The sequence below is a fragment of the Sinorhizobium sp. RAC02 genome (genome assembly GCF_001713395.1).
Taxonomy (GTDB): Bacteria; Pseudomonadota; Alphaproteobacteria; order Rhizobiales; family Rhizobiaceae; genus Shinella.
Genome location: NZ_CP016450.1, coordinates 3,770,172 through 3,883,381, shown reverse-complemented (window position 1 = coordinate 3,883,381; position 113,210 = coordinate 3,770,172). Strand labels below are relative to the sequence as shown.

Here is a 113,210-nt window from a genome sequence, read left to right as displayed (position 1 = left end):
CCTGGAAGTGGTTCCTTGACCCCGGCATCGGGCTTGAAAACACCATGCACCTGTGGGGTTGGGAGAGCTTCTCCTTCAACTGGATCAAGGACCGAAACTACGCGATCTACTGCGTGGTGATCGCCGCCGTCTGGCAATCCTCCGGCTTCGTCATGGCGATGTTCCTCGCAGGGCTCCGCGGCGTCGACAACGAGATCATCAAGGCGGCCCAGATCGACGGCGCCTCGACCTCGACGATCTACCGCCGCATCATCATTCCGCTGATGCGCCCGGTCTTCCTGTCCGCCTTCGTCGTGCTCGCCCACCTCGCCATCAAGGCCTACGACCTTGTCGTGGCGCTGACAGGCGGCGGCCCCGGCCAGGCGACCGAACTGCCGGCGACCTTCATGTATTCCTACACGTTTACCCGCAACCAGATGGGCATCGGCGCCTCGTCGGCCATCATCATGCTGGTCATGATCTTCTCGATCATCATCCCCTACCTCTATTCCGAAATCCGCGGAGGCAAAGGCCGATGAGCGCTCAAAACCCCGACAACGTGATCTCGCACAACAAGCTGACGCGTGCGCTGATCTACACCGCCCTCATCCTGTTTGCGGTCTACTACCTGCTGCCGCTCTACGTGATGCTGGTGAATTCGCTGAAGCCGCTGGAGGAAATCCGCCAGGGCGGCATGCTGAACCTGCCGAAGGTCTGGACGATCGAGCCCTGGCTGCAAGCCTGGTCGACGGCGCAGATCGGCGTGCAGCCGACCGGCCTTCGCCCCTTCTTCATCAACTCGATCCTGATGGTCGTGCCGGCCGTGGCGATCTCCACCATCATCGGCGCGCTGAACGGCTACGTGCTGACCAAGTGGCAGTTCAGGGGCTCGAACGTCTTCTTCGGCCTGCTGCTGCTCTCCTGCTTCATCCCGTTCCAGATCGTGCTGATCCCGATGGCGCGCATCCTCGGCATGCTGGGGCTGGCCGGTTCGCTCTGGGGCCTGATCCTGGTGCACATTGTCTACGGCCTCGGCTTCACGACGCTCTATTTCCGCAACTACTACGAAAACTTCCCAACCGAGCTGGTGCGTGCCGCTCAGATCGACGGCGCGAGCTTCTTCCAGATCTTCTACCGCATCCTGCTGCCGTCCTCCGGGCCGATCATCGTCGTCTCCGTCATCTGGCAGTTCACCAACATCTGGAACGACTTCCTGTTCGGCGCCTCCTTCTCCGGCGCGGGTACGACGCCGATGACGGTGGCGCTCAACAACCTCGTCCAGTCCTCGACGGGCGTGAAGGAATACAACGTGCATTTCGCGGGCGCGATCCTCGCCGCACTCCCCACCCTCATCGTCTACATCGTCTCCGGACGGTATTTCGTGCGCGGCCTGATGTCCGGCGCCGTGAAAGGATAATGTCCATGTCTTTCCTGAAGATCAGCAACCTGCGCAAATCCTACGGATCGCTCGAAATCCTGAAGGACATCAATCTCGAGATCGAACAGGGCGGCTTCCTCGTGCTCGTCGGCCCCTCCGGCTGCGGCAAGTCCACGCTGCTCAACACGATCGCCGGCCTGGAGCCGATCACCTCGGGCGACATCGCCATCGACGGCCGCTCGGTTGCGGGCCTGCACCCCTCCAAGCGCGATATCGCCATGGTGTTCCAGTCCTACGCGCTCTACCCGAACATGACGGTCGGCGGAAACATCGCCTTCGGCATGGAAATCCGCGGCGTGCCGAAGGAAGAGCGGGAAAAGGCGATCAAGCAGGTCGCCGACATGCTGCAGATCGGCCATCTACTCGATCGCAAGCCGGGCCAGCTCTCCGGCGGCCAGCGCCAGCGCGTCGCCATGGGCCGGGCGCTGGTGCGCGACCCGAAACTCTTCCTGTTCGACGAACCACTGTCGAACCTCGACGCCAAGCTGCGCGTCGACATGCGCACCGAAATCAAGCGCTTGCACCAGCGCATGAAGACCACCATCGTCTACGTCACGCACGACCAGATCGAGGCGATGACGCTCGCCACCAAGATCGCCGTCTTGAAGGACGGCGTGCTGCAGCAGTTCGGCTCGCCGGCGGAAATCTACAACAACCCCGCCAACATCTTCGTCGCCGACTTCATGGGCTCACCGGCCATGAACCTGCTTTCGGCGAAGATTGAGCAGAACGGCACCGGCATGGCCGTCTCGCTCGCCCGCCACCAGGCCGAACCGCTGGTGCTGTCGGTACCGAACGCGCCCGGCGGACTTGCCGCCTATAAGGGCAAGGATGTGATCTTCGGCATCCGCCCGGAGGCGCTGACGGACCCTGATGGCGCGGACCGCAATGCCCGCACGATCGGCGAGGGCGACTGCCTGATCGAAGTGGTGGAGCCCGCCGGCGCCGACACGTTCGCCGTCACCCATCTCGGCGGCAAGGAGGTCGTCGCGCGCCTGCGGGCCGATGTACGCATCGCCCCCGGCCAGACGGCGCGCCTCGCCTTCAACCTCGACAAGGCGGTGTTCTTCGACCCCGCAAACCAGCTTCGCATCGCCTGAGTAGATCATGACCACGCAGCCGGACATCGTCATCATCGGATCGGGCATCGGCGGCTCCACCATGGCCGCCGCTCTCGCCCCGACGGGCGCAAGGATCGTCATCCTGGAGGCGGGCGACCACCTGCCCGACCGCCCGGAAAACCGCGACCAGCGCGCGATCTTCCAGCGTGGCCATTTCCGCCCGAAGGAGATGTGGTACGAGGCCGACGGCACGGCCTTCAACCCTGGCAACTACTACAATGTCGGCGGCAATTCGAAGTTCTACGGCGCGGTGCTGGTGCGCTACCGTAGGGAAGACTTCGAGGAGATGAAGCATCGCGAAGGCGTCTCCCCCGCCTGGCCCTTCCCCTATGAAGAGCTGGAGCCGTGGTATTCCGCCGCCGAAAAACTCTTCAATGTGCGCGGTACGCTCGGCGAAGACCCGACCGAGCCGCACCATTCCGCGCCCTACCCTTTCCCGCCCGTGCCGGACGAACAGGCCATCGCGAAGGTCCGCGCCAGGATGAAGGCGAACGGCCTGCATCCCTATTCGCTGCCGCTCGGCATCGACATCGACCGCTGGCTGGCCAAGGCGAAGACGCCCTGGGATGCCCATCCGAACAGCAATGACGGCAAGATGGATGCAGAAAGTGCGGCGCTCGCCGAGGCTCTCAAGCATCCGAATGTCGAACTGCGCACCCATTGCCGGGTGACACGGCTTGCCACCACGCCGCATGGCCGCAGCATTTCGACCGTGCATTATATGCAGGGCGATGAAGCCCGGAGCATCTCGCCGAAGCTGGTGATCCTTTCGGCCGGCGCCGTGCAATCGGCCGTGCTCCTGCTCCGCTCGGCCTCGGAGGCCTTCCCGAAAGGCCTCGCCAACAGCTCCGACCAGGTCGGCCGCAACTTCATGAACCACAATTCGAGCGCCGTGATCGGCGTCTCGCCCTTCTACAAGAACACCTCCGTCTACCAGAAGAGCTTTGGCTTCAACGACTACTATCTCTCCGACGGAAACGGCGGCGCGCCGCTCGGCAATGTCCAGCTGCTCGGCCGCGTCTCCGGCAAAATCCTGAAGGCCAACATGCCCTCCGTACCGGAATGGCTGCTGGAACAGGTTGCCGCCCACACCATCGATTTCTACGCGATGAGCGAGGACCTGCCGCATCCCGAGAGCCGAATCACGGTCGACCGCGACCGGATCGTCATGAAGTGGACGCGCACCAACTGGCAGGCCCATCTCGACCTCGTCACCAAGCTGAAGGGCGCCCTGAAGAAGGCCGGCTTCCCGATCGTGCTCGCCCGCGCCTTCGACAAGCGCACGCCGTCGCACCAGTGCGGCACGGTGCGCATCGGCAACGATCCGGCAACGGCACCACTCGATATCTGGTGCCGCGCCTACGACCATCCGAACCTCTTCGTGGTCGACGCCTCCTATCTGCCGACCTCGGCCGCGGTGAACCCGGCGCTCAGTGTTGCCGCCCAGGCGCTGCGCGTCGCGACCCACATCAAATCGAGGGATCTTGCCGCATGACGACACCAGCACGCCCCGTCGCCATCGTCACCGGCGGTCGCCGCGGCATCGGCCTCGGCATTGCCAAGGCGCTTGCGACAGAAGGTTTCGACATCGCCATCACCGGTATCGGCGACAGCGATGCGGCAACCGACACCATGCTCGCAGAATTCGCGACCGCAGGCAGCCGCGCGATCTACCTGAAGGCCGACCTTGCCGATCTTTCCGGCCACGCGGCGACCGTCGCGGCCATCGAAGACAAGCTCGGCGCCATCGGCTGCCTCGTCAACAATGCCGGCATCGCCTCCGTCATCCGCGGCGATTTCCTCGATCTGACGCCGGAGAATTTCGACACGATCGTCGCCACCAACCTACGCGGCACGGTGTTCTTCACCCAGGCCGTTTTGAAGGCGATGCTGCATTCGAAACAGGCGGCCGGTCCGCGCACGATCATCAACATCACCTCCGTCTCGGCAGGCCTCACCTCGCCGGAACGGCTCGACTATTGCATGACCAAGGCCGGGCTCGCCGCCTTCAGCCAGGGCCTCGCGCTGCGCCTGGCGGACACCGGCATCGCCGTCTTCGAGATCCGTCCCGGCATCATCCGCTCGGACATGACATCAGGCGTTTCGGCGAAATACGACGCGCTGATCGCGGGCGGCCTCGTGCCGATGAAGCGCTGGGGCGAACCGGACGATATCGGGTCCGCGGCCGCCGCGCTTGCCACCGGCAAGTTCGGCTTCGCCACCGGCTCGGTGATCAATCTCGACGGCGGGCTATCGATCGGCCGGCTTTGAACCGCCATGCGCCCCAAGCACAAATTCTGAGGACCAGGGCATGACCTACGACTACATCATCACCGGCGCAGGGCCGGCTGGCTGCGTTTTGGCGAGCCGCCTCTCGGAAGACCCCACCGTGCGCGTGCTGCTGCTGGAAGCCGGCGGCGGGGACTGGAACCCGCTGTTCCACATGCCGGCGGGGTTTGCCAAGATGACCAAGGGCGTGGCGAGCTGGGGCTGGGAGACCGTGCCGCAGAAGCATATGAAAGGCCGCGTGCTGCGCTACACGCAGGCCAAGGTGATCGGCGGCGGGTCCTCGATCAATGCCCAGCTCTACGCCCGTGGCAACGCGGCAGACTACGACCTCTGGGCCAGCGAAGACGGTTGCGAAGGGTGGAGCTACCGGGAAATCCTGCCCTACTTCAAGCGCGCCGAGGACAACCAGCGTTTTGCCGACGACTACCACGCCTATGGCGGGCCACTCGGCGTTTCCATGCCGGTTTCGGCGCTGCCGATCTGCGACGCCTATATCCGCGCCGGCCAGGAACTCGGCATTCCCTACAATCACGATTTCAACGGTCGCCAGCAGGCCGGCGTCGGCTTCTACCAGCTGACCCAGCGCAACCGCCGCCGCTCCTCCGCCTCGCTCGCCTATCTCTCACCGATCAAGGATCGTAAGAACCTGACGATCCGCACCGGCGCTCGTGTTTCCCGCATCGTGCTCGAAGGTTCTCGCGCCGTCGGCGTCGAGGTGGTGACGGGCAAGGGTGTCGAGACCATCCGGGCGGAGCGCGAGGTGCTGGTCTCGTCCGGCGCCATCGGCTCGCCGAAACTGCTCCAGCAATCCGGCATCGGCCCGGCCGACCACCTGAAGTCCGTCGGCGTAGAGGTCAAACACGACCTGCCCGGCGTCGGCTCCAACCTGCAGGACCATCTCGACCTGTTCGTGATTTCCGAATGCACCGGCGACCACACCTATGACGGCGTCGCCAAACTCCACCGTACGCTGTGGGCCGGCCTGCAATATGTGCTGTTCCGTTCCGGCCCCGTCGCCTCCTCGCTCTTCGAGACGGGCGGCTTCTGGTATGCCGATCCGGATGCCCGCTCGCCGGATATCCAGTTCCACCTCGGTCTCGGTTCCGGCATCGAGGCGGGCGTGGAGAAGCTGAAGAATGCCGGCGTGACGCTGAATTCCGCCTACCTGCATCCACGCTCGAAGGGCACGGTGCGGCTTTCCTCCGCCGATCCTTCCGCCGCACCGCTGATCGACCCGAATTATTGGGAAGACCCGCACGATCGCAAAATGTCGATCGAGGGCCTGAAGATTGCCCGCGAAATCCTGCAGCAGGCAGCGCTGAAACCCTTCGTCCTGGCCGAGCGCCTGCCGGGACCGAAGGCGATGACCGACGAGGAGCTGTTCGACTATGGTTGCGCCAATGCCAAGACGGACCACCATCCGGTCGGCACCTGCAAGATGGGCACGGGCGCGGATGCGGTCGTCGGGCTTGATTTGAAGGTGCATGGGCTTGAAGGTTTACGCGTCTGCGACAGTTCCGTCATGCCGCGCGTTCCTTCCGCCAACACCAATGCGCCGACCATCATGGTGGGCGAAAAGGGCGCCGACATCATTCGCGGCCTGCCGGCGCTGCCGGCCCAGGTCTTCCAACATGAACGCAACGACGCGCGTCCGCGCGCCCGCGCCAACATCCGATAGGGGCAACCATGATCCGCCATTGTGTCTTCATCCACTTCAAGCCGACCATTTCCGCCCACTACAAGGCCGAACTGTTCAACGAGATCGACGCGCTGAAGAGCCGTCTCCCGGGCATGCTCGCCGTGCATATCGGCACCAATGTCAGCCCGGAAGAGGGCATGGACAAGGGGTTTGGCGACGGCTTCATCGTCGATTTCGCGGACAGTTTTGCCCGCGACGCCTATCTGGAAGATCCCGAGCACAAGCAGACCGGTGGGCGTCTGGTCGCAGCCGCAGAAGGCGGCATCGCGGGCATTCTCGTCTACGACCTCGAAACCGACGACTGAGCCTCATGATCGAAGACGCCCGCGCCTTCCTCGCCTCGCTGTTCAACGCTGCCGTCGAGGCTGCCGACCCTGTTGCCGCGATCCGTACGCACCTGCCGGAAAGGCCGAAGGGGCGCACCGTGGTCATCGGCGCCGGCAAGGCGGCAAGCCAGATGGCGGCTGCGCTGGAAAGCCTGTGGGATGGCCCGCTGGAAGGCACCGTCGTCGCGCAGCACGGCCCGGTGGCGGCGTGCCAGCAAATCGAAGTCTTGCAGGCCGCCCACCCCGTTCCCGACGAGGCCGGCATCGCCGCCTCGGCCCGGCTGTTTGCCCTCCTGCGCGATCTGACGGAAGACGACCTCGTCATCGCGCTTGTCTCCGGTGGCGGCTCGGCGCTGCTGCCGGCCCCGGCAGGCATGCTGACGCTGGCCGACGAGATCGCCGTCAACAGGGCGCTGCTCGCCTCCGGCGCGCCGATCTCGGCCATGAACGTCGTGCGCAAGCACGTCTCGCGCATCAAGGGCGGGCGGTTGGCGCATGCGGCCCATCCAGCCCGGGTGGTGAGCCTCATCATTTCGGACATTCCCGGCGACAACCCCGCCCATGTCGCGTCCGGCCCGACGATCCCCGACACCTCGACGCCGCAGGACGCGCTGGCGATCGTCCAGCAATATCGCATGACGCTGCCCGCGGCGGTGATGGAGCATCTCGCATCGCCCGAGGCCGCTGCGGCAGGGCCGGACGACCCCATCTTCGCCCGGCACGAGCACCATGTCATCGCCTCCGCGCGTGTCTCGCTGGAGGCCGCGGCAGCGACGGCGAAAGCAGCGGGCATCACGCCGGTCATCCTGTCGGATTCGATCGAAGGCGAGGCGCGGGATATCGGGCTAATGCATGCCGCCCTCGCCCGCGAAGCGCGCCATCACGGAAGGCCCTTCGCCACCCCCGTCGTCATCCTCTCCGGTGGCGAGACGACGGTGACGATCCGCGACGAAGGGTATGGCAAGGGCGGGCGCAACACGGAGTTCCTGCTCTCCTTCGCCCATGCCATCGACGGTCTACCGAACGTGCAGGCGCTCGCCGCCGACACGGACGGTCGCGACGGCTCGGAGCACAATGCCGGGGCCTTTGCCGATGGTGAAAGTATCCTGCGCATGCGCGCCGCCGGCATCGAGCCCAGAACGCACCTGATGGGCCACGACGCCTACAGCGCCTTCGATTCTATAGGTGATATCTTCGATACCGGCCCGACGGGCACCAACGTCAACGACTTTCGGGCGATCCTGATCCGCTAAAGCAATTCCAGCAAAAGTGCGCAGCGGTTTTGCGCGAGAATAAAAAATCGGAGCGTTTTCACAATTCGAAGAAACGCGGAAATGCTCTAGACCCGGCCGGCGCGACGCGCCAGCACGCGTTCGACGGCAGAAAAAGCATCGTAGATCAGCACCGCCAGCACCGCGACGACCAGGCCGCCTTGCAGCACGAAGGCGAGATTGTTGGATTGCAGGCCGGCAATGATGACCTCGCCGAGTGTCTTCGCCGCAACCGTCGAGCCGATCGTTGCCGTGGCGAGGCTGATGGTCACCGACAGACGGATGCCGGCGAGAATGACGGGCAGCGCCAGCGGCACTTCCACCTTGGTGAGCCGCTGCCACGCCGTCATGCCCGTGCCGCGCGCCGCCTCGACGATGGCCGGCGGCAGGTTGGAGAGGCCCGTCATGGCATTCTCGAAGATCGGCAGCAGGCCGTAGAGGAAGAGCGCGATCAGCGTCGGCTTTTCGCCGAAGCCGACGGCGGGAACGGCGAGCGCCAGCACCGCGACGGGCGGAAAGGTCTGGCCGATATTCACCAGGCTGCGCGACAGCGGCAGAAACTCCGCGCCGATCGGCCTTGTGACGAGGATGGCGAGGCCAACGGCGACGATGGTCGCGGCGAGCGTCGCGGTGAAGACCGTGGCGAGATGGGAAAGCGTCAGCGAAAGCAGACTGCCCTGGTTGTAGATAGCCGGCGCATTGGCCTGCACGAGCGGCTTCAAAAGCGGCTCGAACAGCATGGGCTGGACGAGGAAGGCGATGAGGATGATCAGCGCCGCCAGTCTCAGCAGGTTTGGCAGGAGCCGCTTCATTGCGGCCTCGCGGCGCGACGGGCAAGGCCGGCGAGCGTGACGCGGCCAAGGGGTGCGCCATCCGAGCCGACGACCGGCAGGGCGTCACGGCCGGCCCAGAGCAGCGCGGAGAGTGCGTCGCGCTGGCTCGTGGCGGCGGCGATGGCTTCACCTTCCGCCTCCCCGGCCTCGGTGGCGTCTCCAACGGAACCGATCGAGAGCAGCCGGAACGGCCGCTCGCCGGCACCGATCAGCGTTTCGACAAAGTCGGTGGCCGGGTTTACCAGCATCTCTTCCGGCGCGGCGTATTGCACGATCTTGCCCTTGTCCATCACCGCGATCTTGTCGGCGAGGTGGAAGGCCTCTTCCATGTCGTGCGTGACGAGCACGATGGTCGTGCCGAAATGTTTCTGGATCGCCAGGAGATCCTCTTGCGCCTTGGCGCGGATGACCGGGTCGAGCGCGCCAAAAGGTTCGTCCATCAGCAGAATATTCGGCTCCGCGGCAAGCGCCCGGGCAACCCCGACGCGCTGCTGCTGGCCACCGGAAAGCTCATGCGGATAACGCGGGCCGAAGGCCGCCGGATCGAGCTGGAAGAGGGTCAGCAGTTCCTTGACCTTGGCATCGATGCGGCTCTTTTCCCAGCCGAGCAGCGTCGGCACGGTGGCGATGTTTTCGCCGACCGTGCGATGCGGAAAGAGGCCATGGCCCTGGATGGCGTAGCCGATGCGGCGGCGCAGCTCGTAGCCGGGGATCGCGCTGTTCGGCTCGCCGTCGATCAGGATCTTTCCCGAGGTCGGCTCGACGAGGCGGTTGATCATGCGCATCAGCGTCGTCTTGCCGGAGCCGGACGTGCCGACGATGACGGTGATCGTGCGCGGCGCGATGGTCATCGAGACATTGTCGACGACGGTCGTATCGCCGTAGCGCTTGGTGATGCTGTCGATCTCGATCATGCGGCCCTGCCGGGTTTGTTGCTGGAAAGTTCGGTCGCGGCATCGAGGACGATGGCGGCGGCGAAGGCGAGTGCGACGGTCGGCACCGCGCCGAGCAGCACGAGGTCCATGGCCGTCTGGCCGATGCCCTGGAAGACGAAGACGCCGAACCCGCCGCCGCCGATCAGCGCCGCGATCGTCGCAAGGCCGATATTCTGCACGAGCACGATGCGGATGCCGGTGAGAATGACCGGGAAGGCCAGCGGCAGCTCGACGCCGAACAGCCGCTGGCGATCCGTCATGCCGATGCCGCGCGCCGCGTCGTTGGCGTCGCGCGGCACGCCGGCGAGGCCGACGACGGTATTGGCGACGACGGGCAGCAGCGAATAAAGGAACAGCGCCACGAAGGCGGGCGCCGCACCAATGCCGCGAATGCCCAACGCCGCAGCGCCAGGCACATGGAGTGCGATCCAGCCGAGCGGCGCGATGAGCAGGCCGAAGAGCGCGATCGACGGGATCGTCTGGATGATGTTCAGCACATTGAGCACGCCGGCGCGGAGCGCCTCGACGCGATGGCACAGGATGCCGAGCGGCAGGCCGACGAGGGTTGCCGCCGCAAGCGAGCCGAGCGCCAGCATGACGTGGCGGCTTGCCTCCAGCCAGAAGGTTTCGGCGCGGCTGCCATATTCCTTGAGGATCGAGAGACCGTCCCAGGCGCCGGACATCAGCAGCGCCGCGACGGCAGCGGCCACAGCCGCGAGCAGCGCGACACGGGCGAGCGGCGGGAGCTTCAGCCGCGCCAGCGCATCCGCCGTCACCAGCGCGAAGGCGAAGCTGAGCAGCCAGAAGCCGGAGGCTGGCGACACGCGGGCATAGGTGTTTTCCGGCGGCGTCAGATGGCCGGCGGAAAGGCCGATAAGGACCGCCAGCACGAGAAGCGCCACCAGCCCCAGCACCAGCCGGAAGACCGTCGGCGTCTTCAGCACGATAAGGATGAGGGAAAGGACGATGAAGGCGAGAAGCGCCGTGCCAAGCCCGTCGGGAAGGGCCTCAAGGATAGACCGCGCCTCGCCCGGCACGATGCGGTTTGCCCTGAACTGCGCAAGCGGCGCCAGAAAGGCGCCATAAGCCAGCAATGCGGCGATCACCACGCCGAGCTTGTCGATTCTGAACCGCATAAACGCTTTCTGGAAGAGAGGTCCTCCGCCCGAATGGACGGAGGACAGACGAGCTTACTTGAGGAAGCCGTTCTTCTTGAGGAAGTCCTCAGCGACCGCCTTGGCCGGCTCGCCGCCGACCTGGACGCGGCCGTTCAGGTCCTGCAGCGTCACGAGATCGAGCTTCTCGAAGACCGGCTTGAGAATTTCCTCGATCTGCGGATTGGCCTTCAGCACCTCTTCGCGGATGATCGGCGACGGCTGGTAGACCGGCTGCACGCCCTTGTCGTCTTGCAAAACGACGAGGCCCGACGGCGCGATGCCGCCATCCGTGCCGTAGACCATGGCGGCGTTCGCGCCGTTCGTCTGGTTGGCAGCGGCGGCGATCGTCGCGGCCGTGTCGCCGCCCGACAGCGTGATCAACTGTTCCGGCTTCAGCGTGAAGGCATAGGTCGTCTGGAAGGCCGGAAGAGCTGCGGCCGAATTCACGAATTCGGAGGAAGCGGCCAGCACCACCTGGCCACCACCGGCAACATATTTGCCGAAATCGGTCAGCGTTACCAGCTTGTTCGGCTCGGCGACGTCCTTGCGCAGCGCGATCGCCCAGGTGTTGTTGGCCGGCGACGGCGTCAGCCAGACGATCTTGTTGGCATCGAAATCGAGCGTCTTGGCGAGCTCATAGGCCTTGGTGGCATCCTTCCAGGCCGGATCATCGGCCTTTTCGAAGAAGAACGCAGCATTGCCGGTATATTCCGGATAGATGTCGATCTCGCCCGCGATGATCGCCTGGCGCACGACCGGCGTCGCACCGAGCTGCACGCGGTCCGTCGTCTGGATACCGTTGGCGTTCAGAACCGACAGGATGATATTGCCGAGCACGCCGCCTTCGGTGTCGATCTTCGACGAGACGACGACCTGGGCCTGGGCGGCACCGGCTGCAAGGCCGAGCGCCAGAGCTGCTCCGATGAATTTTACGGTTGGGCGCATGTGAAAAACCTCTCGTTCTGTGCGGGAACCCATGGCGGCATTCAGACCACGTTTCGAAAAGCCCGTCCGGGCAAAGCATTCCATATATGGCGCCGAATCGCAAAAAACAGACCGCGCCAGCGGTGCAATGCACGTCGTTTGTTGCCGCGTTCAAAGCGCTTGCAGGATTGTACGAAGAGATGGCCTTTGGCAACAGAAACGCGTTGCAATTCATAGTCGCATCCGACACTCTCGGGGCGGCCCATTCCAGTTTTCCGATACCGCATTTCATCACCTGCCGGGACACCATCCCGGGCCGATGTCCGGCGTAGATTTTCGTTGGGGGACGCATGAGCATTTACATTCTCGCATTGCTGATCGGTGTCGTGGCAGGGCTTCGGGCGATGACGGCACCGGCCGCCGTCAGCATCGGCGCGGCACTGGGCTGGCTACCAGTCTCCGTCACCTGGGCCGCCTTCCTGGCCTATCGTTTCACGCCCTATATTTTCGGTGTCCTGGCGCTCATCGAATTCGTCACCGACCAGCTACCGAGCACGCCGAGCCGCAAGGTGCCGCAGCAGTTCGGCGCCCGCATCGTCAGCGGGGCGTTTTGCGGCGCGGTCATCGGCACCACGGGCGGTTCACTGGTCGGCGGCCTCGTGGCCGGGGTCGTCGGTGCGGTCATCGGCACGCTCGGTGGGGCGGAAGCCCGCCAGCGCCTCGTCGCGGCCACCGGCGGCAGGGATTTGCCCATTGCATTGCTCGAAGATGTGGTCGCCGTTCTGCTTGGCCTCTTCGTAGTCTCGTCGGTGATCTGATGCAGACCTTCGATGCCATTATTATCGGCGCGGGCCAGGCCGGCCCGTCGCTCGCCGGCCGGCTGACGGCCGCGGGAAAAAAGGTCGCGCTCATCGAACGAAAACTCGTCGGCGGCACCTGCGTCAACACCGGCTGCATGCCGACCAAGGCCATGGTCGCCAGCGCCTATGCCGCCCACCTCGCCCGCCGCGGCGCGGAATACGGCGTGGTGACGGGCGATGTTTCCATCGACTTCGCCAAGGTCATGGCGCGCAAGGACAAGGTGCGTTTCGATGCCCGCAAGGGCAACGAGGACTGGCTGAACGGCATGGAGGGCCTCACCTTCCTCCGCGGCCATGCGCGTTTCGAAAGCCCGACGCAGATCCGCGTCGGCGACGACCTGCTGTCGGCAAAGCAGGTCTTCCTCAATGTCGGCGGCCGCGCCGTCGTGCCGGATTTTCCGGGTGTCGGCGACGTGCCCTATCTCGACAACGTGTCGATGATGGACCTGACGGAGGTGCCAAAACACCTAGTCGTCATTGGCGGCAGCTATATCGGGCTGGAGTTCGCCCAGATGTTCCGCCGCTTCGGCTCCGAAGTGACGGTGATCGAAAAAGGGCCGCGGCTGATTGCACGCGAAGACGAGGACGTCAGCACTGCCGTGCGCGACATCCTCGAGCGTGAGGGCATCCAGATTCGCACCGGCGCGGAGTGCATCCGCTTCTTCCGGCAGGAGAGCGGCGTCGGGGTCGGCGTCGATTGCACGGCCGGCGCACCGGAGATCATAGGCTCGCACATCCTGCTCGCCACCGGACGGCGGCCGAACACCGACGATCTCGGCCTCGACACGGCGGGCGTCGCAACGGACAAGCGCGGCTACATCACCGTCGACGAGCGGCTGGAAACCACCGTACCCGGCATTTTCGCGATGGGCGATTGCAACGGGCGCGGCGCCTTCACCCATACCGCCTACAACGACTTCGAGATCGTCGCCGCTAACCTGCTCGACGCCGAGCCGCGCAAGGTGAGCGACCGTATCCAGACCTACGCGCTCTACATCGACCCGCCACTTGGCCGCGCCGGCATGACGGAAACCGAGGCCCGCAAGACTGGCCGCAAACTGCTGATCGGCACGCGGCCGATGACGCGGGTCGGCCGCGCCAAGGAGAAGGGCGAGACGCTCGGCTTCATGAAGGTGATCGCCGATGCAAACACCAGGGAAATCCTCGGCGCGTCGCTGCTCGGCACGGGTTGCGACGAGGCGGTGCAAAGCATCCTGGACGTGATGTATGCGGGCAAGCCCTACACGACGATCACGCATGCGGTGCATATCCACCCGACGGTGGCGGAGCTGATCCCGACGGTGTTCGGGGACATGCAGCCGGTGGAATAAGAAAAGCCCAACGAGCCCAACCCCTCATTTGGCGAACGACCCCGCGCTCCACCCACCAACGTCATCCTCGGGCTCGACCCGAGGATCCATCACCCTCCACAGCCTGTGGATGCTCGGGTCGAGCCCGAGCATGACGGAGGAGAGGTGGTGGATTGGTGCACGATAGGAGGCCTGGCAGATCACCCACCGGGCCTCGCGATCTTCACTATTTCCGGATCGTCAGCGCCGGGTTATGCGCGAAGAAGTTGTGCGGCATGATGTGTACGGTCTTCCACTCCGTCGACATGACCGGCCAGTCTTCCATGCGCGGAATATGGTGGAAGCCCGCAGAGAACCAGGTGACGATGTCCTTGCCCATCAGGCTCTGGTCCTTCTTCACCCATTCGGCGAGCGTATCCGACCCATCGCTCTGCATGGCGAACTTGCCGCCGGCATAACGCTGTTCCGGATCGTAGACCGTGTTCCACACCGAATATTCGATATAGGCGTTGCGCTTCATCGGCGGGTCGTTTTCGAAGTCGAACGGACCGTAGGACACGTCGCCATGATGGATCATGTAGCCCGGCTCATGTCCGAGATAGCCTTCACGCGACGGGTCGGAGATGTGGAAGTAGCGCGGCTGCGAGGACGACAGCTTGTAGCGCGCTTCCATCTCCGTCATCGGCATCTTGTGTTCGACCGTCCACATCGACTTGCGCGGGCTCGACGCGTCGAGTTTCGCCGGCACGATGTCCATGGTCGAGAAGTGGTTCACCGGCTGGTCGACGTCGAAGTCGATGCGGAAGTTGAAGTAATGGTCATGGTTGGCGGCGACGAGGTTCGGCGCGATCAGCGTGCCATAAGCCGTGTCCGCCTTGGCCGTCGGATCCTTCATCGAGGTGGAGGCAACGCCCTTCACCGCGTCGAGGCCGGTGGCGCCGACATAGATGTTGACCTGGCCGTTCTGCTGCAGGCGGTAGTCGATCAGGTAGTCATAGTTGCCGACTTCCGAGGCCGTGCGCACAACAAGTTCCGTGGCCGGGCGGCCTTCCGCCGGCACCGGTTTGTCCGGCGTCTGCGCGAAGACTTCGAAGTGGCGCCAGGCGGGATCACCGATGCTGCGCTCGAAGACGCAGATCGCATCCGGAATGACCAGCGGCGAGCCCTTGTCGTCGGCAATCGTCGCCGGCAGGAAAGTGGCGTGCGACGGGCAATCGATGCCGGCGCGCAAGGGGCTCAGGAACAGGCCGAAACCATATTCCCCGCTGTCCATATAAGTGCGCCAGTACCAGCCTTCCGTTGGGTCCATATAGGGCACGAAGACTTCGGAGAGATGCGCCTGGTAGATGACCGAACGCCACGTGCCGGCGTCGTTGACATCGAGATTGGAGACGACGAGACCGGGACGCTTGTCGACGCGGAAATTGAAGCGCCACATGTCCCATTCGATATGGCTGCCGTCGATCTTGTAGTTCGGGCCGCCTTCCTGAACCAGCTTGACGGGGTTCGTCTTGGTACGCAGCGGCACGCGCTTGGCGACCTCTTCCTCCGTGTAACCCCAAGCGTCCTTCGGTGCTTCGACGACGCCGGTATCGATGACGCGCTGCACTTCCTTCTTGCCGATGTCATAGATGGCAAAGAGGCCCTCGACCGGCTTGGCATAGAAGTTGGAGCCTTCCGGAACCTGGTAACACGGCACCTTCATCAGGCGGGAATTCTGGTACTCCTCCGTGAAGAAGTTGCCGCCGGTCAGCGGCAGGCAGAAGGCCTGTTCCGGCTTCAGGCCACGCTTGGCAAGCCCCGCCACCATATCCGGATGGCCGAGCGCGCCTTCCAGTGCATTCATGAACTCGGTGAAGAGCACCATCGGCTGGCCCGATGTCTTGGCATTGCTCTCGACCGTGCCCTTGGTGATGTTGACCACCGCCTCGCTAAAGCCCTCGGCGCTGGTGAAATAGACCGTCGCCTTGCGGTCGAGGCTGTCGCCCTCCTTCCAGGCCAGCACGTCGGCCTTGGCGGGCTCCTTCAGTTCGATCAGCGGATAGAGCGTGTTGTCGTCCGCGACCTTCTCGCCGCGCAGGATCTGGTTGATCTTCTGGTATTCCTCGGCCGTCAGCCCGTCGAGCGGATGCGCGGCCGCGGCACCAGCGGCAAGGCCGAGCGCCAGCGCCGTCGAGGCCAGGTGTTTGAAAAGTCTCATGATCGTTCCCTCTTCTTGCTTGGTTCTGTCAGGCGAAGACCACCTGGATATCGGTGTATTCGGCAAGCCCCTCTTCGGCGAACTCGACGCCGATGCCGGAGGCCTTCACGCCGCCGAAGGGCGCATTGGGCTGGATGGCGCCGTGTTTGTTGATCCAGACGGAGCCGCAGGCGAGCCGGCTCGCCACCGTCTTCGCCGCCGCAATATCGGACGACCAGACGGAGCCGCCGAGCCCGTTCGGGCTGTCATTGGCAAGCCGGATCGCCTCTTCCACGTCGGAATAGCGGATGATCGGCAGCGCCGGGCCGAACTGCTCCTCGTCGACCAGCGCATCGCCGTTGCGAAGCCCGGACACGATGGTCGGCGGGAAGAACAGGCCCTCGCCCGGCTCACCACCGAGCAGCACCTTGCCGCGCCCCTTGGCATCCGCGACAAGCCTCGAAACCTTGTCGAACTGCATGCGGTTCTGGATCGGCCCGAGAATGCTTGCCTCCTCCATGCCATTGCCGACCGGGATCGCCTTCGCATAGGCGACGAGCGCATCGCAGACGGCGTCATGGATCGTGTCGTGCACATAGAGCCGCTTCATCGCCGCGCAGGTCTGGCCGTTGTTGATGAAGGCGCCCCAGAACAGGCCCTCGGCAATCGCTTGCGGGTCCGCGTCCGGCAGCACGATGCCGGCATCATTGCCGCCGAGTTCCAATGTCAGCCGCTTCATGGTCTCGGCTGCCGATTGCATGACCTTCTGCCCGGTGGCGCAGGAGCCTGTGAAGACGATCTTGCGAATATCCGGATGCGCCGACATGGCGCCGCCGAGATTGAAGGCCTTGTCGTCGCCGGTCACCACATTGACGACACCCGGCGGCAGCACCTCGTTCATGATCTCGACGAGGCGCAGCGTCGAGAGCGGCGTATAAGGCGAGGGTTTGACGACGACCGTGTTGCCCGTGCGCAACGCGGGAAGAATGTGCCAGACGGCGATCATGACCGGGAAATTCCACGGCGTGATGGAGCCGACGACGCCGAGCGGCTTGCGGGTAAGCTCGATCCGGCCCTGCTCGTTGTCCTGCAACACCTTGACGGGGATCGAAAGCCCGGTGGTGTAACCGGCCCAGGCGACGGCGCCGCCAACTTCCCAGCGCGAGCCGAGGCCGTTCAGCGGCTTACCCTGCTCCAGCGTGATGATCTCGGCGAGTTCGCCCGCGTGCTCCTCGATCTTCGCCGTCACCGCCGCACAGGCAGCCTGCAAGGCCTCGTCACTCTGCGCCGACCACGTCGCAAACGCCGCCTTGGCGACGGCGACGGCGGCATCCAACTCCGCTCCGCCCATGTTCGGCGCGCGGCCGACTTCTTCGCCCGTCGCCGGGTTCAGCACAGCAAAGTCAGAGCCGACTGCTGCCGGCTTGCCACCGATCGTCGCCTTGAATTCCATCATTTCCGCCTCCTCCAAGGAACGGCCCACCTCCGGCGGGCACATCTGGTGGCAGAGAATAGGTCTTGGCGGGGCGTCAGACTTGGACGGTGCCGTCCCGCCTTTTGGACAAAAGCGTCAATGGCAGCGCGCGACCGCACCCGGCGTCGTGCCGTATTTCTTGCGAAACTCGCGGTAGAAATAGGAAAGGTCGTTGAAGCCGCAGTCGAAGGCGACGGCAGTCACCCCCTCTGCAAGGTGCTGCCCCTTGTGGGTGGAAAGCCGCGCATGTGCGAGCTCCAGCCGGCGGTTCAGCAGTCGATGGCCCGGCGTTTCGCCAAGCGGTCGGAAATGTCGCTGCAAGGTGCGCTCCGGCACGTTGAGACGCGACGCCAGTTCGCGCGGGCCGAAGGACGGGTCCGCGCGGTGACGGTCGATCATCGCGAGCGCGCGCGAGAGCAGCGTCTCGGCCGGGTTGGCGGCGCCCATCACGCGCGTCGAATGCAGGTAGGCGCCCATAAGGCACAGGAACGCTTCACCAAGCTGGGCCTGTGCGCCGTCTTCCATCAGCATCTTTGCGATGACGGCGCGCATGGCGAGCCAGAGCGGATCGTCACGCGAGATCGAAAGACCGCCGGCGCATAGCGTGCCGAAACGGTGGACGATCTCATCGCGCGGAATGTGCAGCGACACCTGATTGGAGCGCTCGCCGCGATAGAGAAAGGTCGAGGGTTTGACGGAATCGACGAGGAACATGTCGCCGGGCAGAAGCTCCGCCACCTGATCGCCCTGCTCGACGCGACATTGGCCGGCATCCTGCACCAGCAGGAAAAAATGCTCGCCGGGATCCTGCCGGATGGAGCGGGTGTTGCGCGCGACCTCCGATGCATCGAGCGCCACGATCGCCGTATCGAACGGGCCGACGCGCCGCGTGGTGACATCGCCATTGACGACGCCCGTGCGCCGCATCGGCTCGAGATCGAACGAACCGCAGACCCGCCGGATCTCCGCCTCGAGAATTTCCACCTGTACCGGCTTGTGCCCCGGCGTCATCAGCGACTGCATCGCGCCCTCCCCGGCTCCAGCAGAATGCCTGTTCTCCCAAACCTATCTCATCACAGACCGCAGCGCTTGCCTATCGTTCTTACCCTGCAATCGCTGCAAAACCACCGGCTTGCGCCGCCTGGCGCAGCCCCTCGCAGGGCGCATCGGCAAGCCCTTCCGCAGCAAGCTGGTCGAGCACCGCCACAACCTCGGCAAGTCCGCGCGCTTCGGCATAGTGCATCGGCCCGCCGCGCCAGCGCGGAAAGCCGTAGCCGTGGATTTTCACCAGGTCGATATCGGCGGAACGCAACGCCACGCGCTCCTCCAGAATACGCGTCGCCTCGTTGACCATCGGCAGGATGATCGCATCGGCGATCGACGCCTCGTCCCACGCCCGCTGAGGCCGTCCGGCAGCCACTTCGGCAATGATCGCCGCCACGGCTTCGGATGGTTTTGGCGCGCGGTCGCCCGGGGTGTAGTCGTACCAGCCACCGCCCGATTTCTGGCCGAAGCGCGCGATGGCGCAGAGCCGCTCGGCGACGGGGGCGAACGGTATTTCGCCGCGTTCGCGGGCGGCCTTGCGCTGGAAGGCGGCGATATCGAGTCCGCCAAGATCCTGTGCCTCGAACGGCCCCATCGGCAGGCCAAAGGCGCGTATGGCGGCATCGATGGCCGAGGGCGTTGCACCGGAGAGCAGCAACCGTTCGGCCTGCGCGCGCGTCACCTTCAGGATGCGGTTGCCGATGAAGCCGTCGCAGATGCCGGCACGAACCGGGATCTTGCCGAGCAGGCGGGCAAGCGCGAAGCCGGTCGCCAGAACCTCCGGCGCCGTCTCCTCCGTCGGCACGATCTCCAGCAGCTTCATGATGTGCGCCGGGCTGAAGAAATGCAGGCCGAGGAAGCGTTCGGGATGGTTTACGCCTTCACTGATCGCAGTGGGGTCGAGATAGGAGGTATTTGTCGCCAGCACCGCATCCGGCCGGCAGACCGCCGACAGCTTTTCGAAGACGGCGCGCTTGACGGCGATATCCTCGAAGACGGCTTCGATGACTAGATCCGTATCGGCAAGCAGGCCATAGTCGTCACTGCCGGTGACGCCGGACATGCGGTCATCCGCAACCGTCTGCGTGATGCGGCCACGCTTCACCGAGCCGTCGAAGATGGTGCGGATATTGGCAAGCCCCCGCTCGACCGCCGTCGCATCGCGCTCGATGAGGATTACCGGCAGGCCGGCATCGCGCAGCGCCGCGGCAATGCCCGCACCCATCGTGCCACCGCCAATCACAGCCGCCGAGCGGATATCGCGTGGCGTGATACCGGCAAGCTCGGGTGGGCGCGGCGCCGCGCGCTCGGCGAAGAAGACATGGCGCAGCGCCGATGCCTGGGCAGAACCACGCAGCTCCAGAAAGGTTTCCCGCTCGAAGGCCATGGCGCTTGCGAAATCCGTTTCGCTGGCGTTGCGGACCGAGGCGAGTGCCCTGAGCGGCGCGACTTCGCGTTTCGCCTTGTCAGCGACGGCCTTTTCCGCGCCCTCCCAGAACCCGGCTTCGACCGCCGGCACGGCGCGGCCGGAAATCGGCTGTGGCACTGGTTTGCCGGCAATGCCGTTCGCAAAGGCAATCGCGCCGGCACGCAGGTCGCCATCGAGAATGGCATCGACGAGGCCAAGCGCTTGCGCCTTTTTCGCCCCGACCGGGCTGCCGCCCGTCACCAGGTCGACGGCGGCGGCAGGGCCGATTAGGCGCGGCAGACGCACCGTGCCGCCGGCACCGGGGATGATGCCGAGCTTGACTTCCGGCAGGCCGAGGCTGGCGGAGGCAACCGCCACGCGATAGGCACAGCCGAGTGCCACTTCGAGCCCGCCGCCAAGTGCGCTGCCATGAATGGCCGCGACCCAGGGCTTTTTCGCACCCTCGATGGTCGCCACCACATCCGGCAGATGCGGCGGCTGCGGCGGCTTGCCGAACTCGTTGACATCCGCCCCGGCGATGAAGGTACGCCCGGCACAGATCAGCACGACGGCCTTCACCGCCGCGTCCGCATCGAGCTCCGCCACGGCTTCGATCAGACCCTGACGCAGCGCCTGCGACAGCGCATTGACGGGCGGGTTGTCGACGGTGACGACGGCGACGGCGTTTTCGCGGGTGATGGTGACGGTCATGGTGTCATATTCCCAGGTAGGCGGCGCGGATGCGTTCGTCCGCGATCAATTCGGCGGCGGGGCCGGACATGGTGATGTGTCCCGTCTCCATGACATAGCCGCGATCGGCGACGGAGAGCGCGCCAAAAGCGTTCTGCTCGACGAGGAGCACGGTCACGTCGAGCGCCTTCAGGCTCTTCACCACGTCGAAGATCTGGGCAACGAGGATGGGGGCGAGGCCCATACTCGGCTCATCAAGGAGCAGGCAGGAAGGACGGGCCATCAGCGCGCGGGCGATCGCCAGCATCTGCTGTTGGCCGCCGGACAGGCCGCCCGCCGCAAGGTTCCGTTTCTCCTTGAGGATCGGGAACATCGCGAAGGCGTCCTGCATATCGCGGTCCACCTTGTCGTCAGCGAAGAGATAGGCGCCGAGCCGGAGATTTTCCTCGACTGTGAGGTTGGTGAAGATCTGCCGGCCCTCGGGCGACTGGGCGAGGCCACGGCGTACGCGGGCATGCGCCGGCACGGATGTCAGCGTCTCGCCGCGGAAGACGATCGAGCCGGACGAAACCGGCTGGATGCCGGAGAGGCATTTGAGCAGCGTCGTCTTGCCGGCGCCGTTCGCACCGACCACCGTGACGATCTCGCCGGACGCCACGTCGAGATCGATGCCGTGCAGCACCTCGATGCGGCCGTAGCGCGAGCGCAGTCCCTCAACCGTCAGCATGCTGAGCCTCCGTTGCCTGGACGCCGAGATAGGCTTCGATGACGCGCGGGTTGCGTGAAATCGCCGTCGGCTCCCCCTCGGCGATCTTTTCGCCGTGATCGAGCACGACAATATGGTTGGAAATGCGCATGACCATCTTCATGTCGTGCTCCACCAGCAGGATCGAGACGCCTTCGGCCGCAACCTGTGCGATGAGGTGATCGATCTCTTCCGTCTCGACCGCGTTGCAGCCGGCCGCCGGTTCGTCGAGCAGCAGCGCGCGAGGCTTCAGCGCCAGCGCGCGGGCGATTTCCAGCCGCTTCAGCGCGCCGTAGGAGAGCGAGCTTGCCTCCTGCTCGGCAGCGCGGCCGAGGCCGACGCGGTCGAGCAAGGTGCGGGCGCTGTCCTCGGATGCCTTGCTGCGGCGGCGTGCGGCGGGCAGCGAGAAGAGATCGGCAAACACCGAGCCGCGCTCATGCAGGTGATGGCCGGCGACGGCGTTTTCCAGAACGCTCATCGATTGGAAAATCTGGAGGTTCTGGAAGGTGCGCGACAGGCCGCGGCGCGCCAGAAGATGCGGCGGCATGCGGGTGACGTCCTCGCCATCCAGAACGACGCGGCCGCGCGCCGGGGCATAGACACCGGAGATCATGTTGAACAGCGTCGTCTTGCCGGCGCCATTCGGGCCGATGACGGAGACAATCTCGCCGGGTTTCAAGGAGAAGCCGACATCGTTGACGGCGCGCAGGCCGCCGAAATCGATGCCCAAACCTTCGATCTGAAGCAGGCTCATTCTGCCCTCCCCCGGATGCGGCGCGCGATGGAGGGCAGCAGGCCCTCGCGCATGAAGATCATGACGAGCATCATGACGAGGCCGAGCATGAGCTGTTCGTATTCCTGGAAGATCGTCAGCACCTGCGGCAGCGTGGTGAGGATCGCCGCACCGAGGATTGCGCCAAGCACCGATCCCGCGCCGCCGAGAACCGTCATGGTGACCATCTCGATCGAATGCATGAAGCCTGCGACATCTGGCGTGATGAACTTGTTCTGCAACGCCAGCAAAGAGCCGGACACAGAGGCATAGACCGCCGAAATGACGAAGGCGACGAGCTTGTAGTGCGCGACATCGACGCCGACCGTGCGGGCCGCGACTTCCGAACCGTGCAGCGCCCTGAGCGCCCGGCCAGTCGGGCTGTGGTAAAGGTTGAGGGCCAGCCACGCGCCGAGCACCAGGACGAGGCCGGAGAAGGCATACCAGAACTCGGTGTTCGACAGGTCGATGCCAATTGCCTTCAGCACCGCACGAAGCCCGAGTTCCGGCACCGCCATGCCATCCGGCCCGCCGGTCAGCTGCGCCTCGTTGGAGAGCACCATGGAGACGAGGATGCCAAAGCCGAGGCTGGCGACGGCGAGATAATAGCCCTTGAGCCGCAGGATCGGCCGGCCGACGAGGTAGGCGATGGCCGCGGACAAAAGCGCGCCGAGCAGCGCGGCGAGTGCCGGATGCAGGCCGAGATGAACAGGCGCTAGCGCACAGGCGTAGGCGCCGATGCCGGCGAAACCCGCATGTCCCAGGCTGATCTGACCGGCATAGCCGATGAGGATGACAAGACCCGTCACCGCGAGGCCGTTGACGAAGATCAGCGAACCGACACGGAAATAGTAGGAGGACGGGAAGAAGACCGGCGCAATCGCGATGACCGCGGCGAGGATGAGGAGCGTGGTTACCTTGCTGGAGAGCCGCATGATCACACCCGATCCGTCGACTTGCGGCCGAACAGGCCCTGCGGCATGGCGAAGAGCACAGCGAGAATGACGATGAAGGCGGCCGCATCCTTGTATTGCGAGCTGACATAGCCGGCCGTCGTCGCCTCCAGCACACCGAGCAGCAGGCCGCCGACCAGCGCGCCCTTCGGGTTGCCCATGCCACCGAGCATGGCAGCGGCAAAGCCCTTCAGCGCCAATGCAAGGCCGACATCGTAACTCGTCAGCGTGATCGGCGTCACCAGCACGCCGGCGAGCGCGCCGATGGCGGCGGACATGGCGAAGGAGAGCGTCATCACATAGTTGGTGTTGATGCCGACGAGTTGCGCGGCAACGCGGTTGTTCGCCGTCGCCAGCACCGCGCGGCCGATCAGCGTGCGGGTGAAGAACAGCCAGAGACAGACGAAAACGGCGAGCGCACCGGCAATCACCCACAGGCTCTGCGGCAGGATGGTCGCGCCGCCGATAAGGATCGGCTGGTCGCCGGAAAAGGCCGGAAAGCGATGGATCTGCTTGTCGAACACGAGCTGCGTCGCACCACGGATGAAGATGGAGGCGCCGATGGTGATGATGATCAGCGAGACGACCGGGGCGCCGCGCGCGGGCTCGATCGCGAGCTTGTTGAGTGCCACACCGATCGCCGCCGTGACGATGATGGCGATGAGGGCTGCCAACGGCAGCGGCAGGCCGGCGGCATGCGCGAAGAAGGTAATCATGCCGCCGAGCATGACGAACTCGCCCTGCGCGAAGTTCACGACGTCGGAGGCGTTGTAGATGATCGTGAAGCCGAGGGCCACCAGCGCATAGACGGCGCCGACCGTGATCCCGGACAGAAGGAATTGCAGCAGTTCGGGCATGGAGGCCTCCGCTTCGCGCACGACGGTATCCGCCGACCCGTGCCGTAAGGGCGTGGGCCGGCGGGTTCAATTACTCGACGATCTTCCAGCCGCCTTTTTCGATCTGCAGCATGCGGAAGGCCGAGAGGTCGAGGCCGAGGTGATCCTCGGCCGTCATGGTGACGGTGCCTGTTGTGCCAACGAGACCCTTTGTGCCTTCGATCGCATCGCGGATCGCCGACGGCTCGGCGCTCCCCGCCCGCGTGATGGCATCGACGAGGATGCGAAGCGCATCATGGGCATAACCGCCGAAGGTCGAGACCGGCTTGCCGGTCGCCTTCTCGTAGGCGTCCTTGTAAGCCGTGACGACAGCGCGCTGCGGGTCGCTTTCCGGCAGCAGCTTTGCCACGAGCAGAGCCGTACCCGGCAGGCGAACGCCTTCCGCGGCTTCCGCGCCGGCAAGCTCGATGAAACCATCCGAGGCAACACCATGCGACTGGTAGAGCGGCAGGCCGACGGCGAGTTGGGCGTAGTTGCGGGTTACGATTGCCGGGCCCTGGCCGAAGCCGGGGTTCAGCACGGCCTGGATGCCGTCCTTGCCCTTGATGTTGGTAAGCTGCGGCGTCATGTCGGCATCGGTCGGGCCATAGGTCTCGTCGGCCAGCACCTCGATGCCGTAGTCGCCGACGATCGAAAGGCACTGCTTGTGCATGGACGCGCCGAAGCCGTCGGAACCGGAGATCATGCCGATCTTGGTGATGGCGTTCTTCTTCATGTCTTCAAAGATCTTCGCACAGGCCATGCGGTCGGTGTGCGGCGTCTTGAAGGTGTAGGGTTTGACCGGATCAATGATCTCGATGGCGCCGGCCAGCGAGATGAAGGGGACTTCCGCATCCTCGAAAACCGGGATGATCGCCATGGAGGTGCCGGTCGTCGTGCCGCCGATCACGGCGACGACTTCGTCGTCTTCCACAAGGCGGGTCGCGAAGGTGCGCGCCTTGTTCGGGTCGCCGCCGTCGTCGTAGATGACGAGTTCCAGCTTCTCGCCATTGACGCCGCCGGCCGCATTGATCTCTTCGACCAACAGCTTCAGCGTCTTGGCTTCCGGGTCGCCAAGGAAGGAGGCGGGGCCGGTTTCGGAAATGGTCGCGCCAATCTTGATATCGGCGAAGGCGGGCGCAGCAAGGCCCAGGATCAGGGCAAGTGCGGTGGTGGTGAGCGCAAATTTCATGTCGGTTTCTCCTCCCAACAAAGACAAAGGTTTAAAGCGAAAACTCCTCTTACGCCGCCACGGGGCGGCGCCACATCACCACGCGGAACCGGTTCGCGACGAAAGCCGCATCCGTCAGGCTGGCATTGCCTGCCGGGTTGGCACCGGTGACGTGGAAATCGCTGAAGGCGGCACTCTGGTTGACGTAGATGCCGCCGGTCAGGTTGACCGAAAGATTGACACCGGCCGTGGCGAACCGGTCGGCGGCGGCAAGGATCTGCGCCTCGTCGGTGGCGTAGAGGGCAGCGGTGATCGCGCCCTTGCGCTCGGCGAGCTCGGCGGCGCGGTCGACGCCATCGGTGGCGTCATCGACCGCGACGATGAAGGCGATGGGGCCGAAACGTTCTTCCGCATAGGCTTCGCTATCCGCAGCGTCGACGGCGAGGATCAACGGCGTTGCCGTGCGCGCGTCGTCGAGGCCTTCGACCGGTGCGGAGTCGCGCACGATGCGGCCGCGCGAACGGACCGTCGCGATGCGCGCGAGTGTCGCCGGATTGGCAATAGCGCCGCAGACACCGGCCGCACGGGCCGGGTCGGCGAGCAGGCCGTCGACGGCGGCAGTGATGCCCGCAGCGACCGCGTCAAAACTCTTGTGGCCCTCGTTTGTCTCGATGCCGTCGCGCGGAACAAAGATATCTTGCGGGGCGGTGCACATCTGGCCGGAATAGAGCGACAGCGAGAAGGCGATGTTGCTGCACATGCCGGCAAAATCGTCGGTGGCGCCGATGACGATGGAGTTGACGCCCGCCTCTTCCGTATAGACGTCGGCGTCGCCGGCGTTTTCGCGCACCCAACTTCCGAACGTGTTGGAACCGGTATAGTCGATGATGGCGACCGCCGGGTGCTGCACAAGATCCTTGGTGATTTCGGAACCGGGCGCATCGGCGGCAAGCAGCACGATATCGGCGGCAAAGCCCTCTTCCACCAGCACCTGCCTGGCAATCTCGACGGTGATGGCGAGCGGCAGGATGGCGGCTGGATGCGGCTTGACGATAACGGTGTTACCGGTGGCAAGGCTGGCAAAGAGGCCCGGATAGCTGTTCCAGGTCGGGAAGGTGTTGCAGCCTATAGCCAACGAGACGCCGCGCGGCACGGCGCGCCAGTGTTTTTCCATGACGATCGGCTCGCCCCTGCCCTGCGGCTTCGTCCAGATCGCCTTCGCCGGCGTGCGGATCATCTCGGCATAGGCGTAGGTGACGGCTTCGAGGCCGCGATCCTGCGCATGCGGGCCGCCAGCCTGGAAGGCCATGGCGAAAGACTGGCCCGTCGTGTGCATGACCGCATTGGCCATTTCGAAACTACGGGCATTGAGGCGGGCGAGGATTTCGAGACAGATGCCGGTGCGCACCTCCAGCGACGCCGCGGCCCATTGCGGAGCGGCGGCACGGGAAGCCGTGATCAGCATGTCGACGGAGGCCGCTGGATAGGTGATGCCGAGAGATGATCCGTAAGGCGACACTTCCGCACCCACGGAACCCTCCGCCGGATGATCGGCGAGAGCGAAGGCCTTGCCGAGCCGCGCCTTATAGGCAGCGAGCCCGTCGTCCTTGGCGGTCTCGCCATAGATCTTGCCGCTCGGCACTTCAGGATAGGCGGACCAGAAGTCACGCTTGGCGGCCGCTTGCAAAGCTGCGTCCAGCGTCGGGCGATGGCGCTCGAAAAGTTCGGTCATCTCTGGCTCCTCCCAGTCAGTGAATTTATAATTGACCGGCCGTTCGGTTTATGCAAGAGTTTTTTTACGGTCGTCGCTGGGAAGGGCGACAGGGAGGAAAAATGTCCACATCCGACACCATTCTGTCGGCGCTTGCCGATGGCGTTCTGAGCCTCACGCTGAATCGCCCGGACAAACTCAACGCCTTCAATGAAGAGATGCACCTGGCACTGCGCGCCGGTTTCGAGCGGGCGCATGCGGATGAAACCGTCCGCGCCGTGCTGCTCACCGGCGCCGGCCGCGGTTTTTGCGCGGGCCAGGATCTCGGCGACCGCGACCCCAAGAAGGGCGTGCCGGACCTCGGCCACACGATCGAGACCTACTACAACCCGCTGCTCCGCCTGATCCGCAGCCTCGAAAAGCCGGTGATCTGCGCCGTCAACGGTGTTGCCGCCGGCGCCGGCGCCAATATCGCCTTTGCCTGCGACATCACGCTCGCCGCCCGCTCCGCCCGCTTCATCCAGGCTTTTGCCAAGATCGGTCTCGTGCCGGATTCCGGCGGCACCTGGAGCCTGCCGCGGCTGATCGGCGAGGCGCGCGCCAAGGCGCTTACGCTCACCGCCGAACCGCTCGGCGCGGAAACCGCCGCCGACTGGGGCCTGATCTGGCGCGCCGTCGACGACGACGCGCTGATGGACGAGGCGACGGCACTCGCCACCCGCCTCGCCGCCGGCCCGACCCGCGGGCTTGGCATGACGAAGCGCGCCATCCAGGCCGCCGCCACCAATTCGCTGGACCAGCAACTCGACCTCGAACGCGACCTGCAACGCGAGGCCGGTCGCAGCGCCGACTATGCCGAGGGCGTCTCCGCGTTCCTCGAAAAGCGCAAGCCGGAGTTCAAAGGCAAATGAGTGCCGCCAGCCTTTCCCCCCAGGCGCTCGCCGAAGCCTGCGCCAAGGCCATGTGGGACGACGACAATGCCACCCGCCATCTCGGCATGGAACTGATCTCCGTCGCCCCCGGTGAAGCGACGATCACCATGACGATCGCGGACAGCATGACGAACGGCCACGGCACCTGTCACGGCGGCTACATGTTCACGCTGGCGGATTCGGCCTTTGCGTTTGCCTGCAACACCTACAACCAGCGCACCGTCGCCCAGCACTGTTCGGTGACCTTCATCGCACCGGCTTTCAGGGGCGAGAAACTGACGGCGACGGCGCGAGAAGTGTCGCGCCGCGGGCGGGGCGGCATCTACGATATCCGCATCAGCAATCAGGAGGGCGAGCACGTCGCGGAGTTCCGTGGCCACTCGCGAACAGTCAAGGGTACGCACCTGCCGGAGTGAGGCAGACCATCCCCACATTCTTGGAGGAGAATTTCATGGAAGACCTGTCCCCCCACCCCGGCGAACTCGAAGCCATCGAGACAGCGTCGCGCGACGAGATTTCCGCGCTGCAGCTGGAGCGCATGAAGTGGTCGCTGACCCACGCCTACGAGAATTCTCCCTTCTACCGCCAGCGCTTCGACGAGGCTGGCGTGCACCCCTCCGACCTGAAGACCCTGTCGGACCTCGCGAAATTCCCCTTCACCACTAAGAAGGACCTACGCGACACCTATCCCTTCGGCATGTTCGCCGTACCGCGCGAAAAGCTTGCCCGCATCCACGCCTCCTCGGGCACGACTGGCAAGCCGACCGTCGTCGGCTACACGGCCAAGGACATCGACACCTGGGCGACCGTCGTCGCCCGCTCGATCCGCGCCTCGGGCGGCCGGGCCGGCGATATCGTGCATGTCGCCTATGGCTACGGGCTGTTCACCGGCGGGCTTGGCGCGCATTACGGCGCCGAAAAGCTCGGCTGCACCGTCGTGCCGATCTCCGGCGGCATGACCGAGCGCCAAGTCACCCTGATGCAGGATTTCAAGCCGCGCATCATCATGGTGACGCCGTCCTACATGCTCTCCATCCTCGACGAGTTCCGCCGCCATGGCATCGACCCGCGCGAAAGTTCGCTGGCAGTCGGCATTTTTGGCGCCGAACCCTGGACGAACGCCATGCGCGAGGAAATCGAGCAGGCCTTCGACATGCACGCCGTCGATATCTACGGCCTGTCGGAAGTCATGGGTCCGGGCGTCGCCAACGAATGCGTCGAGACGAAGGACGGCCTGCACATCTGGGAAGATCATTTCTACCCTGAGATCATCGATCCCGAGACAGGCGCGGTGCTGCCGGATGGCGAGATCGGTGAACTGGTCTTCACCACGCTCACCAAGGAAGGCCTGCCGATCATCCGCTACCGCACGCGCGACCTGACGCGTCTCTTGCCCGGCACCGCCCGCTCCATGCGCCGCATGGAAAAGATCACCGGCCGCTCCGACGACATGATGATCCTGCGCGGCGTCAACGTCTTCCCGACGCAGATCGAGGAGCAGATCCTGAAATGTCGCGGGCTTGCGCCGCATTTCCAGATCGAACTGACGCGCGCCGGCCGTATGGACAACATGACGGTGCATGTCGAATGTACGCTGGAGGCGACCGACGAGGGCGCGCGTGCGGGGTCGGCGAAGGAGCTTGCCCACCACATCAAGAGCATCGTGGGGGTCTCCACCAAGATTACCGTGCATGAGCCGGGCGGCGTCGCCCGCTCGGAAGGCAAGGCAAAGCGGGTGGTCGACAACCGCCCGAAAGAATGAAACGCCGGACAAAACATTCCCGCAAAAGCGCGGAGCGGTTTTGCGTCCGGAATTGTGAAGAAACAAAGAGCCAGAGTCTCTCCGTTGCTACAGGACGAACGGAGATACTCTAGCCCGGCACCGGCTTGACTGTGTATAGGGAGGGCGGCCGCCCTTCCGCGCAGCCGCAGCCCGAATGAGCAGAGCAGGACGACATGGCACGCACGCGCGCAGTGGATTTCGAGGAAAAACAGCGAGGCATTCTATCGAGTGCCGCGGCGGTCTTCGCCGAGATGGGCATGGAGAAGGCCTCCATGTCGCTGATCGCCTCGCACAGCAATGTTTCCAAGGCCCTGCTCTATCATTATTACCCCAGCAAGGACGCCCTGATCTTCGACATCGTGCGCACGCACCTGTCGGAGCTGGAAGAAGCGATCGAGGCGGCCGACCGCACCGACGTCACCCCGCAGGAGCGGCTGCGCCTGCTGGTGAAGGCGGTGCTGGCGAACTACGAGGGCCGCGACAACGAGCACAAGGTGCAGCTCAACGGCACCAGCGCGCTCTCCGAGCCGCAGCTTGCCGAATTGCAGGCGATCGAGCGACAGATCGTCAAACGCTTCTCCGGCGTCATTCGCGACATCAACCCGGACCTGAACAAGGACCGCCCACTCCTTATGCCCGTCACCATGTCGCTCTTCGGCATGATGAACTGGGTGTACATGTGGTTCCGCCCGAACGGGCCGATCACGCGGGACGAATATGCGGATATTGCGACGACGCTGATCCTTGAGGGTGTCAAGGCTGTAAGCTAAGACTTACGCACACCATCTCCAAAAACCTACTACCTCTCTTTCGTCATCCTCGGGCTTGACCCGAGGAACCATGCCACGGGTGCCGAGTGGATCCTCGGGTCAAGCCCGAGGATGACGTGGCGGGGAGGCAGCGTAGCGCCCCAAGAGCAGTGCCGCCCACGCTTAATCCCCGTCCCGCTCCACATCCTTGCCTGTCGTGGCAACCGACTCCAGCCGTTCGGCGAATTCACGCCGGAGCGTACGGCGAAGCTCGGCTGCCTTGTAGCGGCGCACATCAACCGTGCTCTTCGGCTCCAGCTCCGGCACGCGCACCGGCCTTCCGGCCTCATCGACGGCGACCATGGTGAAATAGCAGGAGTTGGTGTGCCGGCGGTGGCCGCTGCGGATGTTCTCCGCCTCGACCCGGATGCCGACCTCCATGGAGGTTCGCCCCGTATGGTTGATCGAGGCGCGGAAGGTGACGAGTTCACCGACGTTGATCGGCTCCTTGAACATCACCTGGTCGACCGAGAGCGTCACCGCATATTGCTGCGAGTAGCGCGAGGCGCAGGAGAAGGCGACGCGATCGAGCAGGTTGAGCAGCGCGCCGCCATGAACCTTTCCGGAAAAATTCGCCATGTCGGGCGTCATCAAAACGGTCATTTCCAGGCGGCGCGGGTCCTGCTCCATCGGCGTCATGCGGTCACTCTCTCGTTTTGGCCACCATCGTCAGAACATCATACTGCGCGACGGTCGCTCCAGACTGGTTCGTTACGTTGCAATCCCAGCGGACCTCGCCATGTTCGGCATTGGCCCGCGGGTTGATCTCCTTGCAGGTGAGCTGCACCTGCAACGTATCACCCGGATTGACCGGTGTCAGGAAGCGCAGATTGTCGACGCCGTAATTGGCGAGGACCGGGCCCGGCGCCGGATCGACGAAGAGGCCGGCGGCAAACGACACGATGAGATAGCCATGCGCCACGCGCCCGTCGAAGAACGGGTTCGCCTTGGCGGCTTCCTCGTCCATGTGGGCGTAGAAGGTGTCGCCGGTGAAGTTGGCGAAGTGCTCGATATCGTCGAGCGTCACCGTGCGCGTCGCCGTGATCAGCTGGTCACCGATCTTGAGTTCCGCCAGCGACTTACGGAACGGATGCTCGCCGCCCGCCCGTGCTTCCGCGCCCTGCAACCAACGGCCGGTAACGGCGGAAAGCAGCGTCGGCGCACCCTGGATGGCGGTGCGCTGCATGTAATGCTTGACGCCGCGCATGCCGCCCAGTTCCTCACCACCACCCGCGCGGCCGGGGCCGCCGTGCACGAGGCCCGGCAACGGCGAACCGTGGCCGGTAGACGACTTGGCACTGACGCGGTTGCCGATCATCACGCGGCCGTGGAACGGCGCAAGCCCGAGCACGACCTCTTCGGCAAAGCCTGGATCATTGGTGAAGACGGAGGCGACGAGGCTACCCTTGCCGCGGCGGGCGAGGTCCACCGCTTCTTCCGCGGTCTCATAGGGCATGACGGTGCTGACCGGACCGAAAGCCTCGACGTCGTGCACCGCGCGGGCCGAGCCCGGCTTGTCGCAATAGAGCAGCACCGGATTGAGGAAGGCGCCTGCCGCAGCATCGCCAGACAGGATATTTGCTATGTCCGGATCGCCGGCGACGATTTCCGCGTCGGCAGAGAGATCGCGGATGCGGGCGCGCACTTCCTCTCGCTGGTCGAGGCTGGCGAGCGGTCCCATGCGGACGGCTTCGTCCGCCGGATTGCCGATCGCCGTCTTGCCGAGACGGGCGCGCAGGCTCTCGATCAGCGCTTCGCTAAAGGCGCGCGGCGCGATGACGCGGCGGATCGCGGTGCACTTCTGGCCGGCCTTCACCGTCATCTCGCGGGTGACTTCCTTGACGAAGAGGTCGAATTCCTCCGTGCCGGGTGCGGCATCGAGGCCAAGCACGGCGGCATTGAGGCTGTCGGCCTCCATGGTGAAGCGCACGGAGTTTTCGACGATGGCCTTGTGCGTCTTGAGGCGCTGGCCTGTCGAGGCCGAACCGGTGAAGGTCACGGCATCCTGGCCTTCGACATGGTCGAGCAGGTCGCCGACCGAGCCGCAGACGAGCTGCAATGCGCCGTCGGGCAAAATACCGGTCTCGACGATGCGGCGGACCATGAGTTCGGTGAGATAGGCTGTCTGGCTTGCCGGCTTGACTATGGCCGGAACGCCGGCGAGCAGCGTCGGTGCCAGCTTCTCCAGCATGCCCCAGCAGGGGAAGTTGAAGGCGTTGATGTGGACGGCAACACCCTGCAACGGGCTCAGGATATGCTGCGCAGAGAAGGTGCCATCCTTGGAGAGCAGCTCCACATCGCCATCGAGCAGAACGCGGGTGTTCGGCAACTCGCGCCGACCTTTGGAAGCATAGGACAGCAGCGTGCCAATACCGCCTTCGATATCGACCCAGCTGTCGGCGCGGGTCGCACCCGTGGCGGTCGATAGCGCATAGAACTCTTCCTTGCGCTCCATCAGGGCCTGACCGAGCGCCTTCAGCATGGCGGCGCGTTCGTGGAAGGAGAGGCGCCGCAGCGCCGGGCCACCCTTCTCGCGGCCATAGGCGAGCGACGCCTTGAAATCCACGCCGGTGGAATCGATGAAGGCGACCGGGGCACCCGTGGAAGCGTCGAGCAGCGGCACGCCTTCCCGGGCACCGGCGGCCCACTGGCCGCCGACATAGCTTTCGAGCCGGCGCGGCCGGTTTGCCATGACGTTCATCTCAGTATCCTCTCAGTTCAATCCGAGCGCGGAAAGCTGCGCATCGACCTCCGCCCGCCATTCGGCAAGCAGGGTCTCGTTGGGTGTGTGCCGCAGGCCGAAGCGCGACTGCGTCTCGAAGCGGGCCGAGCCGGAATGGCCAAAACTCGCGGCGACCCGCGGATACCAATAGGCAACGGAGGCTTTGGCCTTTGCGCGGCCTTCCGCATCATCGACGATCTGGATAAGGCCGGCGAGGCCGAGTTCCGCATGACGCGTCTCGCGCGGCAGGATGGCGCGAAAAACCTCGGCGAGCGGCTGGTAGGAGACCCGCGACAGTTCTTTCAACTGCACGACGCTCGCCCGGCCCATCAGCACGTTCATGACCACGGCATCGACCCAGCCTTGCAGCGGATAATGGAAGACGGACAGGCGCATGTCGCCGCCCTGCCGCGCCGCGCCGATATCCGCCTCGCGGGAAAGCCGCTCGGCCCAGGGATGATGCACGGCATAACGCCCGCCATCCGCGCCAAAGGTTTCCATCACCCGCAGCACCTTGCCGGCATGATCGGCCTTCTCCAGCACGATGCGGGCGGCGGAAATGCGCTCCTGAATGCCCGGCGCATCGTTGATCGTATCGGCAAAGCCGGCGGAACCGGCAAGCTCGCTGTCGACGAAACTCGCCATCAGGCGCAGCAGTTCGCCCCGATAGCGCGGCGGCACATTGGCCGGCGACGACAGCACGCCGCCTTGCGCCAGATAATCCTCGATCGGCATCGTATCGGACATGGCAAGTTCCCCTTACTGGTCGTAGCTGACGACGATGCGGTCGGTGAGCGGATAGCACTGGCAGGTCAGCACATAACCCTGGCGCACCTCGTAATCTTCCAGCGCGTGGTTGGTCTCCATCTCGACCTCACCTTCCAGAACCTTGGCGCGGCAGGTGGAACAGACACCGGCCTTGCAGGCATAGGGCGCGTCCATGGCATTTTCGAGCGCAGCATCGAGCAGGCTCTGGCCGTGCTTGGGGAATTTGAAGGTGCGGGTCGCGCCATCGAGCGTGACGGTCGCCTCGCAGGCGGCAGCGTGATCGGCACCGTTGACCTGCTCCACCTTGCGCCGCGCTCGGCCAGGCTGCGAGGAGGCAAAGAGTTCGAACTTGATCTGATCGTCGCGCAATCCATGCTCGCGAAGCGCGGCAGCAATCGCCAGCATCATCGGCTCCGGGCCGCAGATGAAAGCCGTCGTCACCGACTTCGGGTCGATCCAGTTCTTGAACAGCGCCGCGCATTTCGCGCCATCGATACGGCCGGTGAAAAGATCGATATCCTGCGCCTCGCTCTCCAGCACATGCAGCACGGAGAGGCGGCCGAGATAGACGTTCTTCAGGTCCTCCAGCTCCTCGCGGAACATGATCGAGCTGATCTGCCGGTTGGCATAGACCAGCGTGAAGCGGGCGCGCGGCTCGCGGGAAAGTACCGTCTTGATGATCGAAAGAACAGGCGTGATGCCGCTGCCGCCGGCAAAGCCGAGATAGTGTTTGGCCGTTTCAGGCTCCAGCGCCGTGAAGAAGGCACCCATCGGCGGCATGGCTTCCAGCGTGTCGCCGGCCTTCAGGTTCTCGTTGACCCAGGTGGAAAAACAGCCGCCATCGACGCGCTTGATGCCAACCTTCAAGACACCCTCATCCTTGCCGGCGCAGATCGAATAGGAGCGGCGCAGTTCCTCATCCTCGAACTTGCGGCGGAAGGTCAGGTACTGGCCTTGCGTGAAATCGAAGACGGCCCGGTCCTCGTCGGACGGCCGAAGCGTGACCACGACCGCATCGCGCGTCTCGCGGTGAACGTCGGTAACGGTCAGGGAATGAAAACGTGCCATGCGTAGGCCCTTTCCATAGAGCAATTCCAGCAAAAGTGCTTGAGCGTTTTGCGTTCGGAATTGCGTAAAAACAAAAAGCTCTGGTGGTCAGATGCACTTGAAGTAGTCGAACGGTTCCAGGCAGTCGGTACAGCGGTAACTCGCCTTGCAGGGCGTCGAGCCGAACTGGCTGATCTTCTCGGTGTTCGTCGATCCGCAGCGCGGACAGGCGATCGTCAGGTTCGAGCGGCCCGAAAGCCGGTCGACGCGTTTCATCAGCACGCCATCGGCTGCCGTGCCGTCGATCGGCGGGGCGATGCCGTAGTCGCGCAGTTTTTCGCGGCCCTCGGCGCTGATCCAGTCCGTCGTCCAGGCGGGCGAGAGCTGGCGTTCCAGCTTCACCTTGGAAAGCCCCTTTTCCGCGAGCGCCGTCTCGATATCGAGATTGATGATCGTGGTGGCAGGACAGCCGGAATAGGTCGGCGTCACCGTCACCACCAGCGTATCGTCGCGCCACGCGACATTCCGGATGATGCCGAGGTCGGTGAGCGAGATCACCGGAATTTCCGGATCCGGCACTTCAGCCAGCCAGTGCCAGACCTCATCGAGCGAGGGACGGAGCGCCGGGTCCATGACCGCCTCCTACCAGGTAGCGCCCGGATAGGCGCGCTGGAGGAACTGCATTTCGGACAGGATGAAGCCGAGATGCTCGGTGTGCACGCCGCGCCGGCCGCCCTTGTGCATGTAGCCGTCGGCGGGTTTCTTCAGCGTGCCTTCGGCCAGCGCCTCGGCTACAATCTCGTCCCAGCCGGCCTTGAGGCTCTGCGGTTCCGGAATGATCCCGGCTTCCACGAGTGCCGCGTCCACCGCGTCGGCGGCGAACATCTCGCCGGTATAGGGCCAGAGATCGTCCAGCGCCTCCTGCATGCGGCGATGGCTTTCCGCCGTGCCGTCGCCGAGGCGGATGACGAGGTCGCGGCTGCGGTCGAGATGGTAGGAGACCTCCTTGAAGGCCTTTTCCGCGATCTCCGCGATACGCGTCTCCGTCGAGCCTTTCAGCGCCTTCAAGAGCAGGTAGTGCCAGGCATCGAACAGAAACTGCCGCATCAGCGTCTTGCCGAAATCGCCGTTTGGGCGCTCGACCAGCAGGATATTGCGGAAGTCGTAGCCGTCGCGCAGATAGGCAAGATCGTCCGCCGAGCGGCCCTTGCCCTCCACCTCGCCGGCAAGGCCGAGCCAGAGCTGCGTCTGGCCTATCAGGTCGAGCGCGGTATTGGCGAGCGCGATATCCTCCTCCAGAGCCGGAGAATGGCCGCACCATTCGGAGACGCGGTGACCGAGGATCAGCGCATTATCGCCGATGCGCAAAAGGAATTCGAGAAACGCGGCCTGATCGACCGCCGGTTCAAGTGCTGCGGTCGCCATCACATGTGCCCCACTTCATCCGGAATGTCGAAGAAGGTCGGGTGACGGTAGACCTTGGAATTCGACGGGTCGAACAGCGGGCCCTTTTCCGAGGGGGCACTGGCGGTGATCTCGGAAGACCGCACCACCCAGATGCTGACGCCCTCGTTCCGGCGCGTATAGACGTCGCGGGCATTGTTGATCGCCATTTCGGCATCTGGCGCGTGCAGGCTGCCGACGTGGCGATGGTTGAGGCCGTGCTGGCCCCGGATGAAAACTTCCCAAAGCGGCCATTCGCTGGACATCGTGCTCTCTCCCTTACTCGGCGGCGATTTTTGCGGCGGCGCGGCGGTCGGCGGCCTTTTCGGCATGCGCCGTCAGGCCGTCGCGGAACCAGGCGCCGTCATTCCAGGCCTTCTTGCGGGCGTCGAGACGTTCCGCATTGCAGGGGCCATTGCCGGCGATCACGTTGAAGAATTCTTCCCAGTCCGGCTCGCCGAAATCGTGGCCGCCCTTCTCCTCGTTCCACTTGAGGTCCGGGTCCGGCACGGTGAGGCCGAGATATTTGGCCTGCGGCACCGTCTGGTCGACGAATTTCTGGCGCAGCTCGTCGTTGGAATTCTGCTTGATCTTCCAGGCCATCGATTGGGCCGAGTGCACGGAGGCATCGTCCGAGGGGCCGAACATCATGAGCGACGGCCACCACCAGCGGTTCAACGCATCCTGCACCATGGCTTTCTGCGCCGGCGTGCCCTTCACCATGCGCATCAGGGCATCGTAACCCTGGCGCTGGTGAAAACTCTCTTCCTTGCAGATGCGCACCATGGCCCGCGCATAGGGGCCGTAGGAACAGCGCTGCAACGGCACCTGGTTCATGATCGCCGCACCATCGACCAGCCAGCCGATCGCGCCGATATCTGCCCAGGTCAGCGTCGGATAGTTGAAGATCGAGGAATATTTGGCCTTGCCGGAATGCAGCTGCTCGTACATCTGGTCGCGGCTGATGCCGAGCGTCTCGGCGGCACAGTAGAGGTAGAGGCCGTGGCCCGCCTCGTCCTGCACCTTGGCAAGCAGGATCGCCTTCCTCTCAAGGGTCGGCGCGCGGGAAATCCAGTTGCCTTCCGGCAGCTGGCCGACGATTTCCGAGTGGGCGTGCTGGCTGATCTGGCGCACCAGCGTCTTGCGGTAGCCTTCCGGCATCCATTCCTTCGGCTCGATCTTCTGGCCGGCATCGACGCGCTCCTGAAAGGCGCGCTCATGGGGTTCCATCTCGTCGAGGGACCGGACGCGGGCGGCATCGGTCTTCACCATCTGGGCATACATGGTCTTTCCTCCTGGCTTGCGCGTCAGACGCGCTCGAGAATGATGGCAATGCCCTGGCCGACGCCGATGCACATGGTGCACAGTGCATAACGTCCGCCCTGGCGGTGGAGCTGGTATGTCGCGGTGGTAACGAGGCGCGCACCGCTCATGCCGAGCGGGTGGCCAATGGCAATCGCCCCGCCATTCGGGTTCACATGCGCCGCATCGTCCGGCAGGCCGAGATCGCGCAGCACGGCAAGCGCCTGCGAGGCGAAGGCCTCGTTGAGTTCGATGACATCCATCTGGTTAAGCGACAGGCCCGCGCGTTCCAGCACACGGCGCACCGCCGGCGCGGGACCGAAGCCCATGATGCGCGGCGCAAGACCAGCCGCCGCCATGGCGACGACACGCGCTTTCGGCGTCAGGCCCTGCGCCCTCGCGGTTGCTTCGCTGGCGATGAGCAGCGCAGCCGCGCCGTCATTGACGCCCGAGGCGTTGCCGGCGGTGACGGAAAGGTCGGGGCCGTTGACACCCTTGAGCTTGCCGAGCTGCTCGGCCGTCGTGCCGGGACGCGGATGTTCGTCGCGGTCGACGATCAGCGGATCGCCCTTCTTCTGCGGCACATGGACAGGCACGATCTCATCGGCAAAAATACCGGCCTCATGCGCGGCGGCCCAGCGGGCCTGGCTGCGGGCGGCAAAAGCGTCCTGATCTTCGCGGCTGACGGCAAAGTCCGTGGCGACGTTGTCGGCGGTCTCCGGCATGGAATCGACGCCAAAGGCCTTCTTCATCTTCGGATTGACGAAGCGCCAGCCGATCGTCGTGTCATAGACGGCATTCGAACGGGAGAAGGCGCTGTCGGCCTTCGGCATGACGAAGGGCGCGCGGCTCATGCTTTCGACGCCACCGGCGATGACGAAATCACAGTCGCCGGCACGGATGGCGCGAGCGGCCATGCCGACGGCGTCCATGCCGGAGCCACAGAGGCGGTTGACGGTAGTGGCGGGAATGGAAACGGGAAGGCCGGACAGCAGCACGGCCATGCGGCCGACATTGCGGTTGTCCTCGCCGGCCTGGTTGGCGCAGCCATAGATGAGGTCATCGACCTTCGACCAGTCGACGCCGGGATTGCGCGCCATCAGGCCCGAAAGCGGCAGAGCCGCCAGATCGTCGGCGCGGACCGACGACAACAGACCGCCATAACGGCCGATGGGCGTACGGACAGCATCGCAGATAAAGGCTTCGAACACGCGGTTTCCTCCCTGTACCCAAGGCCGGCTTGCCTCTCCCGAAACATTCGCCGACCGATCGGTTGGTTATTTACCACCCAACACGTCACAAATCAATGACAATTTCTCCACATTCTGTGATGTTTCATTTCAGCAGCCGATATCATAGCACAAACTGCGTTTTTCCGTGTGAAAAGTGCCTCAGATAGCGTCGCGCAACAGCGAAAGACGGCGCAGCGTCGCCTCGCTCGCCTCCGGCAGCGCACCATCCGCCGTCACGAAATGGCGGGCGACATGCAGGTCCGCTTCGGGCGAAAGGCGAAGGTAGAGATCGTTGAAAAGCCGCCGCGCCTCGTCGCCCGGCCAGTCGGCCGGTAGTGCCGCCTGCGGCAGGCGCGGATCGCGCAGCACGACGAGGCGGAACTGGTGCACCAGCACCAGCCGGGCGGCGAGGCTTTCGGCCGCCGCCAGCCGCACGCCGCCACCGAGCAGATCGGCAAGCCGCCCGAACCGTCGGATGAAGCCGCGATAGGCATCCGCGTGCTGTGCAAGGTTCCAGTGGTCGGCCGCAAAGGCGCCTAGATCGCCTTCGCCGCTCACAACCTCCGCCCGGAAGAGCACGGCCGGCTGTTTCAAGGAGGGCATGGGCCGCGCGCCGACGGCAAGCCTTGGCCCCAGCCGCGCATGGCCGGCGCGCTCCAGAGCCTGCATCGCCTCGTCCGGCGCCGAGCCCGTCAACTGCACGAAATGCCAGTCGGCCACTTCCGGCGGGCCGAAAAGCATGCGGGCGGCGGCGGCAAATTCGGTACGCGCCGGCGCTGCCAGCCGATAAAAGCTACGGCGCCCCTCGCGCTCGCCCGACACCTGCCCGGCGGCGACGAGCCGCGAGACGGCGGTGCGCACCAGCGTTTCGCTGATGCCGACATCGGCGCAGGTGTCGATGAGGTTGCCGGTCCAGACCACGCCGCCACGCGGCTCCACCACGTCGCCATAGATAGTGACGATGAAGCCGGCCGCCTTCAGCGGGCTCTCCTCGATGATCGCCTTGATCAGCGCGCCGAACGCGCTTTCTGGCCTGTCCTTCTCACCCGGCACGTCTGCCCGCCTTCATTTGCAACTTCGGTCGTGCCGAGGACTACCCCAGAATTGGCCGGAACGGAAAGCCCGCACGCGCCGCGGAGCCCGTAATCTCACAGAAGAGGGGCATGTTTCGTCAGTAAATATTTAAGCCGCATCTGCCATCGTCCCTCGACAACCGACCCTCGCGCGAACCGTCGTCGAGGGCTGGAGCGCGGAGATCAACGAAACACGATGACCGACCGGCATGCCCCACCATCCTTCCGGGGGCTGGGATATTATGTCCCCGCCATCGTCGTCGCGTTCGCCGTGCTGGTCGCCGTCTTCCTTGCGGATGTCCAGAAGCGCCGGCTGGAGGAAGAGTATCTGCGCTCCTTCACCACCGAACAGCTCGGTCTCCTCCGCTCGCGCCTACAGGGCAATATCCTCGGCAACGTCAAGCTGGTGCAGGGCCTCGTCGCCACGCTCTCCACTGAACCCACCATGCCCCCCGCCCGCTTCGCCGATCTTGCCGGCCGCATCTTCGACGAGGACAACCAGCTGCGCAGCCTCGCCATTGCGCCGGATTTCGTGATCTCCCTGGTCTATCCGCTGAAGGGCAACGAGCGCAGCCTCGGCCTCGACTATCGCACGAACGAACGGCAGCGCGCCGCCGCGATGCAGGTGAAGGAACTGGGCCGGCTGATCGTCACCGGCCCGGTCGACCTCGTGCAGGGCGGGCGCGGAGTGATTGCGCGCTACCCCATCCATGCCGGCAAGGACAAAGCGTTTTTCGGCATCGCATCGGCGGTGATCGACCTTGAGAAACTGTTTTCCGCCAGCGGTTTCAAGAGTGACATGCGGGTCGCGCTCGCCATTTCCAGCCGGGCTCATGATGGCGGCGAGGCGCGCACCTTCTTCAACACGACCGCGGCCGTCGATGTTGAACCGGTGGTGATGACCATCGATATTGGCCACGAAATCTGGACCATGTCGGCCGCGCCGTTGAAGGGTTGGCACCAGCCGTCCGCCGATCTTGGCCTGTTTCGCGGCGGCCTTGCGCTGCTCGCCATCATCATCGTCGCGCCGATGTTCTGGGTCGGCTACCTGATGAAGGACCGTCACCGGCATATCCTGGCACTGCAGGACCGGGAGGACAGGCTCGAAACCGTCTCGCAACGCCTGCAACTGGCGCTCGACGCCTCCAAGGTCGGCGTGTGGGAATACGATACCGAGACCAAGGCGCTCTCCTGGGATGCGCGCATGCGAAAACTCTACGGCGTATCGGCGGCGCAGCCCGTTTGCAGCTACAAGGACTGGCGCGCGGCACTGCATCCCGATGACATCGAGGAGGCCGAACGCGTTTTCGCCGACGCTATCGCAGCGGACAAACCCTACATTACCGAATTCCGCGTTTTGGCCAGCGATGGCAGCATCCGCCACATCCGCGCGCACGGCATGACCTACCGCGCCACTTCCGGCGCAAAACGCATCGTCGGCGCCAACTGGGACGTGACGCAAGACAACCAGTTGCAGGCCGATCTGCTGCAGGCGAAGCTGACGGCGGAAGCGCAGAACCGTGCACTGGAGGAAGCGCGCCTCGTGCTGGAGCATAATTCTTTGCATGACGCGCTGACCCGCCTGCCGAACCGGCGCTTCCTCGACCAGCAGATCGCGCTTGCCGGCAGCGGCGACGGACGCCCGCTGACGCTGCTGCATATCGACCTCGATCGCTTCAAGGATATCAACGACACGCTCGGCCACGCCGCCGGCGACGAGGTGCTGAAACAGGCGGCCGGCGTCCTGCGCGCCCATGTGCCGGCCGAGGATTTCATCGCGCGCATCGGCGGCGACGAATTCGTCCTGCTCTCGCGCCGCGATCCGGTCGTGGCCGACTTCGCTGCCCTTTCGGCCCGTCTGATCGCGGCAATCAGCGAGCCGATGGCGATCGAGGGTCATGACTGCCGCATCGGTGCAAGCATCGGCATTGCCACGCGCAATGACCTGGAGGAATCCACCGAACAGTTGCTCGTCAATGCCGATATCGCCCTTTACGAGGCCAAGCGCCGCGGGCGCAACCGCGTCGAGGCGTTCAACGACGACCTGCGCCTGCGCACCGTGGAGGTGAAGCGGCTCAGCGACGACATTCTGCGCGGCCTCGAGCAGGGAGAATTCCACCCCTTCTTCCAACCGCAATTCGACGCGCAGACGCTGGAGATCGTCGGCGTCGAGGCGCTCGCCCGCTGGAACCACCCGACCCGCGGCTTCGTCGCCCCCGACGTTTTCCTGCCGGTCGCCGAAAGCCTCAACGTCGTCGCCCAGATCGACGAGGCGATCCTTAGCCAGGCGCTTTTGCAGGCCATGCGCTGGGAGGCGCAGGGATTGGGCATCGCCCGCGTCTCGGTCAATGTCTCGTGCCAGCGCCTGCGGGACGAAAATCTCATCGAAAAGCTCAAGGCGATGAACATTCGCCCCGGCGCGCTGACCTTCGAACTCCTGGAATCGATCTCCTTCGATACGGCGGACGACGGATTGAAACAGGCGATCGAAGACATCAAGGCGCTCGGCATCGAGATCGAGATCGACGACTTCGGCAGCGGCCACGCCTCCATCGTCAGCCTGCTGGAACTGTCGCCCAAGCGGCTGAAGATCGACCGGCGGCTGGTGCAGCCCTTGACGCAATCGACCGCGCAGCAAAGCCTGGTGCAATCGATCATCGACATCGGCAAGGTGCGCAACATCGAAACGGTCGCCGAGGGTGTCGAGACGATGGCGCATGCCGAATTGCTGCGCCGTCTCGGCTGTCATGTCCTGCAAGGTTATGCCCTTGCCCGACCGATGGCGGCGGAGGATTTCCTCGCTTTCGCCAAGGCGCGCGCCTGGATGACGGCTGCGGGAATGCCCCTTACGACGGCAAAAGCGCGCTGAGCGCTTCCGCAAGCACGCGACCGTCATGGTGGCCGCGCTGCCATGGATCCTCGAACTCGCCGATCACCACCTCTGCGCCCAGTCGCGCACCCGCAGCCTCCAGGGCCTCGGTCCCGAGATAGGCGAAAGAACCCGCCGTCTTCTCGAAGGGCAGGATCTGGCGGTTCGCAAGAACATGCGTGAAGGGCCGCACATCCGCCCCGCCTCGGGTGTGCCAGACCTCGGCGGCAACCTCCACCATGCGCGCCACATCCATCCCGCGCGTCTCGCGGCATTGCAGGATGTTGCCGAGGAAGACGCGGCGGGCATGCACGTTGCGCACGATCGCCGGCACGATCCCGTCGACCAGGAAATGCGGAAGCACGCTGGTGAAGAAGCTGCCCGGCCCGAAAACAATGGCATCCGCACTTTCCAGGCTTTCGATCACGGCTTCGTTGGCCGGCACGGCGGCCCCATCTCCGGCGGAAAGCATGATTTCGCGCACGCCGGTCGCGCTGTCGGCATCGCCGAGCGCCGTCAGGCGGTGCTGCCCCTTGATGCGTGTCCCATCATTCAACACGGCCGAAAGTGCCACATCGTTGATCGCGGTCGAGGGCCAGACATGGCCGGCGACCTCGCACAGCTTTCGGAAGACGAAGATCGCCGTGTTGATGTCGCTGTTGTGAGCGAGATGCGCGCCGGTCAGGATGAAGTTGCCGATGCTGCCGTTGCGGAAATCGAAATCCGGACCGATCGCCGCCCGGAACGTGCGCAGGTAGTTGAGGATCGCGCCGCGCAGGCCCGGCTCCATGCGCTCCAGAAGCGGATGGCGGCCTTCGGCATAGAGCGCGAACTCCGTGCGGGCGTCCTCTTCGGCGCCGCTGGTCATGCGGGCGTTGCAGACTTTCACCACGTCACCCGCCCGGCCCTCGCCATGCGCCATGGTCATCAGCGCCTGGCGGATATCGCCGACGGCGAGCACGCCCAGGCTTTCGCGGATCACCTTGGAGCTGCCGCCGCTATCCCAGGCCGGAACCACCCGCGTGAGGCGGACCGGCAGGGAACAGAGGGCAAGATTGATCGAGCGGCAGGCACTGCCGCCCGAAAAGAGCACGATATGCGGACGTCGGCCTTCGGCCATACCTTCTCCTGCGGTTCTTTGCCTACGGCCCGATATTGTAGGCCGCACCAATCAGGGTCTTGGTATAGTCCGCCTGCGGCGCGCTGAAAATGGCATCCGTTGGCCCCTCCTCGACGATCCTGCCGTCCTTCATCACCACGACATAATCGGACATGGCGCGCACCACCGAAAGATCGTGGCTGATGAAGACATAGGACAGGCCGTGTTTGGCCTGGAGATCGCGCAGAAGCTCGATCACTTGGCCCTGCACGGACCGGTCGAGTGCCGAGGTCGGCTCGTCGAGAATAACCGCCTGCGGCTTCAGGATCATTGCCCGCGCAATCGCGATACGCTGCCGCTGGCCACCGGAGAACTCGTGTGGATAGCGGTTGCGCGCGGCCGGATCGAGCCCGACCTCCTTCAGCGCCTCGATCGCCCGCTTGTCGCGGTCGGCGCGCGAAAGCTGCGGTTCGTGCACATAGAGGCCTTCGGTGATGATCTCGCCCACCGTCTGGCGCGGCGAGAGCGAGCCGTAGGGATCCTGGAAGACGACCTGCATGCTGCGCCGGAGCGGCCGCATGCCGTTGCGGTCGAGGTCGGAAATATCCGTCCTGCCGAAACGGTAGGCCCCCTTGCTGGAGATCAGGCGTAGCAGTGCGCGACCGAGCGTCGACTTGCCGGAACCCGATTCCCCCACGACGCCGATCGTCTGGCCCTCATGCAAGCTGATGCTGACATTGTCGACCGCACGGAAGGTGGAGGCGCGTTTCTTGAGCAATCCCCCGTCGATCTTGTAATCGACGACGACATTGCGGCCTTCGAGGATGATCGGCGCATTGTCCGCCGGGGCGGCCTTGCGGCCATGCGGTTCGGCATCGATCAGCATGCGCGTATAGTCGGCCTTCGGGTTTTCGAAGATCTCCGCCGTCGCCCCCTGCTCGACGATCTCGCCACGCCGCATGACAGCGACCCGCTCGGCAAAATGCCGCACGATGCCAAGATCGTGCGTGATGAGCACGATCGCCATGTCGAAGCGTTTTTGCAGATCCCGGAGCAGTTTCAGGATCTGCGCCTGGATCGTCACGTCGAGCGCCGTCGTCGGTTCGTCGGCGATCAGGATGTCCGGCTCGTTGGCGAGCGCCATGGCGATCATGACGCGCTGCCGCTGACCGCCCGACATTTCGTGCGGGTAGCTGTCGATGCGCCGATCCGGATCCGGAATGCCGACCAGCTTTAGCAGTTCCAGCACCTTCGGGCGTGCCTGTTTCCGAGTGCCGCCGCGATGATGCACGATCACCTCGGCGATCTGCTTGCCGATCGGATAGAGCGGGTCGAGCGAGGTCATCGGCTCCTGGAAGATCATGGTGATCTTCGCGCCGCGAATATCGTTCAAGGCCTTGGGCGGCAGGCCGACCATCTCCTTGCCGCGATACTTCGCCGAACCCGAAACCCTGCCATTGCTGGCGAGCAGGCCCATGATGCCCATCATGGTCTGGCTCTTGCCGGAACCGGATTCGCCGACGACCGCCAGCGTCTCGCCGGGACGGACATCGAGATCGATGCCCTTCACCGCATTGACGTCGCCATCCGGCGTCGTGAAGGACACCGTCAGGCCGCGCACGGCGAGGATCGGTTCCATGGTGTTTTGCGTCTCTGCCATGTCAGCGATCCTTCGGGTCGAACGCATCACGCAGGCCATCGCCGACGAAATTCAGCGAGAACAGCGTGACGACGAAGAAGATGGCGGGGAAGATGAGCAGCCACGGCGCCGACTGGATGTTGTTGGCGCCTTCCGCAATCAGCGAGCCCCAGCTCGTCAAGGGCGCCTGCACGCCGAGGCCGAGGAAGGACAGGAAGCTTTCGAGCAGGATCACCTTCGGCACGATGACCGTCACGAAGATGACGACGGGGCCGATCGTGTTGGGGATGACGTGGCGGCGGATGATCTGCCAGTCCGTCAGGCCCAAGGCCTCCGCCGCACCGATGAACTCGCGCCGCTTGAGCGACAGCGTCTGGCCGCGCACGATACGGGCCATGTCGAGCCATTCCACCGCGCCGACGACGAGGAAGATCAGCACGAAGCTGCGCCCGAAGAAGACGACGAGCACGACGACGAGGAAGACGAAGGGCAGCGAGTAGAGGATTTCGACGAAGCGCATCATCACATTATCGACGCGACCGCCCATATAGCCCGAGATCGCGCCATAGGTGACGCCGATGCCGAGCGAGACGAGGCTGGCGAGCAGGCCGACGGCAATCGAGATCTGCCCGCCGAGCATGACGCGCGCCATGAGGTCGCGGCCGTTGGTGTCCGTGCCGAACAGGAAATACTCCCGGTCGACGATGCCGGTCAGCGTCAGCTTGCGGCCTTCGTCCTCGGTCGCGGTGACCTCGGTCTTGTCGAACTCGTTGGCCCGGTCGAAATAGCGCGTCGCGCGCGGGTCGATCGGGTCCTTCGCGGTGATGATGGCGGTAAAGGCCTCGCCTTCGACAGAGAAGGATTGCAGCTCGACGCGGGCGCGCGTTGCGACACCCTTCATCGCCTCCTCCAGCGAGTCTTCGCCCGGCCGCGGCTCAAGGCTTGGCGGGATCGTCACATAGGAAGAGAAGACCTGGTCATAGCTGTGGCTGATGAAGAAGGGACCAAAGAACGCGAAGCAGGCAATCAGCACCAGCATCACGGAGCCTGCCATGGCAGGGCGGTTTCGGCGGAAGCGCATGACGGCGAGCTGGAAGAGGCTGCGGCCCTTCACCTCGCCCGCGGGGGGTACGGAGACGATGGTGTCAGTCATGGCGAACCCTCGGATCGAGCAGGCCATAGAGAATGTCGACAGCCAGGTTGAACACGATGACAAAGATGGCGATCAGCACGACCGTGCCCATGACGAGCGTATAGTCGCGGTTGATGGCCCCAAGCACGAAGTAGCGGCCGACGCCAGGAATGGTGAAGATCGTCTCCACCACCGCCGAGCCGGTGAGCAGGGCAGCCGCGCAGGGGGCGAGGTAGGAGACAACCGGCAGCATCGCGCCGCGCATGGCATGCACCACGACCACCGATTTCGCCGGCAGGCCATAGGCCCGCGCGGTACGGATATGGTCGGTGCGCAGGGCCTCGATCATCGACCCGCGGGTAAGCCGCGCGAAAACGGCAAGCTGTGGCAGGGCAAGCGCGATCATCGGCAGAACGAGAAAGCGCAGCGACCCATCCCCCCAGCCGCCGGCCGGCAGCCAGGCCAGTACGATGGCGAAGATCAGCGTCAGCACGGGACCGACGACGAAGTTCGGCACCGTGACGCCGACGGTTGCCACCGACATGACCGCGAAGTCGAGCGCGCTGTTCTGGCGCAGTGCCGCAAACGTGCCGATGATGACACCACCGACGAGCGCCAGCAGCAACGCATAGAAGCCGAGCTCGATCGAATAGGGCAGCCCCTTGCCGATCAGTTCGGCCACGCTGTTATCCTTGTAGATGTAGCTCGGTCCGAAATCGCCGGTGACGGCGTTGCCCATATAGGTGAGATATTGTCGCCAGAGCGGCTGATCGAGCTGGTAGGCCCGCATCAGGTTTTCCATCGTGGCTGGCGGCAGGGGGCGTTCAAGGTTGAACGGTCCGCCGGGCGCAAAGCGCATCAGAAAGAACGAAATTGTGACGACGATGAATAGCGTCGGCACGGCGCTTGCGAGGCGCCGCAGAACAAAAGCAAACATGGCCAAGACTCCTGAGCAACGATGCGTGGCCTGGACGGCCACGCATCGTCAGCGGATCATTCAGAAACGCTGAGGAAGCGGCTCAGGTGCTGGTTGGCGGCATTATCCTGCCAACCCTGAACTTTGCTGGAGACGAGCCAGAGATCGGCCTGTGTCAGGAGCGGCGCGATCGGCTGTTCGCGCATCAACACGGCTTCCGCATCGTGCAGGACCTTGGCACGCGCCGCCGGGTCACGCTCTTCGTACGACTTCTTCATGAGGCCGTCATATTCCGCATTGGTGAACTTGCCGTAGTTGAAGGTCTTGTTGGTGCTGACGCTGAGCGCCAGGAAGTTTTCCGGGTCCGCATAGTCGGCGACCCAGCCGGCACGCGCCACGTTGAACGCGCCGCCTTCCTGGAGATAGGCATAGTGCGAGGAGACGTCGAGGTTCACCAGCGACACCTCCGCGCCAAAGGTGTTCTTCCACATGTCAGCAACGGCCGTCGCCACGCGCTCGTGGTTCGGGTTGGTGTTATAACGCAGCTCGATCTTCAGCGGCTTGCCGCCTTCACCGTAACCGGCTTCCTTCATCAGCTTGAGCGCCTCGTCCTCGCGGTCGAGTTGCGAGAGTGAACCGAAGTCGGCATAGGCCGGCTCATAGCCCTGCATGCCCGGGGGCACCATGGAATAGGCCGGAAGCTGCGAACCCGAGTAAATCTCCTTGGCCAGGAAGTCGCGATCAACCGACATGGAGAGCGCCCGACGCACGCGCACGTCGCTATAGGGTTCAGTGCGAGTATCGAAGGGGTAGTAGTAGGTCGCGAGCGTCGGCGAGACGTGCACCTGCTCGCCATAGCTCTTCTTCAGGCGCTCGATCTGGTCGGCCGAGAAATTGTAGACGAGGTCCATTTCCTTTGCCTCGAAGCGGCGTACGGAGGCGGCCTGGTCGTCGATCGGGTAGAAGATCACCTTGTCGAGCTTGACGGCGGCGGCATCCCAATATTCGGTATTCTTCTCAACGACGAGGTTGTCGTTCGGCACGTGGCTGACGAGCTTGAAGGCGCCGTTTGAGACCATGGTGCCGGGCTTCACGAAATCCGCGCCGTTCTTTTCGACGCTGGCCTTGGAGACCGGCAGCGCCGTCTGGTGCGCGAGCAATTCGAGGAAGAAGGGCGTCGGACGCTCCAGCGTGATTTCCAACGTCTTGGCGTCGACGGCCTTGAGACCGAGTTGGTCGAGGCCGAGTTCGCCCTTGTTGGCCTTCTCGGCATTCTTGATGGGGTAAAGGATGTTGGCGTAGCCGGCCGCCGTCTTCGGGTCCTCGACGCGCGCGAAGGAGAAGACAAAGTCTTCCGCCGTCACGGAAGAACCGTCGGACCACTTGGCATTGTCGCGCAGTTTGAACGTATAGACCGTGCCGTCGTCGGAGACGGTCCAGCTCTCTGCCGCGCCGGGAACGATCTTGCCGGCGGCATCGTAGATCGTCAGGCCTTCATAGAGATCTTTCAGGATGAATTCTTCGATGTTGATGGACGTATGCGCCTGGTCGAGCGTCTGCGGCTCGCCGGCATTGCCGCGGTGAAGTACTGCTTCTGCGAGCGCCGGACTTGCGCCCAAGAGGATCGCACCGGCGAGAAGAGCTGCACGAAAGCCAATAAGTTTGTTTGCCATTTTTTGTTTTCCTTCCCCGTTGTTTTTTTGGGTGCCCAATCAATTGTCCCTGTTTGTGGACTTGGCAAGACCCTAAAAACAGGAAATGCACAGCGATCGGCAAATCTCCGCAAAGCTTGAAAAATCAGGGAAAAAGCGGTCCGAAGGCCTGACGGACGGCAAGAAATGAGAAAAATATTTGCGTTTGCCGAAATTATTCGCAGTTTTCTGCCCATCGTTTCGCAAGAATTTCTGCGATCAATCGCGCAATCAATTCACCGCCAGAAACGGAGTTCCAAGATGAACATGTTGAAAACCCTCGCCGTTGCGGCCGCCCTTCAAGTTGCGGTTTTCGCCCCGGCCCTGGCCGGCGAAAACCTCGCCGCCGTGCAGTCGGCCGGCGCGCTGAAGATCGGCACCGAGGGCACCTACGCACCCTTCACCTTCCATGACACCGACGGCAAGCTGGTCGGCTTCGACGTCGAGATCGGCGAAGCGATCGCCAAGAAGCTTGGCGTAAAGGCCGAGTTCCTGGAAGGCAAATGGGACGGCCTGATCGCCGGCCTCGACGCCAACCGCTACGACGCCGTGATCAACCAGGTCGGCATCACCGATGCGCGCAAGCAGAAGTACGACTTCTCCGAGCCTTACATCGCTTCGAAGGCCGTGCTGATCATTCGCGCCGATGACGACAGCATCAAGGGTTTCGCCGACCTCAAGGGCAAGAAATCCGCCCAGTCGCTGACCAGCAACTTCGGCAAGATCGCGGAAGCATCCGGCGCCGAACTCGTCGGCACCGACGGCTTCGACCAGTCGATCCAGCTCGTGCTGACCGGCCGCGCCGACGCCACGATCAACGACAGCCTGTCCTTCCTCGACTTCAAGAAGCACAAGCCGGACGCCAATGTGAAGATCGCCGCCGAACAGGAAAATGCCGACTATTCCGGCGTCATCATCCGCAAGGGCGAGCCGGAACTCCTGGAAGCGATCAACAAGGCGCTGACCGACATCAAGGCCGACGGCACCTACCAGGCGATCTCGGACAAGTATTTCGGGCAGGACGTCTCGAAGTAATTCTTGTCCGACCACCGCTTCGCGGCGGCCCGTTCCTCGCCTATAGATAGATTTGCAACCTGGCCGGGGATCACTCCGGCCAGCCGCTTTTCCGGAGGGTTTCCCCGTGCCGCCGTGGCTTCAACTGATGCTGGACTCGCTGGTGCCGCTCCTCTGGGCAGCGCTTGTCTTCACCATTCCGCTCACCCTGCTGTCCTTCGTGCTGGGTCTTGCGCTAGGTCTCGTCACCGCGGTCGTGCGGCTGTTCGGGCCGCAACCGTTCGTGGCCATCGCGCGCTTCTATGTCTGGGTGATCCGCGGTACACCCCTGCTGGTTCAGCTCTTCGTCATCTTCTACGGCCTGCCGAGCCTCGGCATCCTGCTCGACGCCTTCCCAGCCGCCCTCATCGGCTTCACGCTGAATGTCGGCGCCTATACGTCGGAAATCATCCGCGCCGTCATCGCCTCGGTGCCGCGCGGCCAATGGGAGGCGGCCTATTCGATCGGCATGAGCTGGTCACAGGCCATGCGCCGCACCATCCTGCCGCAGGCGAGCCGCGTTGCCGTGCCGCCGCTCTCCAACACGTTCATCTCGCTGGTGAAGGACACCTCGCTCGCCGCCGCGGTCACCGTGCCGGAACTGTTCCAGACAGCACAGCGCATCGTCGCCACCACCTATGAACCGCTGATCCTCTATATCGAGGCGGCACTGATCTATCTCGCGTTGAGTTCCGTGCTCTCCGCCCTGCAGGTAAGGCTCGAAAAACGCTTCGCCCGCTATGGCGGCTTCCTGGAGGCCCGCACATGATCGAGCTCAGCCACATCGAAAAACGCTTCGGCGACAACCATGTGCTGCGCGATATCAGCCTCACGCTGGCCGAGGGCACTGTCACGGCGCTCGTCGGCCCGTCCGGCGGCGGCAAGAGCACGCTGCTTCGCTGCATCAACCTGCTCGAGACGCCGACCTCTGGCTCTATAAAACTTGGCGAGGAAAAGATCGACTTCGCCCCCGGCCGCAAGGTCGGCTGGCCGGCAATCCAGAAGCTGCGCCGCCAGACCGGCATGGTCTTCCAGAATTTCCAGCTTTTCCCGCACCAGACGGCGATCGCCAATGTCATGGAAGGCCTGGTCACCGTGCTGAAATGGCCGGCGGACAAGGCCCGCGCCCGCGCGCTCGAACTGCTCGAAAAGGTCGGCATGGCGCACAAGGCCGAGGCTTGGCCGGCAACGCTGTCCGGCGGTCAGCAGCAGCGTGTCGCAATCGCCCGCGCGCTCGCCCCTTCCCCCCGCGTGCTACTCTGCGACGAGCCGACGTCGGCGCTCGATCCGGAGCTCGCAGAAGAGGTCGTCGAAGTGCTGAGCCGGCTTGCCCGCGAGGGCACGACCATGGTCATGGCAACGCATGACCTGCGCCTTGCCTCCCGCGTCGCCGATACCGTCGTTTTCCTCGATGGCGGCGTGATCGTCGAGCAAGGACCACCGCGTGCCCTGTTCTCGACACCCGAGCGGGATCGCACGAAAAAATTCATCGCTTCGCTCAGCGCACCGCACAGCTACGACATCTAAATGCAACACTTCCGTAACGTGAGGTGCTAAATTCCTAGTCGCGGCAGTTGCATCGCACCGACGATTCAAGCAGAGTAAAGAGATATCCATACCTCGCCATGCCCCGGCATGTCCTATAGGGGAGAAATCTCATGATCAAGAAAACGCCGAACCCAATCGACATCTTTGTCGGATCCCGCGTGCGCCTGCGCAGGCTGATGGTCGGCATGAGTCAGGAGGCGCTCGCCGACCGGCTGGGCGTGACCTTCCAGCAGGTACAGAAGTACGAGAAGGGCACCAACCGCATCAGCGCCAGCCGTCTCCAGGCGATCTCGGATGTTTTCCGCGTGCCGCCGAGCTTCTTCTTCCAGGATGACGAAAACGCCATACCGACGGCAGGCGTCGCGCACGAGACCGGCGACGTTTCCACCTTCGTTTCTTCCAAGGAAGGCCTGGATCTCAACCGCGCGTTCCTGAAGATCGGAGATTCGGGCGTGCGCAAGTCGATCATCGCGCTTGCGACCGCACTTTCCAAGGCAAGTGCCGAACAGGCAGGCGAGCGCGCAGACAACGCACCGGAATTGCGGGTCTGATCCCAAATGCCGGCACGGCTGCAGACGCTTGGCCATCTGCGCCTGCTCGACGAGGGCGGTAACGAGATCGTCTTTCCCGAAAAGGCGCTTCTGATCCTCTGCTATCTCCAGACGCGCGGCATAAGCGAAATGCCGCGTGTTGATGCTGCCGGCCTCTTCTGGGACGACGCCAACAGTTCGGCGGCCTTCGCCAACCTGCGACAGACCATTTCCCGCGCGCAAAAGCGCCAGCGGGAACTCGGCCGGACCTACCTCATTTTCACCGACACGACGATCACGCTTGGACCGGAGCCGATCACCAGCGATGTCGAACAGGTCCGCGACGGCGCCAGCCTGAACCTGCTTGCCGACCTTCTGACCGACGATTTCCTGAAACAGATCAGGCCGGGCAACCGGGCACTTACAAGCTGGATTGCGCTGCAAAGGGCAGCCCACGCCGCCCTGCTGCGCGCCGCCCTGCTCGATGGCAAGGCATCCGAGGGCGCAACACGCCAAGCGCGCTCAGCCGCCGCCCTGCGCCTGCTCGAAAGCAATCCGGACGACGACGATGTCCGCGCCGTGTTGACGGGCCGGCCGTCCGTTTCCACGAGCCTGATAACCTTCCCCCAGTCCGCCCGGATACTCACACCGGAGGAGGTCGACATCACGCTGCCGCGGCAAAACCCGCCGCGCGTCGTGCTGCTGCCGCCTGTGACGACACTCACCGCGAGAGCCGCCGCCCGCTTTTCCGAAGCCCTGATCGAGGACGTGACGATCGGGCTCTGCGCGCTGCGCTCCATTTCGATCATCGCGCCGCATACCGCCGCGCAGATTTCGCTTCAGGCCGACCGGGCGACCACCTACGAGCGCCACAAGATCAGCTACATCCTCGAAACGAGGCTGCGCGACGAGGGCGATCACCATACGCTCTTTGCTCAGCTGATCTTCTTCGGCAGCGACGAGGTGATCTGGGCCGAGCGTTTTCCGCTTACGGCAGAGGGGCTTGCCCGCTCGCGACAGACGATTGCCCGCCAGATCGCCGGCGCGATCGCCACGGAAGTCGAGCGCAACGAACTCGTGCGCGGCGACTATGAACACGACGCCAATGCCTATCGCAGCTTCCTTGTCGGACAGGGACAGCTCAAGAATCTTGACCTGCGTGACATCCGCCGCGCCCGCAAGAGCTTTCGCGAGGCGCTGCAGGCCAGCAGCGGTTTCGCCCCGGCAATCGGCGGGCTGGCGCGCAGCTACTTCCTCGAATGGCTGGTGACGGCGCGCGGCGACCAGGATCTGCTCCGACAGGCCGAGCTTCACGCCGAGCAGGCCATCCGCGCCGACGATCGCCTGCCTTCCGGCTACCGCGAACTCGGCGTCGTCAAGCTCTATGCCCGCCAGTTCGATGAAAGTGCTGCCTATCTCGACCGCGCCGAAGCGCTGAGCCCGCACTATGCCAACGTGATCGCGAGCTATGCCGACACGCTGGTGCAAGCATCGCGACCGGATGTCGGTTTGCAGAAGATCGAACATGCGATCGAGTTGAACCCGCTGCCGCCGGACGAATATTTCTGGACCGCGGCCGGCGCGGCCTACTCACTCGGCAGATATGAGGAAGCCCTCGCCTACATCACGCGGATGAAGGACAAAGACCCTGTCCATCGTCTCGCGGCCGCATGCTGGGCCATGCTGGGCGACCTCAAGAAGGCACGGCTGTTCGTCCGCCGCACCTATGATATCAACCCGAACTTCGATTTCGAAGCATGGATGGCTGTCGTGCCCATCAAGGAAGAGTGGCACAGGCAGCACTATCGTGACGGTCTAAAAAAAGCAGGTTTCTGACAACACGCATTCAACAAGGAGAGGAATGACATGGCCAGAATAGTAGTACTCGGCATCACGGGCGAAGATGGACTCTGGGTCGCAGACCTCGATGCCGGAACGATCTCGCAGGCCCCCGCGCCGACGAGCGGTGATCTCAAAAAGGCGGACGACCTGCGCAAAACGGGCGCCTCCGTCATCAAGGGCGTCAATTTTGCTGCACTTGCGACGTCGGTCGATGCCGTATCCGGCGGCTTCCTCGACGTTTCCGGTGGGTTCCTCGATGTTTCCGGCGGTTTCCTGGACAACTGAGCAGTGACCTCTTACTCGGACCGTATCTGCGGTCCCGAGCAGACCTGGAGCCGGATCGAGGCACTCTTGCCTCGGTTCGGCGTCACACGCCTTTCCCGGCTTACGGGATTGGACCGGGTCGGCATTCCGGTCTGGAACGCCGTCAGCCCCAATGCCCGTTCGATCGTCATCAATCAGGGCAAGGGCATCACCGATATCGACGCAAAGGTTTCCGCCGCCATGGAGGCGCTCGAGCGCGCCATCGCGGGTGAACCGCTGGTGCCTGTTCGCAAGGCATCGCGTCGCGACTTTGCCACGGCCGGCGATACCTGCCTGCCGCTCGACATCTTTGTCGCCGCCAACCAGGCTTTTGTGACGGAAGACGAGGCGCTCGAATGGTTTGCCGGTCATGATATCGTCACGGGCGAACGCGTCTGGGTGCCACGCGCCGCCGTGTGCCTCGACAGAACCGACACCGCGCCACGCTTCTGGCAATCCTCCGACGGCCTCGCCTCCGGCAACAGCGAGACCGAAGCCATCCTTCACGGGCTGCTTGAACGCATCGAGCGGGATGCCGATCGCCTCTGGCGTCTGCTGCCCCGCGCAAAGCGGCTCGCAACCGCTGTCGACCCGATGGGCCTCGCCGACCCGCTCGTCGATGCCCTAGTGACCCGCTTCCAGCATGCCGGGCTGGAACTGCGTGTCTTCGATGTTACCAGCGACATCGCCATTCCGACCTATGCTGCCGTGCTGGGCGATGCCGGCCTTCTCGAAAAGAAACAGCCGCTCTTCCACGATGCAACGATCGGCTACGGCACGCATCTGGTCGCCGCGCGCGCCGTCATCCGGGCGCTGACAGAAGTCGCCCAGTCGCGCCTGACCTATATCAGCGGTGCGCGGGACGATCTTTTTGCAGAGACCTTCGCTCGCCCCTTGGCGGCGGAGACGCTTGCGCTGTTTGAATCATCGCCCGCCCCGGCAAAAACCTACACCGCGCCGCAGGGCGACGCCGCGGCGCTTCTCGCCCATTGCCTGGAGCAGCTTGCGGCATCCGGTATATCGCAGGTCGTCGCCGTCCCCCTCGGCGACGCTTCGCTTCCCATTTCCGTCGTCAAGGTGGTCGCGCCCGCGCTCGAAAATCCGGAAGGCGCGCGCCGTCACGCCCTTGGGTCCCGCGCCCTGTCCCGCATGTTGTTCGGCACGCCATGAACGTTCTCTTCGTCGGCCCAAGCCTTCCCGATGCCGCCGCGTTCTGCGGCGATGCAATCCATGTCCGCCCTCCCGCCGCGCATGGTGACGTGTTGCGCGCGGTGAGAAGTGGCGCAACGGCGATCGGCATCATCGACGGTAATTTCGAGCATGTGGCGCCCGTCTGGCACAAGGAAGTCCTCCATGCACTCGATCAGGGCGTAGCGGTTTTCGGCGCGGCCAGCATGGGGGCCTTGCGTGCGGCCGAATGTGATGCCTTCGGCATGATCGGTGTCGGGCGCATCTACGAGGACTACGCCGCCGGCCGCCGGGTGGATGATGCGGATGTCGCGCTTCTGCACGGCCCTGCCGAGCTCGGTTATCCCGCACTTTCCCTTCCGCTCGTCAATGTCGATGCCACGCTGGACCGGCTGGAGGGGCTTGATAAGTCTACCATATCAACCCTTCGTGATATTGCCGCGGCGCTTTTCTACAAGGACAGAACCTGGCCTGCGATCATCAAATCCGCTGGAATGGCGGAAGATCGCATCGAGGTCCTACAACTTCTCCACGCAGCAACCGTGAACCAGAAGCGCGCGGACGCGCTCGCCCTTGTTCGTACAATGGTGGATTTCCCCTCGCAAACGCCTGCAAAACGCGGGGACTGGTCGTTCAGGGCAACGACACTTTGGCGATCCGTCGCCGATCAACCGGAAACGCAATAGAACGTGCAATTTCCCATTCCGCGTGTGTCACGCCTGAGTCACGCGCAGAGCCCGAGAGTCACGCCTATACTCGCTGCCAGGGGTACAGAGTGAGCGTTGCTCCGGGGGCAAGGACATGAACATCGATACCATTGAAGTGGAAGACCGCGGTACGGAACTGCTGGCGCTAGCGCGACTCGTCGCGTTTGCGCTGGAATCGGCCAAATCGCTGGATGCCGAAGTCGTTGAATTCTGCCTGGACAAGGCGCTGAGGGCGGTGCTGGACCAGATCGACGAACCATCCCGCATGATGCTGACATCCAGTGACATCATGCTGATGAATCGTTCGGCACTCTGCTGAACAAAAGAGATCGGCCGGTCCGCCGGCCGAAGCCAAGCCGCCGCCCTCCTCCGCGGCGCTGATCGTGCGTGCGGCCCGAACCTGCGGGCCGCCGCCGATCTTCGAGATTCATAGCCCGACACGCCGTCCATCCAGCCCGCGCGCTGGAAATGGCGATCCGGTCTTTTCCCGGCAGCCAGGAACCGTTACGCAGGAGCCGCAAGACGGCCATTCCGGCGTCTGGAACGGAGAACGGCATGTTCGGTCCCACGGCCATCATCCTCGACAGGGCGCTCCACACCCTGACACATCGGGCGAGAGCGGTGATCAAGACACGTCGGTCTGCATAGGCCGTGAACGCGCTTGCAGCCTATGGCAGCCTCTTCCTTGCCGCATTCGTCGCCGCGACAATCCTGCCTGCCCAGTCCGAGGCCGTGCTCGCCGGATTGCTGGCCACCGGCCGCCATTCGCCGGAAATCCTGGTCCTCATCGCCGGCATCGGCAATGTGCTCGGCTCGGTCATCAACTGGCTGCTCGGCCGCAGCGTCGAGCGCTTCCGCGATGCCCGCTGGTTCCCCGTCAGCGCGAAAAACCTCGACCGCGCCGGGCAATGGTATCGCAGATATGGCTGGTGGAGCCTGCTTCTGAGCTGGTTGCCGTTCATTGGCGATCCCTTGACTGTAGCGGCTGGCATCATGCGCGAACCGTTTCCGCGCTTCCTGCTCGTCGTTTCCATCGCCAAATTCGGCCGCTACATCGTGCTCGCCGCGCTCGTCCTGCACTGGTTCTGAATTTTTTTCACCGGCGATGGAATGAGAGCCACGCAGCGCTCGTATATTGGGACATGAACGGAAAGACACCCGGCTTCAATGTGATCGGACAGCTTGCGGCGCTTCGGCGCTATGCGCTCTCGCTCGTCCGCAATCCGGACGAAGCGGAAGACCTTGTGCATGACGCGCTGGTGAAGGCCTATGAGCGCCAGTCCACCTTCCGCACCGGCGCGAATGTGCGCAACTGGCTGATGTCGATCCTGCACAATGCCCATATCGACCGTCTGCGCCAGCGACATTCGCAAAAGCGCCGCCATGATGCCGCGGCCGAAGTGGCGGAAACATCCGTGCCGGCAAACCAGGATCATTCGGTGCGCCTGACGCAGTTGCGCAACGCCTTCTTCGCCCTGCCGGAGGAGCAGCGCGAAGCCCTGCACCTCGTCGCCATCGAAGAGCTTTCCTACCAGGAAGCCGCCGACACGCTCGGCATTCCGGTCGGCACGCTGATGTCGCGGGTCGCCCGCGCCCGCAAACGGCTGCGGGCCTTTGAACAGAACGGCGCTACCGCGCCTGTCACGCATCTCAAGATCGTCGGAGGCACTGACGATGACAAGCAATGATCCCATCATCGAATCCGATCTCAACGCCTATGTCGACGACCAGCTCGCCGTCGGCCGGCGCATCGAGGTAGAGGCCTATCTTTCGGAACGGCCGGAGGTCGCCGCCCAGATCATGAAGGATCTTCGCGTGCGCGACGAGTTGCGCCTGGCGCTTGCCGACCACCGCACGGTGACCCGGCAGGCAACGCGTGAAGCCGCGCGTCTGCTGGAACGCGCGCTGTCGCGCCGTCGCATCTTCTCGGTCTTCCGCCGCGCCGCCACCATCGCGCTTTTTGTTGCCGCCGGCTGGACCGCGCATGCGACGCTCGGGCCGTTCGGCGCAACGGAGGTCATTGCCTCGACGCCACCCCCGGCCTTTGTCGAAGAGGCCGTCAGAGCGCACAAGACGACGCTGCTGCGCGACTCCATGGCTTCGCAGCCCGAAATCGAAATCTTCGATCCGGCCGAAATCCGCTCGGCGACGGCCATCGTGCTGCCAAACCTGCCGAAGGGCTGGACCGTGGTCGACACGCAGGTCTTCCCCTCCGCCTACGGCCCGAGCGTCGAGCTGGTGCTGGAGCCGCGCAAGGACGAACGCCTGTCGCTTTTTGCCGTGCGCCCCGGCTCGTTTGCCGTGCAGCACGTCCTGCTCTTCCACGCTGACAATGCCCGGGCGGCCTACTGGCAGATCGGCGAGGTCGCCTATGCGCTGGTATCGGAAAGCCTAAAGGCCGACGACCTGGCGGAAACCGCGCGGGATCTCTCGCGCACGCTTTACTGATCAACCGTTCCACCGAAGGAGACCCATGATGGAACCCGTACAACAGCGATTTGGCTACGGCGCGAAGGCGCAGTCGGCCGCCCTCTTCGACGAGGGTCTGCGCCAGCATATGCTGCGCGTCTACAACTACATGGGCGCAGGCCTAGTCATCACCGGCCTCGTCGCCTTCATCGTCGGCTCGACGCCGGCCCTCTACGTGCCGATCTTCTCGTCCCCGCTGAAGTGGGTCGTGATGCTGGCGCCGCTCGCCTTCGTCTTCTTCTTCTCGTTCAAGATCCAGACGATGTCGGCCAGCACGGCACAGATGATGTTCTGGGCCTTCTGCGCCGTGATGGGCCTGTCGCTCGCCTCGGTGTTCCTCGTCTTCACTGGCACGAGCATCGCGCGCACCTTCTTCATCGCGGCCTCGATGTTCGGCACGACGAGCCTTTACGGCTACGTGACGAAGCGTGACCTGTCGAAGTTCGGCTCGTTCCTGATCATGGGCCTGATCGGCGTCGTCATCGCCTCGATCGTCAACATCTTCCTCGGTTCGAGCGCGCTGCAGTTCGCGATTTCCGTGATCGGCATCGTCGTGTTCGTCGGCCTCACCGCTTGGGACACGCAGAACATCAAGGAACAGTATGCCGAAAACATCGACCAGGAATCGCAACAGAAGATGGCCGTGTTCGGTGCGCTTTCGCTCTACCTGAACTTCGTCAACATCTTCCAGCTGCTGCTGAATTTCACCGGCGAGCGCGAATAGTTTTCGCACTGATTTCAAAGGAAACGGCGGGGCAAAACCCCGCCGTTTCTGTTTGTGCGCACCGCAACAAAACGTGAGTAAAAACTTACATATTTTACCGTGTTGACAAATCGCCCCGTAGCGTCTTTGCTTAAGGCATTCACCAGGGGGGTCCCGACAAGGGGCTGAGATTCTGCTAGCTTTCGCAGCGCAGTGACCCGTTGAACCTGATCCAGTTCATACTGGCGTAGGGACGGTGCAAGCGCTGTTTTGACAGGTGGTCCGACGTCCGGATTCCGTGTCGGCGTCTTTCCATCATTCCGGCTTTAGGACTGGGTCTCCAAACGAAAACTTGGAGCCTCACGATGAATATTGCCGCCCAGAAGCTTACCCCCACCGTCACCACCGGCGCCCTGCCCGCCTCGCGCAAGATCCACATCGCCGGCGAGCAGCATCCGCATATCCGCGTGCCGATGCGCGAGATTTCCCTGCACCCGACCTCCGGCGAGCCGCCGGTCGTGGTCTACGACGCCTCCGGCCCCTACACCGACCTCAGCCATGTCGTTGCCATCGAGGCCGGCCTGCCACGCTTGCGCGAAACCTGGGTTTCAGCCCGCGGCGACACTGTGGGCTATGAGGGCCGCCACATCCGCCCGGAGGACAACGGCTTTGCCACCGGCGAGCGACTGACGCCGGAATTCCCCGTTCGCAACCATCCGCGCCGGGCAACGGACGGCAAGGCGGTGACCCAGCTTGCCTATGCCCGCGCCGGCATCGTTACTCCGGAAATGGAATTCATCGCGATCCGCGAAAACCTCGGCCGCAAGGCGGTGAAGGAGGCGCTTGCCCGTGACGGCGAGAGTTTTGGCGCACACATTCCGGATTTCGTCACGCCGGAATTCGTCCGCCAGGAAGTCGCAAGCGGCCGTGCCGTCATCCCCGCCAACATCAACCATCTGGAAGCCGAGCCGATGATCATCGGCCGTAATTTTCTGGTGAAGATCAACGCCAACATCGGCAATTCCGCCGTCACTTCTTCCATGGCGGAGGAGGTCGAGAAGATGGTCTGGGCGATCCGCTGGGGCGCGGATACCGTCATGGATCTCTCCACCGGCCGCAACATCCACAACATCCGCGAATGGATCATCCGCAATTCACCCGTACCGATCGGCACCGTGCCGCTCTACCAGGCGCTGGAAAAGGTCAATGGCATTGCCGAGGACCTGACCTGGGAAGTCTACCGCGACACGCTGATCGAACAGGCCGAGCAGGGCGTCGACTATTTCACCATCCACGCCGGCGTGCGCCTTCCCTACATCCCGCTCACCGTCAACCGCGTTACCGGCATCGTCTCGCGCGGCGGCTCGATCATGGCCAAGTGGTGTCTGCATCACCATCGCGAGAGCTTCCTGTACGAGCATTTCGAGGAAATCTGTGACATCTGCCGCGCCTATGACGTCACCTTCTCGCTCGGCGACGGCCTGCGCCCCGGCTCGATTGCCGACGCAAACGACGCCGCGCAATTCGCCGAACTGGAGACACTCGGCGAACTGACAAAGATCGCCTGGGCGAAGGACTGCCAGGTCATGATCGAAGGCCCCGGCCATGTGCCGATGCACAAGATCAAGGAGAACATGGACAAGCAGCTGCAGGTCTGCGGCGAGGCCCCGTTCTACACGCTTGGCCCGTTGACGACCGACATCGCTCCCGGCTACGACCACATCACGTCGGGCATCGGTGCGGCGATGATCGGCTGGTTCGGAACGGCCATGCTCTGCTACGTCACGCCGAAGGAGCATCTCGGCCTGCCGGATCGCAACGACGTGAAGGTCGGCGTCATTACCTACAAGATCGCGGCGCATGCCGCCGATCTCGCCAAGGGCCATCCGGCGGCAAAACTACGCGACGACGCATTGTCGCGCGCCCGTTTCGAGTTCCGCTGGGAGGACCAGTTCAACCTCTCGCTCGACCCGGAAACGGCGCGGTCCTTCCACGACGAGACGCTGCCGAAGGAAGCGCACAAGGTGGCGCATTTCTGCTCGATGTGCGGGCCGAAATTCTGCTCCATGCGCATCTCGCACGACATTCGCGCCGAGGCGCAGAAGGAGGGGCTGGAGGCAATGGCCGCGAAATTCCGCGAGGGCGGTGATCTCTACATGCCCCTCGGTCAAACGCCGGTCGGAGAATGACCATGCGCGTTCTCGTCAAGGGGGCCGGCGTTGCCGGCCTGACGGTCGCCTGGCAGCTCTATCGCCACGGCTTCGACGTCACGATTGCAGAGCGCGCCGGAAAAGTTGGCACCGGCGCCTCCGGCTTTGCCGGCGGCATGCTGGCGCCGTGGTGCGAGCGGGAAAATGCCGAGGAACCCGTGCTGACCCTCGGGCGCATGGCCGCCGACTGGTGGGAGGCCGCCCTGCCCGGCCATGTGCACCGTCGTGGCACTCTGGTCGTCGCCGGCGGCCGCGATGCCGGCGAACTCGACCGTTTTGCCGGCCGCACCAGCGGCTGGGAATGGCTGGACGATGCAGGGATCTCGGCTCTCGAGCCGGATCTCGCCGGCCGTTTCCGCAAGGCGCTGTTCTTCCGGCAGGAGGCGCATCTCGATCCTCGCAAGGCGCTTTCCGCGTTGACCGCAGGCCTTGAAGAGGCGCGCATGCGTTTCCTCTTCGGCGCAGCCGGCGAACCAACCCGCTACGATCGGGTGATCGACTGCACGGGTGCTGCCCGAATCGGCCGCCTTCCGAACCTTCGGGGCGTGCGCGGAGAAATGCTGTCGCTCGAAAGCGACGAGATAACCCTCTCCCGCCCCGTCCGCCTGCTGCATCCACGCCATCCGATCTACATCGTGCCGCGCGACAAGGGCCGCTTCATGGTCGGCGCGACCATGATCGAAAGCGAGGATACCGGCCCCATCACCGCCCGTTCGCTGATGGAGTTGCTCAATGCCACATACGCGCTCCACCCCGCCTTCGGGGAAGCGCGGCTTGTGGAAACAGGCGCAGGCGTGCGTCCAGCCTACCCCGACAACCTGCCGCGTGTGACGGAAGACGGTGACACTCTTCACGTCAATGGCTTCTACCGGCACGGCTTTCTGCTCGCCCCTGCCATGGCGGGCGAGGTTGCACGGCGGCTTCTGGCAGAACAGAGACAACCGGAAAGGCGGGCATCATGACCTTCATCATCAATGGCGAGGAACAGCAGGTTGCGGCCGCCACACTCGCCGACCTGCTCTCCACCCTCGACTACGAGGGCGAATGGCTGGCGACGGCGGTGAACGGTGAGCTGGTGCACCGCGAGGATCGCGCCGGCTTCACGCTCGGAGACCGTGACCGCATCGAAATCCTGTCGCCCATGCAGGGAGGCTGATATGCTGAAACTCTATGATATCGAGGTTCAATCCCGCCTGCTGCTCGGCACCGCGCGTTATCCGTCTCCCGCCATTCTGGCCGAGGCGGTGCGGCGCTCCAAAACGGAAATCGTCACCGTATCGCTGCGCCGGGAGACGTCCGGCGGCAAGGCGAGCGGCGCCTTCTTCGAGCTGATCCGTGAACTCGGCGTGCGCGTATTGCCCAACACTGCCGGCTGCCACAGCTTGCAGGAGGCCGTGCTGACGGCGAAGATGGCGCGGGAGGTTTTCCGCACCGACTGGATCAAGCTGGAGGTGATCGGCCATCACGATACGCTGCAGCCCGATGTCTTCGGCCTCGTCGAGGCGGCCCGCATCCTGAGTGGTGAAGGTTTTCAGGTCTTTCCCTACACGACCGACGACCTCGTCGTGGCGGAAAAACTGCTGGAAGCTGGCTGCCAGGTCCTGATGCCCTGGTGTGCACCGATTGGCTCGGCCATGGGGCCGGTCAATCCGATGGCGCTGCGCACGTTCCGTGCACACTTTCCGGACGTGCCACTGATCGTCGATGCCGGCATCGGCCGCCCCTCGCACGCCGCCCAGGTCATGGAACTCGGCTACGACGCCGTGCTTCTCAACACCGCCGTCGCCGGCGCCGGCGATCCGGCCACCATGGCCGAAGCCTTCGCGCTTGCCATCGCGGCCGGCCACCTCGCCCATGCTGCTGTCCCGCTCGAGCCGCGCGACATGGCCGTTCCCTCCACCCCAGTCATTGGAAAGGCTGTCTTCTCATGAAGCTCGACCCGTTCTACCTAATCGTCGACAGCGCCGACTGGATCGAGCGCCTCGTGCCGGTCGGCGTGAAACTCGTGCAGCTGCGCATGAAGGATTTGCCGGAGGACCGGCTGCGCGCGGAAACCCGCCGTGCAAAAACGATCTGCGCCGAACACGACTGCCAGCTGATCATCAACGACTATTGGCAGCTCGCGATCGAGGAAGGTTGCGACTTCGTGCATCTCGGCCAGGAAGATCTGGTCACAGCCGATCTCAGCGCCATCCGCGCCGCCGGCATGAAACTCGGCCTTTCCACCCATGACGAGGCCGAACTCGAAACCGCGCTGGCGGAAAAACCCGATTATGTGGCGTTGGGGCCGGTCTGGCCGACGATCCTGAAGAAGATGAAATGGGCACCGCAGGGCGTCGAACGGCTCAGGGACTGGAAAACCCGCATCACCCCTCTTCCGCTCGTCGCCATCGGCGGCCTCAACCCGGATCGCCTCTCCGCCGTCTTCGAAAACGGTGCCGACAGCGCCGCTGTGGTGACCGACGTCACGCTCAATGCCGACCCGGAGGCCCGCACGCGCGAATGGATCGAGCGTACTGCACGGTGGCGCTGATCAAAGCTTCCAGAGGCGTTTGGCATTGTCCGCGAAAACGTGCGCCTTGTCCTCCAGGCTGACGCCGGAGAGCAGGGCCTGCGTCGCGCTGATCCAGGTGGAGAGCCCACCGCCGAGCGTGCAGACCGGCCAGTCGCTGCCCCAGACCATGCGGTCGAAACCGAAACTGTCCGCAACATGGGTGAAATAGGGTTTGAGATCCTCCAGCGTCCAGTTTTCCGCGCCATAGGCCGGAATGCCGGAGAGTTTTACCGTTACGTTCGGCCGACGCGCGATTTCGGCGACCGGTCCCTTCCACACGTCAAAACCACCACCCTTGATGTCGGGCACGCCGCAATGGTCGAGCACGAAGGAGACGTCGGGGGCGAGATCGGCCAAGGCGATCGCCTTTTCGATCTGGTGCGGCAAGACGCAGAGATCGAAATTGAGCCCGGTTCCCGCCAGTCGCTTGATGTTTGCCCGGAACAGCACGCCCTCGGAAACATCGTCCGGCACGACGTGCAGCACACGGCGGAAGCCGCGCACGAAGGGATTGGCAAGCACCGTTTCGAGATAGGCCGAGAAATCCGGCGCCTCCGGCCGGCAGGCGGCGATGGCGCCGGCGAGCAGACTGCCTTCCTCCCGCGCAAGCGCTTCGACCACTTCTGTTTCCCGCGGAATATCGCTCTCCGCGACATCGACTTCCATATGCAAAGCGGCGACGATGCCGACCCTGCGCGCTTCGCGCGCATAAAGCTCCTGCGTGAAGTCAGCATCAAGCGTTGGCACGCTGGCGAGCCACGGATAGGAGAGCTGATCCCGGTAGATGAGATGCAGGTGTGTATCGATGATCATCCGGGCCTCCTCCAAGGATGGCGAAGACTGCCACATAAGAATGATCCATTCAAATACGAATTGCCGATCTGATTGAGTCTCACCCTTCCAATCCCGCGCCGCCCCACTAGTTCTCCCTGCAGGCATAGGAGAAACACGATGAAGATCAGCGCACGCAACCGCCTCAAGGGCAAGATCGTCGAAGTCGTTCTCGGCGCAACGACCGCCCATGTCCGTATCGATGTCGGCGGCTCGATCATCACCGCGGCGATCACCAACGATGCGGTGAACGATCTCGGCCTTGCCGCCGGGCAGGAGGCCTATGCGGTGATCAAGGCATCAGACGTGATGGTCGCCATCGACGATTAGTTGTCGATCTTCTTGCACATATGCACCTGGCCGGTCTCGTAATCGCCCTTCTGCGGCGGTGCGATCGGCTTGAAAAGTGTACGATCCGGCTTGAGGTCGATGAGCGGCGTGCCGTCGAGGCAGTCGAGGCCACGCACGAAGAGACGATTTCCCTCGATCTTCTCCAAGGCGACGATCGACGTGCCGATCGGATTGGGCCGAACAGGCGAGCGCAGTGAAAAGGTGCCGTGCACCTCGCCATTCGAGGCCGGGCTTTGCAGCACGAGGTCGCGACGCGACTGGTGCAGCCAATAGAGCACTTCAAGCCGCTCGAAGCGCTCGACACCCGCAAGGGCCTGCACCCAGGGCTCGAAGATCTCGATCGTGCAAACCGGCCCGTCAGGACGCCCCTGCCGCGGCGTTTCCATGCGCGAGGTCCATGGCGTCGAAATCCGGCCGATGAAGACGAGTTCCGCATCCACGGTGGCTGGTCGTGTGACCACGACCTCGTTTTGACGAATTTCGTTCAGCCGGACCATGCAAATCTCCATCGCTATATTCTTCAAGATACGACGATAACGACTGCCGGACTCTTTTTAAAGATATAAATCTCGATATATCTTGATTTTCGATATATCGAGATTTATATCGGCAATATGAGACACAGAATGGGATGCGGCCCTCACCGCCACTTTTCACCGCCCGACGATCATTCGGGTTCCCACCATCGCGGCCGGCACCATGGCCCTGGCCGGGGCGGCCGCCACGGCGGACGCTTGTTCGACTATGGCGAACTGCGCCTGCTGCTGCTTGCCATCATCGCGGATGCGCCGAGCCACGGCTATGAGCTGATCAAGACCGTCGAAGACCGCTTCGGCGGCAGCTACAGCCCGAGCCCGGGCGTCATCTATCCGACGCTCTCCTGGCTCGACGACATGGGCTATGCCGTGATCGAACCGGCGGAAGGCGGGCGCAAGCGCTACAGCATCACGCCTGAGGGAAAAGCCTTTCTCTCCGCCAACCGCGCCGCGATCGACGAACTCATGGCCCGCGCCGGCAAGGGACCGGGAGGTCGCGAAGGCGTACCGGCACCCGTCGTGCGCGCCATGGAAAACCTGAAACTCGCCATGCGGCTGCGCCTGCGTGGCGGCGACCTGAGCGAAGAGGCAGCGGAAACCATTGCCGCCGCGCTCGATCTTGCCGCAAAAACCGTGGAGAAGAGCTGATGACGACTGCCAGCAAGACCGCCATTCCGACCGAACATGCCAGCCGCTACCTGCAGCAACTCTGCAAGCACTTTGCCCATAAGCGGCCGGTGACCTTCGATGAACAGGCCGGAGAGATTTCCTTTTCGATCGGCGATTGCCGGCTGAAGGCGGACGGCAGCGCGCTGCACATCGATCTCACCGCACCGAGCGCGGACGACATGGAGCAGCTGAAGGACGTGGTCATCCGCCACCTCGTCCGCTTCGCCTTCCGCGAGGAACTCGCCGTCGACTGGCAGGATGCCTGATCAGCTGGCGCCGGCAGCTTCCGAGTTCTGCCGGCGCCAGTCCGTTGGCGAAAGCCCCATGCGCTTGCGGAAGAAACGGGAAAAATAAGCCGGGTCCTCGAAGCCGATCTCCCGGCCGATATCCTCCATCGGACGGATGGTGAAGCGCAACAGGCGCTTCGCCTCCAGCAGGCGTCGCTCCAGCACCATCTCCTTCACCGTCTGGCCGAAGACGGTGCGCGCCGCCTTGTCGAGCAGGTGCGGCGTCGTCGCCAGCCGCTCGACATAGTGCACGACCGGCCAGTCCTCGCGGTAGTGGCGGTCGATCGCCCGGCGCAGGTCCAGCCCCAGCGCTACCACAGGCGATGCCGCCTCGAAACCGACATTGCCGCCGAGACGGGCCATCAGCGACAGCACGGCGCCGACGAGGCTTGCCAGCATCCGCTCGCTGGCTGCGGCGCCGCCGCGATATTCCTCCATCACCATGTCGAGCAGTGCACCGATCCGGTTCCAGCCCGGAGCGCCCGCCTCACCGGCAATGAGCACCGGTGCGTCGAGCGCAAGATCGACCTGCGGCCCAATGGCCCGCAGCAGGTCGTCCGAAATCGAAACGACAATGGCATCCGACTGTCCGCCGACATCGAATCCATGCACCACGTTGCTCGGCACGAAGCTGATCGCCGGAGCGGAAAAATTCCAAGTGCGGTCTTCGACCTGATAGCGCCCTCCCCCGGCGAACCAATAGGTGACCTGCCCCATAAATGGATGTTTGTGCGGCGCGACGCGGCCGAAATGCAGGCTTTTTCGCTCCATGACGGTTTCGACATGCAGGAAGCCGACGTCGAGCGCGCGGCTCGGCTCGCCATAGACAAAGAAGGTGGGGACGTCGCTGCGATCCTTCATGCGGGAAAAAGTACCAGCGAATTGCCCGGTTTGTCCATGGCCACGCCCGCCGCCCCGACCTAGCATTTGTCAGGATTTTGAGGAGGATCACCATGCGTGCGGAAGACCATCGTAGCGACAAGACCCGGCCGTTCACCGGCGCCGAATATCTCGCCAGCCTCAGGGACGGACGCGAGGTTTATATCAACGGCGAGCGCATCGCCGACGTCACCAGCCACCCCTCGATGCGCAACTCGGCGCGCTCCATCGCCCGCATGTACGATGCCTTGCATGATCCGAAGCGTCAGGAACGGCTGACGTCTCCCACCGACACCGGTTCCGGCGGCTACACGCACAAATATTTCCGCGTCGCCCATTCCGCCGCAGATCTCATCGCCCAGCAGGGCGCCATCGCCGATTGGGCGCGCATGTCCTATGGCTGGATGGGCCGCACGGCGGATTACAAGGCCGCGCTGATGAACACGCTCGGCGCCAACGCCGACTGGTACGGGCCGTTCAAGGACAATGCACTTTCCTGGCACAAACGCGCGCAGGAAAGCGTGCTTTTCATGAACCACGCCATCGTCAACCCGCCGATCGACCGCCACAAGCCGGCCGATGCGGTGAAGGACGTTTTCGTGCACATCACCAAGGAGACGGATGCCGGGATCTACGTGTCCGGCGCCAAGGTCGTCGCAACGTCCTCCGCGCTGACGCACTACAACTTCCTCGCCCAGAGTTCGGCGACCGTCACCGAGGATCCATCGCTCTCCGTCATGTTCATCGTGCCGATGAATGCGCCGGGCGTGAAGATGTTCTGCCGCACCTCCTACGAACAGACGGCGAGCACCGCGGCCCATCCTTTCGACTACCCGCTCTCCTCGCGCTTCGACGAAAACGACGCGATCCTCGTGCTCGACAATGTCTTCATCCCCTGGGAGGACGTGCTGGTGCTGCGCGACGCCGCGAAAATCCTCTCCTTCCATCCGGCCTCCGGCTTCATGCACGGTTACTGCTTCCAGGGCTGCACGCGGCTTGCGGTGAAGATGGATTTTCTGGCCGGCCTGCTCGCCAAGGCCTTGCGCGCCACCGGCGGCGATGCCTTCCGCGGCAACCAGGCGATGCTCGGCGAGGTGATCGCCATCCGCCACCAGTTCTGGTCCTTCTCGAACGCCATGGCCTACAATCCCATCCCCTGGGCGAACGGGGCGGTGCTGCCGAACCTCGAAGCCGCACTTTGCTACCGCACCTTCATGTCGGAGGCCTATCCGAAGGTCATCGACATCGTGCGCCGCACGGTCGCCTCCGGCCTCATCTACCTGCCCTCCTCCGTGAAGGATTTTGCCAATCCGCAGATCGACCGCTATCTCGCGCAATATGTGCGCGGCTCGAACGACATGGGCCATATCGAGCGCATCAAGATCATGAAGCTCTTGTGGGACGCGACCGGCACGGAATTCGGCGGGCGCCACGCACTCTACGAGCTGAACTATGCCGGTGCGCCGGAAGAGGTGCGCCTCCAGGTGCTGAAGGGCGCCGAGCGCGGCGGACGGCTGAAGGAGATGGAAGCGCTCGTCGACCAATGCATGTCCGACTATGACGAGAGCGGCTGGACGGGGGATACCTGGCTGCCACCGCAGGGTGGCGATGCTGTCCGCGATGCGGCCGAATGAGGGCCGCGCCATGGACATCCATATCTCGAAAACCGAATTCCGCAACGCGATGGCGCGGGTCTGCGCGCCCGTCAATGTGATCACCACCAAGGGAGACGCCGGGCGTGGCGGTTTTACCGCCACCGCCATGTGCTCCGTGACAGACGAACCGCCGACGCTGCTCGTCTGCATGAACAGCCGCTCGGCCCAGACGCAGCTGTTCATCGAGAACCGGCGCTTCTGCGTCAATGTGTTGACGCAAGAGCACAAGGCGCTCGCCGCTTCTTTCGCGGGACAGCAGACGGACATGGCAGCGCGTTATGCCGATGCCGACTGGACGGACCTGCCCTCGGGCAACCAGGCGCTGGCGGACGCCATCGTCTCCTTCGATTGCCGGTTGACGGAAGCCCGGCTCGTCGGCACCCACAACATCTTCATCGGCGAGGTGGTGGACATCCGCTGCCGGCGCGACGGGCATGCACTGCTCTATTTCGATCGCAACTACGTGCATGTGCCGACGCAGACGGGAAGCTTTGGCGGCTGACACGCGACAGAAGCCTCTTGACAAACGGCCATATATTTAACACGTTAAATAAAAAGCTGCACCGGGAGGAACGATGCCGCACCTGATCGTCGAATATTCGGCCAATCTCGAAGGCCGCACCGATCTCGACGCGCTCTGCGCGGCGCTCTTGGAAACGGTGCTGGAAACCGGGCTTTTCGAGGTCGGCGCGCTGCGTGTGCGGGCCCTTCGCGCCGATCACTATGCGATTGCCGACCGGCTGCCGGAAAATGCCTTCGTCGATCTCAACTTCCGGATCGGCAAGGGCCGCAGTGCGGAAGAAAAGAAACGCACCGGCGAGGCGCTCTTCGCTACGGCGAGCCGGCTGCTCGCCCCCCTCTTCGAGACGCCGCACTTCGCGCTTTCGCTGGAAATCCGCGAGATCGACGCGGAGCTGAGCTGGAAGAAGAATGCCATTCATCCGCGCCTGCGCGGCAAGTAACGGGACTCCCATGACGAAATTTCAGGAAAACATCACGAAGGCGGAGACCTACCTCGCCCGCTTCAAGCAAAACGGCGTGCTGAACCGTATTGCTGGCGAGGACGTGCCGGCTGCGGATGGCGCAACCTTCGAGACCATGTCTCCCGTCGATCTGAAGCCGCTTGCCAAAGTGGCGCAGGGCAAGGCCGCCGACATCGACCGCGCCGCCAGGGCCGCGAAGGCCGCCTTCGCCGACTGGGCAGCCATGCCGGGCGACGCGCGGAAAAAACTGCTGCACAAGATCGCCGATGCGATCGTTGCGCGCGCTGAAGAGATCGCCTTCGTCGAGTGCATGGATACCGGGCAGTCGCTGCGCTTCATGGCCAAGGCCGCGCTCCGCGGGGCGGAGAATTTTCGCTTCTTCGCCGACCGCGCGCCGGAAGCGCGTGACGGCAAGACGCTGCGCACCGAGGGCCAGGTCAACATGACGACCCGCGTGCCGATCGGTCCGGTCGGCATTATCACCCCGTGGAACACGCCCTTCATGCTCTCCACGTGGAAGATCGCGCCGGCGCTCGCGGCGGGCTGCACCATCGTGCACAAGCCGGCCGAGTTCTCGCCGCTGACCGCGCGCCTGCTCGTCGAGATCGCGGAAGAGGCTGGCCTGCCGAAAGGCGTGTGGAACCTCGTCAACGGTTTTGGCGAGGATGCTGGCAAGGCGCTCACCGAACACCCGCTCATCAAGGCGATCGGCTTCGTCGGCGAAAGCCGCACCGGATCGATGATCATGAAACAGGGCGCCGACACGCTGAAGCGCGTGCATTTCGAACTCGGCGGCAAGAATCCCGTCATCGTCTTCGCCGATGCCGACCTGGAACGCGCGGCAGATGCCGCCGTCTTCATGATCTATTCGCTGAACGGCGAGCGCTGCACCTCGTCCTCCCGCCTCTTGGTGGAAGAGAGCATCTACGAGAGGTTCACCGCCCTCGTCGCGGAAAAGGCGAAGCGCATCACGGTCGGCCATCCGCTCGATCCCGAAACCGTCGTCGGCCCGCTGATCCATCCGGTGCACGAGAAGAAGGTTCTGGAGTACATCGCGATCGGCCGGGAGGAAGGTGCCACGGTCGCCGCCGGTGGTGAAAAATTCGAGGGGCCGGGCGGCGGATGCTACGTCTCGCCGACGCTCTTCACCGGCGCAAACAACGCCATGCGCATCGCCCAGGAGGAAATCTTCGGACCGGTGCTGACGGCCATCCCCTTCAAGGACGAGGCAGACGCATTGGCACTCGCCAACGACGTCCAGTATGGTCTCACCGGCTATCTCTGGACGGCGGACGTCACGCGCGCCTTCCGCTTCACCGATCATCTCGAGGCCGGCATGATCTGGGTGAATTCGGAGAATGTGCGCCACCTGCCGACGCCCTTTGGTGGGGTCAAGAATTCCGGCATCGGCCGCGATGGCGGCGACTGGTCCTTCGACTTCTATATGGAGACGAAGAACGTCGCCTTCGCCACAAGCGCCCACGCCATCCCGAAACTCGGCGGCTGATCGCCCAAAGACAAGACTGCGCCCGTCCTCGTTTGCCGAGGCGGGCTTGAGGAGGACCCCATGCCCGTACCCCAGCCTAATCTCTACCCGCCCTTCAACATCATCCGGCTCAGCCACGTCGAGTTCGGCGTCACCGACCTCGCAAAATCCCGCGCCTTCTATGTCGATACGCTCGGCCTGCAGGTGACGGACGAGACGGCGGACACGATCTACCTGCGCGCCATGGAAGAGCGCGGCCATCATTGCATCGTGCTGAAGAAATCGGAGAAGGCAGAAGCCCGCGACCTCGGCTTCAAGGTGTTCGACGACGAAGACCTCGACAAGGCGGTGCATTTCTTCAAGGGCAAGGGCCTGCCGGTGGAATGGGTGGAGCGCCCCTATCAGGGCCGCACCTTCCGCACGCGCGATCCGCATGGCATTCCGCTGGAATTCTACACGAAAATGGACCGCCTGCCGCCGATCCACCAGAAATATGCGCTCTATCGCGGCGTCAAACCGCTACGCATCGATCATTTCAACTGCTTCTCGCCGAATGTCGACGAAAGCGTCGCCTTTTACAACGAAATCGGTTTCCGCGTGACGGAATATACCGAGGATGAAGAAACGGGCCGGCTCTGGGCGGCCTGGACGCATCGCAAGGGCGGCGTGCATGACATCGCCTTCACCAACGGCCGCGGCCCGCGCCTGCATCACACCGCCTTCTGGGTGCCGACACCGCTCAACATCATAGACCTGCTCGACCTGATGGCGACGACCGGCTGGGTCGCCAATATCGAGCGTGGCCCTGGCCGGCACGGTATTTCCAACGCCTTCTTCCTCTACATCCTCGATCCGGACGGCCATCGCATCGAGATCTACTGCTCGGACTACCAGACGGTGGACCCGGACCTCGAGCCGATCAAATGGGACCTGAAGGATCCGCAACGCCAGACGCTGTGGGGGTCTCCGGCGCCGAAATCCTGGTTCGAGCACGGCAGCCTGTTTGCCGGCACCGAAGTCTCGGATTCGCAGCTCAAGGCGCAGCCGATCATCGCCCCCTGACGGGCATTGCAATCGGGCGCCCGAGCGCCGAGAAGAGTGCAACGCCGTCAAGGGAGTGAGACATGGACAGCGAAGAATTCCGCCAATGGTCGCGTACGGTTGCCGATTGGGGCGCCGACTATCGCGCTGGCCTGCGCGAACGGCCGGTGCGCGCGCAAACCAAGCCGGGCGACATCATCAAGCAGATCGCCGATGCGGCTCCGGAAGCCGGCGAAACGATGGAGACGATCTTCGCCGATTTCGAGCGCATCATTCCCGATGGCCTCACCCACTGGCAGCATCCGCGCTTCTTCGCCTATTTCCCGGCCAATGCCGCGCCGGTCTCGGTGATCGCGGACTATCTTGCCACGTCGGTCGCGGCTCAATGCATGCTGTGGCAGACCTCGCCGGCGGGAACGGAACTGGAAACCCGCGTGGTCGACTGGCTGCGCCAGGCGCTCGGCCTGCCGGACGCGTTTTCCGGCGTCATCCAGGATTCCGCCTCGACCGCAACGCTCGCCGCCGTGCTGGTGATGCGCGAAAAGGCGCTCGACTGGAAAGGCAACAGCGAGGGGTTGTCAGCGCACAAAGCCGTTCGCGTCTATGCTTCGAAACAGGTGCACACCTCCATCGACCGGGCGATTTGGATATCAGGCATCGGCGAGGCGAACCTCGTGCGCATCCCGACCAAGGGGCCGCTGAACGGCATGGACCCGGATGCGCTCGACGCCGCGATCAAGGCCGACATTGCAAGCGGCCACATCCCGGCCGGCGTCATCGCCTGCACCGGCGGCACCTCGATCGGCGCCTGTGACCCGATCCGCGACATCGCGACGGTCGTGAAGGCCCATGGCCTGTACCTGCATGTCGATGCCGCCTGGGCGGGCTCCGCCATGATCTGTCCGGAGTTTCGTGACCTCTGGGACGGTGTCGAGGCGGCGGATTCCATCGTGTTCAACCCGCACAAATGGCTCGGCGCCAATTTTGATTGCTCGGTGCAGTTCATCCGCAGCCCGGCCGACCAGGTGCGCACGCTGGCCATCCAGCCGGAATATCTCAAGACCCACGGCCATGACGGCATCATCAACTATTCCGAATGGTCCGTGCCGCTCGGCCGCCGTTTTCGCGCGCTGAAACTATGGTTCCTGCTGCGCTACCATGGACTCGAAGGCCTGCGCACGATGATCCGCAACCATGTGACGTGGTCGGAGGAGCTGGCGAAGCGGCTGGCCGCCGAGCCGGATTTCGAGATCGTCAGCCAGCCGGTGCTCTCGCTCTTCTCCTTCCGCCACAAGGGCGGTGGAGACGAGCACAACATCGCGCTGGTCAACGCCATCAACGACGATGGCCGCATCTACCTGACGCAGACCCGCGTCGACGGCCGCATCGCCATCCGCTTCCAGGCGGGTCAGTTCGAGATGATCCGCGACGACGCCGACACCGCCTTCACGGTGATCACCGAGATCGCCCGCACGTTGAAATAGGAGACAACCGTGACCGAACGGCCCCGCCTCGCCGGCTTTTCCCATCAGGGCATCCTGAAATACGGGCTCGTCAAATCCGATGGCATCGTCGACCTTTCCGCTCGCCACGGCAAACGCTGGCCGACATTGCGCGAGGTGATCGAGGCGGGTGCCCTGGCCAGCCTGGCGGAGGAGGCGGCATCGCTTCCCGCCGATCATGCGTTCGCCGACATCGTCTACGAAATCCCGATTCCCGCGCCAGAAAAGATCATCTGCGTCGGCGTGAACTTTCCGGACCGCAACGAGGAATACAAGGACGGCCAGGCCGCCCCGCCCAATCCCTCCTTGTTCATCCGCTTCCCGCGCTCCTTCACCGGCCACGACCGCCCGCTGATCCGCCCGCCGGAAAGCCCGCAGCTCGACTATGAGGGCGAAATCGTCATCGTGATCGGCAAGGGCGGCCGGCGCATTTCGGAAGCCGATGCCCTGAACCATATCGCGGCCCTTTCGCTCTGCAACGAGGGCACGATCCGCGACTGGGTGCGGCATGCCAAGTTCAACGTCACGCAGGGCAAGAATTTCGACGCGACCGGCTCCATCGGCCCCTGGCTGGTGCCCTATGTGGATGAAAGCCAGTTGGCCGACATCAAGCTCGAAACCCGCGTCAACGGAGAAGTGCGCCAGAGCGATCGCACCAGCCGGATGATCTTCTCCTTCCGCAAGATCATCAATTACATCTCCACCTTCACGACGCTGGTGCCGGGTGACATCATCGTCACCGGCACGCCGACCGGCGCCGGCGCACGCTTCGAGCCGCCGATCTGGCTGAAGCCCGGCGATGTGGTCGAGGTTGAGGCCGAGGGCATCGGCCTGCTGCGCAACACCATTGCCGACGAGGTTCAACCATGATGACGCCGGACGACATCCGACTTGCCGCAGAAAGCCTTGACGCGGCCGAACGCACCCGCATCCAGACCGGCCTGCTCTCGCTGAAACATCCCGCGATCAGCATGGACGACGCCTATGCGATCCAGGGCGCCTGGGTGAAGAAGAAGATCGCCGACGGCCGCAAGGTCATCGGCTGGAAGATCGGCCTCACCTCCAAGGCCATGCAATATGCGCTGAACATCGACATCCCCGACTCCGGCGTGCTCTTCGACGACATGGTCTTCGAGGATGGTGCGACGGTGCCGGCGGGCCGCTTCATCCAGCCGCGCGTCGAGGCGGAAATCGCCTTCGTCATGAAGGCGCCGCTGAAAGGCCCCGGCGTCACCGTCTTCGATGTGCTGAACGCCACCGACTATGTGACGCCCGCACTCGAAATCCTCGACACCCGCATCCTGCGCGTCGATCCCGAGACGAAGAAGGCCCGCACCATCTTCGACACGATTTCCGACAATGCCGCCAATGCCGGCATCGTCACGGGCGGCCGTGCAGTGCGGCCTGGTGAGATCGACATGCGCTGGATGGGCGCCATCGTCAGCCGAAACGCGGAAGTCGAGGAAACCGGGCTCGGCGCCGGCGTGCTCAACCAGCCGGCCCGGGGCGTCGCCTGGCTCGCCAATCGGCTGGCGCAATACGGAGACGGTATCGAGGCGGGACAGATCGTGCTGGCCGGCTCCTTCATCCGCCCGATCGAAGCCCGCCATGGCGATACGATCGTCGGCGACTTCGGTCCCTACGGCACCGTCAGCCTGTTCTTCGCATAGAAGGAATTTTTCCTATGCCCGCTCCAAAAAACCGCTTCAAGCAGGCGCTGAAGGAAGGCCGCGCGCAGATCGGGCTCTGGCAGGCGCTCGCCAATCCCTACACGGTCGAGATCTGCGCGGACGCCGGCTACGACTGGCTGTTGCTTGACGCCGAGCACGCGCCGAACGACGTGCCCTTGCTCGTCTCGCAGCTTCAGGCGATGAAAGGCACGGCAAGCCACGCCGTCATCCGCCCACCGATCGGCGAGACCTGGATCGTCAAGCAACTGCTCGATATCGGCGCCCAGACCCTGCTTATCCCGATGGTCGACAGCAAGGCGATGGCGGAGACGATGGTGAAGGCCGTGCGCTATCCGCCGCATGGCGTGCGCGGCGTCGGCGCAGCCCTTGCGAGAGCCTCCGCCTTCAACCGCACGACGGATTATCTCCAGACCGCCAATGACGAGGTCTGCCTGCTGCTGCAGGTCGAAAGCCGTGCCGGCCTCGACGCGCTGGACGCTATTGCCGGCACGGAGGGCGTCGACGGCGTCTTCATCGGCCCGGCCGATCTTGCCGCCGACATGGGCTTTCTGGGCAGGCCCGGTGCGCCGGAAGTGCAGGCCGAAGTGGAGAAGGCCCTCCTCAAGATCCAGTCGCACGGCAAGGCGGCAGGCATCCTGATCGGCGATCTCGGCCTCGCCAAACGCTACCTCGACCTCGGCGCCACCTTCGTCGCCATCGGCAACGACGTGACACTGCTCGCCAATGCCACGACGAAGCTGCTCGCCGACTTCAAGGCCGCCGAGCCGGCCAAGGCCCCGGCGACCGCCAAGGTCTACTGATCCTCAGAGCTGGATCCAGGCGGTCTTCAGCTCGGTATATTTGTCGAGCGCGTGCAACGACTTGTCATGGCCGTTGCCGGACTGGCGCATGCCGCCGAGCGGCACCGTATTGTCCGCGCCGCCATAGGTGTTGACGTGCACGACACCGGCCTTGACCTGCCGCACCATGCGGTGGGCTCGGGAAAGGTTGCCGGTCCACACCGCCGAGGCGAGACCGTAGTCCGTGCCATTGGCGATCCGCACGGCCTCCGCTTCGTCCTCGAAGGGAATGACCGACAGGACAGGGCCAAAAACCTCTTCGCGGGCGATGCGCATATCCGGCGACACGCCGTCGAAGATCGTCGGCTGGAGAAAGTATCCACCGGTCACCTCAAACAGCCGCTTGCCGCCGGTGCGCAGCGTCGCGCCCTCACGTGCGGCATCCTCGATGAAGGCGATGTCCTTCAGGAGTTGCGCCTCACTCGAGACGGCACCGGCTTCGGTTGCCAGATCCAGCGGATCGCCAAGCTTCATCGCCTCGGTTATCGCGACGAGACGAGCGGTAAACTCCGCGTGGATCGATTTTTCGACCAGCAGCCGTGAGCCGGCGACGCAGACCTGTCCGGCATTGCGGAAGATTCCGTAGGCCGACGTTTTTGCCGCCTTGTCGAGGTCCGGCGCATCGGCGAAGACGATGTTCGGCGACTTGCCGCCAAGCTCCAGATAGACCCGCTTCAGGTTGGAGCGGGCGGAGTATTCGAGCAGCCGCCGGCCAACCGGGCCGGAGCCGGTGAAGACCAGCACGTCGACATCCATGTGCAGGCCGAGCGCCTCGCCCGCCACCTGCCCGCGGCCGGTGACGACATTGAGAACGCCGTCCGGCAATCCCGCCTCGGCGCAGAGTTCGGCAAGGCGCAGCAGGCTGAGCGAAGCGATTTCCGCCGGTTTCAGGACCACGGAATTGCCGGCCGCAAGCGCCGGCGCGATCTTCCAGGCGCCGATCATCAACGGGAAATTCCACGGCACGATAGCGCCGACCACACCCACCGGTTCGCGATGGATGAGGCCCAGCACGTTTTCTGCCGTGGGCGCGATCTCGCCATAGACCTTGTCGATCGCCTCGGCATAGTAGCGGAACGTGCCGGCAGCGCTGCCGGGCTCGGCCTTCAGCGCCATCTGGATTTCCGTGCCGTTGTCGCGCACGCCGAGCACAGCCAGTTCCAGGGCATGTTTCTCGATCAGCTCGGCAACGCGCAGTAACACCTTCCTGCGCTCGGCGGGGGCTGCGCGGGACCAGACGCCCTTGTCGAAGGCCGCCCTAGCCGCCCGCACCGCACGATCGACATCCTCCGCCCCGCCATCGGCGATGGTGGTCAATTCCCGGCCGTCGAGGGGGGATATCGTCGGCAGGCGGCGGCCGTCCGCCGCATCGGCCCAGGCGCCGCCGATGAAGAGTTTTCCCGGACTGGCGGGGCGCTGGCGTTCCTGGTCGATGCGGTCCTGCATGGTCTTCCCTTTCCTTCGGGCGGGCGGCTCGGAACAGCCGCCCGCGCTCTTGTCAGTTTGCCTGGCCGAGGCCAAGGCGGGCATAGGATGCCGGATCGGCGCCCTTGAGACGCATGGCAAGCACCAGGCCGAGCAGCGCGGCCAGCAGGACAAGGCCAGGCAGGATGACCGCAAGCGCTCCGCTGGCGCCGGCAAGATCGCCGAAATTGCGCACGATCGTGACGATGACGGCCAGCAGGATGAGGCCCGTGACGGCCGGCACCACCTTTGTCGTCAGCGCATTCTTTTCGAGCCCCGGATTGCGGCTGAAGAAGACGACGATGGCGAAGGCCGTCATCGCCATCAACACGATGACGCCGAGCGTGCCGACATTGGTCATCCAGGAAAACAGTGCCAGCACCGGATCCTGCCCCGTGACCGCAAAGAGCGCGATGACGGCAACGGCAATCGCCGTCTGGACGAGCGAGGCGACATGCGGGCTCTGGAAGGCCGGATGGGTGACGCCGAGGCCGGCAGGCAGCAGCCGTTCGCGACCGGCGACATACATGTAGCGTGCGACACCGTTGTGGAAGGCCAGCACGCCGGCAAACAGGCTGGTGATCAGCAGGATGTTCATGATCGGCGACAACCAGGCGCCGACATAGCGCTCGGAAATCACGAAGAGGAAGGTCGTCGGATCAGCCAGGCCCTGCAGTTCCGGCAGGAGCTTTTCGTAACCGGCGGCATTCACCATCAGCCAGGAGGTGAACATGTAGAAGAGGCCGATCAGCAGTACCGAGGCATAGGTGGCGATCGGGATGGTGCGGTGCGGCTCGCGTGCCTCTTCGCTATAGATCGTCGTCGCCTCGAAGCCGATGAAGGCGGCGAAGCCGAACAGCAGGCCGATTGCCGGAGAGCCGGAGAAGAAGGCATCCGTACTGAAGGGCGCAAGCGACAGGCCACTGTCTCCGCCGGTGCCGATCACCGCGAAATCGATGACCAGCACGACGAGATATTCGAGCACGACGAGCACCGTCAGGATCTTGGCCGAAAGATCGACCCGGCGGTAGCCGAGCACCGCGACGGCGGCGATGCCGAGGAACGTATAGACCCACCACGGCAGGTCTATGCCGAGGCCGGCGAAGAAGCCGGCGGTGATGGCGCCGAACAGGCCGAAAATGCCGATCTGCATGGCATTGTAGGACAGGATGGCGATGAGCGCCGCCGCTCCGCCGGCATAGCCGCCGAAACCCTGCGTCGTATAGGCATAGAAGGCGCCGGCATTGCGGATATGCCGCGCCATGGCGACATAGCCGACGGCAAAGAGCAGCAGGATGACCGTCACCACCAGGAAGGTGGCGGGCATGCCGGCGCCGTTGCCGAGCAGCATGGCGAGCGGAACGCCGCCCGCGACCGCCGTCAGCGGTGCGGCGGCGGAAACGACGAGGAAGGTCACGGCGAGCGCGCCGAGACTGTCCTTTCTGAGGCGGTTGTCGCCCGATGAAATGCTGTCTGTCATGATACGTTCCCCTTCATGCAGTGGTGAAGCGCGACCGGAACCTCCTTTCCGGACGCGGGGGCCGATTGGCCAAAACGCTGCAAAAATGTCCGGTTTGCCGGATCTGATTTCGGTTCAAATATTAAACCGGTGGTTTAAATATAGACTTGCAAACTTGCCTTACTGCTGTCAAGTTATTTCGCATGTTAAGTAATTGGAGGAGTCGTGAGCACTGTCGCAAAGGCCCTCGCGCTGCTGAACCTGGTGGCCGCCGAGGAGGAGGAAAAGGGACTTTCCGAGCTTGCCCGGCTCGCCGGCATGGACAAGGCAACGACGCGGCGCATGCTGGTGGAACTGGAGGCACACGGCTTTCTGGAACAGGACACCGTGACGCGCCGCTACAGGATCGGTGCTACCCCGGTGCGACTCGCCCGCATTCGCGAGGCCCGCGTGCCGCTGCTGCGCGCCGCCATTCCCTTCGTCAAGGAACTGGCGCAAGCGACGGGCGAAACCTGCCATCTCGCGGAATTTTCCGGCGGTGCGCTGCATTCGCTGCATGTCGAGGATTGCTCCAAGGCGCACCGCGTCATCGTCGATGTCGGCATCACCCTGCCGCTGCACGCCACCGCCTCCGGCCTCGCCTTCCTTGCGCCTTTGCCGCGCGATGCCGCCGAGGCCTTGCTCAAGGAACCCCTCGAAGCCTTCACGGATGCCACCGTCACCGATCTCGCAACGCTTCGCCAGCGCCTCGACGAGACCCGCAAGCGCGGCTGGTCGATCAACCGCAACGGGCTCGAAGCCGGCGTCGTCAGCGTCGCGGCGGCCGTGCTCGGCGCCGACCGCCGGCCCATTGCCACACTCGCCATCGCCGCACCGGACGTGCGCATCGACGCGCCGCATCTTGAGGAACTGGGCCTCAAGGTGGCGGACGCCGCCGGCCGGCTTTCGGCGCGATTGAACGGAAACGAGGGTGCACCAAGCGCCCCGCTCAAAATGATCAGGGGAATGAGACCATGAGCGACGAACCCAAGGTGCCGAACATCCTCGTCTTCGGCACCGGCGATACGAAGGCCGACGAGTTGCAGTTCATGGCGGAGGTGATCCGCGCCGCTGGCGGCCGGCCAGTGCTGATCGACGTCAGCGTGCTTGCCGACCCGCCCTACCAGCCGGATTTTACGCGCCATGACATCGCCGCAGTAGCGGAAACGACGATCGAAGCGATCGCGACGAGCGGCGACGAATACAGCGCCATGGCCTTGATGGCCAAGGGGGCCGCAACACTCACCCGCAAGCTGTTCGATGAGGGCAAGGTGGACGGCGTCATCCTGCTCGGCGGCTCCATGGGCACGGACCTTGCGCTGGATGTCGCCGCCTGCCTTCCGCTCGGCGTGCCGAAATTCATCGTCTCGACCATCGCCTATTCCCACCTCATCCCGCCGGAGCGCATCGCCCCCGACCTGATGATGATCCTCTGGGCCGGTGGGCTGCACGGCCTCAACCCGATCTGCAAGTCCGTGCTTTCACAGGCCTGCGGCGCCGTCGTCGGCGCGGCCCGGTTCAGTGTCCGCCCGGCCGGCGACCGGCCGCTCATCGGCATGACCTCGCTGGGCTCGAGCTGCCTTAAGTATATGAAGCACCTCCAGCCGGCGCTGGAAAAGCGCGGCTACGACGTCGCCGTCTTCCACGCCACCGGCATGGGCGGGCGCGCTTTCGAAGCGATCGCCGCCGAGGGCGGTTTTGCGGCGGTCTTCGATTTCTGCACGCAGGAGGTCAACAACCACCTGAACGGCACCTGCGTCACCTCCGGACCGGACCGGCTGGAAAATGCCGGCCGGCGGGGCATCCCGCAGATCGTCGCACCCGGCGGTCTCGACATGGTGGACCTCCAGGCCTGGCGCGACCTGCCCACATCGCTTGCCGACCGGCCGTACCACGCGCACAACCGCCTGCTGGGCTCGGTCACCACCGACAATGACGGCCGCCGGGATATCGCCCGCGTCGTCGCGGAAAAACTTGCGGCTGCGGCGGGCGAAACGGCCTTCATCCTGCCTGCCGGCGGCATTCAGGAATGGGACAAGCCGGAGGGGCCGTTGCACGATCCGGATGGGCTTGCGGCACTCGTCGAGGCCTTCCGTTCGGCGCTGCCTGTGTCAGTCGCGCTGCACGAGATAAACGCCCATATCAACGACCCTGCCTTTTCGGCGAAGGCGCTGGAAATTTTCGACGGCTGGGTAGCACGCGGCGTGGTGCCGGGTGGAAAGGCGGAAGCGGCATGACGAAGGCGCTGATCCTCGATTTCGGCGGCGTCGTCACCCGAACGCTGTTCGAAACGCATGACGTTACCGAGCGCGCTCTGGGGCTCGCCCCCCGCACGCTCACCTGGAAAGGACCGTTCGATCCAGCGACCGACCCGCTCTGGCAGCGCATGCAGAACCGCGAAATCACCGAGCGCGATTACTGGATGGAGCGCACGCGCGAGACCGGCCGGCTGGTCGGCGAAGACTGGGCGGACATGAAGACCTTCGTCCAGCGTGCCCGCGGCGCCGAACCGGACCTCGTCTTGCGCCCGGAAGCGCGTGAGACGATCCTTGCGGCAAAGGCCGCCGGCGTGAAGCTCGCCATCCTCTCCAACGAACTCGATCTCTTCTACGGCGTCGATTTCCGCAAGCGCTTTCCGCTGATCGATCTCTTCGACGTCATCGTCGACGCCACCTATACCGGCATCCTGAAACCCGACCCGCGCGCCTATGAACAGGCGATCGCCGAAATCCAGGTCGCAAAAGAGAACTGCGTCTTCGTCGACGACCAGAAGAAGAACATCGAGGGCGCCAACGCGGTCGGCCTGCCCAATGTGCATTTCGACGTCACCCGCCCCGCCGAAAGTTATGCCGAAGCCAGAGCGATGCTCGGCCTCTAGAAAACCGGAGAAGCCCCATGCGTGAAACCAATTTCCTCGTCGAGAACAATGCCCGTCATCTCTGGCACCCCATGGCGCACCCGGCGGAAATGCGCGCCAACCCGCCAAAAATCGTCAACGCCGCAGCGGGCGTCGAGATCACCGACCTGCAAGGCAAGACCGTGCTCGATGCGGTCGGCGGCCTGTGGAACGTCAATCTCGGTTATTCCTGCGAGCCGGTGAAGGCGGCAATCCGCGACCAGCTCGACCAGCTTCCCTATTATTCCACCTTCCGCGGCACGACCAATTCGCCGCTGATCGAACTGTCCTACGAGCTGGCCGAATGGTTCAGGGAGGACGGGCTGACACGCGCCTTCTTCACCTCGGGCGGCTCGGATTCGGTGGAAACGTGCCTGCGCCTCGCCCGCCAGTATCACAAGATCAACGGCCAGCCGGAACGCACGAAGTTCATCGCGCTGAAGAAGGGATATCACGGCACTCATTTTGGCGGCGCGTCGGTCAACGGCAACGCCAATTTCCGCCGCAACTACGAACCGCTGCTGCCCGGCGTCACGCATCTGGCAAGCCCCTATCTCTACCGCAATCCCTTCGGCACCGAGGATCCGGCGACACTGGCAAGCCTCATCGCCAAACAGTTTGAAGATGAGATCGCCTTCCAGGGCGCCGATACGATCGCGGCCCTCATCATGGAACCGGTGCTGGGTGCCGGTGGCGTGATCGTGCCGCACGAGACATTCATGCCGCTGATGCGCGACATCTGCGACCGGCACGGTATCCTGCTGATCGCCGACGAGGTGATCACCGCCTTCGGCCGCACCGGCGCCTGGACCGGATCCCGCCTGTGGGGCGTCAGGCCCGACTTCATGTCCACCGCGAAGGCCATCACCAATGGCTATTTCCCCTTCGGCGCGGTGATGATCGCCGACAGGATCGCGGAAGCCTTCGAGGCCAACAAGAACAGTTTTGGCGCGATCGGCCACGGCTACACCTATTCCGGCCATCCGGTGGGTGCGGCGGCGGCTTTGGCGACGCTGAAGGAAACCAGGCGCGCCGATGTCGCGACGAATGCCGCCGCGCGCGGCTTGGAACTGGTGGCCGGGCTCCAAGGACTGAAAGCGAAACACGAGATCATCGGCGACGTGCGCGGCAAGGGGCTGATGTGCGCGCTCGAACTCGTCGCCGACCGCAACACCAAGGCGTCGGCTGCAAAGGATGTCGTCGCGACGATCTATGAGGGCACCTACGATGCCGGTGTGATGGTGCGCACCTCCGGCGCCAACATCATCCTGTCGCCGCCGCTCATCATTACCGCGACGGATGTGGAGCGCATCGTCGCAGCGCTCGACGCCGGTCTCGCCAAGGTCGCGCGCTGACCGCTACTCCTCGCCGCCCGCCTTGCCATCAAGCTTGAGGGCGGCGAGTTCCTCCAGCATGTCGAGAAGCGCATCGACACGCTTGGCGCCAAAACGCGCGTCGATATCCGCATAGACGCGGCGCGAATCCGGCATCACCTCGTCGATGACAGCCTGACCGGCGGGTGCGAGCGCCAGGAGCACCCGGCGACCGTCTGCCTCGTCTTTCTCCCGCGTGATCAATCCGCGCTCTTCCAGGGAGCGCAGCATGCGCGTGAGGCTGGGTGCGAGAATGAAGGCTTTCTCCGCCACCTCCGTGGCATCGAGCTGGCCGGCCTCCGACAGCGCGCGCAACACCCGCCATTGCTGCTCGGTAACGTCGTGATCGGCAAGGATCGGCCGGAAATGGCTCATCACCGCCTCGCGCGCCTTCAGGAGGCCGATCGCCAGTGAACGCCGGCGCTCGCGCGGCGTGGTGTCCTTCGTCTTTTTGGGATTGTTCATGTCCGCCGGGGCATCCTTCGTCATCCTGCCTCTATCCGTGATTTTTCAAGTTCATGCAATCGCGAGCGGTATCAGACAGAGGACGGATCGATTGCGGTCGGCCGGCATGCTAGCGTCCGCGTTCAAATCACGACCTTTGAAAGTGCGGCCTCTCATGACGTCACAACCTTCCAGCGCAGCCTCGACCTATATTTTCGCGCTCGCTGCCATTCCCACCCTGCCCATCAAGGGAAGCGACGCGCTCTTCCCGGTGCACCGCATCTATTGCGTCGGTCGAAACTTCGCCGATCATGCCATCGAGATGGGTCATGACCCCGACAAGGAGCCGCCCTTCTTCTTCCAGAAGAACCCGGACACCCTGGTCCTGCCCGGCGAGGACTTTCCCTATCCCCCGGCAAGCACGGACGTACATCATGAGGTCGAGCTGGTCGTCGCGCTGAAGAGCGGCGGTAGCGACATTCCGGTCGAGCATGCGCTGGATTGCGTCTACGGCTACGCCGTCGGCCTCGATATGACACGGCGTGACTTGCAGGCGGAAGCCAAGAAACATGGCCGCCCCTGGGAGGTCGCGAAAGCCTTCGAACGGTCCGCGCCCTGCGGCTTCATCCACTCCGCAGCCGAGACCGGTCACCTGAGCGAGGGCGCGATCCGGCTTGCCGTCAATGGTGCGGTTCGCCAGAACGGCAACCTCAACCAGATGATCTGGAAGGTGCCGGAGATGATTGCCTATCTGTCCCGTCTGTTCACGCTGCAACCGGGCGACCTCATTTTCGCCGGCACGCCGGCCGGAGTGGGTGCTATCGAAAAGGGCGATACGATGGTCGCGCATATCGATGGGCTCGATGAGGTAACGTTTAACGTCGCCGGATAGATCTGACATCGCGCATGCGGGCACCTATCCCTTTGGCGTATTCCTTCGTCTTTCGGCCTGCGCCAAAGGACGTAGGGGTGGCAAGAGGAGGAGACCTGCATGCCCGTATCCGCCGATCTCATTGTTATCAATGCGCGCGTCCTCACCATGGACGAGGCCAATCCGCGTGCCGAAGCCATTGCGCTTGCCGGCGGCCGGATCGCTGCCGTCGGCAGCGAGCGCGATATCCTTGCGCTGAAGGGCGAAGAAACTCGGACTATCGATGCGCGCGGCGCCTCGGTGCTGCCGGGCTTCATCGAAAGCCACATCCACATGTTCGGCGGCGCCGAGGAGCTGGGACACCTGCAGCTTGCCGGCATTGAAGGTTTCGAGGCGCTGAAGGCGAGCCTGCTTGCCCATGCCACCACCCATCCCGACGACGCGCTTTTGACCGGCCACGGCGCCGGTTACACAATGATTTCCGAAGACGAGCCGCTGACGCGACACCATATCGACCGCATCATCGCGGACCGACCGGTCGTGCTGGTCGGCGCCGATCATCACACCAGCTGGGCGAATACCAAGGCGCTCGACATGGCCGGCATCCTGCACGGCAAGACGGTCAATCCCGGCAACGAAGTGGTGATGGGGCCGGATGGCCTTGCGACCGGCGAGCTGCGCGAATCCGAAGCCATGTCGCCCGTCCTGCATCTCGGCGGCCCGAACCGCACCCATCTCGGCATCGAGACCGGCGGCGAGCCCGACCCCGCGCCAAGTGCTGCGGAATGGGAGGCCGACAAGGCGATCATGCGCCGCGGCCTGGCCCACGCCGCCAAACACGGCATCACCTCGTTTCACAACATGGACGGCAATTTCTACCAGCTCCAGCTGATGGCGGCGCTGGAAGAGGACGGCACGATCACCGTGCGCGGCCAGGTGCCCTATCATTTCAAGAAGCCGATGACGCTCGCCGATCTCGAAAAGGCAAGCGAGATGGATCGGCGCTACCGCAGCGACTGGGTTTCCTCCGGCATGGTCAAGGTCTTCATGGACGGCGTGCTGGAATCCGGCACCGCCTTCCTCGTCGAGCCCTATGCGGACCGGCCGGATTGGTATGGCGAGCCCTATTTCAGCAACGAGGACTTCGCCGAACTCGCCACCGAGATCGACCGTCGCGGCCTGCAGATCGCGGTACACGCCATCGGCGACGGCGCCGTGCGGCGCGTGCTGAACGGCTATGAGGCCGCGCAGAAGGCCAACGGCGCCCGCGACAGCCGCCATCGCATCGAGCATGTCGAGCTGATCACCGAAGAGGACATGCCACGCTTTGCTAAGCTCGGCGTCATCGCCTCCATGCAGCCGCCGCATCCGCCGGGCGGTATGTGCTTTCCGCTCGAACCGACCCTCTCGCGCATCGGCGAGAAGCGCCGTTATCTCGCCTATGCCTGGCGGCGCATCAAGGAAACGGGTGCAGCATTGGCCTTCTCCTCCGACTGGCCGGTCTCGCCGATCGACCCGATCGCCGGCATCCAGGCCGCCGTGACACGAACGGTCTGGCAGGAGGGCGATCCGGATCATTCCGTCAGCCTGCACGATGCCATCGCCGCCTATACGATCGGCAGCGCCTACGCGGAGTTTGCCGAAGATCGCAAGGGCATGCTCAAGCCCGGCTACTTCGCCGACGTCGTCATCCTCGACAACGACATCGAAGCGGTCGAGCCGGAGCGTATCCGTGAGGTCCGTCCGAAGATGACGATCTGCGGCGGCCGGGTGACGTACGAGGCCTGAGGCTTTCATCCGTTCCAGATGAGACGCAGCCATCAGGCAGCAGACATTCGCCCGTCAACTCTACGATCTGGGCCGGCCTGCTGAACAAGGTCTGCCGGGCGCGCCTCGCAAGCGGCGCGCCCTTGCCGCCCGCACCAAAAACCCTTTCAATGCCTGCACCCATTTCAACCAGGTCTTTCCCATGAACCTTTCCGACTATGTCAGCCACGACGCCACCAGCCTTGCCCAGCTCGTCAAGCGCGGCGAGGTGACCGCCGCGGAACTTGCAGGCCTTGCCCGGCAGGCCTTCGAAAAGGTCGATCCGGCGATCAATGCCGTCGTCGAGTTTTATGACGATGCGGAAAGAGTGCCCGGCCCGGTGGAAGGCGCCTTCAATGGCGTGCCGTTCCTGCGCAAGGATATCGGCGCGACGGAGGAAGGCCGCCTGCAGGAATGCGGCAGCCGGCTGCTGAAGGGCAGCGTCAGCACCCACGACGCCTACTATACAAAGCGGGCCAAGGCAGCGGGCCTGCGCATCGTCGGCCGCAGCGCCGTGCCGGAACTGGCCTTCGCCGGCTTCACCGAAACCATTCTGGAAGGCATTACCCGCAACCCCTGGAACCTCGACGCCTCAGCCGGAGGCTCTTCCGGGGGTGCGGCGGCGGCGGTTGCCGCCGGCATCGTGCCGATCGCGCATGCCTCGGATGGTGGCGGCTCGATCCGCATTCCCGCCGGCTGGTGCGGCCTCGTCGGCCTCAATCCCTCGCGCGGCCGGGTTTCCGGCGGTCCGGACGGGCAGGATTCGCTGTTCGGCCTGGCGCGCGAATTCGTGGTCTGCCGCACGGTGCGCGACATGGCCGCCGCACTCGACGTCTTTGCCGGCCCGGAGCCGGGCGATCCGTTCATCATCCGCCAGCCGGAGCGGCCCTATCTCGACGAGCTGACCCAACCGACCGGCAAGCTGCGCATCGGCCTTGCCCGCACCGCCTGGGGCAGCGTGTCGATCGCCGAGGACGTGCTGGCGACACTCGACGCGACGGCCGCCCTGCTCGCGTCGATGGGCCATACGATCGAGGAGATCGCTCCGCCGGTGAATTCGCACGACATCATGATTGGCGTGATGGGCGGTTTCAATCTCGGCCTTGCCGAACTGCCGGCACTCGCCGCCGGCCTCGGCCGCCCGTTGGACGACACGACGCTGGAGCCTGTCATCCTCAAACTGATGCACCAGACGCTTGCCATGTCGCCGGCCGAGATCGTCACCATATTCGAGACCATGCGCAAGATCCGCCACGATGTCGCAATGGCAACGGCGAGCTACGACATCCTGCTGACGCCGACGACGCCGGTGACGGCGCCGGAACATGGCCGCTTTTCCACCACCCGCTCCGACCTTACGGCCACCGGCTTCGCCGAGGGCGACACCACGCTCTTCACCTTCCTCGGCACGTTCAACGCCACCGGCCAGCCCTCCGTCAGCCTGCCGCTCGGCCTCGACCGCAACCACATGCCGGTCGGTATCCAGATCGTCGGCCGCTTCGCCGACGAGGCGACGCTGGTGCGCGTTGCCCGCGATCTCGAAGAGGCGCGGCCCTGGAGCGCCATGCTGCCACCGGTGCATGCAGGCCGATAACCTGCGACAGCACGCCACGCATGCCCCTCCCCGTTGTTTGATCAACGTCAAAGAAGGAGGGGCCTCGCGGGTCTACCCCTTGCGCATGAACGATTGACGTTCGTCAGCAAGGAGACTTCCAGTGCGTATCATGGCAAAGAGCATCGTCGGTGCAGCAGCGGTCATTCTGGCGCTCGCGCTTCCCGCCGCAGCGGCAGATTTCGAGGTGCATATGCTCAACAAGGGTGCCGAAGGCGCCATGGTGTTCGAGCCGGCCTTCGTGAAGGTGGCGCCCGGCGACACGGTCACCTTCATCCCGACCGACAAGGGGCACAATGTCGAGACGATCAAGGGCATGATCCCGGACGGGGCGGAAGCCTTCAAGAGCAAGATGAACGAGAACTACAAGGTCACCTTCGACAAGCCGGGCGCCTATGGCGTCAAATGCACGCCGCATGTCGGCATGGGCATGGTGGGTGTGGTGGTCGTCGGCGACGCGCCGGCCAATCTCGACGCCGTCAAGACCGGCAAGCTGCCGAAGAAGGCCCGCGAGCGCATGGACGGCGCGATCACGGCTTTCGGTCTCTAGGAGGTCGGTTCGAAGTGGGAACGAAACCCGGGGTGGAGCGATCCGCTTCGGGTTTTTTCAGTCTGCCCATTCGGGATCGGTGGTGAAGGCGATCGTCAGCCAGCGATCCGGCCCCTCGTCGCCGATGGCGATACCGATTTCGTCGCGGATATCGTCCCATTCCTGCAGCTTCCGCGGCGGAAAATCCTCGGGCACGATGAAGAAGAGCTCGATCTGCCGGCCACGGCCGACGCGGGCGACATAGGCCCGGTAGGAGAGGAAGCCATGCCGCTCGACGATGGTTTTGGCGATCGCATCGACATGGCTTTTCAGGTCCCCGGGTGTGACGAGCAGGATATCGGCCAGCGCCTGCCGGATGGTGCCGGCGGGGATGGGGATGATAACAAGGCAGACGAGCGCCAGCGCCACCGGGTCGATATAGGGCGACAGCCATTCATGGGCCGTTCCCTGGATGAAATAGCCGATGACGAAGGCGACCAGCAGCGCACTCGTCAGGCCCGCGGACATCATCCAGGCCTTGGCGTCGAGTGCCACGAAATCCGACTGGAGGGTGCGGTTTGCGCGGGTGGCGATGATCGCCATGGCGACCGTCACGATGATCGTCACGACGGCATAGATGATCGCCTGGTCGAAATCGAGCGGCCTGCCACCGTCCATGATGCTGCCGATGGCGTTGATCAGAGCGTAGATCGCCGCACCGGTCAGAAGGATACCGTTGAGGCCCAGCACCATCGGCTCCAGATGCCAGAAGCCCATCGTGAAATGCTTGACGAGCCGGCCTTTGCCGCCGCCCGTCGCCGAGGATGCGATGAGGTTCGAGACGAGCAGGGCGAGCACGGTCATCGCCGCATCGGTCAGCGCATAGACGCCATCGAAGACGATGGCGAAGGAGCCGGAGAGAATGCCGAACAGGATACCGACGCCGGCAAGCACGATGGTGACGGCAATGGAGATGCGCAGAAGTCCCTGTTCCGTCCTCATGGATCGGCCCTTTCTCTCGTTCTGTGGCCCTTTCGGCTTATAGCCGGCCCCTCACATGAATTCCAACTTCTGAATGATAGGGATTTGCACATTTAATTTCCTAATGCCGCAGGCCGCTGTTAATTTAAGACCATAACCAACGGGATCCGCATGCTGAAACTCGTCCTGCTCTCGGCCTGGCTCTTCCTGACCGCGCTCGCATCTCCCCTTCTTGCTACAGACAATGCCATGACCCTCGACCTGCACAAGGCTGCCGCAGCCGACGACGCCGTTGCCATCAAAGCGCTTCTGGCCAAAGGCGTGGCAATCGACGCGCGGGACGGCAGCGGCGCGACGGCCCTGCTCGTCGCCACGCATGCCAACCGCGTGAACGCCGCCCGCGCACTGATCGAGGCCGGCGCCGACGTCAATGCCAAGGACGCCATCAGCGACAGTCCCTATCTCTATGCTGGCGCACGCGGGCACCTCGACATCCTCAAACTGACGCTTTCCCACGGCGCCGACCTCAAGAGCATCAACCGCTACGGCGGCACCGCCCTCATCCCGGCCGCCGAACGCGGCCATGTCGAGACGGTCGACACGCTGATCAAGGCCGGTATCGAGGTCGATCATGTCAACCGGCTCGGCTGGACGGCGCTGCTGGAGGCGATCATCCTCGGCGACGGAGGAAAGCGCCACGTCCAGATCGTCGATCTCCTGATCAAGGCCGGGACCAACGTCAATCTCGCCGACGATGACGGCGTGACGCCGCTCCAGCATGCGCGCGGCCGCGGCTTTGGCGAGATGGTCGCACTCCTGGAAAAAGCAGGCGCGAAGTGACGCCATTCACGAACAAGGCGGAAGAGAAATCCGTCGGGAAACACCGGAAACACTCAAGACAAAGGGCCTGAGACGATGCAAAGAAGCTACTATTCCTCCCTTGGCGGCCATCCGCCGCAGAGCGACCTCCTGACCGGGCGTGCCGTCTTCACCGAGGCCTATGCGGTGATTCCGAAGGGAACCATGCAGGATATCGTCACGAGCTTCCTGCCCTTCTGGAACGACACGCGTTGCTGGGTCATTGCGCGTCCGCTTTCCGGCTTTGCCGAGACGTTTTCGCAATACATCATGGAAGTGGCGCCGGGCGGCGGCAGCGACAGGCCGGAGCAGGACCCGGACGCCGAGGGCGTGCTCTTCGTCGTCGATGGCGAGGTGGAACTGACCTTGCCGACCGGCAAGCACACGCTCGAGCCGGGCGGTTATGCGTTTCTGCCGCCGGGCCTGAAATGGTCGCTGCACAATCGTTCGGGCGCCCATACCCGCTTCCACTGGATCCGCAAGGCCTATGAGGCGGTCGATGGACTTCCGCATCCGGAACCCCTGATCCTCAACGAAAAAGACATCAAGCCGTCGGAAATGCCCGGCACGAATGGCGGATGGGCGACGACGCGCTTCGTCGATCCCAACGACCTTCGCCACGACATGCATGTGACGATCGTCACGCTGATGCCCGGCGCGGTCATTCCCTTTGCCGAAACCCATGTCATGGAACACGGCCTCTACGTGCTGCAGGGCAAGGCCGTCTACCGCCTCAACCAGGACTGGGTGGAAGTCGAAGCCGGCGACTTCATGTGGCTGCGCGCCTTCTGCCCGCAGGCCTGCTATGCCGGTGGCCCCGGCCCGTTCCGCTATCTGCTCTACAAGGACGTCAACCGCCACATGGCGCTGAAGCCTTTCGGTTCCCGCCGCTAAAATCCGCTTAGAAACCCGCGCCCCACCGGCGCGGGTTTTTTCATGAGGGTAACGGCATCGCGTCCGGATAGGATCGCGGATCGAAGCGCAGATAGAGCAGCGCCGTCACCAGCACGCAGCCGAGATGCAACGCCCAGCCGGCGGCAAAACCACCCGTCCAATCGTGCAGCACTGCCATCGCATAGGGACCGATGGCAGCGATGAGGAAGCCGCCACCCTGCATCAGCGCGGCAAGCGCGCCGGCCTGTTCCGGCCGCGGCAGGTGATCGAGCGCGGTGACGATGGCAAGCGCGAAACTGCCACCGAGGCCGGCGCCGCAAAGCCCCGCCCAGACCGCCGGAGCCAGGTCGGGAAGGCCTGCAAGGCCGAAAAAGCCGATAGCCTGGAACGCAATGGTCAGCCACAGCCAGCGACGGCGGTCGATATTCCCGCGCGCGAAAATCGGGAGGCCCAGCGCCGCAACGGCTTGGCAGATCGCCATGATGGCGACGAGGCCACTGCTGTCGGTGCTGTTCCAACCCTGCGCCTGGTAGTAGGGCGCAAGCCAGGCAATCATTGAAGTGTAGCCGGCATTGATCAACCCGAAGGCCGCCATCAGCACCCAGGTGCGCGGCCGGCTGAGAAGCTGGCGCGTCAGCGTGCCGTCCGGCTTGCTCGACTGCACATCGGACAGGATGCGCCAGGCGGCAGCGAGCGCGATGACGACCGGCAGCGCCAGCCAGGCGAGTGCCGCCCGCCAGCCGAAACCGGCATGCACCAACACCGGCATCAGCCGCGCACCGAAGGCGCCGCCAGCCATGATCATCGCCGAATAGAGACCGGTGACAACCGGCACCTGGGTTGGGAAGCGTGCCTTGATGATGCCGGGAAAGGCCGCCTGGATGAAGGCGACGCCGATGCCGCAGAGCGCCGCCGTCAGGATCAGCGACACCCCGTCCACGGCGACGAGGCGAAGCGCCGAACCGAACAGGAGGATGCAGAGTGCCATCAACAGCCCGCGCCGCGCGCCGAGCTTCACCTGAAGGCCGGGCGCAATGAACGCGCCGAGCCCCATCAGGAACATCGGCAGCAGGGTGAGCATCGCAATACCGCCATAGCCGAGACCGGTATCCGCGACGATCTCGGCGAGGATCGGTGCCGGGGCAGCGAGAAAGGGACGCAGGTTGAGCCCGATCAGCACGACCAATGCCAGCATTGCCCAATCGCGGTCAGCGCGCGCCTCAACGGTATCCATCAGAATTGACTCTCGTGCTGAAAATGCCTGTTCGCGGCAGGGTGGGGGCCTGCCGATCGTGCCTATCGCTATCACCGGCTTGAATCATGCGCAAATTAGATGTTTAGATGCTGACTATTCTGATTTTCGATGGAGATGTCGTGCTCGACCCGCGCCTGCTTCGGGCCTTCGTGGCAATTGCCGACGCCGGGAGTTTCACGGCTGCCGCCGATCGCCTGCATATGACGCAATCGACCATGAGCCAGCAGATCGCAAGGCTCGAGGAGGCGATCGGGCGGGATCTGGTCGACCGCGCCGCGCGGCCGGTGCGCTTGACCGTTACGGGCGAACGCCTGCTCGGCCACGCCCGCCGCATCCTCGCCCTCCAGACCGAAGCGCTGACGCTGGTGGCGGAAACCTCCGGCACCACCTCCGTGCGCATCGGCATGCCGGATGACATCGCCACGCCGGAAATGGCCCGTGCCTTCGCCGCCTTCACCAAACGCCACAAGGAAGCACGCCTCGACGTCACCACCGGCCTGCGCGCCGACCTCAACCGCCGCTACCGCGCCGGCGAACTCGACATCGTGGTGTTGAAGGAGGACACGCCGAGCGCCGACAGCTGGGCGAGCTTCGAGGAACCGATCGCCTGGTTCACCGCAATGGATGCGGCGCCCGACCTGCCCGACCCGACGCCGCTCGTCACCTTTCCGCCCGGCGGGCTCTATCGCGATGCCATGTCCGAACGGCTGGAGCGCGAGCGCCGCCGCTGGTACGTCGCCTTCACCTCCGCCAGCCTGCGCAACGTGCTGATGGCCGTCGAGGCCGGCCTCGGCCTCTCGCTGCTGCCGATCGACGCGACGAAGGGGTGGCGGGTCAAGCAGCTTGCCGATTTCGGCGCGGAACCGCCGGTCGTCGCCTCGCTCTATGCCTGGGAACGCAACGGCATCGTCGGGGAACTGGCAAGCGAGGTGCTCGACATCCTCAAACGGCATTTTGCCCGGCTGGATTAGGCCTTGTAGAGATCCGCATAGGTCTCGCGCAGGACGTTCTTCTGCACCTTGCCCATCGTGTTGCGCGGCAGGTCGTCGACGAAGAGCACGCGCTTGGGCTGCTTGTAGCGCGCCAGCCGGTCCTTCAGCCCATCGAGCACGGCCTTCTCATCCAGCGCAGAGCCCTTCGCCCGCACCACGACAGCCGTCACGCCCTCGCCGAAATCCGGATGCGGTACGCCGATGACCGCGCTTTCGATGACGCCCTGCATGCCGTCGATCTCGGTTTCCACTTCCTTCGGATAGATGTTGTAGCCGCCGGAAATGACGAGGTCCTTGCCGCGCCCGACGATGTGGACGTAGCCGCGCTCATCGATCTTGCCGAGGTCACCGCTGATGAAGAAACCGTCGGCGCGAAACTCGGCGGCGGTCTTCTCCGGCATGCGCCAATAGCCCTTGAAGACGTTCGGCCCCCTCACTTCGATCATGCCCGTCTCGCCATCCGGCACGGCAGCGCCGGTCTCCGGGTGGGTGACCCGAAGCGAGACGCCGGGCAACGGAAAACCCACCGTGCCGGCGATCCGGTCGCCATCATAGGGGTTGGAGGTGTTCATGTTGGTTTCGGTCATGCCGTAGCGCTCGAGGATGGCATGACCGGTCTTTTCCGCAAAACTGCGGTGGGTTTCGGCAAGGAGCGGCGCCGAGCCGGAAACGAAGAGCCGCATCCCTGCCGTTGCCTCCCGTGTCAGGCCCGGGTGCTGCACGAGCCGGACATAGAAGGTCGGCACTCCCATCATCACGGTCGCGTTTTCCATCAGCCCGAGCGCCTGGTCGGCATCGAATTTCGGCAGCAGATACATCGAGGCGCCGGAGAGCAGCGTCACGTTCGAGGCGACGAAAAGGCCATGCGTGTGGAAGATCGGCAGGGCGTGGATCAGCCGGTCCGCGCTGGTGAAGCGCCAATGGTCACGCAGCGTCAGCGCATTGGAGAGCAGGTTGTCATGCGTCAGCATCGCGCCCTTGGAGCGCCCCGTCGTGCCGGACGTATAGAGGATCGCGGCCAGATCATCCGGGCCGCGCTCCGCATCGGCAAAATCCGCCGCCTCGCCGCCTGCCCGCTGGAGAAGGCTGCCGCCGCCGGTCGCATCCAGCGTCTCGACCACGCTGCCATGGGTTTGCGCGATCGCCGCGATACCCTTTTCGGATTTCGGATCGACGACCACCAGGCGCGGCTGCGCATCGCCGATGAAATAATCCAGCTCCGCCAGCGTATAGGCCGGGTTGAGCGGCAGATAGACCGCGCCGGCACGCAGGCAGGCGAGATAGAGCATCAGCGCCTCGGGGCTCTTGTCCACCTGGACCGCCACCCGGTCGCCCGGCTGCACGCCCCGAGCGCTGAGCGCGCCAGCGAGTTGCCCGGAGAACCGGATCATATCGCCATGGGTCCACCGCCGTCCCTCGGCCGTCTCGATGAAGACCGCCTCCGGCGTCGCAGCCGCCCGGATCGCGTCGAAAAGATGGTTGGCCATGGATGATCTCCTCTCCCGTTCGCCCGCACATTGTCACATCGCCGGGCGAGGATACCAGAGGCAAAAAGCAGAAAGGAATCAGCGAAGCAGGCCCTGTCCACCGTCGATCCACAGGGGAGTGCCGGTAATGTGCCGCGCTTTGGAAGAGGCGAGGAACAGAATGACGTCGGCGACCTCGCTGGCCATGCCGGGCTTGCCGTGCGAGACTGGTATGTCACCCTCCGGCCAAACGACAGGAATGCCGGTTTCGTCGGAACCCCGTTGCTCCGTGTTCTCGTCGATGCGGGTCTCGATTGCGCCGGGGCAGAGCGCGTTGACGCGGATCCCGGCCTTGCCAAGCTCCAGCGCCAATTGCTGCACCATCGCCACCTGCGCCGCCTTAGTGGCGGAATAGGCGGTGGCGCCCGGCGTCGTGAAGGTGCGCGTGCCATTGATCGAGGAGACGACGACGATGACGCCCTTCCCCGCCTTCTTGAGGTGCGGCACCGTCAGGTGAAGCGTCAGATACGTGCCGCGCAGGTTGACGGCAATCGTCTCGTCCCATTCCGCCGGTTTCAAATCGTCGATCGGCGCCCAGACGCCATTGATGCCCGCATTGGCGACGACAATGTCGAGACCACCGAACGCGTCGGCGAGGTGCTCGACCGAACGGCGCATGGAATCTTCGTCCGCCACATCCGCCGCAAGCGCGAGCCCAGCACCTCCAAGCTCGAGAATTTCCTTCGCAACGGCCTCGACCTCCTGCGTGGTGCGGCTCAGGACGCCGACGCTTGCGCCATGACGGGCGAAGGCCAGCGCCGTGGCCTTGCCGATGCCGGAGCCCGCACCGGTGACGAGGACGACCTTTCCTGCAAACAGCATCGGCACCTCCATCCGTTACGGCTCGACAGGAATGCCTGGCAGGCAAATCCGTTCCCGATTTTGCGGAACCAAGCGGAGGGCTTCGCGTTTGTTCAAGACACCAAGCCAGTTCGCAGGAGTTCGACGTGCGCCAGAAGAAGAAGCCGCTTGCCCGCAAACCCGCTGCCATCCCGAATGCCATACCCAACGACACGCGCAAACGCCGCAACGCCTGGGAACCACAGGTGATCGTCCCGCACCAGGTTGACTTGCCGCTCAACCAGCCGAACAGGGACGAAGTGGTCGTGCCCGCAACGCCGAACGGCCGCAGCCTCGTCAACGGCCGGCTCTGAAGGGAGCGGCCAGATGCGTGTGAAGGACGTGATGTCCGCCCAGATCGTGACGGTATCTCCCAACGACACCGCCCAGTCGGCCGCCCGGCTGATGCTCGAAACAGAAGTCGGCGCCCTGCCGGTCGAAGTGCCCGGCGTCGGCGCCATTGTCGGCATCATCACCGATCGCGACATCGTCGCATCGGTTCTGGCCCAAGGGCTCTCGACCTCGACGGCGATTGCCGAATTCATGACCGTGTCACCTGAAGTGTGTAACGAAGACGATCACACGGCGACGATCGCGGCCCGCATGCGTCATTTCGGCGTGCGCCGCCTCGTGGTGGTGAATGACGACCGGCGTGTCGTCGGCATTGTCAGCCTTGTCGACCTGCCGGCCGAAAAACCCGCGCAGGAGGGCGTGCAATGACGATCTTTGCGACTGACCGGCTGTGGGACGAGGCCGTCGTGCTTGAGGGCGACCAGCGGGTGCTTCATGTGCAAAGCACGCGCGACGCTCTTCTCTGCCTGAAGAACCATTGGCCGATCGAAGATGGCCCTGCGGCGCTGACGGCGAAAAGCGTCTGCGAACAGGGGCTGACCAGCGACGACGACCCGGCCTTTGCCCGCCGGGCCTTCATCGAAGCGGCAAAGGAAGCCGATTTCCGTGTGAACTCGTGGACGGCGGCATAGACCGTCGCCACCTCGAAGGGACACCGCCGTGAACGAAGACCGCCAGGAATGGATCAGCAAACGCGCCTATGGCCTGTGGGAGGCGAACGGCCGCCCGCACGGCAAGGACCAGGAACATTGGGAACAGGCGGCACGTGAACGTGCCGAACTCGAGAAGGTCGCTCTGCCGGAGCATCTCAGGAAAAGACGCAATTCGGATGAGGCCGACGATGCGACGCGTGCGGCCGTCAACCTCGCCCGCGGTGCACGCTTCCACAGGAAAGCAACACGGAGTCTTCCGTCCACAATCGAAACGAGCTAGCCGAGGCATTTCGCAAGCCCCCAAAGCCCCTGCTTTCACTACCCTATTTCTCTGGCATGTTCCTGCATGCCCGGCGACGGGCGTTTCGCCGACTTTCGAGGAAGCGCAACAATCGCTCCTCCTCCGAGCGTAGCCCGGTTACCTTCAGGGTCGGGCGGCGCAGTGCGAGCCGCAGGGTCTCAGGCGTTTCGGCAAGTGCGATGATGTCGGGATGGATGTAGCTCGACCGCGCGATAGCCGGCGTGTTCTGGAGAACGTCTGCCGCCGCCGTCGACATCCCCTTGATCGTCGGCCGGTCGCCTGCATCTATCGCATGACGCGCCAGCGAAAAGGCGGCGAGGCTGCCGGCCCAGGTCCGGAATGTCTTGGCAGAAACGGCAATACCGGAAATATCGGCGAGATAGGTGTTGAGCCGGCCGGAATCGATCGGCCGCACCAGATCCGTCTCGTCTTTCCAGACGAAGAGCTGGCGCCCCGGCAGATCGGCACAGTCTTCAAGCAGCCGTTGGAGGCGCGGGTGTTTCAGCGTCCGACGCACCCGCTTGCCGCCCTTGGCCGCGAAGCGGAGCTCTATGTGCCCATCGGCCAGCGAGACATGACGCTTCAACAGCGTCGTCGCGCCATAGGTCCCGTTCTCCTGCACATAGGTCCGATTGCCAACCCGCAACTGCACCTCATCAAGCAGCACGGTGATCGCCGCCAACATCGTATCGACCGCGCCGGGCGTGCCGTCGAGATCCCGCCGCACCGCGCGCCGGAGCTTTGGCAGCGCCCGGCCGAAGGCGATGAGTTGGTCGAACTTGTCACCGCTCTTCAGCGCCTGCCAGTCCGGGTGATAGCGATATTGCTTGCGCCCGCGCGCATCGTAGCCCGTCGCCTGAAGATGGCCGTTGCCGTCGAGGCAGATCCAGACATTCTCATAGGCCGGCGGCAGGCCAAGCCCGGCGATGCGCGCCTTCAGCGCACCATCGCGCACGAGAGAGCCGTCCGGCAGGCGATAACAAAAACTGCGGCCGGACCGCTGGCGCCGGATTCCGGGCTCGCTGTCGGAGACATAAGTAAGACCGGTTGCTGTGAGGTTGTCCGGTGCCATGTCGGGCAGATCACCCCACCGCTTCGAAGACGGCGACGCTGGCGCCATAGACCGTGGCGGCGCCTTCGGCGGGATGTTGGGCGAAGGCATCATCCTCGGCCCCCGTATCGAGCACGCGCGTCCACGCCTTGATGCCGTTCACCTCCGGAAGCTTCACCTGGCAATCGCCGCCGGCATTGACGACGATAAACAACTGGTCCGGCCCCTCGCCATTCGCCGGCTTCGACACGAAGAGGCCGAGCGCATGCAGATTACCGTCTTCCCAGGCACCGTCATCCATGAAGGCGCCATCGGGCTTGTACCAGGCGATGTCGATCGTGCCGTCCTCTGCGGGATCGCCCGTGAGGAACCGTTCCTGCCGCAGCGCCGGATGGGCTTTCCGGAAGGCGATCGCCCCCTTGCAGAAGGCGAGGAACGGATCGTCAAGACCGCTCCAGTCGGTCCAGCCGATCGCGTTGTCCTGGCAGTAAACATTGTTGTTGCCGTTCTGGCTGTTGCCGAGTTCGTCGCCACCGAGCAACATGGGCACACCCTGGCTCAGCATCAGCGTCGCAATCATGTTGCGCCGGCGGCGGGCACGGGCGGAGAGGATGTTCTGGTCCTCCGTCGGGCCCTCGGCCCCCATATTGTGCGAATGGTTGTCGGAATGGCCGTCGCGGTTGTCTTCGCCATTCGCCTCATTGTGCTTGCCGTCATAGGAGACGGTGTCCATCAGCGTGAAGCCGTCATGGGCACTTAAGAGGTTGATCGACGAGGTGGCGCCGCGGTCCGAATGGTTGAACTGCGGTGCAGAACCGGCCAGCCGAGCCGCAACATCCGACACCAGCCCGCCATCCCCCTTCCAGAAGCGCCGCACATCGTCGCGGTACTTGTCGTTCCACTCGCGGAATGGATGCGGGAAACCGCCGACCTGATAGCCGCCGTCACCCACGTCCCAGGGCTCAGCGATCAGCTTCACACCGGACAGCATCGGGTCCTGCCGGATCGCATCGAAGAACGTACCGTCACGATCGAACTCGATATGCCGGGTGCGACCGAGCGTGCTGGCAAGGTCGAAGCGGAAACCATCGACATGCATGACGCCGACCCAGTAGCGCAGGCTGTCGAGCACCATGCGCAATACCATGGGATGGGCGATATTGACGGTGTTGCCGGTACCGGTCGTGTCGTAGCTGTGGCGCAGGTCGTCCGGCGACAGGCGGTAGTAGCTCAGATTGTCGAGGCCGCGGAAACTCAGCGTCGGTCCACGCTCAGAGCCTTCGGCGGTGTGGTTGTAGACGACGTCCATGATCACCTCGATGCCGGCGGCATGGAAGCGTTTGACCATGGTCTTGAATTCGGTGACGGCGCGGCCGGAGAGGAACCGCGGCTGCGGCGCGAAGAAGCCGAGCGTCTGATAACCCCAATAGTTGCGCAGGCCCTTTTCCAGCAGATAACGATCATCCGGGAAGTACTGGATAGGCAGGAGTTCGATGGCGGAAATACCGAGATCGACGAGATGCTCGATGATGGGATCGCTCGCCATGCCCATGAAGGTGCCGCGCAGCTCTTCCGGCACGCCGGGATGGGTCATCGTCATGCCGCGCACATGCGCCTCATAGATGATCGTTTCGGTCCATTGCCGGCGGATCGCCGCGTCGCCCGCCCAGTCGAAGTCCGGATCCTGCACCACGCCCTTCACCATGAAGGGCGCGCTGTCGCGCTCATCAAAGGACAGGTCTTCCGCCGGGTCACCGATGCGGTAGCCATAGAGCGCGTCGTCCCACTGGATTTCGCCGAGGATCTGCTTGGCATAGGGGTCGAGCAGCAGCTTGTTCGGGTTGAAGCGGTGGCCTGCTTTCGGGTCATAGGGGCCGTGGGCGCGGTAGCCATAGATCGTGCCGGGCTTCAGGCCGGCAATGTAGCCGGACCAGATGTCGCCTTCGCGCTTGGGCAGCGGCAGGCGGGCGGTCTCTTCCTTGCCGTCCTCACTGAAGAGACACAGTTCCATCTGCTCCGCATGGGCGGAAAAGACCGCGAAATGCGTGCCCTCCCCGGTGAATTCGGCGCCAAGCTCCGGCTTCATGAAATCGAGTTCGGAAAACGAATAGCTCATGCGGTCTGTCCCCTTCGGTCGAGCAACGCGCCGTCGGAACGAGGGCCGTCATCGCCATCGCTTCATCGCGCCGGTACGACGAACCTTCGTCGAAAGAACGGGAGGCATCTTTATCGCGGCCCGAGAAAGCGATGGTGCAACGCGAAAAGAACCGGATTGTTCCGGAACTTTTTCACAGCCAGCCGGTTCCGCTTGTGATTGACCCGCACAGAGGAAGCCGATGACACAGCCGTCACCGACGCCAAGAACCTGGGGCCCGAGCGTGTTGGCGGATGGCAGGGTGCGGTTCCGTCTCTGGGCACCCGCCGAGAAGAGGATCGTCCTCCTTGCGGGTGCACGGGAGATTTCAATGCAGGCGGACGGCGACGGCTGGCATATGGTTGAAACCAACATTGTCCACCCGGGCGACACCTACAGTTTCCGGCTTTCTGACGGCACAGACATTCCCGATCCCGCCTCCCACGCCCAGGAGGACGACGTCGAGGGACCATCCACCCTTGTCCATCATGACGGCTATGCTTGGAGCAATACCGGGTGGACGGGGCGCCCGTGGGAAGAAGCGGTCGCCTATGAGTTGCATATCGGTGCATTCACGCCGGAAGGCACCTTCCGGGCCGCCATCGACCGCCTGCCGCATCTCCGCCATATCGGCATTACGGCAATCGAAATCATGCCCGTCGCCCACTTCGCCGGAAAACGCGGCTGGGGCTATGACGGCGTTCTGCACTACGCGCCGCATACGGCCTACGGCATTCCGGACGACTTGAAGGCGCTGGTCGACGCCGCCCACGGCCATGGCATCATGGTCCTGCTCGACGTCGTCTACAATCATTTCGGCCCGGTCGGAAACATCCTGCCACGCATCGCGCCCGCCTTCTTTCACCCCGAACGCCACACACCCTGGGGTGCCGCGCTCGCCTTCGAAAGGGAGCCGGTGCGGCGATATTTCATCGAAAATGCATTGCACTGGCTCATCGATTACCGGTTCGATGGCCTGCGCTTCGACGCAACCGAACAGATCGTCGACGACAGCGAGAGACATATGCTGATCGAACTGGCCGAGACCGTCCGGCAGGCCATGCCGCATCGTCCAGTCCATCTCGTCGTCGAGGACCAGACGAGCCGCAAAAGCCTGCTGAACCGGGATGATGGAATCGTGCATCACTACACGGCGGGCTGGAACGACGAGTTCCACCATGCCCTGCACATCATCGCGACCGGAGAGGGCCAGGGCCACTACGCACCCTTTGCGGAAAACACCGACAATGTGCTCCGGACGGCGACTGCCATGGGGTTCGTGCACGCGGATCGTACGCAGGATCGGGTCGGGCCGGCACCTCAGGACCGCCTGCCGCCACAGGTCAACGTCAACTTCCTGCACAACCACGACCAGGTCGGCAACCGTGCGTTCGGCGAACGGCTGTCGGTCCTCACCGATCCGATGCTTCTGAATGTCATGACGGCCCTTCTGCTGCTTGCCCCGCCGATACCGATGCTCTTCATGGGCGAAGAATTCGGCGAGCAGCAGCCGTTCTTCTTTTTCACCGATTTCGAAGGAGAGCTTGCCCACGCGGTAAAGCAGGGGCGCAAGGCAGAAGCGGAGAAATTCGGCGGCATGCCCGAGCGCAAGACCGTGCACGACCTGCCGGATCCCGGCGCCGAAGACACCTTTCAGCGCTCGAAACTCGACTGGTCCCGCCCGATGTCCCCCGACGGCAGGCGACAGACGGATTTCGTCAGGGAGTTGATCCGGCTTCGCCGGGAGCATGTCGTGCCGCTGCTCGCCGGCCCGGGAACGGCCGTGCCACATATCCTGCCCGCGGAAGACGGCATTTTAGCCGTGGACTGGCGCTTCCATGAGGCAACGCTCGGCATTCGCGCAAACTTTGCGAAGAAAGAGACGCCGTGGCCGGCGATGGAAGGCGAGACGATTTTTGCGGTTTCCAATGGCACCGCAGCCGGCCCGTCGATCATCGTCGCCATCGACCGTTCCCGACCTTAGCGCGATGGAACCAATGGCACGTTCGTCTGTTCTTGAAACAATTGTCAGAAAGAGGTCCCCATGCTCATCGGCGACATCATGACCCGCAATGTCCATCTCGTGCGGCCGGAGGAAACCCTGCACTATGCCGCAGGGCTGATGGCGCAGTGGGACATCGCCTTCCTGCCGGTCGCCGACGCCAGCGGCCTTGTCGGCACCCTGACGGATCGCGACATCATCCTTCGCGCCGTCGCACCGGGTCTCGACGCCGGAACCACCAAGGTCAGCGACATCATGACGAGCAACATCACCTACTGTTACGACGACGAGGAACTGGACGGCGTGTTGAGCAACATGCAGACCCTGCAGTTGCGCCGCCTTGCCGTGCTCGACCGGCAGGAACGGCTGACGGGCGTCGTTTCGCGGACCGACTTCACACGACATGGGGCGTAAATCAGCCCGATGGAACAAATGGGGATGATATGCGTTTAGGGCGCGGCTGAAACCCGCACTCCCAGGGCCTTATGACATATCCCGCCTCGACCTATCGCCTCCAGTTCCGAAACGGCATGGACTTCGGGAGGGCGCGTCAACTTGTGCCCTATCTCTGTGAACTGGGCATCAGCCACCTCTATGCCTCGCCCATCATGACTGCGGCCACCGGGTCTACCCATGGCTATGATATGACCCGGGCGGACGAAATCGACCCTGCCCTCGGGGGCCTTGACGGCCTGCGTGCGCTTGCCGGCGCTCTTCATGAACGCGGCATCGGTCTCATCCTCGATATCGCTCCCAATCACATGGCCGCGAGCCTGGAAAATCCCTGGTGGCGCAGCGTGGTGACATGGGGTGCGGAAAGCCCCTTTTCGCACCATTTCGATATCGACTGGTCGCAGAAACTAACGCTTCCCTTCCTGGGCAAGGGTTTCGAGGAGGAGTTGTCCGAAGGCGCCATCCGCCTCGCTCTCGATCCAGAACGCGACGTGCTCGCACTCCGCTATTACGACAGCGTCTATCCGCTAAATCCGCAAACCTACCGGGATGTGCTGGACGGTTACGACACCCTCGCCATCACGGCAGATCCGAAGAGCGACCCGGACGGCAAGACGATCCTTTCGTCCGCGCTGACGCCCGCGGACGCGCGCCCCGCGTTGGAAAGACACCTCGCCGCCGTTTCCGCCGATCCCACCCGCATGGCTGCCATCCACGCAGCACAGCCATGGCGTCTGACGGACTGGAGAACGGCAAGCCGTCATCTCAGCTACCGCCGTTTCTTCGAAATCGCCGGCCTCGTGGGGCTGCGCGTCGCGGAACAACACGTCTTCGACGACAGCCACCGCTTGATCCTCGACCTCGTGCAGGACGGCACGGTGGATGGCCTGCGCATCGACCATATCGATGGCCTTGCCGATCCGCAGGGCTATCTGGAGCGCCTGCGCACCGCCGTTGGCCCGGATGTCTACATCGTCGTCGAGAAGATCCTGGAGAAAAGCGAACCCTTTGCAACGGAATGGCCTGTCCAAGGCACGACGGGCTACGAATTCATCACAGCCCTTGCGGATGCGCTGGTCGATGAACGTGAAGGCGGCCGGCTGGCGCAGGCCTTCCAACCGTTGAAGGGCGAGGAGCACCGGGGAAACTATGGGCAGGAGATGCGGGCCAGCAAGCGGCAGATGCTCTCGGACAATTTCACGGGCGAGGTCCGCCGCGTCACGCTCCTGGCGAAAGGCATGGCCGACCACGCCAATGCCGACCTCTCCCGCAGCACGCTTGCGGAAGCGATCTGCGCCCTGATCATCGCGCTCCCCGTCTACCGCACCTACCTGACGGCGACGACCGGCATCACCGAGCGCGACCGCCAGCTTCTGGCATCGGCACGGCTCGACGCGCAGGAGGGCGTGCGCCCGGAGGTCCGCGAGGCGATCGATTTCATCTGGGAGCTGCTCGCCGACGACAAGACCTGCAACACGATGCCCGACTGCGTGGAATTTCGCACCCGCTTCCAGCAACTCACCGGCCCGATCATGGCCAAGGCGCTGGAGGACACGCTCTTCTACCGCGAAAACGCCTTCATCGCGCTGAACGAGGTCGGCGGCGATCCGGGCAAGTCGACCGGCGGCCCCGCAGCCTTCCACGCTGCCATGCAGGCGCGCGCGGAAGCGCTGCCACACAGCCTGTCGGCGACCTCGACCCACGATACCAAAAGGGGAGAGGATGCCCGCGCACGCCTGTACACGCTGAGCGAGGCATCGGACCGGTGGATCGCCGCGACACAACGCTGGTCCTCGCTCAATGCCCGGTTTCGTCGGTCGCATGGCGAACGGCAGGTTCCGGAACCTGATGTGGAATGGCTGATCTATCAGGCGCTCGCCGGCATCTGGCCGACGAGCGGACTTGACGATCCTGCGGCAATCGGTGTGCTTGGCGAACGGATGAAGGCGTATATCGAAAAGGCGTTGCGTGAAGCGAAGATCGGCTCGAACTGGGCCGCGCCGGATATCGACTATGAAAAAAAGGCGGCCGGTTTCGTCGACGACCTGCTGCGGCACGATGCATTTCTCGACGATTTCAACGAAACCCTGTCACCCTTCATCAATGCCGGCTTGATGAACTCACTGGCTCAAACGCTGATCAAGCTCACGGCGCCGGGCATTCCCGACATTTATCAGGGCAGCGAGCGCAGCGACTTTTCGCTTGTTGATCCTGACAATCGGCCCCTGCTCGATGTCGTTTCTCTGCGTGTGCCGGAGAAACCCCAGCCCTATCGAACGCATTTCATGGACTACAAACAATGGCTGGCCGCCACCGTGCTCGCCGCGCGAAACGAGCGCTCTGATCTGTTCACCGGACCCTACATGCCGCTCGGCTTTTCCGATGGCGACCAACAGGCACTGGCCTTCCTGCGCGGCACGCCGGAGGCTTTTGCCATAACGATCGTCCCGCGGCTGACGTTCGGAAGGACGCTGCCGAATGCGCTGTGCCTGATGGATGACGCGGCATTCGGTATCTCGCTCTTGCTTCCCCCGGCTTTCGAGGGCCGCGCCGTACGGTCCGTCCTGGACGGTCGCACGCTGACGCTTGGCCGTGAACTTCCGCTTGCCGAAGCCCTCGCATCCGAACCGGTCGCCCTGCTTCTCAGCGACTAGAGCATGTTCAGCCGAAGCGGGATCGCTTTAGCGGATTTCCCGCGCCAAGGCCTGGAGCCGCGTGAAAGCATCGTAGCGCCTTGCGTGAAGGGCGACCGTATCGCCGCTGGCTGGGTAGTAGGTGCGATCCGTCGCCGAAAGTGCTGCCATCGCCGCGCGGACATCCGAAAAAGCCCCGCCAGCCACACTGCCGAGAATGGCAGCACCAAGCAGAACCGGCTCCTCCGCCTTCGTCGCAAGCAGCGGTTTTCCCGTCGCGTCGGCGAGAAGCTGGCGGACGAGATCGAGCTGGCCGGCACCGCCGCTGATGACGATCTTGTCGATCGGCGCGCCGGCCGCTGCCTGCGTTTCGATGATCTGGCGAAGGCCGTAGCCGATGCCGCAGAGCCCGGCGATGTAGAGCGAGACCAGATTGTCGAGGCCGCGCTCCATGCCGAGACCGACAATGGCTGCACGGGCATGCGGATCGGCAAAGGGTGCACGGTTCCCGAGGAATTCGGGTACGACGTGCAGGCCGTCTGCCAAGGCAACAACGGCGGAGAGCGTTTCAGCCCTTTCAGATGCCAGGTCGGCAAGCAGGACAGGGAGCGAGACGCCGCGCGTCTTTGCCAATGCAGACGCTTCGCCAGCTGCGGGATGAAAGGAGAGGAGCTGTTCTATCGCCGCACCAGCCGCCGACTGTCCGCCCTCGTTCAACCACATGCCCGGCACCATCGCCGAGAAATACGGTCCCCACACACCTGGCACGAAGACCGGCTCATGGGTCGAAGTCATGGTGCAGGAGGACGTGCCGAAGACGTAACCGAGATTGTTTTCCGGCGGGCCATCGACGCCGACGGTCCCGATGCCGCCCGCATGGGCATCGATCATGCCGGCTGCGACGGGCGTGCCGGCTGCAAGGCCGAGGTCTGCCGCCGCCTGCTCCGTCAGGCCGTTGCCAAGTGGCGTACCCGGCTCGACGACATGCTGGCCGATACGGGCAAAATCCTCGTCCGCCAAAATGCCGAGGCCGACGCCGTGGAAATAGGTGGGGTCCCAGCGCTTCTCATGCGCCAGATAGGTCCATTTGCAGGTCACCGTGCAGGTCGAGCGGGCAAGATCGCCCGTTGCGCGCCAAGTGAGGAAATCGGCGAGGTCGAAGAACTGCCAGGCTGCGTCGAAAACCTGCGGGCGGTTTTCCTTCAGCCACAGCAGCTTCGGTGTCTCCATTTCCGGCGAGATGCGGCCGCCGACATAGCGCAGCACCTCGTGGCCCTGCGCATTGATACGCTCGACCTGATCGACCGCGCGATGGTCCATCCAGACGACGATGTTACGTTCCGGATCCTCCGACGGGCCGACCGGCAGCGGCGCACCACCCTTGCCGAGCACGACCAGCGAGCAGGTCGCATCGAAGCCGATGCCGGCGATCTGCTCGGGTGCAACACCTGCCTTGCCGACGGCCTCGCGCACGGCGGCGCAGACTGCGGCCCAGATTTCGGTGCTCGACTGTTCGACCATCGCGCCCGCCGCGCGGAACAGCGAAATGTCGCGTTTTCCCGAGGCCAGCATGTGGCCGGTGAGGTCAAACAGGCCGGCTCTGGCGCTTCCCGTGCCGACATCGACGCCGACAAGGTAGCGTTCGCCGCCCGCGGGGCGTGCGGAGGAAATGTTGCTCATGGGTCTACCGCCTGCAATCAGAAATGTTTGATGCGGGCGACGTCATGCCGCCCGCCGTTTCGTCTCAGAGATCGACGCTGTTGGGCAGGATCACCAGGTCGCGGATCGTCACGTTGCGCGGCCGCGTCAGCATGAAGAGCACGGCATCGGCCACTTCCTTCGGCTGCATCAGGCTGCCATTGGCGAGCGCCTCATCCATCTTCTCCTTCGGCCAGTCGTCGAGCAGCGCCGTCACTACCGGCCCCGGCAGGACCGCGCCGACGCGCACGCCGTGCTGCGCCACCTGACGCCGCGTCGAATGCACGAAGGCCTGAACCGCGAATTTCGAGGCGGTGTAGATCGGCTCCCAGACGACAGGCACGACACCGGCAATCGAGCTGGTGAACAGGATATCACCCGTTTTCTTCTCGATCATGTAGGGCAGAACCGCATGGACCGAGCGGAAGGCCGCATTGATATTGAGGTTGAGCATGCGGTCCCAGGCATCCGGATCGCCCTCCGCCACAGGCCCGCCGATGTAGGCGCCGGCATTGGCGTGGAAGACGTCGAGTCCACCGGCAATCTCGAGGATGCGCGGCAGCATGCCCGATACTTCGGACGGCTTCAGCAGATCGACGACGAGCGGCAGGGCGTTGGGGCCGAGCTCCTTGCAGAGCTGTTCCAGCTTGTCCTGCGCACGATCGACGAGCACCACCTTCGCCCCTTCGGCAAGCAGCGTGCGGGCACATTCGAGGCCGATGCCGGATGCGGCACCGGTGATGGCGGCAATCTTGCCCTTCATGAGATCAGCCATGGTAAAAACTCCATTCCAGTGGTGTTACGCGCGGCCGTGGCTGACACGGGAGCGACGGGCAAGCGAATCGACGATAACAGCGATGGCAAGAACACCGCCGGTGATCATGTAGCGCAGCGAGGAACTCAGATTGAGCAGCGTCAGGCCATTGGAGATCGCCTGGATGACGATGATGCCGAGCAGAGCCGAATAGGCACTGCCGCGTCCGCCGAACAGGCTGGTGCCGCCGATGACCGCAGCCGCGATGGCATTGAGGTTGACGTCGCCCGTCCCGGCCTGCTGGCTGGACGAAGCAAGGCGCGAGGCCGAAAGGATGCCGCCGAGTGCGGCGAGCGTCGAGCAGAGCATGAAGGCGCTCATATAGATGCGGCGAACATTGATGCCCGAGCGCCGCGCGGCTTCCTTGTTGCCACCGACGGCGAACATCGAGCGGCCCCACTTGGTGCGCGTCAGCCCGTAGTTGAGGAGGACGGCAAGCGCCACGAACAGCGCAAACATCCACGGAATGCCGCGGCCGAGATTGAGATAGAAGACGGCGGCTTCCAGCGCGACGGTCAGCACGACGGCCTTGAGGATCAGCGCCTGCATCGGCTGGGCCGACAGGTTCGCGGCAAGGCGCTGGGTTCGGGCGCGCAGCCCCCGGCCGACCATGACAAGGCCGGGCACAAGCGCCAGCATGTAGGAGAGCCAGTCCGGCATGATGAGAATCTGGCCGAAGCGCACGAGCGGCGAGGCATAGGGCAGGTTGATCGAACCCGTCGGGCCGAGGATGTAGAGCTGCAGGCCGAGCAGCGCCAAGAGGCCGGCAAGCGTCGCGACGAAGCTCGGCATGCCCAGCCGGTTGTAGAGCGTCGCATAGAGGAGGCCGACGCCCGCACCGACAACGAGGGCGGCAAGAATGGCGCCGACGATCGGCCAGCCCTGGTTCACCCAGAGCACACCGACCATGGCCGAGGCGAGACCGCTCATCGAGCCGACGGAAAGGTCGATTTCACCGAGTACCAGCACACAGACGATGCCGAGCGAGATGACGCCGACCGTGGCGCAATCGAACAGCAGGTTCACCAGATTATTGGGCGCAAGGAAGATCGGGTTGAGCGCCGAGAAGACGACGGAGATGACGACGAGGCCGACGGCGACCGGCAGCATGCCGAGATCGCCGGAGCGCACGCGGTCAAAAAAGCCTTTCACCATGGCGGCGAGGCTATCGTCGTGGCGCACACGCTCATCGCTGCGGTCCAGCGTCGGCTGGGTATTGCTGGAAGGGTTCTGGCTCATGCGGCTCCCCCATTGTTTTCGTGAGCGTGGATTTCCTGGACGTGACCGGACTTGCGGTCGGCGCGGCGCGAAACGGAGTTGTCCGTTGCACCCGTGATGGCGGAGACGAGCTCCTGGTTCGACGAATCCGGCGTGAAGACACCGTTGTTGCGGCCGAGCCGGAGCACGACGATGCGGTCTGCAACGGCGCGAACGTCTTCCATATTGTGGCTGATGATGATGACGCCGAGGCCGCGGTCGCGCACCCGTTCGATGAGGTTCAGCACTTCGGCGGTCTGTGCGACGCCAAGGGCTGCCGTCGGCTCGTCCAGCATGATGAGCCGCGGATTGAGCAGCAGCGAGCGCGCGATGGCGACGGTCTGTCGCTGGCCGCCGGAGAGCGAGGCGATCGGCTCCCGGACGGAGGGAATGCGCGCGGCAAGCTCGCGCAGCAGCGTCCAGGCGCGCACTTCCATGGCAACTTCGTCGAGCGCCCAGGGCGACATTTCATGCCCGAGGAAGAGATTGGCCACGACATCGAGGTTTTCGCAGAGCGCAAGATCCTGGAAGACGGTGGCAATGCCGAGCTCCAGCGCCTTGGCGGGGCTGTCGAGCGTCACCGGCTGGCCGCAGAATTCGATCGTGCCGGAGGATGCCTGGTGCACACCGGCCAGCACCTTGACCAGCGTCGACTTGCCGGCGCCATTGTCGCCGACCAGCGCGACGACTTCGCCGGCCTTCACGTCGAGATCGATATCCGTCAACGCGGACACGGCGCCGAAATTCTTGGATATGCCGCTCAGGCGCAGCACCGATTCCCCCTTGGCAGGGATATTTTGAAGCATGGCTGTCATGGCCCTGGAACCTCTAGGCTGACCTCGACTATCGGGGTGTCCGGCCGCGTCAACGGCCGGACACCTGATGGGCTGGATTAGTTGATGATGCCGAGTTTGCGGCAACCTTCAACATATTCGCCGGTGCAGACTTCTTCCGGCTTGTTGATGCCCTTGTCGAAGATTTCGGCCTTGATGTTCTCCGCCGTCACCACCGCCGGTACGAACAGCTGCGACGGCGTTTCGTAGAGCTTGTGGGTCGCTTCCGGGGTTTCGCCCTTGAGCAGCTTCACCGCCACGCCGGCCGCAGCCGCCGCGACGATTTCGGAGGGCTTGGAGATCGTGTTGTACTGGTCGCCCGAGATGATCAGCTGAAGCGCTGCGATCGTCGCGTCATTGCCGGTGACCGGTGGCATGACCTTGACGCCGGCTGCCTTCAGCGCCGCGATGGCGCCGCCGCCCGTGCCGTCGTTTGCCGCGACGATGCCGGTGATCTGGTCGCCGAAGCGGGTGATCTGGCCGGCCGCCCATTCCTGCGCCTTCGGCGGCGCCCAGTCCGGCGTGTCGAATTCGGCGAGCGTCTTGTAGGGCGAAGCGTCGAGTGCGGAATCGATGCCGTCGCGGATGAGGCCGGCAGCCGCATCGGTCGGCGAACCGTTGATCTGGAGAACGCCGGCACCGTCCGGAACACCCTTGGCCTTCAGGTGGCCGACCAGCGACTGCGCGATGGCCTTGCCGATGCCCTGGTTGTCGAAGGAGACGTAGTAGTCGGCCGGCTTGTCGGGGATCGGGCGGTCATAGGCGATGACCTTGACGTCCTGCGACTGGGCGATTTCGACAAGCCCTGCGGCAGCGGCGGAATCGACCGGGTCGAGCACGATGACCTTGGCGCCCTGCGCGATCACCGAGTTGAACTGCTGCTGCTGGAGTGCCACGTCGGCATTGGCGTTCTGGTAGATCACCGTGCAGCTCGGGCAAAGCTTCTCCATCTCGGCCTTGAAGCCGGGATAGTCGTGCTGCTCATAGCGGGTCGAAGCCTGGTCGGGCATCAGGAAGGCGACGGTTGCGTTTTCCTGAGCGAAAGCGGCGCTGCCGAGCGACAGGGCGAGGCCGGTCGATGCGAGCAGAAGGGTAAGCGTTTTCATTGGGTTCCTCCACGGTTGATTTTCAATTCGGTTCGCCGGCGACCTCAAGCCGCCAAGGGCAACAGAACCGACGCAGTCCGAGCGCCAAAGCGCGCAGTTCATCGTTCGCTGCAGGGATGCCGCAACGTCCGGTTCGTCGATGCTCCGTCTGACTCCTCCCTTGGGTCAGCCTTGCTGTTCAGGCAACTTCATCGATGGAGCATGCTTGCTCAATCGATGAAGCAAGAATTGCCACCAATCCCCATTGGTGTCAAGGTGGCTCTCGAAATGGAGATGAAATGTGAATCGGACGACGCAGACGAAACGGACGACGATCTATGATCTGGCGGAACTGGCGGGCACCTCGGCCAGTGCCGTGAGTGCTGTCCTGAACGGCAACTGGAAGAAGCGCCGCATCAGCGCCAAGCTCGCCGAAAAGATCACCAAGCTCGCCGAAGAGCAGGGCTACGCCCTCAACATGCAGGCGAGCGTGTTGCGCCGCGACCGCTCGAAAATCATCGGCATGATCGTGCCGAAATACGATAACCGCTATTTCGGCTCGATCGTCGAGCAGTTCGAGGCACTGGCCCGCGCGCGCGGCCTCTTTCCGATCATCACCTGCACGATG

At 64.1% G+C, this 113,210-nt stretch carries 110 protein-coding genes and 1 riboswitch (2 of these 111 cut by a window edge); of the genes, 64 read left to right on the top strand and 46 right to left on the bottom strand.

The features are described from left to right. The 8 genes in view from BSY16_RS18595 to BSY16_RS18560 are tightly spaced (at most 40 nt apart) and all read left to right on the top strand, a layout consistent with a single transcriptional unit that may run on beyond the window. Nucleotides 1-518, top strand: partial view of a carbohydrate ABC transporter permease gene (locus BSY16_RS18595; RefSeq protein ID WP_069061048.1) — the 3' portion only. It extends 364 nt beyond the left edge of the window; the window shows 518 of its 882 coding nt (coding positions 365-882); its start codon lies off the left edge, out of view; the stop codon is at nt 516-518. After that, nucleotides 515-1,396, top strand: coding sequence for a carbohydrate ABC transporter permease (locus BSY16_RS18590; protein ID WP_069061047.1), 882 nt, complete (start codon nt 515-517; stop codon nt 1,394-1,396). Before BSY16_RS18595 ends, BSY16_RS18590 begins: the two co-directional genes overlap by 4 nt. Nucleotides 1,397-1,401: 5 nt before the next feature. Further along, complete coding sequence (locus BSY16_RS18585; protein WP_069061621.1) at nt 1,402-2,517, top strand: ABC transporter ATP-binding protein; 1,116 nt, start codon at nt 1,402-1,404, stop codon at nt 2,515-2,517. A 7-nt stretch (nt 2,518-2,524) separates the two neighbouring features. After that, the gene (locus tag BSY16_RS18580; protein ID WP_069061046.1) at nt 2,525-4,033 is read left to right on the top strand and encodes an FAD-dependent oxidoreductase; all 1,509 of its coding nucleotides are present in this window, start codon (nt 2,525-2,527) and stop codon (nt 4,031-4,033) included. Next, nucleotides 4,030-4,809, top strand: coding sequence for a 3-ketoacyl-ACP reductase (locus BSY16_RS18575; protein ID WP_069061045.1), 780 nt, complete (start codon nt 4,030-4,032; stop codon nt 4,807-4,809). The genes BSY16_RS18580 and BSY16_RS18575 overlap by 4 nt, the downstream gene beginning before the upstream one ends. A 40-nt stretch (nt 4,810-4,849) precedes the next feature. Beyond that, a complete protein-coding gene (locus BSY16_RS18570; RefSeq protein ID WP_069061044.1) occupies nt 4,850-6,505 on the top strand; it encodes a GMC family oxidoreductase in 1,656 nt (551 codons plus the stop codon). Nucleotides 6,506-6,513: 8 nt separating this feature from the next. Next, a complete protein-coding gene (locus BSY16_RS18565; protein ID WP_069061043.1) occupies nt 6,514-6,831 on the top strand; it encodes a Dabb family protein in 318 nt (105 codons plus the stop codon). 5 nt (nt 6,832-6,836) lie between these two features. Beyond that, entirely contained in the window at nt 6,837-8,105 is a 1,269-nt protein-coding gene (locus tag BSY16_RS18560; protein ID WP_069061042.1) for a glycerate kinase type-2 family protein, read from the top strand. An 86-nt stretch (nt 8,106-8,191) separates the two neighbouring features. Here the strand turns inward: BSY16_RS18560 and BSY16_RS18555 are convergent, their stop codons facing one another. From BSY16_RS18555 to osmF, 4 genes are read right to left on the bottom strand one after another with little or no spacing between them, the layout of a single operon-like run. Beyond that, nucleotides 8,192-8,935: an ABC transporter permease gene (locus BSY16_RS18555; protein ID WP_069061041.1), complete on the bottom strand. Its 744-nt coding sequence runs from the start codon at nt 8,933-8,935 to the stop codon at nt 8,192-8,194. After that, entirely contained in the window at nt 8,932-9,870 is a 939-nt protein-coding gene (locus BSY16_RS18550; protein ID WP_069061040.1) for an ABC transporter ATP-binding protein, read from the bottom strand. The genes BSY16_RS18555 and BSY16_RS18550 overlap by 4 nt, the downstream gene beginning before the upstream one ends. Next, on the bottom strand, nt 9,867-11,027 hold the full coding sequence (locus tag BSY16_RS18545) for an ABC transporter permease (protein WP_069061039.1): 1,161 nt from the start codon (nt 11,025-11,027) through the stop codon (nt 9,867-9,869). The genes BSY16_RS18550 and BSY16_RS18545 overlap by 4 nt, the downstream gene beginning before the upstream one ends. A 54-nt stretch (nt 11,028-11,081) precedes the next feature. Continuing rightward, nucleotides 11,082-11,993: a glycine betaine ABC transporter substrate-binding protein OsmF gene (gene osmF, locus BSY16_RS18540; protein ID WP_069061038.1), complete on the bottom strand. Its 912-nt coding sequence runs from the start codon at nt 11,991-11,993 to the stop codon at nt 11,082-11,084. 329 nt (nt 11,994-12,322) lie between these two features. Between osmF and BSY16_RS18535 the strand changes: the two genes are divergently transcribed. Further along, nucleotides 12,323-12,790 (top strand): DUF4126 domain-containing protein, encoded by a 468-nt coding sequence (locus BSY16_RS18535; protein WP_069061037.1) that lies wholly within the window; start codon nt 12,323-12,325, stop codon nt 12,788-12,790. Further along, nucleotides 12,787-14,163, top strand: a complete 1,377-nt coding sequence (locus tag BSY16_RS18530; protein WP_069061620.1) for an FAD-containing oxidoreductase — start codon at nt 12,787-12,789, stop codon at nt 14,161-14,163. Before BSY16_RS18535 ends, BSY16_RS18530 begins: the two co-directional genes overlap by 4 nt. Nucleotides 14,164-14,368: 205 nt before the next feature. On the opposite strand, the gene BSY16_RS18525 is transcribed toward BSY16_RS18530, so the two are convergent. The 10 genes from BSY16_RS18525 to paaN all read right to left on the bottom strand — a co-directional run bounded on the left by BSY16_RS18525 (nt 14,369) and on the right by paaN (nt 27,185). Beyond that, complete coding sequence (locus BSY16_RS18525; protein ID WP_069061036.1) at nt 14,369-16,342, bottom strand: copper amine oxidase; 1,974 nt, start codon at nt 16,340-16,342, stop codon at nt 14,369-14,371. Nucleotides 16,343-16,370: 28 nt separating this feature from the next. After that, complete coding sequence (locus tag BSY16_RS18520; RefSeq protein ID WP_069061035.1) at nt 16,371-17,777, bottom strand: aldehyde dehydrogenase family protein; 1,407 nt, start codon at nt 17,775-17,777, stop codon at nt 16,371-16,373. Nucleotides 17,778-17,891: 114 nt separating this feature from the next. After that, nucleotides 17,892-18,818, bottom strand: a complete 927-nt coding sequence (locus BSY16_RS18515) for a helix-turn-helix domain-containing protein (protein WP_069061034.1) — start codon at nt 18,816-18,818, stop codon at nt 17,892-17,894. A gap of 79 nt (nt 18,819-18,897) precedes the next feature. Then, the gene (locus BSY16_RS18510; protein WP_069061033.1) at nt 18,898-20,958 is read right to left on the bottom strand and encodes a 3-hydroxyacyl-CoA dehydrogenase NAD-binding domain-containing protein; all 2,061 of its coding nucleotides are present in this window, start codon (nt 20,956-20,958) and stop codon (nt 18,898-18,900) included. 4 nt (nt 20,959-20,962) lie between these two features. Continuing rightward, nucleotides 20,963-21,664, bottom strand: a complete 702-nt coding sequence (locus BSY16_RS18505) for an ABC transporter ATP-binding protein (RefSeq protein WP_069061032.1) — start codon at nt 21,662-21,664, stop codon at nt 20,963-20,965. Next, entirely contained in the window at nt 21,651-22,436 is a 786-nt protein-coding gene (locus BSY16_RS18500; RefSeq protein WP_069061031.1) for an ABC transporter ATP-binding protein, read from the bottom strand. The genes BSY16_RS18505 and BSY16_RS18500 overlap by 14 nt, the downstream gene beginning before the upstream one ends. Then, nucleotides 22,433-23,389 carry a branched-chain amino acid ABC transporter permease gene (locus BSY16_RS18495; protein WP_150129997.1) on the bottom strand — a complete coding sequence of 319 codons (957 nt, stop codon included), beginning with the start codon at nt 23,387-23,389 and terminating at the stop codon, nt 22,433-22,435. The genes BSY16_RS18500 and BSY16_RS18495 overlap by 4 nt, the downstream gene beginning before the upstream one ends. Before the next feature lie 2 nt (nt 23,390-23,391). Then, a complete protein-coding gene (locus tag BSY16_RS18490) occupies nt 23,392-24,264 on the bottom strand; it encodes a branched-chain amino acid ABC transporter permease (RefSeq protein ID WP_069061619.1) in 873 nt (290 codons plus the stop codon). Between the two features lie 70 nt (nt 24,265-24,334). Then, complete coding sequence (locus BSY16_RS18485) at nt 24,335-25,474, bottom strand: ABC transporter substrate-binding protein (protein ID WP_069061029.1); 1,140 nt, start codon at nt 25,472-25,474, stop codon at nt 24,335-24,337. 49 nt (nt 25,475-25,523) lie between these two features. Next, nucleotides 25,524-27,185 (bottom strand): phenylacetic acid degradation protein PaaN, encoded by a 1,662-nt coding sequence (paaN, locus tag BSY16_RS18480; RefSeq protein WP_069061028.1) that lies wholly within the window; start codon nt 27,183-27,185, stop codon nt 25,524-25,526. A 101-nt stretch (nt 27,186-27,286) separates the two neighbouring features. Here paaN and paaG point away from each other — a divergent pair, with 101 nt between their 5' ends. The 4 genes from paaG (at nt 27,287) to BSY16_RS18460 (ending at nt 30,649) form a co-directional block, all read left to right on the top strand. Beyond that, nucleotides 27,287-28,075: a 2-(1,2-epoxy-1,2-dihydrophenyl)acetyl-CoA isomerase PaaG gene (gene paaG / locus BSY16_RS18475; protein ID WP_069061027.1), complete on the top strand. Its 789-nt coding sequence runs from the start codon at nt 27,287-27,289 to the stop codon at nt 28,073-28,075. After that, on the top strand, nt 28,072-28,512 hold the full coding sequence (gene paaI / locus BSY16_RS18470) for a hydroxyphenylacetyl-CoA thioesterase PaaI (protein WP_069061026.1): 441 nt from the start codon (nt 28,072-28,074) through the stop codon (nt 28,510-28,512). Before paaG ends, paaI begins: the two co-directional genes overlap by 4 nt. Before the next feature lie 35 nt (nt 28,513-28,547). After that, nucleotides 28,548-29,858: a phenylacetate--CoA ligase PaaK gene (paaK, locus tag BSY16_RS18465; protein WP_069061025.1), complete on the top strand. Its 1,311-nt coding sequence runs from the start codon at nt 28,548-28,550 to the stop codon at nt 29,856-29,858. Nucleotides 29,859-30,052: 194 nt separating this feature from the next. Beyond that, nucleotides 30,053-30,649 carry a TetR/AcrR family transcriptional regulator gene (locus BSY16_RS18460; RefSeq protein ID WP_069061024.1) on the top strand — a complete coding sequence of 199 codons (597 nt, stop codon included), beginning with the start codon at nt 30,053-30,055 and terminating at the stop codon, nt 30,647-30,649. A gap of 162 nt (nt 30,650-30,811) precedes the next feature. Here the strand turns inward: BSY16_RS18460 and BSY16_RS18455 are convergent, their stop codons facing one another. The 10 genes from BSY16_RS18455 to paaX all read right to left on the bottom strand — a co-directional run bounded on the left by BSY16_RS18455 (nt 30,812) and on the right by paaX (nt 40,255). Then, nucleotides 30,812-31,327 (bottom strand): acyl-CoA thioesterase, encoded by a 516-nt coding sequence (locus tag BSY16_RS18455; protein WP_069061023.1) that lies wholly within the window; start codon nt 31,325-31,327, stop codon nt 30,812-30,814. 4 nt (nt 31,328-31,331) lie between these two features. Next, the gene (gene paaZ / locus BSY16_RS18450; protein ID WP_069061022.1) at nt 31,332-33,389 is read right to left on the bottom strand and encodes a phenylacetic acid degradation bifunctional protein PaaZ; all 2,058 of its coding nucleotides are present in this window, start codon (nt 33,387-33,389) and stop codon (nt 31,332-31,334) included. Nucleotides 33,390-33,401: 12 nt separating this feature from the next. Further along, nucleotides 33,402-34,157 carry a Phenylacetic acid catabolic protein gene (locus tag BSY16_RS18445; RefSeq protein WP_069061021.1) on the bottom strand — a complete coding sequence of 252 codons (756 nt, stop codon included), beginning with the start codon at nt 34,155-34,157 and terminating at the stop codon, nt 33,402-33,404. 12 nt (nt 34,158-34,169) lie between these two features. After that, nucleotides 34,170-35,246, bottom strand: a complete 1,077-nt coding sequence (gene paaE, locus BSY16_RS18440) for a 1,2-phenylacetyl-CoA epoxidase subunit PaaE (RefSeq protein ID WP_069061020.1) — start codon at nt 35,244-35,246, stop codon at nt 34,170-34,172. A gap of 87 nt (nt 35,247-35,333) precedes the next feature. Beyond that, the gene (paaD, locus tag BSY16_RS18435) at nt 35,334-35,858 is read right to left on the bottom strand and encodes a 1,2-phenylacetyl-CoA epoxidase subunit PaaD (RefSeq protein WP_069061019.1); all 525 of its coding nucleotides are present in this window, start codon (nt 35,856-35,858) and stop codon (nt 35,334-35,336) included. Between the two features lie 9 nt (nt 35,859-35,867). Continuing rightward, nucleotides 35,868-36,650 carry a 1,2-phenylacetyl-CoA epoxidase subunit PaaC gene (gene paaC, locus BSY16_RS18430; protein ID WP_069061018.1) on the bottom strand — a complete coding sequence of 261 codons (783 nt, stop codon included), beginning with the start codon at nt 36,648-36,650 and terminating at the stop codon, nt 35,868-35,870. Then, nucleotides 36,650-36,934 (bottom strand): 1,2-phenylacetyl-CoA epoxidase subunit PaaB, encoded by a 285-nt coding sequence (paaB, locus tag BSY16_RS18425; RefSeq protein WP_069061017.1) that lies wholly within the window; start codon nt 36,932-36,934, stop codon nt 36,650-36,652. The genes paaC and paaB overlap by 1 nt, the downstream gene beginning before the upstream one ends. Nucleotides 36,935-36,947: 13 nt before the next feature. Next, nucleotides 36,948-37,952 carry a 1,2-phenylacetyl-CoA epoxidase subunit PaaA gene (gene paaA / locus BSY16_RS18420; protein ID WP_069061016.1) on the bottom strand — a complete coding sequence of 335 codons (1,005 nt, stop codon included), beginning with the start codon at nt 37,950-37,952 and terminating at the stop codon, nt 36,948-36,950. Nucleotides 37,953-37,975: 23 nt separating this feature from the next. Continuing rightward, the gene (gene pcaF / locus BSY16_RS18415; protein ID WP_069061015.1) at nt 37,976-39,181 is read right to left on the bottom strand and encodes a 3-oxoadipyl-CoA thiolase; all 1,206 of its coding nucleotides are present in this window, start codon (nt 39,179-39,181) and stop codon (nt 37,976-37,978) included. A 180-nt stretch (nt 39,182-39,361) separates the two neighbouring features. Beyond that, nucleotides 39,362-40,255, bottom strand: coding sequence for a phenylacetic acid degradation operon negative regulatory protein PaaX (gene paaX / locus BSY16_RS18410; protein ID WP_069061014.1), 894 nt, complete (start codon nt 40,253-40,255; stop codon nt 39,362-39,364). Nucleotides 40,256-40,471: 216 nt separating this feature from the next. Between paaX and BSY16_RS18405 the strand changes: the two genes are divergently transcribed. Next, the gene (locus BSY16_RS18405; RefSeq protein ID WP_069061013.1) at nt 40,472-43,144 is read left to right on the top strand and encodes a bifunctional diguanylate cyclase/phosphodiesterase; all 2,673 of its coding nucleotides are present in this window, start codon (nt 40,472-40,474) and stop codon (nt 43,142-43,144) included. On the opposite strand, the gene BSY16_RS18400 is transcribed toward BSY16_RS18405, so the two are convergent. The 5 genes from BSY16_RS18400 to BSY16_RS18380 are packed head-to-tail and all read right to left on the bottom strand — an operon-like array spanning nt 43,122 to nt 49,603. Continuing rightward, entirely contained in the window at nt 43,122-44,264 is a 1,143-nt protein-coding gene (locus BSY16_RS18400) for a gluconeogenesis factor YvcK family protein (RefSeq protein ID WP_069061012.1), read from the bottom strand. The two genes, BSY16_RS18405 and BSY16_RS18400, sit on opposite strands and share 23 nt — an antisense overlap. A 22-nt stretch (nt 44,265-44,286) precedes the next feature. Next, nucleotides 44,287-45,930: an ABC transporter ATP-binding protein gene (locus BSY16_RS18395; protein ID WP_069061011.1), complete on the bottom strand. Its 1,644-nt coding sequence runs from the start codon at nt 45,928-45,930 to the stop codon at nt 44,287-44,289. Beyond that, nucleotides 45,905-47,035, bottom strand: a complete 1,131-nt coding sequence (locus BSY16_RS18390) for an ABC transporter permease (RefSeq protein WP_069061010.1) — start codon at nt 47,033-47,035, stop codon at nt 45,905-45,907. Before BSY16_RS18390 ends, BSY16_RS18395 begins: the two co-directional genes overlap by 26 nt. Next, nucleotides 47,028-47,951 carry an oligopeptide ABC transporter permease OppB gene (gene oppB / locus BSY16_RS18385; RefSeq protein WP_069061009.1) on the bottom strand — a complete coding sequence of 308 codons (924 nt, stop codon included), beginning with the start codon at nt 47,949-47,951 and terminating at the stop codon, nt 47,028-47,030. Before oppB ends, BSY16_RS18390 begins: the two co-directional genes overlap by 8 nt. 56 nt (nt 47,952-48,007) lie before the next feature. Next, nucleotides 48,008-49,603, bottom strand: coding sequence for a peptide ABC transporter substrate-binding protein (locus tag BSY16_RS18380; RefSeq protein ID WP_069061008.1), 1,596 nt, complete (start codon nt 49,601-49,603; stop codon nt 48,008-48,010). 279 nt (nt 49,604-49,882) lie between these two features. Between BSY16_RS18380 and BSY16_RS18375 the strand changes: the two genes are divergently transcribed. The 18 genes from BSY16_RS18375 (at nt 49,883) to BSY16_RS18290 (ending at nt 64,707) form a co-directional block, all read left to right on the top strand. Continuing rightward, complete coding sequence (locus BSY16_RS18375) at nt 49,883-50,656, top strand: amino acid ABC transporter substrate-binding protein (RefSeq protein WP_069061007.1); 774 nt, start codon at nt 49,883-49,885, stop codon at nt 50,654-50,656. 106 nt (nt 50,657-50,762) lie between these two features. Continuing rightward, nucleotides 50,763-51,443, top strand: coding sequence for an amino acid ABC transporter permease (locus tag BSY16_RS18370; RefSeq protein WP_069061006.1), 681 nt, complete (start codon nt 50,763-50,765; stop codon nt 51,441-51,443). Continuing rightward, complete coding sequence (locus BSY16_RS18365) at nt 51,440-52,201, top strand: amino acid ABC transporter ATP-binding protein (RefSeq protein WP_069061005.1); 762 nt, start codon at nt 51,440-51,442, stop codon at nt 52,199-52,201. The genes BSY16_RS18370 and BSY16_RS18365 overlap by 4 nt, the downstream gene beginning before the upstream one ends. A 131-nt stretch (nt 52,202-52,332) precedes the next feature. Continuing rightward, nucleotides 52,333-52,773, top strand: a complete 441-nt coding sequence (locus BSY16_RS18360; RefSeq protein WP_069061004.1) for a helix-turn-helix domain-containing protein — start codon at nt 52,333-52,335, stop codon at nt 52,771-52,773. Between the two features lie 6 nt (nt 52,774-52,779). After that, the gene (locus BSY16_RS18355) at nt 52,780-54,588 is read left to right on the top strand and encodes a hypothetical protein (protein ID WP_069061003.1); all 1,809 of its coding nucleotides are present in this window, start codon (nt 52,780-52,782) and stop codon (nt 54,586-54,588) included. 30 nt (nt 54,589-54,618) lie between these two features. Then, on the top strand, nt 54,619-54,879 hold the full coding sequence (locus tag BSY16_RS18350) for a hypothetical protein (RefSeq protein ID WP_069061002.1): 261 nt from the start codon (nt 54,619-54,621) through the stop codon (nt 54,877-54,879). Between the two features lie 3 nt (nt 54,880-54,882). Further along, nucleotides 54,883-56,067, top strand: coding sequence for a YcaO-like family protein (locus tag BSY16_RS18345; RefSeq protein ID WP_069061001.1), 1,185 nt, complete (start codon nt 54,883-54,885; stop codon nt 56,065-56,067). Continuing rightward, nucleotides 56,064-56,771 (top strand): TfuA-like protein, encoded by a 708-nt coding sequence (locus BSY16_RS18340; protein WP_069061000.1) that lies wholly within the window; start codon nt 56,064-56,066, stop codon nt 56,769-56,771. The genes BSY16_RS18345 and BSY16_RS18340 overlap by 4 nt, the downstream gene beginning before the upstream one ends. A gap of 115 nt (nt 56,772-56,886) precedes the next feature. Beyond that, nucleotides 56,887-57,111 carry a hypothetical protein gene (locus tag BSY16_RS18335; RefSeq protein WP_069060999.1) on the top strand — a complete coding sequence of 75 codons (225 nt, stop codon included), beginning with the start codon at nt 56,887-56,889 and terminating at the stop codon, nt 57,109-57,111. A gap of 332 nt (nt 57,112-57,443) precedes the next feature. Beyond that, complete coding sequence (locus BSY16_RS18330; RefSeq protein ID WP_069060998.1) at nt 57,444-57,881, top strand: YqaA family protein; 438 nt, start codon at nt 57,444-57,446, stop codon at nt 57,879-57,881. 53 nt (nt 57,882-57,934) lie between these two features. Continuing rightward, the gene (locus BSY16_RS18325; protein ID WP_069060997.1) at nt 57,935-58,480 is read left to right on the top strand and encodes a sigma-70 family RNA polymerase sigma factor; all 546 of its coding nucleotides are present in this window, start codon (nt 57,935-57,937) and stop codon (nt 58,478-58,480) included. After that, a complete protein-coding gene (locus BSY16_RS18320; protein WP_069060996.1) occupies nt 58,467-59,240 on the top strand; it encodes an anti-sigma factor family protein in 774 nt (257 codons plus the stop codon). Before BSY16_RS18325 ends, BSY16_RS18320 begins: the two co-directional genes overlap by 14 nt. 28 nt (nt 59,241-59,268) lie before the next feature. Further along, entirely contained in the window at nt 59,269-59,985 is a 717-nt protein-coding gene (locus BSY16_RS18315; protein ID WP_069060995.1) for a Bax inhibitor-1/YccA family protein, read from the top strand. A gap of 134 nt (nt 59,986-60,119) precedes the next feature. Beyond that, a riboswitch (TPP riboswitch) is annotated at nt 60,120-60,236 on the top strand. 93 nt (nt 60,237-60,329) lie between these two features. After that, complete coding sequence (gene thiC / locus BSY16_RS18310; RefSeq protein ID WP_069060994.1) at nt 60,330-62,153, top strand: phosphomethylpyrimidine synthase ThiC; 1,824 nt, start codon at nt 60,330-60,332, stop codon at nt 62,151-62,153. A 2-nt stretch (nt 62,154-62,155) separates the two neighbouring features. Beyond that, complete coding sequence (gene thiO / locus BSY16_RS18305; RefSeq protein ID WP_171902429.1) at nt 62,156-63,136, top strand: glycine oxidase ThiO; 981 nt, start codon at nt 62,156-62,158, stop codon at nt 63,134-63,136. Continuing rightward, a complete protein-coding gene (thiS, locus tag BSY16_RS18300) occupies nt 63,133-63,330 on the top strand; it encodes a sulfur carrier protein ThiS (protein WP_069060992.1) in 198 nt (65 codons plus the stop codon). Before thiO ends, thiS begins: the two co-directional genes overlap by 4 nt. A gap of 1 nt (nt 63,331) precedes the next feature. Then, entirely contained in the window at nt 63,332-64,105 is a 774-nt protein-coding gene (locus tag BSY16_RS18295) for a thiazole synthase (RefSeq protein ID WP_069060991.1), read from the top strand. Next, nucleotides 64,102-64,707, top strand: coding sequence for a thiamine phosphate synthase (locus BSY16_RS18290; RefSeq protein ID WP_069060990.1), 606 nt, complete (start codon nt 64,102-64,104; stop codon nt 64,705-64,707). Before BSY16_RS18295 ends, BSY16_RS18290 begins: the two co-directional genes overlap by 4 nt. On the opposite strand, the gene BSY16_RS18285 is transcribed toward BSY16_RS18290, so the two are convergent. Beyond that, on the bottom strand, nt 64,708-65,541 hold the full coding sequence (locus BSY16_RS18285; protein WP_069060989.1) for an amidohydrolase family protein: 834 nt from the start codon (nt 65,539-65,541) through the stop codon (nt 64,708-64,710). Nucleotides 65,542-65,679: 138 nt separating this feature from the next. Here BSY16_RS18285 and BSY16_RS18280 point away from each other — a divergent pair, with 138 nt between their 5' ends. Then, nucleotides 65,680-65,889, top strand: a complete 210-nt coding sequence (locus BSY16_RS18280) for a TOBE domain-containing protein (RefSeq protein WP_069060988.1) — start codon at nt 65,680-65,682, stop codon at nt 65,887-65,889. Here the strand turns inward: BSY16_RS18280 and tsaA are convergent. Continuing rightward, on the bottom strand, nt 65,886-66,407 hold the full coding sequence (tsaA, locus tag BSY16_RS18275) for a tRNA (N6-threonylcarbamoyladenosine(37)-N6)-methyltransferase TrmO (RefSeq protein ID WP_069061618.1): 522 nt from the start codon (nt 66,405-66,407) through the stop codon (nt 65,886-65,888). The genes BSY16_RS18280 and tsaA overlap by 4 nt on opposite strands. Before the next feature lie 237 nt (nt 66,408-66,644). Between tsaA and BSY16_RS18270 the strand changes: the two genes are divergently transcribed. Further along, nucleotides 66,645-67,094 (top strand): PadR family transcriptional regulator, encoded by a 450-nt coding sequence (locus tag BSY16_RS18270; RefSeq protein ID WP_210187397.1) that lies wholly within the window; start codon nt 66,645-66,647, stop codon nt 67,092-67,094. Continuing rightward, complete coding sequence (locus tag BSY16_RS18265) at nt 67,094-67,381, top strand: DUF2218 domain-containing protein (protein WP_069060986.1); 288 nt, start codon at nt 67,094-67,096, stop codon at nt 67,379-67,381. Before BSY16_RS18270 ends, BSY16_RS18265 begins: the two co-directional genes overlap by 1 nt. Here the strand turns inward: BSY16_RS18265 and BSY16_RS18260 are convergent, their stop codons facing one another. Further along, entirely contained in the window at nt 67,382-68,263 is an 882-nt protein-coding gene (locus tag BSY16_RS18260; protein WP_069060985.1) for a helix-turn-helix domain-containing protein, read from the bottom strand. It lies immediately after the preceding gene. A gap of 92 nt (nt 68,264-68,355) precedes the next feature. Between BSY16_RS18260 and BSY16_RS18255 the strand changes: the two genes are divergently transcribed. From BSY16_RS18255 to hpaI, 9 genes are all read left to right on the top strand, one after another. Next, complete coding sequence (locus BSY16_RS18255; protein ID WP_069060984.1) at nt 68,356-69,915, top strand: 4-hydroxyphenylacetate 3-hydroxylase N-terminal domain-containing protein; 1,560 nt, start codon at nt 68,356-68,358, stop codon at nt 69,913-69,915. 10 nt (nt 69,916-69,925) lie between these two features. Beyond that, the gene (locus BSY16_RS18250) at nt 69,926-70,438 is read left to right on the top strand and encodes a flavin reductase (protein WP_069061617.1); all 513 of its coding nucleotides are present in this window, start codon (nt 69,926-69,928) and stop codon (nt 70,436-70,438) included. 73 nt (nt 70,439-70,511) lie between these two features. After that, on the top strand, nt 70,512-70,898 hold the full coding sequence (locus tag BSY16_RS18245) for a 5-carboxymethyl-2-hydroxymuconate Delta-isomerase (protein WP_069060983.1): 387 nt from the start codon (nt 70,512-70,514) through the stop codon (nt 70,896-70,898). Nucleotides 70,899-70,908: 10 nt separating this feature from the next. Continuing rightward, nucleotides 70,909-72,426: a 5-carboxymethyl-2-hydroxymuconate semialdehyde dehydrogenase gene (gene hpaE, locus BSY16_RS18240; RefSeq protein WP_069060982.1), complete on the top strand. Its 1,518-nt coding sequence runs from the start codon at nt 70,909-70,911 to the stop codon at nt 72,424-72,426. 60 nt (nt 72,427-72,486) lie between these two features. Next, nucleotides 72,487-73,467 (top strand): 3,4-dihydroxyphenylacetate 2,3-dioxygenase, encoded by a 981-nt coding sequence (gene hpaD / locus BSY16_RS18235; RefSeq protein WP_069060981.1) that lies wholly within the window; start codon nt 72,487-72,489, stop codon nt 73,465-73,467. Nucleotides 73,468-73,529: 62 nt separating this feature from the next. After that, on the top strand, nt 73,530-74,930 hold the full coding sequence (locus BSY16_RS18230; protein ID WP_069060980.1) for a pyridoxal phosphate-dependent decarboxylase family protein: 1,401 nt from the start codon (nt 73,530-73,532) through the stop codon (nt 74,928-74,930). A 9-nt stretch (nt 74,931-74,939) separates the two neighbouring features. Continuing rightward, nucleotides 74,940-75,818 carry a fumarylacetoacetate hydrolase family protein gene (locus BSY16_RS18225; protein WP_069060979.1) on the top strand — a complete coding sequence of 293 codons (879 nt, stop codon included), beginning with the start codon at nt 74,940-74,942 and terminating at the stop codon, nt 75,816-75,818. Continuing rightward, the gene (gene hpaH, locus BSY16_RS18220) at nt 75,815-76,618 is read left to right on the top strand and encodes a 2-oxo-hept-4-ene-1,7-dioate hydratase (RefSeq protein ID WP_069060978.1); all 804 of its coding nucleotides are present in this window, start codon (nt 75,815-75,817) and stop codon (nt 76,616-76,618) included. Before BSY16_RS18225 ends, hpaH begins: the two co-directional genes overlap by 4 nt. A gap of 14 nt (nt 76,619-76,632) precedes the next feature. Next, the gene (gene hpaI / locus BSY16_RS18215; RefSeq protein WP_069060977.1) at nt 76,633-77,439 is read left to right on the top strand and encodes a 4-hydroxy-2-oxoheptanedioate aldolase; all 807 of its coding nucleotides are present in this window, start codon (nt 76,633-76,635) and stop codon (nt 77,437-77,439) included. 3 nt (nt 77,440-77,442) lie between these two features. Here the strand turns inward: hpaI and BSY16_RS18210 are convergent, their stop codons facing one another. Then, nucleotides 77,443-78,924 carry an aldehyde dehydrogenase gene (locus BSY16_RS18210; RefSeq protein WP_069060976.1) on the bottom strand — a complete coding sequence of 494 codons (1,482 nt, stop codon included), beginning with the start codon at nt 78,922-78,924 and terminating at the stop codon, nt 77,443-77,445. Nucleotides 78,925-78,976: 52 nt separating this feature from the next. Continuing rightward, nucleotides 78,977-80,422 carry an APC family permease gene (locus BSY16_RS18205; RefSeq protein WP_069060975.1) on the bottom strand — a complete coding sequence of 482 codons (1,446 nt, stop codon included), beginning with the start codon at nt 80,420-80,422 and terminating at the stop codon, nt 78,977-78,979. Nucleotides 80,423-80,626: 204 nt separating this feature from the next. Here BSY16_RS18205 and BSY16_RS18200 point away from each other — a divergent pair, with 204 nt between their 5' ends. The 4 genes from BSY16_RS18200 to BSY16_RS18185 are packed head-to-tail and all read left to right on the top strand — an operon-like array spanning nt 80,627 to nt 84,691. After that, nucleotides 80,627-81,418: an IclR family transcriptional regulator gene (locus BSY16_RS18200; protein WP_069060974.1), complete on the top strand. Its 792-nt coding sequence runs from the start codon at nt 80,627-80,629 to the stop codon at nt 81,416-81,418. After that, nucleotides 81,415-82,677, top strand: coding sequence for a Tm-1-like ATP-binding domain-containing protein (locus BSY16_RS18195; protein WP_069060973.1), 1,263 nt, complete (start codon nt 81,415-81,417; stop codon nt 82,675-82,677). Before BSY16_RS18200 ends, BSY16_RS18195 begins: the two co-directional genes overlap by 4 nt. After that, entirely contained in the window at nt 82,674-83,318 is a 645-nt protein-coding gene (locus BSY16_RS18190) for an HAD family hydrolase (protein ID WP_069060972.1), read from the top strand. The genes BSY16_RS18195 and BSY16_RS18190 overlap by 4 nt, the downstream gene beginning before the upstream one ends. Before the next feature lie 17 nt (nt 83,319-83,335). Next, on the top strand, nt 83,336-84,691 hold the full coding sequence (locus tag BSY16_RS18185) for an aspartate aminotransferase family protein (protein WP_069060971.1): 1,356 nt from the start codon (nt 83,336-83,338) through the stop codon (nt 84,689-84,691). Nucleotides 84,692-84,694: 3 nt separating this feature from the next. Here BSY16_RS18185 and hpaR read toward each other — a convergent pair whose 3' ends face one another. Then, nucleotides 84,695-85,198, bottom strand: coding sequence for a homoprotocatechuate degradation operon regulator HpaR (gene hpaR / locus BSY16_RS18180; protein WP_069060970.1), 504 nt, complete (start codon nt 85,196-85,198; stop codon nt 84,695-84,697). 130 nt (nt 85,199-85,328) lie between these two features. Between hpaR and BSY16_RS18175 the strand changes: the two genes are divergently transcribed. The 4 genes from BSY16_RS18175 (at nt 85,329) to BSY16_RS18160 (ending at nt 89,992) form a co-directional block, all read left to right on the top strand. Beyond that, a complete protein-coding gene (locus tag BSY16_RS18175; RefSeq protein WP_069060969.1) occupies nt 85,329-86,045 on the top strand; it encodes a fumarylacetoacetate hydrolase family protein in 717 nt (238 codons plus the stop codon). Nucleotides 86,046-86,144: 99 nt separating this feature from the next. After that, nucleotides 86,145-87,812, top strand: a complete 1,668-nt coding sequence (locus BSY16_RS18170) for an amidohydrolase (protein ID WP_069060968.1) — start codon at nt 86,145-86,147, stop codon at nt 87,810-87,812. Between the two features lie 181 nt (nt 87,813-87,993). Continuing rightward, nucleotides 87,994-89,424, top strand: a complete 1,431-nt coding sequence (locus tag BSY16_RS18165; protein ID WP_069060967.1) for an amidase — start codon at nt 87,994-87,996, stop codon at nt 89,422-89,424. Between the two features lie 121 nt (nt 89,425-89,545). After that, a complete protein-coding gene (locus BSY16_RS18160; protein ID WP_069060966.1) occupies nt 89,546-89,992 on the top strand; it encodes a pseudoazurin in 447 nt (148 codons plus the stop codon). A gap of 57 nt (nt 89,993-90,049) precedes the next feature. On the opposite strand, the gene BSY16_RS18155 is transcribed toward BSY16_RS18160, so the two are convergent. Then, complete coding sequence (locus tag BSY16_RS18155) at nt 90,050-90,973, bottom strand: cation diffusion facilitator family transporter (protein WP_069060965.1); 924 nt, start codon at nt 90,971-90,973, stop codon at nt 90,050-90,052. Between the two features lie 228 nt (nt 90,974-91,201). Here BSY16_RS18155 and BSY16_RS18150 point away from each other — a divergent pair, with 228 nt between their 5' ends. Then, nucleotides 91,202-91,792, top strand: coding sequence for an ankyrin repeat domain-containing protein (locus BSY16_RS18150; RefSeq protein ID WP_210187416.1), 591 nt, complete (start codon nt 91,202-91,204; stop codon nt 91,790-91,792). A 75-nt stretch (nt 91,793-91,867) separates the two neighbouring features. Continuing rightward, nucleotides 91,868-92,704, top strand: a complete 837-nt coding sequence (locus BSY16_RS18145) for a bifunctional allantoicase/(S)-ureidoglycine aminohydrolase (RefSeq protein ID WP_069060963.1) — start codon at nt 91,868-91,870, stop codon at nt 92,702-92,704. Between the two features lie 40 nt (nt 92,705-92,744). On the opposite strand, the gene BSY16_RS18140 is transcribed toward BSY16_RS18145, so the two are convergent. Next, a complete protein-coding gene (locus BSY16_RS18140) occupies nt 92,745-93,938 on the bottom strand; it encodes a cyanate transporter (RefSeq protein WP_069060962.1) in 1,194 nt (397 codons plus the stop codon). 107 nt (nt 93,939-94,045) lie between these two features. On the opposite strand from BSY16_RS18140, the gene BSY16_RS18135 reads away from it, so the two are divergent. Further along, nucleotides 94,046-94,930: a LysR family transcriptional regulator gene (locus BSY16_RS18135; protein WP_286157152.1), complete on the top strand. Its 885-nt coding sequence runs from the start codon at nt 94,046-94,048 to the stop codon at nt 94,928-94,930. On the opposite strand, the gene BSY16_RS18130 is transcribed toward BSY16_RS18135, so the two are convergent. Together BSY16_RS18130 and BSY16_RS18125 are read right to left on the bottom strand one after the other, a co-directional pair. Next, entirely contained in the window at nt 94,927-96,438 is a 1,512-nt protein-coding gene (locus BSY16_RS18130; protein WP_069060961.1) for a malonate--CoA ligase, read from the bottom strand. The two genes, BSY16_RS18135 and BSY16_RS18130, sit on opposite strands and share 4 nt — an antisense overlap. Nucleotides 96,439-96,516: 78 nt before the next feature. Continuing rightward, a complete protein-coding gene (locus BSY16_RS18125) occupies nt 96,517-97,299 on the bottom strand; it encodes an SDR family oxidoreductase (protein WP_069061615.1) in 783 nt (260 codons plus the stop codon). Between the two features lie 125 nt (nt 97,300-97,424). Between BSY16_RS18125 and BSY16_RS18120 the strand changes: the two genes are divergently transcribed. The 4 genes from BSY16_RS18120 to BSY16_RS18105 are packed head-to-tail and all read left to right on the top strand — an operon-like array spanning nt 97,425 to nt 98,601. Continuing rightward, nucleotides 97,425-97,631, top strand: coding sequence for a hypothetical protein (locus tag BSY16_RS18120; RefSeq protein ID WP_069060960.1), 207 nt, complete (start codon nt 97,425-97,427; stop codon nt 97,629-97,631). Between the two features lie 13 nt (nt 97,632-97,644). Further along, complete coding sequence (locus tag BSY16_RS18115) at nt 97,645-98,037, top strand: CBS domain-containing protein (RefSeq protein WP_069060959.1); 393 nt, start codon at nt 97,645-97,647, stop codon at nt 98,035-98,037. A gap of 2 nt (nt 98,038-98,039) precedes the next feature. Next, nucleotides 98,040-98,300: a DUF982 domain-containing protein gene (locus tag BSY16_RS18110; protein WP_150130062.1), complete on the top strand. Its 261-nt coding sequence runs from the start codon at nt 98,040-98,042 to the stop codon at nt 98,298-98,300. Between the two features lie 28 nt (nt 98,301-98,328). Continuing rightward, a complete protein-coding gene (locus BSY16_RS18105; protein ID WP_069060957.1) occupies nt 98,329-98,601 on the top strand; it encodes a DUF2934 domain-containing protein in 273 nt (90 codons plus the stop codon). Nucleotides 98,602-98,644: 43 nt separating this feature from the next. On the opposite strand, the gene BSY16_RS18100 is transcribed toward BSY16_RS18105, so the two are convergent. Together BSY16_RS18100 and glgX are read right to left on the bottom strand one after the other, a co-directional pair. Beyond that, a complete protein-coding gene (locus tag BSY16_RS18100; protein WP_069060956.1) occupies nt 98,645-99,694 on the bottom strand; it encodes a DNA topoisomerase IB in 1,050 nt (349 codons plus the stop codon). A 10-nt stretch (nt 99,695-99,704) separates the two neighbouring features. After that, on the bottom strand, nt 99,705-101,789 hold the full coding sequence (gene glgX / locus BSY16_RS18095; RefSeq protein WP_069060955.1) for a glycogen debranching protein GlgX: 2,085 nt from the start codon (nt 101,787-101,789) through the stop codon (nt 99,705-99,707). Nucleotides 101,790-102,009: 220 nt separating this feature from the next. Here glgX and treZ point away from each other — a divergent pair, with 220 nt between their 5' ends. The 3 genes from treZ (at nt 102,010) to treY (ending at nt 106,916) form a co-directional block, all read left to right on the top strand. Next, nucleotides 102,010-103,791 carry a malto-oligosyltrehalose trehalohydrolase gene (gene treZ, locus BSY16_RS18090; RefSeq protein ID WP_069060954.1) on the top strand — a complete coding sequence of 594 codons (1,782 nt, stop codon included), beginning with the start codon at nt 102,010-102,012 and terminating at the stop codon, nt 103,789-103,791. Nucleotides 103,792-103,851: 60 nt separating this feature from the next. After that, nucleotides 103,852-104,223 (top strand): CBS domain-containing protein, encoded by a 372-nt coding sequence (locus BSY16_RS18085; protein ID WP_069060953.1) that lies wholly within the window; start codon nt 103,852-103,854, stop codon nt 104,221-104,223. Nucleotides 104,224-104,294: 71 nt separating this feature from the next. Further along, on the top strand, nt 104,295-106,916 hold the full coding sequence (treY, locus tag BSY16_RS18080) for a malto-oligosyltrehalose synthase (protein ID WP_069060952.1): 2,622 nt from the start codon (nt 104,295-104,297) through the stop codon (nt 106,914-106,916). A gap of 27 nt (nt 106,917-106,943) precedes the next feature. On the opposite strand, the gene BSY16_RS18075 is transcribed toward treY, so the two are convergent. The 5 genes from BSY16_RS18075 to BSY16_RS18055 form a co-directional block, all read right to left on the bottom strand. Beyond that, a complete protein-coding gene (locus tag BSY16_RS18075) occupies nt 106,944-108,575 on the bottom strand; it encodes an FGGY-family carbohydrate kinase (RefSeq protein WP_069060951.1) in 1,632 nt (543 codons plus the stop codon). Between the two features lie 64 nt (nt 108,576-108,639). Continuing rightward, nucleotides 108,640-109,368 carry an SDR family oxidoreductase gene (locus tag BSY16_RS18070; RefSeq protein WP_069060950.1) on the bottom strand — a complete coding sequence of 243 codons (729 nt, stop codon included), beginning with the start codon at nt 109,366-109,368 and terminating at the stop codon, nt 108,640-108,642. Between the two features lie 24 nt (nt 109,369-109,392). Next, nucleotides 109,393-110,646 (bottom strand): sugar ABC transporter permease, encoded by a 1,254-nt coding sequence (locus tag BSY16_RS18065; RefSeq protein WP_069060949.1) that lies wholly within the window; start codon nt 110,644-110,646, stop codon nt 109,393-109,395. After that, nucleotides 110,643-111,479 carry an ATP-binding cassette domain-containing protein gene (locus tag BSY16_RS18060; protein ID WP_069060948.1) on the bottom strand — a complete coding sequence of 279 codons (837 nt, stop codon included), beginning with the start codon at nt 111,477-111,479 and terminating at the stop codon, nt 110,643-110,645. The genes BSY16_RS18065 and BSY16_RS18060 overlap by 4 nt, the downstream gene beginning before the upstream one ends. 77 nt (nt 111,480-111,556) lie before the next feature. Continuing rightward, entirely contained in the window at nt 111,557-112,603 is a 1,047-nt protein-coding gene (locus BSY16_RS18055; RefSeq protein ID WP_069060947.1) for an ABC transporter substrate-binding protein, read from the bottom strand. 280 nt (nt 112,604-112,883) lie between these two features. On the opposite strand from BSY16_RS18055, the gene BSY16_RS18050 reads away from it, so the two are divergent. Next, on the top strand, nt 112,884-113,210 hold the 5' portion of the coding sequence (locus BSY16_RS18050) for a LacI family DNA-binding transcriptional regulator (RefSeq protein ID WP_069060946.1). 693 nt of this gene lie beyond the right edge of the window; only the first 327 of its 1,020 coding nucleotides appear in the window; it begins with the start codon at nt 112,884-112,886; its stop codon lies beyond the right edge, outside the window.

Excerpts from the sequence above, each read along its gene's own strand:
- BSY16_RS18590 (WP_069061047.1), top strand. The coding sequence starts at position 515 with ATGAGCGCTCAAAACCCCGACAACGTGATCTCGCACAACAAGCTGACG.
- BSY16_RS18585 (WP_069061621.1), top strand. The coding sequence starts at position 1,402 with ATGTCTTTCCTGAAGATCAGCAACCTGCGCAAATCCTACGGATCGCTC.
- BSY16_RS18580 (WP_069061046.1), top strand. The coding sequence starts at position 2,525 with ATGACCACGCAGCCGGACATCGTCATCATCGGATCGGGCATCGGCGGC.
- BSY16_RS18575 (WP_069061045.1), top strand. The coding sequence starts at position 4,030 with ATGACGACACCAGCACGCCCCGTCGCCATCGTCACCGGCGGTCGCCGC.
- BSY16_RS18570 (WP_069061044.1), top strand. The coding sequence starts at position 4,850 with ATGACCTACGACTACATCATCACCGGCGCAGGGCCGGCTGGCTGCGTT.
- BSY16_RS18565 (WP_069061043.1), top strand. The coding sequence starts at position 6,514 with ATGATCCGCCATTGTGTCTTCATCCACTTCAAGCCGACCATTTCCGCC.
- BSY16_RS18560 (WP_069061042.1), top strand. The coding sequence starts at position 6,837 with ATGATCGAAGACGCCCGCGCCTTCCTCGCCTCGCTGTTCAACGCTGCC.
- BSY16_RS18555 (WP_069061041.1), bottom strand. The coding sequence starts at position 8,935 with ATGAAGCGGCTCCTGCCAAACCTGCTGAGACTGGCGGCGCTGATCATC.
- BSY16_RS18550 (WP_069061040.1), bottom strand. The coding sequence starts at position 9,870 with ATGATCGAGATCGACAGCATCACCAAGCGCTACGGCGATACGACCGTC.
- BSY16_RS18545 (WP_069061039.1), bottom strand. The coding sequence starts at position 11,027 with ATGCGGTTCAGAATCGACAAGCTCGGCGTGGTGATCGCCGCATTGCTG.
- osmF (WP_069061038.1), bottom strand. The coding sequence starts at position 11,993 with ATGCGCCCAACCGTAAAATTCATCGGAGCAGCTCTGGCGCTCGGCCTT.
- BSY16_RS18535 (WP_069061037.1), top strand. The coding sequence starts at position 12,323 with ATGAGCATTTACATTCTCGCATTGCTGATCGGTGTCGTGGCAGGGCTT.
- BSY16_RS18525 (WP_069061036.1), bottom strand. The coding sequence starts at position 16,342 with ATGAGACTTTTCAAACACCTGGCCTCGACGGCGCTGGCGCTCGGCCTT.
- BSY16_RS18520 (WP_069061035.1), bottom strand. The coding sequence starts at position 17,777 with ATGATGGAATTCAAGGCGACGATCGGTGGCAAGCCGGCAGCAGTCGGC.
- BSY16_RS18515 (WP_069061034.1), bottom strand. The coding sequence starts at position 18,818 with ATGCAGTCGCTGATGACGCCGGGGCACAAGCCGGTACAGGTGGAAATT.
- BSY16_RS18510 (WP_069061033.1), bottom strand. The coding sequence starts at position 20,958 with ATGACCGTCACCATCACCCGCGAAAACGCCGTCGCCGTCGTCACCGTC.
- BSY16_RS18505 (WP_069061032.1), bottom strand. The coding sequence starts at position 21,664 with ATGCTGACGGTTGAGGGACTGCGCTCGCGCTACGGCCGCATCGAGGTG.
- BSY16_RS18500 (WP_069061031.1), bottom strand. The coding sequence starts at position 22,436 with ATGAGCCTGCTTCAGATCGAAGGTTTGGGCATCGATTTCGGCGGCCTG.
- BSY16_RS18495 (WP_150129997.1), bottom strand. The coding sequence starts at position 23,389 with ATGCGGCTCTCCAGCAAGGTAACCACGCTCCTCATCCTCGCCGCGGTC.
- BSY16_RS18490 (WP_069061619.1), bottom strand. The coding sequence starts at position 24,264 with ATGCCCGAACTGCTGCAATTCCTTCTGTCCGGGATCACGGTCGGCGCC.
- BSY16_RS18485 (WP_069061029.1), bottom strand. The coding sequence starts at position 25,474 with ATGAAATTTGCGCTCACCACCACCGCACTTGCCCTGATCCTGGGCCTT.
- paaN (WP_069061028.1), bottom strand. The coding sequence starts at position 27,185 with ATGACCGAACTTTTCGAGCGCCATCGCCCGACGCTGGACGCAGCTTTG.
- paaG (WP_069061027.1), top strand. The coding sequence starts at position 27,287 with ATGTCCACATCCGACACCATTCTGTCGGCGCTTGCCGATGGCGTTCTG.
- paaI (WP_069061026.1), top strand. The coding sequence starts at position 28,072 with ATGAGTGCCGCCAGCCTTTCCCCCCAGGCGCTCGCCGAAGCCTGCGCC.
- paaK (WP_069061025.1), top strand. The coding sequence starts at position 28,548 with ATGGAAGACCTGTCCCCCCACCCCGGCGAACTCGAAGCCATCGAGACA.
- BSY16_RS18460 (WP_069061024.1), top strand. The coding sequence starts at position 30,053 with ATGGCACGCACGCGCGCAGTGGATTTCGAGGAAAAACAGCGAGGCATT.
- BSY16_RS18455 (WP_069061023.1), bottom strand. The coding sequence starts at position 31,327 with ATGACGCCGATGGAGCAGGACCCGCGCCGCCTGGAAATGACCGTTTTG.
- paaZ (WP_069061022.1), bottom strand. The coding sequence starts at position 33,389 with ATGAACGTCATGGCAAACCGGCCGCGCCGGCTCGAAAGCTATGTCGGC.
- BSY16_RS18445 (WP_069061021.1), bottom strand. The coding sequence starts at position 34,157 with ATGTCCGATACGATGCCGATCGAGGATTATCTGGCGCAAGGCGGCGTG.
- paaE (WP_069061020.1), bottom strand. The coding sequence starts at position 35,246 with ATGGCACGTTTTCATTCCCTGACCGTTACCGACGTTCACCGCGAGACG.
- paaD (WP_069061019.1), bottom strand. The coding sequence starts at position 35,858 with ATGGACCCGGCGCTCCGTCCCTCGCTCGATGAGGTCTGGCACTGGCTG.
- paaC (WP_069061018.1), bottom strand. The coding sequence starts at position 36,650 with ATGGCGACCGCAGCACTTGAACCGGCGGTCGATCAGGCCGCGTTTCTC.
- paaB (WP_069061017.1), bottom strand. The coding sequence starts at position 36,934 with ATGTCCAGCGAATGGCCGCTTTGGGAAGTTTTCATCCGGGGCCAGCAC.
- paaA (WP_069061016.1), bottom strand. The coding sequence starts at position 37,952 with ATGTATGCCCAGATGGTGAAGACCGATGCCGCCCGCGTCCGGTCCCTC.
- BSY16_RS18405 (WP_069061013.1), top strand. The coding sequence starts at position 40,472 with ATGACCGACCGGCATGCCCCACCATCCTTCCGGGGGCTGGGATATTAT.
- BSY16_RS18400 (WP_069061012.1), bottom strand. The coding sequence starts at position 44,264 with ATGGCCGAAGGCCGACGTCCGCATATCGTGCTCTTTTCGGGCGGCAGT.
- BSY16_RS18395 (WP_069061011.1), bottom strand. The coding sequence starts at position 45,930 with ATGCGTTCGACCCGAAGGATCGCTGACATGGCAGAGACGCAAAACACC.
- BSY16_RS18390 (WP_069061010.1), bottom strand. The coding sequence starts at position 47,035 with ATGACTGACACCATCGTCTCCGTACCCCCCGCGGGCGAGGTGAAGGGC.
- oppB (WP_069061009.1), bottom strand. The coding sequence starts at position 47,951 with ATGTTTGCTTTTGTTCTGCGGCGCCTCGCAAGCGCCGTGCCGACGCTA.
- BSY16_RS18380 (WP_069061008.1), bottom strand. The coding sequence starts at position 49,603 with ATGGCAAACAAACTTATTGGCTTTCGTGCAGCTCTTCTCGCCGGTGCG.
- BSY16_RS18375 (WP_069061007.1), top strand. The coding sequence starts at position 49,883 with ATGAACATGTTGAAAACCCTCGCCGTTGCGGCCGCCCTTCAAGTTGCG.
- BSY16_RS18365 (WP_069061005.1), top strand. The coding sequence starts at position 51,440 with ATGATCGAGCTCAGCCACATCGAAAAACGCTTCGGCGACAACCATGTG.
- BSY16_RS18360 (WP_069061004.1), top strand. The coding sequence starts at position 52,333 with ATGATCAAGAAAACGCCGAACCCAATCGACATCTTTGTCGGATCCCGC.
- BSY16_RS18355 (WP_069061003.1), top strand. The coding sequence starts at position 52,780 with ATGCCGGCACGGCTGCAGACGCTTGGCCATCTGCGCCTGCTCGACGAG.
- BSY16_RS18350 (WP_069061002.1), top strand. The coding sequence starts at position 54,619 with ATGGCCAGAATAGTAGTACTCGGCATCACGGGCGAAGATGGACTCTGG.
- BSY16_RS18340 (WP_069061000.1), top strand. The coding sequence starts at position 56,064 with ATGAACGTTCTCTTCGTCGGCCCAAGCCTTCCCGATGCCGCCGCGTTC.
- BSY16_RS18335 (WP_069060999.1), top strand. The coding sequence starts at position 56,887 with ATGAACATCGATACCATTGAAGTGGAAGACCGCGGTACGGAACTGCTG.
- BSY16_RS18325 (WP_069060997.1), top strand. The coding sequence starts at position 57,935 with ATGAACGGAAAGACACCCGGCTTCAATGTGATCGGACAGCTTGCGGCG.
- BSY16_RS18320 (WP_069060996.1), top strand. The coding sequence starts at position 58,467 with ATGACAAGCAATGATCCCATCATCGAATCCGATCTCAACGCCTATGTC.
- BSY16_RS18315 (WP_069060995.1), top strand. The coding sequence starts at position 59,269 with ATGGAACCCGTACAACAGCGATTTGGCTACGGCGCGAAGGCGCAGTCG.
- thiC (WP_069060994.1), top strand. The coding sequence starts at position 60,330 with ATGAATATTGCCGCCCAGAAGCTTACCCCCACCGTCACCACCGGCGCC.
- thiO (WP_171902429.1), top strand. The coding sequence starts at position 62,156 with ATGCGCGTTCTCGTCAAGGGGGCCGGCGTTGCCGGCCTGACGGTCGCC.
- thiS (WP_069060992.1), top strand. The coding sequence starts at position 63,133 with ATGACCTTCATCATCAATGGCGAGGAACAGCAGGTTGCGGCCGCCACA.
- BSY16_RS18295 (WP_069060991.1), top strand. The coding sequence starts at position 63,332 with ATGCTGAAACTCTATGATATCGAGGTTCAATCCCGCCTGCTGCTCGGC.
- BSY16_RS18290 (WP_069060990.1), top strand. The coding sequence starts at position 64,102 with ATGAAGCTCGACCCGTTCTACCTAATCGTCGACAGCGCCGACTGGATC.
- BSY16_RS18285 (WP_069060989.1), bottom strand. The coding sequence starts at position 65,541 with ATGATCATCGATACACACCTGCATCTCATCTACCGGGATCAGCTCTCC.
- BSY16_RS18280 (WP_069060988.1), top strand. The coding sequence starts at position 65,680 with ATGAAGATCAGCGCACGCAACCGCCTCAAGGGCAAGATCGTCGAAGTC.
- tsaA (WP_069061618.1), bottom strand. The coding sequence starts at position 66,407 with ATGGTCCGGCTGAACGAAATTCGTCAAAACGAGGTCGTGGTCACACGA.
- BSY16_RS18265 (WP_069060986.1), top strand. The coding sequence starts at position 67,094 with ATGACGACTGCCAGCAAGACCGCCATTCCGACCGAACATGCCAGCCGC.
- BSY16_RS18260 (WP_069060985.1), bottom strand. The coding sequence starts at position 68,263 with ATGAAGGATCGCAGCGACGTCCCCACCTTCTTTGTCTATGGCGAGCCG.
- BSY16_RS18255 (WP_069060984.1), top strand. The coding sequence starts at position 68,356 with ATGCGTGCGGAAGACCATCGTAGCGACAAGACCCGGCCGTTCACCGGC.
- BSY16_RS18250 (WP_069061617.1), top strand. The coding sequence starts at position 69,926 with ATGGACATCCATATCTCGAAAACCGAATTCCGCAACGCGATGGCGCGG.
- BSY16_RS18245 (WP_069060983.1), top strand. The coding sequence starts at position 70,512 with ATGCCGCACCTGATCGTCGAATATTCGGCCAATCTCGAAGGCCGCACC.
- hpaE (WP_069060982.1), top strand. The coding sequence starts at position 70,909 with ATGACGAAATTTCAGGAAAACATCACGAAGGCGGAGACCTACCTCGCC.
- hpaD (WP_069060981.1), top strand. The coding sequence starts at position 72,487 with ATGCCCGTACCCCAGCCTAATCTCTACCCGCCCTTCAACATCATCCGG.
- BSY16_RS18230 (WP_069060980.1), top strand. The coding sequence starts at position 73,530 with ATGGACAGCGAAGAATTCCGCCAATGGTCGCGTACGGTTGCCGATTGG.
- hpaH (WP_069060978.1), top strand. The coding sequence starts at position 75,815 with ATGATGACGCCGGACGACATCCGACTTGCCGCAGAAAGCCTTGACGCG.
- hpaI (WP_069060977.1), top strand. The coding sequence starts at position 76,633 with ATGCCCGCTCCAAAAAACCGCTTCAAGCAGGCGCTGAAGGAAGGCCGC.
- BSY16_RS18210 (WP_069060976.1), bottom strand. The coding sequence starts at position 78,924 with ATGCAGGACCGCATCGACCAGGAACGCCAGCGCCCCGCCAGTCCGGGA.
- BSY16_RS18205 (WP_069060975.1), bottom strand. The coding sequence starts at position 80,422 with ATGACAGACAGCATTTCATCGGGCGACAACCGCCTCAGAAAGGACAGT.
- BSY16_RS18195 (WP_069060973.1), top strand. The coding sequence starts at position 81,415 with ATGAGCGACGAACCCAAGGTGCCGAACATCCTCGTCTTCGGCACCGGC.
- BSY16_RS18190 (WP_069060972.1), top strand. The coding sequence starts at position 82,674 with ATGACGAAGGCGCTGATCCTCGATTTCGGCGGCGTCGTCACCCGAACG.
- BSY16_RS18185 (WP_069060971.1), top strand. The coding sequence starts at position 83,336 with ATGCGTGAAACCAATTTCCTCGTCGAGAACAATGCCCGTCATCTCTGG.
- hpaR (WP_069060970.1), bottom strand. The coding sequence starts at position 85,198 with ATGACGAAGGATGCCCCGGCGGACATGAACAATCCCAAAAAGACGAAG.
- BSY16_RS18175 (WP_069060969.1), top strand. The coding sequence starts at position 85,329 with ATGACGTCACAACCTTCCAGCGCAGCCTCGACCTATATTTTCGCGCTC.
- BSY16_RS18170 (WP_069060968.1), top strand. The coding sequence starts at position 86,145 with ATGCCCGTATCCGCCGATCTCATTGTTATCAATGCGCGCGTCCTCACC.
- BSY16_RS18165 (WP_069060967.1), top strand. The coding sequence starts at position 87,994 with ATGAACCTTTCCGACTATGTCAGCCACGACGCCACCAGCCTTGCCCAG.
- BSY16_RS18155 (WP_069060965.1), bottom strand. The coding sequence starts at position 90,973 with ATGAGGACGGAACAGGGACTTCTGCGCATCTCCATTGCCGTCACCATC.
- BSY16_RS18150 (WP_210187416.1), top strand. The coding sequence starts at position 91,202 with ATGACCCTCGACCTGCACAAGGCTGCCGCAGCCGACGACGCCGTTGCC.
- BSY16_RS18145 (WP_069060963.1), top strand. The coding sequence starts at position 91,868 with ATGCAAAGAAGCTACTATTCCTCCCTTGGCGGCCATCCGCCGCAGAGC.
- BSY16_RS18140 (WP_069060962.1), bottom strand. The coding sequence starts at position 93,938 with ATGGATACCGTTGAGGCGCGCGCTGACCGCGATTGGGCAATGCTGGCA.
- BSY16_RS18135 (WP_286157152.1), top strand. The coding sequence starts at position 94,046 with ATGCTGACTATTCTGATTTTCGATGGAGATGTCGTGCTCGACCCGCGC.
- BSY16_RS18130 (WP_069060961.1), bottom strand. The coding sequence starts at position 96,438 with ATGGCCAACCATCTTTTCGACGCGATCCGGGCGGCTGCGACGCCGGAG.
- BSY16_RS18125 (WP_069061615.1), bottom strand. The coding sequence starts at position 97,299 with ATGCTGTTTGCAGGAAAGGTCGTCCTCGTCACCGGTGCGGGCTCCGGC.
- BSY16_RS18115 (WP_069060959.1), top strand. The coding sequence starts at position 97,645 with ATGCGTGTGAAGGACGTGATGTCCGCCCAGATCGTGACGGTATCTCCC.
- BSY16_RS18100 (WP_069060956.1), bottom strand. The coding sequence starts at position 99,694 with ATGGCACCGGACAACCTCACAGCAACCGGTCTTACTTATGTCTCCGAC.
- glgX (WP_069060955.1), bottom strand. The coding sequence starts at position 101,789 with ATGAGCTATTCGTTTTCCGAACTCGATTTCATGAAGCCGGAGCTTGGC.
- treZ (WP_069060954.1), top strand. The coding sequence starts at position 102,010 with ATGACACAGCCGTCACCGACGCCAAGAACCTGGGGCCCGAGCGTGTTG.
- BSY16_RS18085 (WP_069060953.1), top strand. The coding sequence starts at position 103,852 with ATGCTCATCGGCGACATCATGACCCGCAATGTCCATCTCGTGCGGCCG.
- treY (WP_069060952.1), top strand. The coding sequence starts at position 104,295 with ATGACATATCCCGCCTCGACCTATCGCCTCCAGTTCCGAAACGGCATG.
- BSY16_RS18075 (WP_069060951.1), bottom strand. The coding sequence starts at position 108,575 with ATGAGCAACATTTCCTCCGCACGCCCCGCGGGCGGCGAACGCTACCTT.
- BSY16_RS18070 (WP_069060950.1), bottom strand. The coding sequence starts at position 109,368 with ATGGCTGATCTCATGAAGGGCAAGATTGCCGCCATCACCGGTGCCGCA.
- BSY16_RS18065 (WP_069060949.1), bottom strand. The coding sequence starts at position 110,646 with ATGAGCCAGAACCCTTCCAGCAATACCCAGCCGACGCTGGACCGCAGC.
- BSY16_RS18060 (WP_069060948.1), bottom strand. The coding sequence starts at position 111,479 with ATGACAGCCATGCTTCAAAATATCCCTGCCAAGGGGGAATCGGTGCTG.
- BSY16_RS18055 (WP_069060947.1), bottom strand. The coding sequence starts at position 112,603 with ATGAAAACGCTTACCCTTCTGCTCGCATCGACCGGCCTCGCCCTGTCG.